This window comes from uncultured Comamonas sp. (genome assembly GCF_964277875.1).
Classification (GTDB): domain Bacteria; phylum Pseudomonadota; class Gammaproteobacteria; order Burkholderiales; family Burkholderiaceae_C; genus Comamonas; species Comamonas sediminis.
Genome location: NZ_CAXYJV010000019.1, coordinates 1 through 81982, shown reverse-complemented (window position 1 = coordinate 81982; position 81982 = coordinate 1). Strand labels below are relative to the sequence as shown.

Here is an 81982-nt window from a genome sequence, read left to right as displayed (position 1 = left end):
CGGGCATCTCGGGCGCCATCCAGCACTTGGCGGGCATGAAGGACTCCAAGGTGATCGTGGCGATCAACAAGGACGAAGAAGCGCCGATCTTCAGCGTGGCGGACTACGGCCTGGTGGCTGACCTGTTCGACGCCGTGCCCGAGATGGCCAGCAAGCTGTAAATAACGTGCCTGCCACCACACCACACTGCAACAGCATCCTGCTGAGCTTGGATGTGGTGGGCAGCGTGGTGGCAGACAGCAGCATCTGAAGAAGGCATCCCCTGGCGGGATGCCTTTTTTGTCTGCGCAGCGCACCCCCCAACCACAAGCAACGATAAGACGAGGAGACAACGATGAGCTACAAGGCACCAGTCAAGGACATGCTGTTTGCAATGGAGCACCTGGCCCGTATCGACCAGGTGGCACAGATTCCCGGTTTTGAAGAAGCGGGGCTGGAGACGGCACAGGCCGTGCTGGAGGAATGTGCACGCTTCAACGAAGAGGTGGTGGCGCCGCTGAACGTGGTGGGCGACCTGCAGCCCTCGACCTGGAAGGACGGCCAGGTCAGCACCACGGCGGGATTCAAGGAGGCCTTTGCGCAGTATGTGCAAGGCGGCTGGCAGGGCCTGCAACACCCGGTCGATGCCGGCGGCCAGGGCTTGCCCAAGACGATTGGCGCGGCCTGTGTGGAGATGCTCAACAGCGCCAACATGAGCTTTGCGCTCTGCCCCTTGCTGACCGATGGCGCCATCGAGGCCTTGCTGACGGCTGGCAGCGATGCGCTGAAAACGACCTACCTGGACAAGCTGGTCTCCGGCCAGTGGACCGGCACGATGAACCTGACCGAGCCCCAGGCCGGCTCGGACCTGGCGCTGGTGCGCACGCGCGCGGACCGGCAGGGCGATGGCAGCTACAAGGTCTTTGGCACCAAGATCTTCATCACTTACGGTGAGCACGACATGGCCGAGAACATCGTGCACCTGGTGCTGGCACGGGTGGCTGGTGCGCCCGATGGCGTCAAGGGCATCAGCCTGTTCGTGGTGCCCAAGTTCCTCGTCAATGCCGATGGCACATTGGGTGCGCGCAATGATGTGCACTGCGTCAGCATCGAGCACAAGCTGGGCATCAAGGCATCGCCCACCTGTGTGCTGCAGTATGGCGACCACGGGGGGGCCACCGGCTTTTTGGTGGGCGAGGAAAACCGGGGCCTGGAGTACATGTTCATCATGATGAACGCGGCCCGCTATGCGGTCGGCCTGCAGGGCGTGGCCATTGCCGAGCGGGCCTACCAGCAGGCCGCCGCCTTTGCCAAGGAGCGTGTGCAAAGCCGCCCGGTCGATGGCAGCGTGGCCGGCAGCGCCACCATCATCCACCATCCGGATGTGCGCCGCATGCTGATGACAATGCGCGCCTATACCGAAGGCTGCCGCGCGATGGCGTTGACGGCCGCTGCGGCCTTTGATGCCGCCCATGCCCATCCCGATGCGCAGGTGCGCCAGGACAACCAGGCCTTCTATGAGTTCATGGTGCCGCTGATCAAGGGCTACAGCACCGAGATGAGCCAGGAGGTCACCAGCCTGGGCGTGCAGGTGCACGGCGGCATGGGTTTTATCGAGGAGACGGGTGCGGCCCAGCACTACCGCGACGCCAAGATTTTGACCATCTATGAAGGCACTACGGCCATCCAGGCCAATGACCTGGTGGGCCGCAAAACGGCCCGCGATGGCGGTCAGGCCGCGCGGGGCATCGCCAGCCAGATCGAGCAGACCGAGCAGGCGCTGAAGGCCGGCAGCTCGGCCGCAGCCCAGGCCTTTGCACGTGCGCTGGCGCAGGCGCGGCAGGACTTTTTGGCAGTCGTCGATTACGTGGTCGCCGGCAGCAAGACTGCGCCCAACGATGTGTTTGCGGCCAGCGTGCCGTACCTGATGCTGGCGGGCAATCTGGTGGCCGGCTGGCAAATGGGCCGGGCCTTGCTGGCGGCCGAGCAGCAGCTCAGCCAGGGCGCGGGCGACCAGGCTTTCCTCGAAGCCAAGGTGACAACCGCGCATTTCTATGCCACGCATATTTTGGTAAAAACCTCGGCATTGCGCGAAGAAGTGCTGCACGGTGCGGCCCCGGTGATGGCGCTGCCGCAGGACAGTTTCTGAGCGCCATGCCCCCCATCTGAAGTGCCCCGGCGCCTTGGCCAAGGCGCCGGGGGTCTGCGCCGCCCTGACCGCGCAGAAGGCTTTAGCCATTTGAAGGAGACCTTGTATGTCCAAGCTTCCCGGCGCGTTGCAGAACGTGCCTTTTCCGGTCATCGGCTCGCCGCTGTTCATCGTCAGCAACCCGCAGTTGCTGATCGCCCAGTGCAAGGCCGGTATTGTCGGCTCCATGCCCGCGCTCAATGCCCGCCCGGCCGAGCAGCTCGATGACTGGCTGGCCGAAATCACCGAAACCCTGGCTGCTCACAACCGCGCCCACCCTGACCAGCCCGCCGCACCGTTTGCGATCAACCAGATCGTGCACCGGACCAATGAGCGCCTGGAGCATGACATGGCGCTGTGCGAAAAGTACAAGGTGCCCATTTTGATCACCTCGCTGGGCGCGCGCGAGGACGTGTTCCAGGCGGCCCATTCCTGGGGCGGCGTGGTGATGCACGACATCATCAACAACAGCTTTGCACACAAGGCCATCGACAAGGGCGCCGATGGCCTGATCGCCGTGGCCGCTGGTGCCGGTGGCCATGCGGGCATCAAGAGCCCGTTTGCGCTGGTGCAGGAAATCCGTGAATGGTTTGACGGCCCGCTGGCGCTGTCGGGCAGCATTGCGCATGGGCGCGCCGTGCTGGCTGCCCAGGCCATGGGCGCCGACTTTGCCTACATCGGCTCGGCCTTCATAGCCACTGACGAGGCGCGCGCGGTGGAAGAGTACAAGCAGATGATCGTCAGCTCCAACTCGGACGACATCGTCTACAGCAACCTTTTTACCGGCGTGCATGGCAACTACCTGAGCCCGTCGATCCGTGCGGCCGGCATGGACCCGGACAACCTGCCGGTCTCCGACCCCAGCTCGATGAGCTTTGGCAAGGACCGCAAGGCCTGGAAAGACATCTGGGGCAGTGGCCAGGGCATTGGCGCTGTCAAGCAGGTGGTGCCCGCCGCCGAGCTGGTGGCCCGGCTCAAGCGCGAATACTTCGAAGCCCGCGATGCGCTGCTGGCTGGCGGCCCAAGCCGCCTACCTGCCGCTGCGCAAGCGGCGTAACGCGCAGATACCAACACCGGCCGCCGGGGCTGAACTTTGGCCCTGCGGCGCTGTCGAACCGCGTTTGACAGCTACGGTGTGATGCGATGGTGAATCTGTTTTTTGCCCCAGGGCCTGCCCCGCTGCTGCCGCGCCGCCATTGCCTGGCATGGGCTGCAGCGGCCATGTTCGTAGGGACCGGCCTTGCGGCCAGCGTGGCGCAGGCGGCCGATGCCCCACTGCCCGCCGGTGCGCGCAGCATTCGCATCAGCCAGGCGCAGCTGCAGCAGGCGGTCGCGGCCAAGTTTCCGCTGGCCCGCTCCTGGCAGGGCATGGTCGTCATCCAGCTGCAAAAGCCCAAGGTGGAGCTGCTGGCGCAGAGCAACAGCCTGCGTGCCGCCTTCGATATCTGGGTGACCGAAAAACTGATGGGCAATGAATACCCCGGCCAGATGACCCTGGACTTTGGCCTGGCCTTCCACGATGCCGATGCCAGCATCCGTCTGCACAATGTGCGCGTGCAGCAGTTGCAGATGCAGGGCGTGCCTGCCGCCTACCAGGGCATGTTCCAGACCTATGCCCCCCGCCTGGCCGAGCAGGTGCTGCAAGGCCTGCTGGTCTATGAGCTCCCGGCCAGCCAGCGCATGCTGCTGCAAGGCCTGGGCTACACGGTCGAGCGCATGCAGGTGCAGGAGCAAGGCCTGCGCATTGTGCTGGCGCCCAAGACGGCTACGGCGGCGCCTACGCGTTAAACCAGGGAATAGGGGTAGTGGGCGGATAAGCCCGGCGCCAGTTGCTCCATCAGCGCCAAGGCTTGCGGCGCCAGCGCCAGACCCTGGTCTTGCGCCGCTTCCAGCTGGGCCATCAGATCGGCCAACTGCAGCCATTGCCCGGCATCGATGCCGAGCAGCCGGGGCAGGGCATCAGGCCCGGCATCGTGGTCCAGGAAGGCGACGGTCTGCTGCTGGTCACGGCTCAACAGCCAGGCGTCGCCGGTGCCAGAACAGGCAAACACCCACCAATCCTGGCCCAGGTTCGCCAACGGGGCATCGCGCCCCCAGGTTTCTTCGGCGGCTTCGAGGTGGTCCAGCAGCAAGAAATCACCGGCAATCTCGGTGCGGGGCAGGCCATGGCCGGGCATCAGCGCAGGCCAGCCCGTGCCGGGCCAGAGCCGCTCGGCAATGGCGGCCGGGGTTTGCAGCGCCAGCATCTCAGTCGTTGCCTTCCTTGCGGGCGGGCGACTTGCCGGTCAGGCGGTCCTTGATGGTCAGCACCCGGGTGACAGCGCTGCCCATGCCCATCAGCTGCAAGGCGGTGTCGGGGTTGAGGCGCTGCACATCGTCAAACCAGGTCATCAGCTTGTCGATCAGGTCGTACATCTCCTGCATGCGCTGCTGGGCGTATTGCTCGTCGGCCGAATGGGTTTCCTGCAGCAGCGCGGAGCGCAGCATCGACTGGGTGGGTTCGATCTCGCGGCGGCGGCGCTCCTCGGCCAGGGTGCGGAAGATTTCCCAGACATCGGCCGGCGCTTCAAAGTACTCGCGCCGGTCACCCGGCTGGTGGCGCATGTGTACCAGGCGCCAGGATTGCAGCTCCTTCAAGCCCATGCTGACATTGGAGCGCGAGAACGACAGGCCCTCGGCAATCTCGTCGGCATTGATGGGCTGGGGCGACAGAAAGATCAGCGCGTAGATCTGTCCTACCGTGCGGTTGATGCCCCAGCGGCTGCCCATTTCGCCAAAATGTGACACGAATTGGCGGGTGAGCTCGGGCAGCGGCGTTGGGGCTTGTTTCATGGCGCTGATTATCGGTTTTTTCTGGAAAAGCTGAAACGCCAGGCCGCCATGGCCCGGCGCTTGCTATAGCCGCTTTGTAAAGACGGCAGTTTTCGGTCTATCAGCGGGGCCGCCCCGTCAACGGCAGCGGATACAACGGCGTTACACATGGAGTGGCACTGCGCGCGCGGTGCCACACCTTTGTCAGAACATTGCCAAACTGCGCCGCGATGGCATGCCCATGGCGGATCAGCTGGCCAGAGACTATCTTGCCTACCACCACAACCCATAACAAACGAAATCTGTGGCTGGACATGACCAAAGGGGCTTGCTGTGCTGCCATCGTCTGGCACCACCTGGCTTTCTATGGCCCGATGTCGGATGTTGCAGCACAAGTCACCCCCGGCATCATCGAGTGGCTGGCGGAATATGCGCGCATCGCCGTGCAGATTTTCCTGGTCATGGGTGGTTTTCTGTCGGCCGCCAGCCTGGCACCCCAAGGCGTGGCCCGCTTTGGCAGCCCGCTGGCCAAGATCGGCCAGCGCGCGCTGCGGCTGCTGGCGCCTTATTCCGTCGCGCTGTTGCTGGCGGTGCTTATCGCAGCGCTGGTGCGGCCCTGGTTTGCCCATGAATCGGTACCCGCCGAGCCGACCTGGCAGCAGTTGATCGCCAATGCGCTGATGCTGCAGGACATCAGCGGTGAAGATGCGCTGTCGGCAGGCGTCTGGTATGTTGCCATCGACTTCCAGCTGTTTGCGGCGGTGACGCTGCTGTTCGCATTCAGCCGCCGCTGGCCGCGCCAGTGGCTGGGCCTGCAACTGGGCCAGTGGGTGGTTCTGGCGATGACGGCGCTGTCGCTGCTGGTGCTCAACCGCCACAGTGAGCTGGACATGTGGTTTGTCTACTTTATCGGCGCCTATGGCATGGGCATGCTGGCCTTCTGGGGCAGCCAAAGTGCCAAGCCCTGGTCCTGGACGGCCGCATTGCTGGCACTGGGCCTGCTGTCATTGGAGGTGGATTTCCGCCTGCGCATCGCGGTGGCCCTGTGTGGCGCGGTGGCACTGCTGTGGTTGATGCGTGTGCCTTCGGACAGCCGCCTGGTCGATTGGCTGGGCCGCCAGGCGCCGGTGCGCTGGCTGCAGTCGCTGGGCCAAATGGGTTACTCGGTGTTTCTGGTGCACTTTTCGATCGTGGTGCTGTGCAACGCGGTGGTCTCGCATGTCTGGCCGAGCCAGCCCTGGCTGAACTGGCTGGGCATGGGCCTGGCCTTTGCGCTGTCGCTGCTGGCCGGGCGCGCGCTTTACCTGGGTGTCGAGGCGCGTACGCCCAGCCTGCGTTCGGTGGCCCGCTGGGAGCTGGGTCTGGTCGGTGCCGGCCTGCTGGTCAGCCTGGTCGGCGCGCGCTTGTCGATGTAGGGATTGCTAGCGGTGCAGATCGCCAGCCCGCTCGGGCTGGTAGCTGATGCCGGTCACGCGCACCGTCATGGTTTTTCCGCCCACCGATGGCCAGGCCAGTTCATTGCCAATCGACAGGCCCAGCAGTGCACTGCCCACCGGTGCAAATACCGAAATCTTGCTGCTGGTGTCGTCCAGGTCCTTGGGGTAGACCAGGGTCAGCTGGAACTGCTTGCCCGATTCGGCAATATCGAAGTTCACCGTGGAGTTCATCGTCACCACATCCGGTGGGATATCGGTCGGCTCCACGATATCGGCACGGGCAATCTCGGCCTCCAGATCCGCCTTGCCAGGGAAGGCACTGGCTGGCATCGCTTCCAGCAATGCTTCCAGGCGGTCCACATCCAGGGATGACAGGATGAGTTGGGGTTTGCGAGACATGAAAACTTCCTCCGGAGTATGTAATCCCCGAATGTAGGCCATGCCCCATTTCGCACCAAAACGGTGCGAATAGCCCTGGTTTTCTCGGCGCTTGCACGGCCCCTCCAGATCGCGCACAATGCATGGAAATACTGTATATAAAAACAGTTACCATGCCTGCCCGCCATCCCTCCACCAATACCTTGAACGCTGCCGCGCGGGAAGACCCGCAGGCGCTGCAGCGCTGCGCGGACGAGCTGGATGGGCCTGTGCCAGTGCGGGTGCCGCTGCCGGTGGCCCGCAAGGGGCGGGGCGCAGTAGGCGCCCCCCGCCACCGCTTTGCCAGCGATGTGCGGGAATGGGCCGACGATGGCTGGACCCCTGCCACCGCTGCGGCGCCTGTTGCAGGCGATGCAGACCAGCATCTGGAAGAAGGCGCCTGGTGGCAGCAGGACGCCGAAAGCCTGCCGACCCAGGTGCATGAGGAGCGGGCCCGCAGCGCGATCCAGAAAAATGACTCACCCGATATCTTCTTTGATCACTCGGTCAACCCCTACCGGGGCTGCGAGCATGGCTGCATCTACTGCTATGCCCGGCCGTACCACAGCTACCTGAATCTCTCGCCCGGGCTGGATTTTGAAACCCAGCTGTTTGCCAAGACCAATATTGCCCAGGTGCTGAAGGCTGAGATCAGCCGCCCGCGCTACCAGCCTGCCTCGCTCAATATCGGCTCCGCCACCGACTGCTACCAGCCGATCGAGCGGGAGCTGGGGCTGACGCGGCAGCTGATCGAGGTGCTCAGCGAGGCCGAGCATCCGTTCTCGCTGATCACCAAGAGCAGCGCCGTGGAGCGTGATATCGACCTGATTGCTGCAGCGGCGCGCAAGAACGCGGCGGCGGTCTACATCACCATCACCAGCCTGGATCCGCAGCTCACCCGCCTGCTCGAGCCACGGGCAGCGGCCCCCCACCGGCGGCTGCGCACGATACGCCGGCTGACCGAGGCAGGCATCCCGGTGGGGGTGAGCGTGGCGCCGCATATTCCGTTTTTGACCGAGGACATGGAAGAGGTGCTGGCTGCCGCGCGCGAGGCCGGTGCCAGCACCGCCTTCTACACCGTGCTGCGCCTACCCTGGGAGCTCAATGGCGTGTTCCAGCAGTGGCTGCAGGCCCATTACCCGCAGCGCGCCGCCCGGGTGATGGAGCGGGTGCGCGACCTGCACCAGATCAGCGAGGCCGACCGGCTGCGCGGCAAGAGCTACGACAGCCAGTCCTTCAGCCGCATGAAGGGCCAGGGCCTCTGGGCCGACCTGGTGCGCCAGCGCTTTGTGCGCGCCTGCGCGCAACTGGGCTATGGGCGCGAGCGGCTGGAGATGGACTGGCGCGGTTTTGAGGCCTGGCGCGCCCGGCAGCTGCTGCTGCCGCGGCAAGTGGGCGCCGCGCAGGCGCCACACCCAGGGCAGGGAAACCTGTTTTAGCCGCGCTTGCGTGCAGCAGTGCCATTGGCTGGCTGCGCGGTTGCAACGCTTGCAGGTGCAGAGGCTGACGCCAGGTGCGCCAAGGTTGCAGGCGGTGCAGAGCGGCCCTTGCAGCTGGCAAAAATATCCAGATCGGCCTGGTGCAGCGCGGTCTGCACATCGGTCAGGCCCAGCATCGAGTGGAACAGGTTGTCGTGGCTGATGCGGGCGGTGGCCACCGCTTGCTGCAGGCAACTGGTGCGCATGCCCATGCGCTGCTGCATCGCGGGCGACAGCCAGGTGATCCAGGGCACACGCTTTTGCACATCGGGCGCGACGGAGTAGGGCAGGCCATGCAGGTAGAGGTTGTTCTCGCCCAGCGATTCGCCATGGTCGGCCACATACATCATCGCGGTGGGCTGGCGCTGGCCCTTGCTGGCGAGCCAGCCGATCAGGCCACCCAGCATGCGGTCGGTGGCGACGACGCTGTTGTCATAGGCGTTGACCAGCGATGCGCGGTCGCAGGACTGCAGATTGACGTTATTGCACTCGGGGCTGAAACGCTTGTCCTCGCCCAGCGAGCGCTTGAAGTAGGCCGGGCCATGGCTGCCCATCTGGTGCAGCACCAGGACGACCCCCTTGGCGCGTTGCTCGGCGGGCAGCGCATTGATGCGCTCGTCCAGTCCTTCGAGCAAGGCCATGTCCACGCACTCGCCGTCCTGGCAGAGCGCCTTGCGGGCGGCGGCGGGCAGGTCGGACTCGGTGTTGGCGTTGTGCACGCGGGTGCAGACGCCCTTGCAGCCCGATTGGTTCTCCACCCACAGCACGGCCAGGCCGGCACGCTGCAAGACATCGAGCAGGTTTTCATAGGACTTGTCGCTGTTCTGGCTGCTGCGCCCCAGGTGCGAGAACATGCAGGGCACCGACACGGCGGTGCTGGTGCCGCAGGACCAGGCATTGGTGGCGACTGCCAGATCGTCGCGCGCAGACAGCAAAGGCGTGGTAGGCCGGTCATAGCCATTGACGGCAAAATTGCCCGCGCGCCCTGTCTCGCCGACCACCAGTGCATAGATCGGAAACGTGGTCTGGCCCGCATAGCTGGCACCGAGCTTGGCGTCTTCGCCAATCGGGTAGAGGGTCGTGTCGCGGTGGTGGATTTGCTGGGCCACCAGGTTGCCTGCGGCATAGACGGTCGACAGCGGGTTCATCATGTAGCGCAGATTGGTGTGGTTGCGCATGGCCGACGAGATGGGTCTGAAGCCTGCCATCACGACGACGACCATCGCCAGCACGGCCAGCAGCACCATGCCCAGCTGCTGGAGTACCGGGCGCCAGCCATGGTGCCGGGGCAGGGTCTGGCGCCAGATCCACCAGGTGGGGGGAATGGCGATGGCGCCGACGGTCACAAACAGGCTCCAGTGCAGCAGGTCCGCCGCTTCCTTGACGTCGGTCTGCAGCACATTGGTGAGCATCGATGCATCAATGGCGATGCCATAGTTCAGCATGAAGCAGGCCGCAAAGGCGGAGATCCAGCACAGCGCGGCCATCACCGGCTTGGCCGCACGGCCCCAGCTGATCAGGGTCAGCAACGCCCAGCAGGCGCATGCAATGGCCAGGCCCAGACTCGCTCCCAATACCCACTGCTGGGCGCTGCTCAGGCCTTCGGCCTGCGATATCGCTTTCCACAAGGCCAGGTTGCCTACGCTGGCCAGCCACAGGCTGACGACCAGGCTCCACAGCCACACGGGCCGCGGCGGCTGGTGGGGGGTGGTGGTGGCCAAGTCAGCGCTGAAGGGCAGGTCGGCCGGATGGGGCGGGAATGCCGCCGTGCCGGCGGCCTTGCCTGTGGAAGTGATAAACCGGGCAAAGAAATTCATCCCGCCATCGTCGGCGCGCCAGCTTAACAAGCGATTAATGCGTCAGCAGGCGTAAAAAAACCCGCCGTAGCGGGTTTCCAAAGGGTTGCGGCGCAGTGCCAGGCGGCGCATGGGCTGCCTGGCTGCGTCCCATCAACGCTGGGCGATAGGCTTGACGTCGCGCACCACCGAGCCGGTGTACAGCTGGCGTGGACGGCCAATCTTGTACTCGGGATCGGCCATCTGCTCGTTGAGCTGGGCGATCCAGCCGACGGTACGGGCCAGTGCGAAGATGCCGGTGAACAGCTTGACGGGGATGCCGATGGCGCGCTGCACGATGCCCGAGTAGAAGTCGACGTTCGGGTACAGCTTGCGCGAGACGAAGTAGTCGTCTTCCAGCGCGATCTTCTCGACCTGCTTGGCCAGTGCGAACAGCGGATCGTTTTCCAGGCCCAGCTCGGCCAGGATCTCGTTGCAGGTTTCCTGCATCAGCTTGGCGCGTGGGTCGTAGTTCTTGTAGACGCGGTGGCCAAAGCCCATCAGCTTGACGCCGCTGGACTTGTCCTTGACCTGCTCCATGAACTCACCGACCTTGGCGATGCCGCCATTGGCCTGGATGCTTTCGAGCATGTTCAGACAGGCTTCGTTGGCACCGCCGTGGGCAGGGCCCCACAGGCAGGCAACACCAGCGGAGATGGCGGCAAACGGGTTGGTGCCCGAGGAGCCGCACAGGCGCACGGTCGAAGTCGACGCGTTCTGCTCGTGGTCTGCGTGCAGGATGAAGATGCGGTCGAGCGCGCGCTCCACCACAGGGTTCACCACATAGTCTTCGCAAGGGTTGCCAAACATCATGCGCATGAAGTTGCCTGCATAGGACAGGTCGTTCTTCGGGTACATGTAAGGCTGGCCCGTGCCGTACTTGTAGGCCATGGCCACCAGCGTAGGCAGCTTGGCGATCAGGCGGATCGCAGCGATGTTGCGGTGCTCAGGGTTGGTGATGTCGGTGCTGTCATGGTAGAAGGCCGACATGCCGCCCACCAGGCCCGTCAAAACGGCCATCGGATGCGCATCGCGGCGGAAACCACGCAGGAAGAACTGCATCTGCTCGTTGACCATGGTGTGCTTGGTCACCGTGTCTTCGAACTCGGCCTTCTGCGTTGCATTGGGCAGCTCGCCGTACAGCAGCAGGTAGCAGGTTTCGAGGTAGTTGCAGTTCTTGGCCAGCTGCTCGATGGGGTAGCCGCGGTACAGCAGCTCGCCCTTGTCACCATCGATATAGGTGATGGCCGACTGGCAGGCAGCCGTCGAGAGGAAACCGGGGTCGTACGTGAACATGCCGGTCTGCGCGTACAGCTTGCGGATGTCGATGACATCCGGGCCGATCGAGCCCTGGTAGACGGGAAGGTCTACGCTTGCTGCGCCGTTGCTAAACGATAGCGTGGCTTTGTTGTCTGCTAGTTTCATAAAACTGGTTCCTTCTCGAGTTAGTCCGCAAGAGATGCGCGTGGTTTTAGGCTGCGCAGCATCTCCAGCACTTCATGAACATCTGGCGTGTCGAGGTCGCCTGTTGGTTCCTTGCGCTTGAGCAGCAAGTCCAGCAGGTCGTTGTCCGACAGGTTCATCAAAGTGGTCAGCCCTTGCGCCTGGCGGACATTCAGGCTTGCTCCGTATGTGCGGAAGAACTGCTCGACGAAGATGTCGTTCTCCACCAGCCCTCGGCGGCTGCGCCAGCGCAGCAGGTCGCGCGCACGTTCATCCAGCAGTTCGTTTTCCATCATTGCTCAATCTGGTTCTTACACCGCACGGCGAACCATCAGTTCCTTGATCTTGCCAATCGCCTTCGTGGGGTTGAGGTGCTTGGGGCACACGTCCACGCAGTTCATGATGGTGTGGCAGCGGAACAGACGGTAGGGGTCTTCCAGGTTGTCTAGGCGCTCACCGGTATGGTCATCGCGGCTGTCGGCGATGAAGCGGTAGGCCTGCAGCAGACCGGCAGGGCCCACGAACTTGTCGGGGTTCCACCAGAACGATGGGCAGCTGGTCGAGCAGCTGGCGCACAGAATGCACTCGTACAGGCCGTTGAGCTCTTCGCGCTCTTCGGGCGACTGCAGGCGCTCCTTCTCGTTGGCGACAAAGCTGTCGGCCATCAGGTAGGGCTTGATCGAGTGGTATTGCTTGAAGAACTGGGTCATGTCCACGATCAGGTCGCGGATGACCGGCAGACCGGGCAGAGGCTTCAAGACGATGTCACCCTTGAGGGTGTTCATGTTCGTCAGGCACGCCAGGCCGTTCTTGCCGTTGATGTTCATCGCGTCCGAACCGCAGACGCCTTCGCGGCAGGAGCGGCGGAAGGAGATCGACGGATCGAGTTCCTTGAGCTTGACCAGTGCGTCCAGCAGCATGCGCTCGTGACCGTCGAGTTCCACCTCCACGGTTTGCATGTACGGCTTGGCATCTTTATCGGGATCGTAGCGATAGATTTTGAAAGTACGCTTCATTTTGGGATGTTCTTTCGTGGGCTGCGTGGATTTAGAAGGTACGAACCTTGGGTGGTACCGACGGCACGGTCAGCGGCTTGAGTTGCACGGGCTTGTACTCGAGGCTGTTGGCAGCGCTGTACCACAGCGTGTGCTTGAGCCAGTCGATGTCATTGCGGCCCAGTGGGTACTTGGGATCATCGGCGGGGTGTTCGTAGTCGTCCACGGTGTGGGCGCCACGGCATTCCTTGCGGGCGGCGGCCGAAACCATCGTCGCTTGTGCCACCTCGATCAGGTTGGCGACTTCCAGTGCTTCCATGCGGGCGGTGTTCCAGACCTTGGACTTGTCCTTCAAGGTTACGCCACCAACGCGGGCGCGGATGTCGGCAATCTTCTTGACCCCTTCGTCCATGCTCTTTTGTGTACGGAACACGCCGGCGTGCAGTTGCATGCAGGCGCGGATGTCATTGGCCACGTCCTGCGCGTATTCACCGCTGCTCGACTCGTCGAGCTTGTTCAGGCGCGACAGCGAGAAGTCCGATGCGTTCTCAGGCATGGGCTTGAATTCGCCATAGCCATTGACGTAGTTGACGATGTGCTTGCCGGCCGACTTGCCAAAGACCAGCAGGTCCAGCAGCGAGTTCGTGCCCAGGCGGTTGGCGCCGTGCACCGACACGCAGGAGCATTCACCCACCGCGTACAGACCGTTGACCACCTTGTTTTCCTGACCGTCCCAGACAACGACCTGGCCGTTGATGTTCGTGGGGATACCACCCATCTGGTAGTGGATCGTAGGCACCACAGGAATCGGCTCCTTGGTGATGTCCACGTTGGCGAAGTTGTGGCCGATTTCTTCCACCGACGGCAGGCGCTTGCGGATGGTTTCTGCACCCAGGTGGGTCATGTCCAGCAGGATGTAGTCCTTGTTCGGACCGCAGCCACGGCCTTCCTTGATCTCCTGGTCCATCGAGCGCGAGACGAAGTCGCGCGGAGCCAGGTCCTTCAAGGTGGGCGCATAGCGCTCCATGAAACGCTCGCCGTCGCTGTTGCGCAAAATGGCGCCTTCACCACGGCAGCCTTCGGTCAGCAGCACGCCCGCGCCGGCCACGCCGGTGGGGTGGAACTGCCAGAACTCCATGTCCTGCAGCGGGATGCCTGCACGTGCCGCCATGCCCAGGCCATCGCCGGTGTTGATGAAAGCGTTGGTCGATGCCTGGAAGATGCGGCCTGCACCGCCGGTGGCCAGCAGCACTGCCTTGGCGTGCAGCTCATACAGATCGCCGGTTTCCAGCTCCAGCGCGGTCACGCCAATGACGTCACCGGATTCATCACGGATCAGGTCCAGTGCCATCCACTCGACGAAGAAGTTGGTCTTGGACTTGACGTTCTGCTGGTACAGCGTGTGCAGCATCGCGTGGCCGGTACGGTCAGCGGCAGCGCAGGCGCGTTGCACCGGCTTTTCGCCGTGGTTGGCGGTGTGGCCGCCAAACGGGCGCTGGTAGATCGTGCCGTCGGGGTTGCGGTCGAAAGGCATGCCGAAATGTTCCAGCTCGTACACCACCTTGGGTGCTTCGCGGCACATGAACTCGATCGCATCCTGGTCACCGAGCCAGTCCGAGCCCTTGATGGTGTCGTAGAAGTGCCATTCCCAGTTGTCGGGCGACATGTTGCCCAGCGAGGCAGACACGCCACCTTGCGCTGCCACGGTGTGCGAGCGGGTGGGGAAAACCTTGGACAAGGCGGCCACGGACAGGCCGGCCTTGGACAGTTCCAGCGCAGCGCGCAGGCCCGATCCGCCAGCGCCGATGATGACGACATCAAACTTGCGCTTGGTGATGTTCTCTTTTGTATAGCTCATTGTTCTCTTTCAATCGCGGGTATCACAGACGCCACAGAACCTGGAGGCCCCAGCCGAGGCAGCCGACCAGCCAGACCAGCACGAAAATCTGCATCACCAGGCGCAGGCCGACGGGTTGGATGTAGTCCATGAAGATTTCACGCATGCCGACCCAGGCGTGGTAGGCCAGCGCGACGAGCGTGCCCACGGTGATGAACTTCATCCACTGGTGGGCGAAGATGCCTGCCCACTGTTCGTAGCCGATGGGGCCTTTGATCATCAGCACCTGCACCAGCAGGGCCACGGTGAACAGGGCCATCAGCAGACCGGTCACGCGCTGGGCCAGCCAGTCGCGCAAACCGTAGTGGGCACCTGTCACGACACGTTTGGAGCCGTAATTGACGGACATGGGGAATCCTTTCTATTTATCAGTGAATGCAGTCGTGGGCGATCAGTACAGGCCAAACAGCTTGGCGCCCAGGATGGCCGTCAGCGCCAGGCTGATGACAAAGCAGGCGAGCGCCGAGTTCTTGCCGAATTCCTTGTTGACCGCCTTGTGCGAGACGTCCATCCAGATGTGGCGCAGGCCGGCGCAGAAGTGGTGCAGGTAGGACCAGATCAGCGCCAGCACGGCCAGCTTGATGAACCAGCCCGGGAAGATGCCAGCGCCGGTGTTGAAGGCGGCGGTGAAGCGGGCGTAGGAGAACTCGGAGGAGATCGAGGTGTCGAGCAGCCAGATCACGAAAGGCAGCAGGAAGAACATGACCAGACCACTGACGCGGTGCAGGATCGACAGCTTGCCGGCCAGCGGCAAGCGGTAGGTGGTGAGGTCCGACAAAGGGTTGATATTGCGAAACTCGGGCCGCTTCTTCGTGGTATCTGTCATGGTGTGAAAACTTTCGTGGATGTAACTGCTATGTAATCGCTAGGCGCAAACCTGCAAAATTTTATTGCAATGCAGCGCGCAGGTCTAAGGGTTTCTCTTTAACCCCGTGGTGACTACTCTGACTTGACCGGTGCATTAGCTCAGGGTATTGCTGTAATGGTGGGTGTCCGTCCGATAAAGACCTCGTCGTAATTCCATGGGAACATCGTTATAGGTGTAAGCAACGCGCTCCACGCTGAGCAATGGGGTGTGCGCGTCGACATTGAGCAGTTGGGCCTGGGCGGCATCGGGCAGCACGGCGCGAAGTTTTTCCTGGGCGCGTACCATGCGCACGCCGTATTCCACCTCGAACATGGCATAGGTGGCGCCGGGGTAGTCGCGCATCTGCTCGGCCGACAGGCCCTTGAAGCTGCTGCTGGGCAGCCAGATGTCTTCGACAATCGTCGGAATGCCTGCGAACACGAGCACGCGCCGCACATGGATCAGCGATTCACCGGTGGGCACCTGCAGCAGCTTGCAGATCTCGCTGGGGCCCTTGATGCTGCGGCAGGAGATGATGTTGCGCTGGGCAGGGCCTTCCTCATTGAGGTCGCCACTGTCGGGCAGGAGCCGCAGGAAACGGTACTGCACATTGCGCTCGGCATGGGTGGCCACAAAGGTGCCCTTGCCCTGGCGGCGCAGCAGCAGGTTCTCGGCGGCCAGCTCGTCGATGGCCTTGCGCACGGTGCCCTGGCTGACGCGGTAGCGCGCTGCCAGCTCCATCTCGCTGGGGATCATCTCGCCGGGTTTCCAGGCGCCAGCCTCCAGGCTTTGCAGGATCAGGCCCTTGATCTGCTGGTAGAGCGGGCTGAAAGCAGGGGTCGCACCACCCACACTGTCGCCAGCGGACGGGATGCCGGTGTCGTTTGCATTGGGGGTGGAAGATGTCATGCGCTTGTCTTGGGAGAGATTCAATCTCTCGGGTGTCACGGTGGATGTGACATCCAACGGTTCAAAATTACAGCGCGCATTGTATAGCGCATCAGAGGCCAATCATATCTTATATAAGACATAAGACAAATTGACTGAGTGATCTGTTCAAGAGTACACTTACGCGCTGTTTACAGACCTGCCATCGGGGCCTCCCGATCGCTGATTCCAGTCGTTTGACACGTTCTCCGATGCTGGCCTGCTTGGACACCTCATTTCTATTTTCTGGAGTTTTCCCATGAGCAAGAAGCCCGTACGTGTCGCCGTTACCGGTGCCGCTGGTCAAATCGGTTATGCCCTGTTGTTCCGCATCGCGTCGGGCGAAATGCTGGGCAAGGACCAGCCTGTCATCCTGCAACTGCTGGAAATTCCTGACGAAAAGGCACAGAACGCGCTCAAGGGCGTGATCATGGAGCTGGAAGACTGCGCTTTCCCTCTGCTGGCCGGTATCGAAGCCCACAGCGACCCGCTGCAGTCATTCAAGGACACCGACTACGCACTGCTCGTGGGCGCCCGTCCTCGCGGCCCAGGCATGGAGCGCGCTGACCTGCTGGCTGCCAATGCCCAGATCTTCACCGCCCAAGGCAAGGCCCTGAACGCTGTCGCTTCGCGCAACGTCAAGGTGCTGGTGGTGGGCAACCCTGCCAACACCAATGCCTACATCGCGATGAAGTCGGCTCCGGACCTGCCCGCGAAGAACTTCACCGCCATGCTGCGCCTGGACCACAACCGCGCTGCTTCCCAGCTGGCTGCCAAGGGCGGCTTCAAGGTGGGCGACATCCGCAAGCTGACCGTCTGGGGCAACCACTCGCCAACGATGTACGCCGACTACCGTTTCGCCACCGTGGACGGCAAGTCGGTCAAGGAAGCGATCAACGACCAGACCTGGAACAAGGACGTGTTCCTGCCCACCGTGGGCAAGCGTGGCGCCGCCATCATTGCCGCTCGTGGCCTGTCGTCGGCAGCATCGGCTGCCAACGCCGCCATCGACCACATGCGTGACTGGGCCCTGGGCTCGGCGGGCGAATGGGTGACCATGGGCGTGCCTTCGAATGGCGAATACGGCATTCCTGCCGGCATCATCTTCGGCTTCCCCGTGACCACCGAAAACGGCGAATACAAGATCGTCGAAGGTCTGGAAATCGACGCATTCTCGCAAGAATGCATCGACAAGACCCTGGCTGAGCTGCAAGGCGAGCAGGACGGCGTCAAGCACCTGCTGTAATCCAAGGCCGACCCGCATGCTTGCATGGAATGCCCAGCTCTACAGCCGGTTCGAGGACGAGCGCACGCGCCCGGCCGCCGAGCTGCTGGCGCGCGTGGCCCTGCCCGACGATGCCGCCTATGTGGTGGATCTGGGCTGCGGGCCGGGCAATTCCACCGAGCTGCTGGCCCAGCGCTTCGTGCATGCACGGGTGCTGGGTGTCGACCAGTCGCAAGACATGCTGGCCGCTGCGCGCCAGCGTCTTGCGCATGTGCATTTTGAGCAGGGTGACATCGCCCATTGGCAGGCTCCACTGCACAACGGGCGTTTGCCCGACCTGATTTTTGCCAATGCGGCCCTGCAATGGGTGCCGGACCACGCGCAGCTGCTGCCCCGCTTGATGGGCATGCTGGCGCCCGGTGGCGTACTGGCCGTGCAGATGCCGGACAACCGCGATGAGCCCACCCACCGTCTGATGCGTGAAGTGGCAGCGCTGCAGCCCTGGGCTGCAGAGATCGGTGATCCGCATGCGTTGCGCACGGATTTGCTGTCTTTGAATGATTACTACGATGTGTTGGCCCGTGGTGCGCAGGTGGATGCCTGGCGTACGGCGTACCAGCACCCAATGGACAGTGCGGAGGCGATTGTCCAATGGGTTCGTGGCACCGGTCTGCGGCCGTTTCTCCAGCCTCTGCGTGCCGAGCTGCAAACCAGCTTTGTGGCCGAATACACCCGCCGCATCGATGCTGCCTACAGCCTGCGCAGCGATGGCCGGCGCCTGCTGGCCTTTCCCCGCTTGTTTTTGGTGGCCCGCCGCCCCATCTGACGATCAGTAGCCATGAGTGTTTCCGCCATCCATCCTGCACAGGTACTGCTCGGCGCCCAGTCCGGGGCCCTGGCATTGCCGGTCTGCGACCACTACAGTGGCGTGGAAGACCGCATGCGCAAGAGCCTGGCCTTCCAGGCGCAGATGATGGAAGAGTTTGGCCGCTGCGTGTTCGATGTGACCCTGGATTGTGAAGACGGCGCGGCCGTCGGCCAGGAAAAGGCCCATGCCCAGCTGGTCGCCTCGCTCGCCAAGAGCGCTGCGCCCGGTGCCCGTGTGGCCGCCCGCGTGCATGCGGCCGACCACGCGGCGCTGGCCGAAGACATCGCCACCATCGCCGGTGAGGCAGGCGAGCAGCTGTGCCACATCATGGTGCCCAAGGTCGAGTCGGCCGATGACATCGACAAGGTCGACCGCTTGCTGCAGGCGGCTACCAGCACCCCGGTGCCGCTGCATGCGCTGATCGAGTCGCCCCAGGCGGTGCACCGCGCGTTCGAGATTGCGGCCCACCCCCGTGTGCAGAGCATCAGCTTTGGCCTGATGGATTTTGTCTCTGCCCATGGCGGCGCCATCCCTTCGAGCGCGATGGGCGTGCAAGGCCAGTTCACGCATCCGCTGGTGCTGCGCGCCAAGCTGGAGATCGCCGCCGCCTGCCACGCCTACGGCAAGGTGCCGTCGCACTGCGTGGTGACCGAGTTCAAGAATCCCGATGCGATGGAGCAGGCAGCCCGCCGCGCCTATGGCGAGCTGGGCTACACCCGCATGTGGAGCATCCACCCCGCGCAGATCCGGCCCATCCTGCAGGCCTTCGCGCCGACGCAGAGCCAGGTCGATGAAGCGGCCCGCATCGTGCGGGCGGCGGCAGACGCGCAATGGGCGCCGATCAGCGTCGATGGGGTCTTGCATGACCGTGCAAGTTATCGTTACTTTTGGCAAATTTTGGAGCGTGCTGCGCAGACGGGTTGTCCGTTGCCGGGTACAGTGCGGGAGTGGCTGTAACCATCCGGGTCCAGCCCTTTTCCTGTTTCTTGCGTTGTATCGCGGGAGTTGTTATGAAAAATCGCGTGATTTCTTTGTTGGTCTTGGTTCCTGCATTGACTCTGGCCATGGGCAGTGTGCAGGCGCAAGAGAAAAAGGCTGCCAAGCCAGCGGCTGCCAAAACCACTGCGGCCAAGAAGGCACCGGCCAAAAAGGCCCCTGCCAAGCGTGCCGCCACTGCCAAAAAGGGTGCTGCGGTCGCCGCGGGCGCCGGCGCCGCCACTGCGGCCGCCGCCATTCCCGCCCAGCAGACGCTGACCCCTGCCGAACTGGCCATCGCCGAGCAGGTCTACCAGGGCCGCATCAACTGCGAGCTGGGCGCCTCGATCAATATCGCCAAGGACTCGGTCAACCCCGGCTACTTCTTCGTTGAAGGCAAGGGCTTCAAGTACCACATGGCACCGGTGTCCACCTCCACCGGCACCATCCGCCTGGAAGACCAGCACGCAGGCGCCATGTGGCTGCAGGTGGCCAACAAGTCCATGCTGATCAACCGCAAGCTCGGTCAGCGTCTGGCCGACGAGTGCATGAGCCCCGAGCAGAACCAGGTTGCCGAAGCCATCAAGAAAAACCCACCTGCCGCACTGTTTGAAGGCAACGGCCGCTGATAAGAACAGCGGCGCGGATGCCCGACGCCTTGCGAGCGCCCCACCATTGAAATAGAGAACCGGAGAACGTATGTTGAAAGCCTACCGCGACCATGTGACTGAGCGTGCCGCTCTGGGCATCCCCCCACTGCCGCTGGATGCCAAGCAGGTCGCTGACTTGATCGAGCTGATCAAGAACCCGCCTGCCGGTGAAGAAGCATTTCTGCTCGATCTGCTGACCCACCGGGTGCCGCCAGGCGTGGACGATGCCGCCAAGGTCAAGGCTTCCTTCCTGGCTGCCGTGGCACACGGCGACCTGAAAGTGGCGCTGATCTCCAAGGCCAAGGCCACCGAGCTGCTGGGCACGATGGTAGGTGGTTACAACGTTCATCCGCTGATCGAGCTGCTCGATGACGCAGACGTGGCAGCCGTGGCTGCCGATGCGCTCAAGAAGACGCTGCTGATGTTCGACTTCTTCAATGACGTCGCCGACAAGGCCAAGGCCGGCAATGCCAAGGCCAAGGAAGTGATGCAAAGCTGGGCCGATGCCGAGTGGTTCACGTCGCGCCCCGAAGTCGAGAAGAAGATCACCGTCACCGTGTTCAAGGTGCCCGGTGAGACCAACACCGACGACCTGTCGCCCGCACCGGATGCCTGGAGCCGTCCCGACATCCCGCTGCACTACCTGGCGATGCTGAAGAACACGCGCCCTGACGCGGCCTTCAAGCCCGAGGAAGATGGCAAGCGCGGCCCGATGCAGTTCATCGAAGAGCTCAAGAAGAAGGGCAACCTGGTTGCCTACGTCGGCGACGTGGTCGGCACCGGTTCTTCGCGCAAGTCTGCTACCAACTCCATCATCTGGGGCACGGGTGTGGACATTCCCTTTGTGCCCAACAAGCGCTTTGGTGGCGTGACCCTGGGTGGCAAGATCGCTCCGATCTTCTTCAACACACAGGAAGACTCCGGCGCGCTGCCGATCGAAGTGGACGTCTCCAAGCTGGAGATGGGCGATGTCATCGATGTGCTGCCCTACGACGGCAAGATCGTCAAGAACGGCGAGACCATCGCCGAGTTCTCGCTCAAGAGCGATGTGCTGCTCGACGAAGTGCGTGCCGGCGGCCGTATCAACCTGATCATCGGCCGCTCGCTGACGGCCAAGGCGCGTGAAGCGCTAGGCCTGCCCGCGTCCACCGTGTTCCGTCTGCCCCAGGCGCCTGCCGAATCCAAGGCCGGCTTCACCCTGGCGCAAAAGATGGTTGGCCGTGCGGTCGGTCTGCCGGAAGGCCAGGGCGTGCGCCCCGGTACCTACTGCGAACCGCGCATGACCACCGTGGGCTCGCAAGACACCACCGGCCCGATGACCCGTGACGAGCTGAAGGACCTGGCCTGCCTGGGCTTCTCCGCCGACATGGTGATGCAGTCCTTCTGCCACACGGCGGCCTACCCCAAGCCGGTGGACGTCAAGACCCACCGCGAACTGCCCAACTTCATCAGCAACCGCGGCGGCGTGGCCCTGCGCCCTGGTGACGGCGTGATCCACAGCTGGCTCAACCGCCTGCTGCTGCCCGACACCGTCGGCACCGGCGGTGACTCGCACACCCGTTTCCCTATCGGTATCTCGTTCCCCGCAGGCTCGGGCCTGGTGGCCTTCGGTGCCGCGACGGGCGTGATGCCGCTGGACATGCCTGAATCGGTGCTGGTGCGCTTCAAGGGTGAAATGCAGCCGGGCGTGACCCTGCGCGATCTGGTGCACGCGATTCCGCTGTACGCGATCAAGGCTGGTCTGCTGACCGTCGCCAAGGCCGGCAAGATCAACGAGTTCTCCGGCCGCATCCTGGAAATCGAAGGCCTGCCCAACCTGAAGGTGGAGCAAGCGTTCGAGCTGTCCGACGCGTCGGCCGAGCGCTCTGCCGCTGGCTGCACGATCAAGCTCAACCCCGAGCCGATCAAGGAATACCTGACCTCGAACATCGTTCTGATGAAGAACATGATCGCCGACGGTTATGACGATGCCAAGACCCTGCAGCGCCGTATCGAGAAAGTGGAAGCCTGGCTGGCCAAGCCCGATCTGCTCGAAGCCGACAAGGACGCCGAGTACGCGCACATCATCGAGATCGATCTGGCCGACATCAAGGAGCCTATCGTCTGCTGCCCCAACGATCCGGACGACGCCAAGTTCCTGTCCGAGGTGGCGGGCACCAAGATCGATGAGGCCTTCATCGGTTCGTGCATGACCAACATCGGCCACTTCCGCGCTGCAGCCAAGCTGCTGGGCGGCCAGCGTGACATCCCTGTCAAGCTGTGGGTGGCACCGCCCACCAAGATGGACCAGAGCGAACTCATCAAGGAAGGCCACTACGCCGCCTTTGGTACCGCGGGTGCCCGTACCGAAATGCCCGGCTGCTCGCTGTGCATGGGCAACCAGGCCCAGGTGCGTGAAGGCGCCACGGTGATCTCGACCTCGACCCGCAACTTCCCCAACCGTCTGGGCAAGAACACCAATGTGTTCCTGGGCTCTGCCGAGCTGGCTGCGATCGCATCGCGCATCGGCAAGCTGCCGACCAAGGAAGAGTACCTGAAGGAAATGGGCGTGATCGATGCCGACAAGGCCTCCGTCTACCGCTACATGAACTTCAACGAAATCTCGGAATACGCCGAGGTGGCCGAGAAGATCTAAGCCTTTTGGCCCAAGTGCAGGGGTTTGCAGCCTCTGCCCTTCCCACCCGCTTCGGCGGGTTTTTTTTATGCCATGTATCTAGGTTTTGCGTGCTGCCCCGTGCAAAAAAAGCGGAGGTATGCACAATGTTCGCTGGCCGCAGGCCGTGCCTGTGCGCCGGAGGGCCTGGCCATGGCCAGGCCTGCTTGTCCCATTTGTAGACATGCCCGACGGGAGAAATGAGTCCGATGAAGATGTGGAAATATGTGGTGGCGCTGCTGGTGCCTGGAGTGATGGCCAGTGCCAGCCTGGCGCAAGTGCAGGGTGGCGCCACGGACAGCGCCGCCTCTGCCGAGGTCACCAGCGCGCAGGCGACGCCCTGTGAAGGCGCCGTGATGTATGCACTGGACAACTGGTACCAGGTGCAGCGCTGCGAAAGCGCAGGCTTTTTGCGGGCCGATGAAACCGCCCAGAGCAGTGCCGATTTTCTGGCCGCGCACCAGGGCATCGAGCAGGATGTGCGCAGCCAAAGCCGGCGTGCGCAACAAGCGCTGGCCTTGGCCGGCACCAGTCCCTGGGACTGGAATGACCCGGGCAACCGCAGTACGCTGGAAAACCTCTGCCGCGACACCTTGCAGTCGCAAAAGCGCATGGTGAGCGAGCCCAGCTGGCGCGAATCGCTCAGCTGCGCGCGCTGACATGGCGCGGCGGGCAGGGCGCATCAGCGCCCAGCCCAGGTGGGGATCCACCCACTGAAGCCTTGCAGGGGGTTCCTAGCCCAGGCGCACGTCGAAGTACGCCTCTTCGACGCCAATCCCCTGAAAGCCTGCCTGCCGTGCCTTGTCGAAGGCCTTGAGCCAAGCGCGTGCCAGCACCTCTTGGCGGGCAGAGATCTCGCCGCCTTCGGCAGCATCGGTGTAGGCACTCAGCGCTTCCAGCATGTCTTGCTCATCGGGGAAAAACTTGCCGATCTCTCTGGCAAAGCGCGCTTCGGCGCGGTGCTTGAGGGCGGGATCAATGCCGTGGCAATCCTGCAGGCTGATGGCGATCGGGGTAGAGACTTCCATAGATTAGATGACTGTTTAAATAAACAGTGCTTAGTATCTCTGTTAACTGTTTATTTGTACAGGTTTTTATCATCGGCCTCTGCATGGGTGTGGCCGGGGACGGACGCGCGCATGCACTCGCGGTCTGGGATTGCACCCTCGCCGAGGCCGGTTTTGCACAGCACGGATACAATACGCCCCCCTGAGTCCAGGAACCTGCGTGGTTCTCGGGCCATTTTTTCGTAGCCATGGGTTCCCTCGCCCCCATTGACCAAAAAGGAATGTCATGAACTCCGCTCATGCCGTGCAGACCCCTGCATCTCGCGTGCCCTTCTATCTGTCCTTGCTGGTGGCCTTCCATATCGCCATCGTCATCGCCAGCAACTACCTGGTGCAGCTGCCCATCTCGCTGTTTGGTTTTCACAGCACCTGGGGGGCCTTCAGCTTTCCCTTCATCTTTCTGGCAACCGATCTGACCGTGCGTCTGATTGGCAAGGCCGAGGCGCGCCGCGTCATCACCCGGGCCATGCTGCCAGCGTTGCTGGTGTCCTATATCGTTGGCGTCATCTTCCATGAAGGGCGCTTCAACGGCTGGGAGGCCCTGCAGACCTTCAACAGCTTTGTGTTCCGCATTGCGCTGGCCAGCTTTGCCGCCTATGTGCTGGGCCAGCTGCTCGACATCCAGGTGTTTGACCGCATCCGCCAAAAGAGCCATGCCTGGTGGATGGCGCCCGCTGCCGCCTCGGTGTTTGGCCAGGCGCTCGATACCGCTGCCTTTTTCTCCATCGCCTTCTGGCGCAGTGCCGATCCCTTCATGGCCGCCAACTGGGTGGAGATCGCGCTGGTGGACTATGTCATCAAGCTGGCCGTGAGCCTGCTGCTGTTTGTGCCCGCCTATGGCGTGGTGCTGGCCGCGCTGGTGCGCTCGATGCGCATGCCGACGGCGCCTGCTGCGGCATCCTGAATGTCTTTGGCAGGTGCTAGCGCCTGAGGGGGCTCTGGGCGATATGCTGCAATGACAAAGGCCGCCAGAATCAAATCTGGCGGCCTTTTTGCATGGGCGCGGCGTAGCTTCAGGTCTGGCTTTGCAGATAGTTGGGCAGGCCCATCATGTTGATCAGGCCGAGCTGCTTTTCCAGCCAGTAGGCATGGTCCTCTTCGGTATCGCGCAGTTGGGCCAGCAGAATGTCGCGGCTCACATAGTCGCTGTGCTTCTCGCACAGTTCCATGCCCTGGCGCAGGCCGGCGCGCACTTCGTATTCGGTGTCCAGGTCCTTTTGCAGCATCTCGGGCACGGTGGCGCCGGGCGTGAACTCCTTGGGGCGCATATCGGGACGGCCACCGAGCATCAGGATGCGGCGCAGCAGCGCATCGGCGTGCTGGGTTTCTTCCTGCATCTCATGGTCCAGGCGGGTGAACAGCTTGCTGAAGCCCTGGTCTTCGTAAATGCGCGAGTGGGCAAAGTACTGGTCGCGTGCGGCCAACTCGCCACGCAGCAGGTCCTTGAGGTAATCGACAACGTCGGGATGGCCTTGCATGTTCTTGTTCTCGGTAAAGTTTGCGAAGCCTGCAGTATCGCGTGTCTGTGTGGCCTTGGTTGCGACAGCAGCCAAATGCCCATGCACCACCGCTCTGGATGCGGGCCGTAAGCAGATGCATTCGCATTGCCTGTGCCGCCTGCGCGGACGATGCCCGGGGCTGGAACGCAACGGTTCTGGCAAGATCAGGGGTTTTGAAGGGAGCGAGCATGAACCCATCCGACGCCTGGCAAGCGCAAGTCCACCCCATCGACCCGGCGGTGCGCGCCGACATCGAGGCCAAACTGGCGCAGATCGAGATCGAGCACCAGGTGCGCATTCTTTTTGCCTGCGAGTCCGGCAGCCGGGGCTGGGGCTTTGCCTCGCCCGACAGTGACTACGATGTGCGCTTCATCTACGCGCCGCGCCTGCCCTGGTACCTGAGCGTCAGCGAGCAGCGCGATGTGATCGAGCTGCCGATCTCCGATGTGTTCGATGTCAACGGCTGGGAGCTGCGCAAGGCGCTGGGCCTGCTCAAAAAGGGCAATGCCACCTTGATCGAATGGTTTGATTCGCCGGTGGTCTACTAGGCCGATCCGCTGTTTGTCGCCGACATGCGTGCCGCCATCGAACGCGTGCACCTGCCCGAGCGCACGCATTACCACTACCTGCACATGGCGCGCAAGAACTACCGCGAGTACCTGCAGGGCGGGACGGTGCGGCTCAAAAAGTACCTGTATGTGCTGCGCCCGCTGCTGGCCTGCCTGTGGGTGTCCGAAGGCCGGGGCGTGGCGCCGATGCGCTTTCAGGATCTGGTCGATGGCACGGTCGCCGATCCGGCGGTGCGCGACGCGATTGCGGCGCTGCTGGTGGTCAAGCGTGCGGCCAAGGAGTCCGAGCATGGCCCCGCAATGCCGGTGCTCAACGCCTTTATCGAGACCACGTTGGCGCAGCTGGAAGCGGCCCCGGCGCCGCAGACGCCGAGCGTGGACTTTGCGCCGCTTGATGACTTGCTGCTGCGCACCGTGCTCAGCGGCCACACGGGCTGATCAGGCGTCTTGCGCCACTGCCTGCACGGCCGATTGCAAGCTGAGCAGCAGCTTGTGCACCAAAGGGTTGTCGGGCTGGCTGCGCCAGACGGCCAGCAGCTCGGATTGCGGCTGCTCGCCCATCAGCGGGATGAACACCACATCGGGCATGCCCACACGCTGCAGCGCGGCCGGCACAATGGCCGAGCCCTGGCCCAGCGACACCAGCGACAGCACCGACAGCCAGTGCCGCACCTCATGCCGCACCTCGGGCGCAAAGCCATGGGCCATGCACATCTGGTAGATGCGCTGGTGGTAGAGCGGAGAGACGGCGCTGGAAAACAGCACCAGGCGCTCATGCCTGAGCTGTGCCAAATCCAGCACCGCATGGCTGGCCAGCGCATGCTGGCGCGGCAGGCAGGCCACAAAGGGCTCTTGCATCAGCAACTGGCTGTGCAGGCCTTCGGGCAGCATCACCGAATGCACCAGGCCCATGTCCAGCTCGGCCTGCTGCAGGCCCAGCAGCTGCTCGGCGCTGTTGAGCTCGCGCATGTCGATGCGCACCTGTGGATGCGCGTTCTGAAAATGGGCCAGCGCCTGGGGCACGCCCCGGTACAGTGCCGAGCCGACAAAGCCCAGGCGCAGATGGCCGCGCACACCCTGGCCCACATCCCGTGTTTCCTGCACGGCCTGGCCGGCCAGCGCAAGCAGCTGGCGTGCGCGTGGCAGCAGGTGGGCGCCGGCAGCGGTCAGGCGCACGCCCTTGCTGCTGCGCTCGAACAGCGCGGCGCCAATTTCTTCCTCCAGCTGGCGGATCGCGACCGACAGCGGCGGCTGCGAGATGGACAGGCGCTGGGCTGCACGGCTGAAGTGCAGCTCTTCGGCCAGGGTTGCGAAGTAGTTCAGCAGCCGCAGCTCCATGGGGTGCTCCTAACTATATTTAATACGTATCGATAAAGATTTTAATAATATTTGACGCGAATAGCAGCGGCTGCTGAAATGGTGCAAAACCCCGCGACTAGAGCGCGAACCCACGCATAAAACACGCGTAACCACGCGGACCGGCAGCGCACTCCGTCGAGCGCAGCGCCGCCAGTCCTGCCATCAGGAGACCTGCATGTCCGCACCGGACCCATCCCAGCGCAGCGCCATCGCGCAGGTGGCACACGCCCATGACCACCCCGTGCCCGATCGCCACGGCAGCAATTTCTACAGCACCGACCCGGCTTTGCAGCAGCTGCTGCAGCTTTACCTGCCCGCCGATCTGCTGGCCCATCTGCAGCCCTATCTGCAGCGCATGGGCGAGCTGGCCGGCGGCCGCATTGATGAGCTGGCCAGCATTGCCGACAAGAACCCGCCCACCCTGGAGCACCGCAGCCGCGCCGGGCAAGACCGCCAGCGCATCATCAAGCACCCGGCCTATGAAGAGCTGGAGCGCATCGCCTATGGCGAATTCGGGCTGCAGGCGATCTCGCACCGCGACGACATGCTGGGCTGGCAGGGCAAGATGCCGCCCATCGTCAAATATGCGCTGACCTACCTGTTCGTGCAGTCCGAGTTTGGCCTGTGCTGCCCCTTGTCGATGACCGACTCGCTGACCCGCACGTTGAAGAAATTCGGTGCGCCGGAGCTGGTCGCCAAGTACCTGCCGCAGCTCCTGTCGCTGGACTGGGACAGCCAGGCCCAGGGCGCCATGTTCATGACCGAGCAGGCCGCTGGCTCCGACATCTCCAACACCCAGACCCTGGCGCAACCGCAGGCCGATGGCAGCTGGCGGGTGACGGGCGACAAGTGGTTCTGCTCCAACCCCGATGCCGAGTTTGCGATGGTGCTGGCCCGTGTCGACGGCGCACCCGCTGGCATGAGGGGCATTTCGCTGTTCCTGCTGCCCCGCCAGCTCGATGACGGCAGCCAGAACCACTACCGCATCATCCGCCTCAAGGACAAGCTGGGCACCAAGTCAATGGCCAGCGGCGAGATCCGCATGGAAGGCGCGATGGCCTACCTGATTGGCGAGCAGGGCCGGGGCTTTGTGCAGATGGCCGACATGGTCAACAACTCGCGCCTGTCCAACGGCGTGCGCTCGGCCGGCATGATGCGCCGCGCTGTCGCCGAGGCCGAGTTTGTGGCCAGCGAGCGCGTGGCCTTTGGCAAGCGCCTGCAGGACATGCCGCTGATGCAGCGCCAACTGGACAAGCTGCGCGTGCCCGCCGAGCAGGCGCGGTCGATGGTGTTCCAGACCGCGCAGACCCTGATGCGCTCGGACGCCGGCGACAAGGAGGCCTATGCGCTGCTGCGCATCCTGACGCCGATGATCAAGTTCCGCGCCTGCCGCGATGCGCGCAAGGTGACCGGTGACGCGATGGAAGTGCGCGGCGGTTGCGGCTACATCGAGGAATGGACGGACCCCCGCCTGGTGCGCGATGCGCACCTGGGCTCCATCTGGGAAGGCACCAGCAATATCGTCGCGCTCGATGTCGTGCGCGCCATCCAGCGTGAAGGCTCGCTGCCGGTGCTGCAGGCCTACCTGCAAGGCCTGCTGGCGGACTGCGGCATCAGTGCCGGCTACCGCCAGGCGCTGGATGCCGCACTGGCCCGCGCCAGTGCGCTGGCCGAGCGTGCCGCGCAAGACGGCGGCGCGGTGCTGGCCCGCCAGGCCGCCACCGGTCTGTACAACTGCACCACCGCCATTGCGATGGCCTGGGAAGCCGGCCAGATCGCATCGGCCGAGCGCCTGCGCCTGTCGCAACTGGTGCTGCTGCACCGGGTGCTGCCGCGCGACCCGCTGGCCAGCGAGTCCATTCCGCACGAGTGGCTGGCCTGATTCGCCTATCCGCAGACCGGCGCAGATGCCGAGATCAACACGCAGGCACCAGACCTGCATTCCTGAATCCATGGAGACAAAATGCAAAAATTTTCGTTGAACGCGGCCGCGCTCGCCCTCGCTTGCCTGGGTGGCCTGGGTATGGCTTCGGCGCAGGCCGCTGACAAGTTTCCCGACCGCCCGATCATGTTCACCGTGCCTTTCCCGCCCGGTGGCCCCACCGATGCGATGGCCCGCATTCTGGCGACGGAGCTGACGCGCGAGCTGGGCCAGAGCGTGGTGGTGGAAAACCGCGCGGGCGCGGGCGGCAATATCGGCGCCGAGTATGTGGCGCGCGCCAAGCCCGATGGCTACACCATCATGTTCGGCACCTCGGGCCCGCTGGCGATCAACAAGAGCCTGTACAAGTCGATCAGCTACGACCCGCGCACCAGCTACGCGCCCATCATCTATGTGGGCTACCTGCCCAATATCCTGGTCGTCAAGGCGAGCCTGCCGGCCGACAACGTGCAGGGCCTGATCGCGCTGGACAAGGCCCATCCCGGCAAGCTCAATTTCGCGTCGTCGGGCAATGGCGCTTCGTCGCACCTGGCCGGGGTCCTGTTCAACAACCTGGCCGGCACCAAGCTGCAGCACATCCCTTACAAGGGCACGGGCCCGGCGCTCAATGATTTGCTGGCGGGACAGGTCGACATGAGCTTTACGGATATCCTCACGGCCATGCCCTATATCAAGGCAGGCAAGGTCAAGCCGCTGGGCGTCGCCACCGCGCGCCGCTCCAGCGCCTTGCCCGACATTCCCACCGTGGCCGAGCAGGGCATGGCCGGGTATGACGTGAGTGTCTTCTTCGGTGTTGTGGCTCCCAAGGGCACGCCGCCCGAGCGTGTGCAGGTGCTCAACCAGGCCTTCTCCAAGGCGCTGGATTCGGACAGTGTGAAAAAGGCCTTTGCCGCGCAGGGCCTGGAGGCTTCACCCGATCGCTCGCCTGCCTACCTGGGGCGCTTCATCGCCACCGAAGTGGACAAGTGGCAGGCAGTGGTTCAGCAGTCGGGTGTGACGCTGGACTGACCCAACGGAAAACGGACATGACAACAACACAGGCGGCCCATGGTGGCGCTTTGCAGGGCATCAAGGTGCTCGATCTCTCGCGTATTCTGGGCGGGCCGCTGTGCGGCCAGATCCTGGGTGACCATGGTGCCGATGTGCTCAAGGTCGAGCCGCCGCAAGGCGACGACACGCGCAGCTGGGGCCCGCCGTTCCGCGACGGCGTGGCCTCGTACTACCTGGGGCTGAACCGCAACAAGCGCGTACAGTTCATGGATCTGGCCAGTGCCGAAGGCCAGGCCCAGGTGCGCGCCCTGATGGCACAGGCCGATGTGGTGGTCGAGAACTTCAAGACCGGCACGATGGAGAAATGGGGCATTGGCTACGAGCAGATGCAGCAGCAGTTTCCGCACCTGGTCTGGTGCCGTGTCACCGGCTTTGGTGCCGATGGCCCGCTGGGCAGCCTGCCCGGTTATGACGCCGCCATCCAGGCCATGGCCGGGCTGATGAGCATCAACGGCGAGGCCAACCGCGATCCGCTGCGCGTGGGCCTGCCGGTGGTCGACATGGTCACCGGCCTCAATGCCGTGATCGGTGTGCTGCTGGCCTTGCATGAGCGCGGCCGCAGCGGCCTGGGCCAATTGGTCGATGCCTCGCTGTACGACGCCGGCATCTCGCTGCTGCACCCGCATGCCGCCAACTGGTTCATGAACGGCAAGATCCCTGGCCGCTCCGGCAATGCCCATCCCAACATCTACCCCTACGATGTTGTGAACACCGGCAAGGCGCCGATTTTTCTGGCCGTGGGCAACGACCGCCAGTTCCGCCTGATGTGCCAGCACCTGGGGCAGGAAGCCCTGGCCGACGACCCGCGCTTTGCCACTGCTGGCCAGCGCTCGGTCCACCGCGATGCGCTCAAGCCGCTGCTGGAACAAGCGTTTGCCGCACATGACGGCGTGCAACTCGCCGAAGACCTGATGGCCATCGGCGTGCCCGCCGCGCCGGTGCTGAATGTGGAGCAGGCCTTGCAAGCCCCGCATACCGCGCACCGCGAGATGGTCGTGAAGATGGGCGACTACACCGGCCTGGGCGCCCCGGTCAAGCTGAGCCGCACGCCAGCGTCCTACCGCTTTGCGCCGCTGACCGAGGGCACGGCGTTCCTGGATGCCGCCAACGACCACTGATCTGCACCGTCAACCCGCAAAAAAGGCCCATGCCTGCGCACTGCAGCATGGGCCCTTTTTTGTGGGCTAGAGGGCGGTGCTCAGTCCAGCAGGCGAATGCCCGTGCGCTGCACAAACTCTTCGTAGCTCAGGGGCTTGCCGGCCTTGGCCGATGGCTGGTTGTCCTGCAGGTGCACCCAGCGCTGGCCGGTGGCCGGGTCATAGACCATCTTGAACACGGCATCGGGCACCCAGACCTGGCCCTCGCCAATGGTGCGCCGCTGCTTGCCAAACACCGGGCCGGTGATGACAAACACATCGCCCTGGGCGCGGCGGATATAGCGGCGCGTATCCTGCTCAATCTGCGACCAGGGCTTGCCGTTCTGGGTCGGGTCCTGCGGCACCATATTGGCCAGCGAATAGCTTTGGGCCTTGCCGTACTTGGTGCTCATGTCACCAGCGGCAGCCATATGGCCACGGCTGAGGCCGGAGCGCCGGTAGTCCGACAGCTGGGCGCGTTCGCGCTCGGGCAGGCGCGCTTCGGGGTAGAACTTGTCGCTGCGCTTCAGGTCCTTGGCCTGCTCCAGCATGCGGGCGTTCAGGCGCTGGGCCACAAAGATGGGTGTCTTGGTCTGGCCCGAGTGCAGCACTGCGAACTCTTCAAAACACAGCGGGCGCAACTGGCCGTAGGCGCTGGTACTGGGCGGCTTGCCCGCAAAGAACTGGGGACAGTCATCAAAGCCTGCAGCCAGGGCAGGGGCGGCGGCGCACAGCAGCATGGGCGCCAGGTAAACAGAGAGGCGAGAAAACATAAGCGCGCAAGTGTTGCACAAGATCGTGGCGCCCGGCGCAAAGGCCGGGCAGGCCGTCGGCTATGCGGGGCTGGGCGGGGGCGCCTGCGGGTACCCGTTGCGGCTGGCTAGTGGGCGGCCTCTTGCAAAAACGTCCACAGCCGCAGCGCCTGGGGCGGCAGCTGAGCCGGATCGCGGCAGGCCAGCACCAGCTGGCGCGCGGCCCAGTCGGCGCTCAGCGGCCGCAGGCGCAGCCGCGCCTGGGGCCAGCGCAGGGTGGCGCATTCTGCAGCGGTGCGCGGCACCAGTGCGGCGCCCAGGCCCATCGCGACCCAGTCGCACAGCGCTTCCAGGTGCGGGGCCAGTGCGCGGTAGCGCAGGGCCACACCCGCCTGCAGCGCCTGCGCGGCCATCAGCTGGTGCAGCGCATGCTGGGGCAGCAGGCCCAGCAGCGCAATGTCCTTGAGGTGGTTCAGCTGCACGTCCTGGGGCAGGGCGCTCAACAGGCGCGTCGTCCCCAGCAGCACCAGTGGGTCATCGCGCCAGACTTGGGTGTGCAGGCTGCCCGCAGGCACGGCGTTGGAGAGCACGCCCATGTCGGCTTCACCGGCCACCAGCGCACGGGCAATGGCATCGCTGGTGCATTCGCGCAGCTCCAGCCGCAGCTGCGGGTTGGCCTGCATGAAGGCGCCCAGCGGCGCAATCAGGTGTTCGCTGATCGCCGAGGTATTGGCCAGCAGCTCAATGCGCGTGCCCAGGCCCTGGCCAAAGGCCTGCATGTCGCCGGCCAGCTGCTCCATCTGCAGCAGCATGCGGCGTGCATGGGGCAGCAGCACGGCCCCCGCTTCGGTGGCTGTTACCCCGCGCTTGCTGCGGTGGAGCAAGGGCGCGCCCAGCACCGTCTCCATGCCCCGGATGCGCTCGCTGGCCGATGCCAACGTGATATGGCAGCGCTCGGCCCCCTGGGTGATGGTGCCGGACTCCAGCGTATGGACAAAAAGGCGCAGGTCTTGCAGGTCAAAGCGCATGGCGGACGAGGGCAGCAGAGCGTGGGGATGCGACATCGTAACGGGCCGCCGGCATCGTGGATACGGATTTTCCGGAGTCACTGTTCGGAATGCATTGCTGCAAAAGGTGCTGCTCCGCATGCCTATGGAAAAAATGAATGCTTCGGCCAGCGCAGGGCTGCGACGGCCGCAGGCATGCCGCCCTGCGCCAACCGTGCATCGCCTGCGGCTGGCGGCCGTGACCTGGCCTGCGCTGGGGTATGCTCTGCGCAGTATGGGATCCAAACATGGCTACTTCGTCTTCTGAAAGCAGTGTTGCCGGCACGGCAGCGTTTTCCAAGTTCATGCGTGTGCTGCAACTGGTGGCCGACAGCAGCGAGCCCCTGGGCATTGCAGAAATAGCCAAGGCGACGGGCTTTCCGCGGCCCACAGTGCACCGCATCGTGGCGGCGCTGCAGGCCGAGCGCATGCTGGTGGAGGCCGGGTCGACGCGCTGTTGGACCCTGGGCCCGCGCCTGGTGCAACTGGCCAGCCGCAGCTGGAGCCGCTCGGGCCTGCGTCTGGCCGCTACACCGGCGCTGCGTGATTTGCGCGATGCGACACAGGAGACCATCCATTTCGCCGTGCCGTCGGGCCACAGCATGGTCTATATCGAAAAGCTCGAAAGCGACAGCGCTGTGCAGATGTCATCGCGCATTGGCACCAGCGTGAACCTGTACTCCACCGCCGTCGGCAAGGCCTATCTGGCCGCATTGCCGCAGCCCGAGGCCAGCGCATTGATGGCAGCGCTGAGCTATGCGCCGCTGACCGCGCAGACTGTGGGCGATGCCAAGGCGCTGCAGCAGCAGGTGGACGAGGTGCGCGAGCGCGGCTGGTCCACCGATGCACAGGAGAATGAGGAGGGCATTTACTGCTTTGGCGCCGCCGTCTTGGGGCCGGACGGCAGCCCCGTGGCCGCCATCAGCGTCAGCACCTTGCTGTTCCGCCAGCGTGAGGATGTGCAGGCTGCCTACATCCAGCCGCTGCTGCGCACCTGCCGCGCGATTGCCCAGCAGCTGGCGCAGAACCCGAACCTGGTGCATGGCTGAGTGCCAGCGCTGGGGCCTCTGGCGAGCCCCGCGCTGCAGCACCCGTTTAAAGCATCACACTTGAATTGGTGATCTTCTTCACCGGCCGTATCGCGCTGCTGTCCGGCTGGATGGATGCTGCATTGTCGCCACTGTCCCAGTGCGGGTCTTCGATGCTGTCAAAGGCCTGGCGCAGCTTGTCGCCCCAGGTGTTACGCACCATGCGGAAGTACTGGTTGAACTCGTCGATGCAGGCGATGTTGTCGCAGGCGAGCGCGTCGGTGTCGTAGACCACCAGGTCCAGCGGCAGGCCCACCGACAGGTTGGATTTGAGCGTGCTGTCCATGGAGACCAGCGCGCATTTGGCCGCTTCGTTGAGCGGCGTCGTCGGCGTCAATACGCGGTCGAGCACCGGCTTGCCGTACTTGGCCTCGCCGATCTGGAAATAGGGCGTCTCGGCCGTGGCCTCGATGAAGTTGCCAGCCGAGTAGACCTGGAACAGGCGCGGGCTCTCGCCGGCGATCTGGCCGCCAAACACGAGGCTGCAGTTGAAGTCCACGCCGGCGCGCTCCAGCGCCTTGCCGTCGCGCTCCTGGATATGGCGCACGGCGGCACCGAGCACGCGGGTGGCGTCGAACATGCTCTTGGCGTTCCAGATGGTGATGGGCGGGCCGCCGTTCTCGTCTTCGAGCTGCTGGGTCTGCAAAATCTCGCGCACCGATTGCGAGATCGACAGATTGCCGGCAGACAGCAGCACCATGAAGCGCTCGCCGCGCTTCTCATACACCATCATCTTGCGGAAGGTGCTGATATGGTCCAGGCCCGCATTGGTACGGGAGTCGGAGAGGAACACCAGGCCGGCGTTCAGCTTGATGGCTACACAATAGGTCATGACTTGTCAGCGAGTCGCTTGAGTGAATACAGTAGATCGAGTGCGTCGCGCGGTGTCAACGTGTCCGGTTGCAGCTCGCGCAGTTGCGCCTCGACGGCGCTGGGGGTCGGGGTCTCGGCCGAAGCCGGTTGGGCAAACAGGTCCACCTGGGAGTCGCCTGCCTGCTGGCGCGATTCGAGCGCGGCCAGCGCATGGCGGGCGTGGCTGAGCACGGGCGCCGGCATGCCGGCGAGCTTGGCCACCTGCACGCCATAGCTGCGGCTGGCCGGGCCCGGTTGCAGCTCGTGCAAAAACACGATGTCGCTGCCCGCCTCGGTCGCGGCCACATGCATGTTGATCGCATGCTTGGCCTTGGCCGGCAGCTCGGTCAGCTCAAAGTAATGGGTGGCGAACAAGGCCAGCGCCTTGGTCTTGTCATGCAGGTGCGTCGCAATGCCGCTGGCCAGCGCCAGCCCGTCAAAGGTGCTGGTGCCCCGGCCAATCTCGTCCATCAGCACCAGGCTGTAGGGCGTGGCGCTGTGCAGAATTTGCGCGGCCTCGGTCATCTCCAGCATGAAGGTGGATTGGGCATTCGCCAGGTCATCGGCCGCGCCGATGCGGGTGTGGATCGCATCGATCGGCCCGAGCAGGCAGCGCGTGGCAGGCACATAGCTGCCCATGCTGGCCAGCAGCGCAATCAGCGCCACCTGGCGCATATAGGTCGATTTACCGCCCATGTTGGGGCCGGTGATGATCTGCAGGCGCTGCAGGCTCGACAGCCGCGTGTTGTTGGCGATGAACGAGGCGTTGGAGGTCTCGGCCAGGCGTGCTTCCACGACAGGGTGGCGGCCCGCATCGATGTCGATGCAGGGCTCGGGCACAAACTGCGGGGCGCACCAGTTCAAGGTCAGCGAGCGCTCGGCGAGTGCGCACAGCGCATCCAGCGATGCAATCGCCTGGCCGACGCGGCACAGCGCCGTCACCTGCGGCTGCAGCTGGTCCAGCACCTGCTCGTACAGCCATTTCTCGCGCTGCAGCGCGCGCTCCTGGGCTGACAGCGCCTTGTCCTCGAAGGTTTTCAGCTCGGGGGTGATGAAACGCTCGGCGTTCTTCAAGGTCTGGCGGCGGCGGTAGTCGTCGGGCACCTTGTCCTTGTGGCTGCTGGTGACTTCGATATAGAAGCCATGCACCTTGTTGAACTGCACGCGCAGGTTGCTGATGCCGGTGCGCGCTTTCTCGCGCGTCTCCAAGTCCAGCAAAAAGGCATCGCAGTTGGTCTGGATCGCGCGCAGCTCGTCCAGCTCGGCATCAAAGCCTTCGGCAATCACGCCGCCATCGCGCACCAGCGCCGCGGGCTCGGGCGCGATCGAGCGGATCAGCAGCTCCATCGCATCCAAAGGCGGCTGCAGCGCCTCAAAAATCTCGCCCAGCAACGGCGCAGGTGCGGCGGCATTGCGCGCCAGCTGCTGCGCCTTTTGCAAGGTCAGGCCCAGCGCCACCAGCTCACGCGGGCGCACCTGGCGCAGCGCGATGCGGGCGGTGATGCGCTCCACATCGGAGACGCCCTTGAGCTCGGTGCGCAGGATCTGCCACGGTGCAGCAGACAGCGTGTCGCTGTCGCCGCGCAGCACGCCGATGGCGCCCAGGCGCGCGCGCGCATCGCTGCGGTCGCGGCTGGGTTCGAGCAACCAGCTCTTGAGCAGGCGGCTGCCCATGCCGGTCTGGCAGGTATCGATCAGCGAGAACAAGGTGGGGCTGTCTTCACCGCGCAAGGTCTTGACCAGTTCCAGGTTGCGGCGCGTGGTCGCCGGCAGGTCGATCAGTGCATCGTCGCGCACGACATGGATGGTCTGCACATGGGGCAGGTTGCGGCCCTGGGTGTGCTCGGCATAGGTGAGCAGCGCGCCAGCGGCCGCATGGGCGGCATACAGTGTCTGCGCATTCCAGGCCTGCAGGCTGGCGGCGCCCAGCTGCTCCAGCAGCTTGCGCTCGCCCAGTTTTTCGTCGAACTGCCAATCGGGGCGCAGCGCCAGCGGGCAGGTCAGCACGCCGCTGCTGCGCAGCTGGTACAGCGATTGTTCAAAGCGCTGCGAGGCGCCGGCGCTGTAGGCCACTTCGCTGGGCGCGATGCGCGCAATCCAGGCGGGCAGCTCTTCATGGGTGCACTCGGCCAGGAAAATCTTGCCCTGGGTCACGCTCAGCCAGGCCAGGCCGCAGCGGGCGCGCTGGGCCTGGTGCACCACCAGCAGCATGGCCTCGGCCTTGTCGCTCATCAGCTCGCTGTCGGTCACCGTGCCCGGCGTGACGACGCGCACCACCTTGCGCTCCACCGGCCCCTTGCTGGCCCCCACTTCGCCCACCTGCTCGCAGATTGCTACCGATTCGCCGAGCTTGAGCAAACGGCCCAGGTAGTTCTCCAGCGCATGGAAGGGCACGCCCGCCATCGGAATCGGCTGGCCGGCCGACTGGCCGCGTTGGGTCAAGGTGATGTTGAGCAGCTGCGCGGCCTTCTCGGCATCGCCATAAAACAACTCGTAAAAGTCCCCCATGCGGTAGAACAGCAGGGTGTTGGGGTGATCCACTTTGGCAGCGTGGTACTGCTGCATCATGGGGGTATGCGATGAAAAATCGGCTTTGGTAAGCGTTGGATTTTCCATTTGGTTTGAACTCATCTATCTGTTTTTATTGGATTAAATCCAAAAAATCTGTCGGGTGTCTAAGGGGTGAAGATCCGGGCGCCTAGAGCGTCCCTCAGCAACGCGGCGTAGGAAATTGGATCCCGGAAATTTTGCTACGCCACGGGCACGCGGTGCTCAAAAATGCTACGCCGGCAAGCAGCCTGGGTCGGCTAAGCTGCGCGAGCCGGGTGAGCATATTACCGTACCTGATGGACGGATCGCTGGGGGGAGGGCGGGTGTCGCCCTTCAATGTCATGGCCAAGACACCGTGAATGTAAGGCGTCTATCAGACGCCCAGCTAGAGCCAAAGCATCGCTAACGCAGGGGGCGTGATAGCTTGCTTAAGTGCGCAACCTAAATGAAAAATAATACTTTTTCATCTGCAAATCTTGCTTTGCTCTACATGATGAGCGAAAAGCCTGTCAAGCTTTGCGGTAGATACGGAAAAAGGCTAGGCCAGCAAAGATGGACAGCAGTACCAGCATGGGAACGCTAAGCGTTGGTACGGGTGATGCGGATGGCAAGATCGGGGGTGTCACTTGGTTGGTGCGCGTAAGAACACCGACGGGGCGTGCGTGGCCGCGGCTTACCAAAACAGTGGTGCAATCGGCGTTCTCGCATATTCCATCTATCAGGCCTGATGCAACGGCTACAGGGCTAGTCGGGTCAGAAGGGTTGATTGATTTGCCGAAACTAAAAACGTAGTTGCCAGTCAAGTCCGGAGTGGCTGGAGATTCAAGCACTGCGTAGAGGGAGTTGCAGCGTCCTTCGCAAGAGAACCTCAAATTTCTTTCTACTGCTCCTGACGCATTAGACATGTCGATGTTGATAGAGGACATGATGTTAGTCGCTGTATCAAACTGAAAAGTACCTGATGCTGTGCCTCCATCCCTGAATGAGACATCGGAAAGCGTCCACTCCTCCAAGGCAGCGTGAGTTGCAGACCCAATCATGAGTCCGATAGAGAGGACTAGGAAATTGAAAAGTTTTTTCATTTTAAAAATATATAAAAACTATCAATTTTGATTTAATAATTCATTTAAAGCAAGACGAAAGTCGGAAGTGTGCTCAAAACACCACTTCCTCACCTATTTTCCAACCGCTTTCCACATCGGATTTTCTTGGTCATGGGCCTGCCTACTTCTGGTCGAACTCAGCTAACACACTATGTTTTGGATGCGTATGTGGTCGATGCTTTAGAAGTTTCGCTTCAGCTAAGTTGCTATGAGCGGTTCCTAGGCTTGCTAGTCTGGCTATGAGGTTGTTACACCCCGATGCGAATGTAAAGCCCATCGCTGCACCTTGAAAATCTCGGTAAAGCTGGCCCATTCCTACCGCTTTGCACTGCAGCTTGGGCCATCATGAACCGCAAGCAAGGCAGTGGTGCCTTGTGGCACTACAAGGATAGGAGGTCCTCAATGACTACATGGACAAATCGGATCGCAGTCGCTGCCTTGGTGGCAACCATGGGTGCTGGTGCAGTGGGCGTGCAAGCCCAGCCGCGCCCTGCGCAGGACTCCCACCGCTACGACGACCGGGGCCATGCGCAGCCCGATCGCCGCCATGATTCGCACCGGCCCGATGTACGCAACCACCGGGGTGCCGGCCCGGACCACCGCTGGGTCAAGGGCTCGCGGGTGCCGCCGCAGTACCGGGCGCACGGCTATGTCGTCAACGACTGGCGTGGCCACCGCTTGAGCGCACCGCCCCGCGGCTACCACTGGATCCAGAATGGCGGTGACTACCTGCTGGTGGCCATTGCCTCCGGCGTGATCGCCCAGATCGTGTTTGGCAACTGACAGCCAGGCCATCTGCTGATCGGCCAAAGACAAAGCCCACAGGCATGGCCTGTGGGCTTTGTTGTGTAAGCGCGCGGAGGTTTACTCAGCTTGCTCAGCGTCTGGCTCGGCCGGGGTGTCTGCAGCGGGCTCGGCGCCGTCGTCGTTCAGCGCCTGGCGCACGCCGGCCTTGTCACCAGCGCTGGCGAACTTGCTGTACTTGGCAAGGATGGGCACCAGCTGGCCGTAGATGCGGGGCGTGCCGGCCAGCACTTCGCGTTGTTCCAGGAAGTCGGCTTCACCAGTGAAGTTGCCGACCAGGCCACCGGCCTCGGTCACCAGCAGCGAGCCGGCTGCGACATCCCAGATGCTCAGGCCCGTTTCAAAGAAACCATCGCTGAAACCAGCGGCCACATAGGCCAGGTCCAGTGCCGCTGCGCCAGGGCGGCGCACGCCGCTGGTGCGCTGCATCACATCGCCCAGCATGGCCATGTACTGCTTGAAGTTGTCGCCCGGACGGAAGGGGAAGCCGGTGGTGATCAGGGTGTCGCGCAGCAGGGTGCGCTTGGACACGCGGATGCGGCGCTCGTTCAGGAACGCACCACGGCCACGGGTGGCGGTGAACAGGTCGTTGCGGGTGGGGTCGTAGACGACGGCTTGCTCGATGCGGCCGTTCACGGCCAGCGCGATGCTGACGCAGTAGACGGGGAAGCCGTGGATGAAGTTGGTGGTGCCGTCCAGCGGATCGATGATCCAGATGTGGTTGGAACGGGGGTTGCCGTATTCGTTGCCCGATTCTTCGGCGAGGATGCCGTGGTCAGGGTAGGCGGTCAGCAGGGTCTCGATGATCGCTTGCTCGGAGGCCTGGTCCACTTCGGTCACAAAGTCGTTCACCTGTTTGGTCGAAACCCGCACCGATTCCACGTCAAGCGCGGCACGGTTGATGATGGCGCCAGCAGCGCGAGCGGCCTTGATGGCCATGTTGAGCATGGGGTGCAGGGAGGAGGACGACATAAATTGTGTGGGCGTAAGTGGGGCAGCAAAAACGCTGCGAAACGCTGGGGCAAGAGCGGCTGGTAGATCGCGGCCGGCGATGCGGCAGCGACAATAGGGGCTAGATTGTACCTGCGCTCGATTTTTTTCGCTGGTACATGCCCCTTTTTGCCCGACCTGTCTATGAAAACCCGTTTTGTTCTGATCGAAACCAGCCATGCCGGCAATGTGGGCGCCGCTGCCCGTGCCATCAAGACCATGGGTTTCGATGACCTGGTGCTGGTGCGCCCACGCTGGAGCAATGTGCTGCGCAAGGAAGAAACCATCCAACGTGCCAGCGGCGCGCTCGATGTGCTGGCCAACTGCCGCATTGTGCAGTCGGTGGACGAGGCCCTGGATGGCATGAGCCACCTGTGCGCCACCGCGATGACCCCGCGTGATTTTGGCCCGCCTGCCCGCACGCCGCGCGAGCACTTTGCGCTGCTGCTGCAGGGCGCGCTGGCGGCACAGCCTGGGCCGGTTCCGCTGAATGAAGACCCCAGCCCTGCAGCCACCCCCGCAGCCAGCGACGCCACAGCCGCCCACCCCAGCGGCGAGACCGGCGTGGCCTTCTTGTTTGGCTGCGAGCGCTATGGCATGGCCAATGAGGATGTGTACCGCTGCCATGTGGCGCTGTCGATTCCGACCAATCCGGATTTTGGCTCGCTGAACCTGGCCTCGGCCGTGCAGGTGGTGGCCTATGACTGGCGCCAGGCGCTGGGCGGTTATGGCGTGAGCGATGCCGCAGCCCGGGGCGAGCGCGCCGATGCGCAGCAGGTGGCAGGCATGCTGGCGCACTGGCAGCAGGCGCTGGCCGAGATCGGCTTTCTGGATCTCGAGGCCCCCAAGAAGCTGATGCCCCGGCTCAACCAGATGTTCAACCGCGCGCAACTGACCCAGGAGGAAATCCACATACTGAGAGGTGTTGCCAAGGCTATGCTGCGCACGGCCGAGGCTGCAAAACGATAGACTGGCGGACCCTCGAATATTTATATAACCATTGTTTCCATGTTTGACCGCCTGCGCTCCGATATTCAGTGCATCCTGGACCGCGACCCCGCTGCCCGCAGCCGTTGGGAGGTAGTCACCTGTTATCCCGGTCTGCATGCGATCTGGATGCAGCGCCCTGCGCACTGGTGCTGGAACCATGGGTTCAAATGGACGGGCCGTTTCATCTCGCACATGGCCCGCTGGCTGACCGGCATCGAGATCCACCCCGGCGCGCAGATTGGCCGCAATGTCTTCATCGACCACGGCATGGGTGTCGTGATCGGTGAGACGGCTGTCGTCGGCGACGGCTGCACCATCTACCACGGCGTCACGCTCGGTGGCACCACGCTCTACAAGGGCGCCAAGCGCCATCCCACCTTGGGCAGGAACGTGGTGGTGGCAGCGGGCGCCAAGGTGCTCGGCGGCTTTGAGGTGGGCGATGGCGCGAAGATCGGCAGCAATGCCGTGGTCATCAAGCCCGTGCCTGCCGGTGCCACGGCCGTGGGCATTCCAGCCCGCATCATTGCCTCGCGCCAGGGTGCCAGTGCCGATGTGACCGAAGCCCCGGCAGAGCAGAAGTTCGCCGCCTATGGTGTGACGCAAGAGGACGACCCGCTGTCCAAGGCCATGCGCGGCATCATCGACAGCGCTGCCGGCCACGAGCAGCAGATCACCATGCTCTGGGCGGCCATCGAGAAGCTGTCGGTGCAGAGCAAGGTGGGCGATTGCGTGCCTTGCGATGCGCAGCGCGAAGCCGAGTTTGAAGCCCAGAAGCTGAGCGACCTGGTCGGCAAGTAAGCCGGGCTCGGTCGCCCGCGGCACCGCGCTGCTGTTTTGCCGGGCGAGCCGCAACTGGATGCGTGGTTACCTGATGGGGCTCAGCGCCGGCCGTGCAGCAAGGTCTGCAGTGCCTGCTGCGTGGCATCGCAGTCGCCAAAATGGGTGCTGACCCATTCGCGGTGGTAGTAAGTGGGCAGGTAGCGCTCGCCAGCGTCGCACAGCAGGCTGAGCAGCGAGCCGGTTTCGCCCCGCTGGCGCATGCCATCGGCCAGGCGCAGCATGGCCACCATGTTGGTGCCGGTGGAAGGCCCCACCTTGCGGCCCAGCACATCGCCCAGCAGCGCCATGGCCGTGACCGATTCGCGGTTGCTGACGACCTCTATATGGTCCACCACGCCCCGGACAAAGCTGGGCTCCACGCGCGGGCGGCCGATACCCTCGATGCGCGAGCCAGGCGCTGTCAGGCTGGCGTCGCCGCTGCGCCAGTAGGCATGGAACACGCTGCCTTCCGGGTCCGCCACACAGACCTGGCTGTTGAAGCGCATGTAGCGCACAAAGCGGCCAATGGTGGCGCTGGTGCCCCCAGTGCCTGCGCCCACCACGATCCAGCGCGGAACGGGGTGGCGCTCCATGCGCATCTGCTGGAACATGCTCTGCGCGATGTTGTTGTTGCCGCGCCAGTCGGTGGCGCGTTCGGCATAGGTGAACTGGTCCATGTAGTGGCCGCCGGTGCGCTGGGCCAGCGCACGGGCGGCATCATAGACTTCGCCGGCATGGCCGACAAAGTGGCAGCGCCCGCCGAGAAATTCAATCTGCGCAACCTTCTCGGGCGAGGTGGACTGCGGCATCACCGCGACAAAGGGCAGGCCCAGCAGGCGCGCAAAATAGGCCTCGCTCACGGCCGTGGAGCCGCTGGAGGCCTCGACAATCGTTGTGCCCTCATGCACCCAGCCATTGCACAGCGCGTAGAGAAACAGCGAACGCGCCAGCCGGTGCTTGAGGCTGCCGGTGGGGTGGGTGGATTCGTCCTTGAGGTAGAGATCAATCCCCGCCTGCGCATAGCAGGGCAGGTTCAGCGGAATCAGGTGGGTGTCGGCACTGCGCTGGTAATCGGCTTCGATCTTCGCAATCGCCTGGTCCCGCCAGCCGGGGTGGCTGGAGGCCGGGGCTGGGCTGGGCAGTGGGGTGTGATGGTGATCCATGGCTATGGATTATGACGCCATGACACGATTTGGCTATCAAGGCTGCGGCTCTTTTGCACTGCCGTGGCCATGGCCGTCTCCAGCCGCTCAGGCAGCTGCTGGCTGCACGCGCCCCAGCGCGGCCAGCACCGCGGGCGCAATGCGCCGGTGCATCGGCGCCACTGGCAGCATGTACAAATGGCCGAGCAGGTTGTGGACATGCACCACCGTCGTGATGGTGATGGCGACCTGGTCCTCGCGGCCGGCCACAGGCGCGCGGTGGACGCTGAGCACCACGTTCAGATGCTTGTCGCTGTCGCCGATCAGCGCTTCATCGGCGCGGTTCTCCAGCACGGTAAATACGCCCACGCGCTCGCCTGGCTGGTAGGCACTGGCGGGGCGCTGCGGGTCGATCTGCGAGAGGGTGCCCAGGTCCTTGAGCCCGACGATGTGACCGACCCGGTTGCGGGCCTGCATGCACCACTCAATCCAGCGCGGCGTGCGCGCGACGGCGGCCAGAAAATAGGCCAGCGCGGGCGCGCCGGTCTGCGCAGTGTGGATGCACCAAGCATCCTGAAAATGCGCGCCGGCCAGGCGTTGGGCGATGCGGCTGCCCGCAGGCGGAGGGGTCTCTTGCGGTTGACTTGGCATGGTGTGAATGAGCGCTAATCAGTGGGCTGCGGCCAGGCGTGCGCTGGCGGCCTGCAGCCATTGGTCCAGCGCATCGGGCGCATCGCAGGCAATGGCCTGGCGGGCAGGCATGCTGCGCAGCCAGGTGATCTGGCGCTTGGCCAGCTGGCGGGTAGCGGCAATGCCTTTGTCGCGCATCTCTGCCCACAACGCGGGCGGTACATCGCTTTCGGTCTGCACGGAAATGCCTTGCTGGGCACAGCTGTCGAGCATCTCCCACATCTGGCGGTAGCCCACGCAGCGCATCGATGGCAGGTTCAGATCCAGATCGCCGCGCGCACGCAGCTGCAGCACCTCGGCCAAAAAGCCCTGGGCCAGCATCTGGTCGTAGCGCAGCGCAATGCGCGCATGCAGCCAGGCACGGTCGCTGGGCTCCAGGCTGAAGAGCTGAAAACCGGGTGCCAGCTGCAGCAATGGCGACGGGCGCTTTGGCTGCGCATGGAAATACGACAGCGGCTGGCCGCTGACCCGCCAGACCTCCAGCGCACGCTGCACCCGCTGGCTGTCGCCGGGCGCCAGGCGCTGCGCAGTGACCGGATCAACCTGCGCCAGCAGCCCATGCATATGCGGCCAGCCATAGACCGCCGCCTCGGCATCGAGCTGGGCGCGCACCGCCGGGTCGGCGGCAGGCATGTCGTCCATGCCATCCATCAGCGCCTTGAAATACAGCATGGTGCCGCCCACCAGCAAGCTGATGCCACCCCGCGCATGGATTTGCGCCACCAGCGCCAGCGCGTCGTGCACAAACTCTGCTGCGCTGTAGGCGTCCAACGGGTCGCGGATATCAAGCAGATGGTGCGCAATGCCGGCCTGCTCCTGCAGGCTGGGCTTGGCCGAACCAATGTCCATGCCCCGGTAGATCAGGGCCGAATCCACGCTGATGATCTCAACCGGCCGCGCCGCGCTCAGTTGCTGCGCCAGCGCAATGGCAGCGCCGGTCTTGCCGGAGGCGGTGGGGCCTGCCAGGCCCAGGCAGAGAGGGGTATCAACAGCGTGCACGTCGGGAAGCTTGTCAGGGCAGCGGCAGCCGGCACCAAACGGCGGCTGCTGCGGCGGAACGGGGGAGAGGCGCGCGCCTGCGGACCCATGAAAAAAGGAGCCTTGCGGCTCCTTGAGGTGGGGCAATCAGGCGCAGGCCGATTACAGCACACCTTGGGCCAGCATGGCATCGGCCACCTTCACAAAGCCGGCGATGTTGGCGCCATCGATGTAGCTCACCGTGCCGTCGTCGCGCTGGCCGTACTTGACGCAGGCCGAGTGGATGCCTTCCATGATCTCGAACAGGCGCTGGTCGACTTCGGCAGCAGGCCAGCTCAGGCGCAGCGCGTTCTGGCTCATCTCCAGGCCCGAGGTAGCGACGCCGCCGGCGTTCGATGCCTTGCCGGGTGCGTAGAGCACACCGGCCTTTTCAAAGGCCTTGGCCGCTTCGATGGTGCAAGGCATGTTGGCGCCTTCGGCCACGCAGAGCACGCCGTTGGCGATCAGGGTCTGGGCGTCGGACAGTTCCAGCTCGTTCTGGGTCGCGCAGGGCAGGGCCACATCGGCCTTGATGAACCACGGGGTCTTGCCTTCGTAGTACTCCACGCCGGGCACTTGCTTGGCGTAGTCGCTGATGCGGCCGTATTGCTTGTTCTTGATGTCCATCAGCTTGACTAGCTTGTCGCCGTCAAAACCGGCAGCGTCGTAGATGGTGCCCGAGGAGTCGGAGGCCGACACCACCTTGGCGCCCAGCGCCATGGCCTTGTCGATGGCGAACTGCGCCACGTTGCCCGAACCCGAGACCGAGACCGTCAGGCCATCGAAGCTCTTGCCACGGGTCTTGAGCATTTCCTGCGCGAAGTAGACGGTGCCAAAGCCGGTGGCTTCGGGGCGGATCAGCGAGCCGCCAAAGGCCAGGCCCTTGCCGGTGAACACGCAATCGGCGCGGTTGGCCAGCTTCTTGTACATGCCGGCCATGAAGGCCACTTCCCGGCCGCCCACGCCGATATCGCCGGCTGGCACGTCGGTGTCCGAGCCCACATGGCGGAACAGTTCGGAGATGAAGGCCTGGCAGAAGCGCATCACTTCTGCATCGCTCTTGCCCTTGGGGTCGAAGTCCGAGCCGCCCTTGCCGCCGCCCATCGGCAACGTGGTCAGCGCGTTCTTGAAGGTCTGCTCAAACGCCAGGAACTTGAGCACCGACAGGTTGACCGACGGGTGGAAGCGCAGACCGCCCTTGTAAGGGCCGATGGCCATGCTGTGCTGGATGCGGTAGCCACGGTTGACCTGGACCACGCCCTTGTCATCCACCCAGCTGACGCGGAAGCTCACCACGCGCTCGGGCTCCACCAGGCGTTCGAGCAGGCTGTGCTGGGCGTAGCGGGGGTTCTTCTCGATGAAGGGCCAGAGGCTTTCCATGACTTCGGTCACGGCCTGCAAGAACTCGGGCTGGCCGGGGTTGCGCTGTTCGACATAAGCGAGAAACTGGGCCAGGGATTGGTGTTGCATGGACAAACTTTCAAGGTCTAGGGCCGGCTTGCACAGAAGTTGTGCGCAGGCTCCGGTGTGCACAGCGATGGTGCGCCATCGCGCCGAAAACCGACATTATGCCGAATCTGCATGCGTTAATGCATAAAACCCACATGGGATGACCCTGATAAGCCAGTCCATTGCACTGCTTTGGTGCTTTTGGAGGCTGCTGGCGGCCCTGCGGAACTGCTGGAATGCCCTGAAATGGGGCTGTGCAGCGGAGCGGGTCTGCTGTCACCCAGAGCACTGCAGTGCAACAAATCTGTGTGCCGGTTGTGGTCTTTGCCTTTTCAACAATTGCCTAGGCAATGAATGATTGGATAATCATTGCCTTGTAAACAATTTCAGAGAGGCCCTGCGGCATGACCGATTCGCACCAGGAAAACACCGCGTCTGCTGGCGAGGACCGAGAAGCGCTGGCAGGCGGATATCCTGAGATTGAAGCCATTCGGCCGGTGGATTTCCCTTGCTGGTTGATGCGCATCATCTCCACCGTGGTCCGTGCCGAGGTGGACCGCCGCATGGAGCCGCTGGGCCTGACGCAGGCGCAGTGGATTCCGGTGTTGCATCTGGCCAGCGGCAAGGCCCATACCTCGGCGGACCTGGCCCGCCGTACCCTGCAGACCCCGGGCGCAATGACGCGCCTGGTCGACCGCCTGGTCGACAAGGGCATCATCGAGCGCGAGCGCTCCACCGACGACCGCCGCGTGGTCAGCCTGCGCCTGACCGATGAGGGCCTGGCCGCAGCGAGGCAGGTGCCCGACATCGTCAAGGGCGTCAACAGCGCCGCGCTCAGCCCCTTGTCGCCCGATGAATTGACCCAGTTCCACGGTTACCTGCGCCGCATCTACGAGGCCATGCCCAACACCTTGTCGGTGGACATGTGCCTGCCCCCGGATGGCTGCGCTGGTGACCCCACAGACAACTCCGACAACTCCGACAACACCGCACTCCAGCCCGGCAAGGAGAGGGCACTATGACCAGCAGTTTTTCATTTGTGGGCGCCGATCGTCGGCTGGCCCTGTCAGCCATTGCGCTGGCTGCCACCACGTTCATCGCCGGATGCGCCGATATGCGCGGCATCGATACCCATGCCCAGCTGCGCTCGCCGCAGTCCGTAGGCCTGCTCACCGAGCCGTCAGCGGCGGACCAGGCCGCGGCCGTGGCCCCGGTCGATGCGCAGTGGTGGAAGGGCCTGGGTGATGCCCAACTCAACGCGCTGATCGACACCGCGCTGGCGGACAGCCCCAACCTGCAATCAGCGCAGGCGCGCATCCGCAAGGCCTGGTCGCTGGCGCAGGTCAGTGAATCGGCCCTGGGCCCGCAGCTCAACGGCCAGGCCAGTGCCACGCGCAACCATGCGCCGGCCAACGGCTTGGTTCCGCCGCCGCTGGCGGGCAACAACTACAGCACGGCCGAGGCGCGCATCAACGGCAACTGGTCGCTGGACCTGTTTGGCAAGCACCGCGCAGCGCTGGATGCTGCCGTGGGCTCGGCCCGTGCCGCCCAGGCCGACATGGACGCCGCCCGCGTGCTGCTGACCAGCAACATGGTGCTGGCCTATGTGCAGCTGTCCCGCCTGCAGGCGCAGGAAGAGGTGGCCGTGCGCGCCATCGACCAGCGCGCCCACACCTTGCAACTGGTGCGTGACCGCTATGACGCGGGCCTGGACACCACGTTGGAGGTGCGCCAAAGCGAGAGCGGTGTGCCCCAGGCCAAGGTGCAGCTGCTGCAAGTGCGTGAGCAAAAGCAGCTGGCGCAGAACGCGCTGGCTGCGCTGATGGGCCAGCCGGCACGGGCCCAGGAACTGGTGGCGTCGCCCATCGCCCAGCTGAGCCTGCCGCGCTTTCCGGTGCAGCTGTCGTCCAACCTGCTGGGGCGCCGGGCCGATATTGTGGCCGCGCGCTGGCGCGTCGAAGCGGCCGAGCAAGGCATTCGCCAGGCCAAGGCCGAGTTCTATCCCGATATCGACCTGACCGCCTTCCTGGGTCTGTCGAGCATCGGCTTCAACAACTTTGCCAAGGGCAGTGCGCGCGAATGGGGCGTGGGCCCGGCGCTGAGCCTGCCGATCTTTGATTCGGGCCGTCTGCGTGCCAACCTGAGCGGCAAATCGGCCGACTATGAGCTGGCCGTGCAGGCCTACAACCAGGCCGTGATCACGGCGGTGCATGACGTGGCCGACCAGGTCGCCAGTGCCCGCTCCGCCCATGCACAGCTGCCCGAGCAGCGCCGCGCCGCCGATGCCGCACAAAGCGCGCTCGATATTGCGAACCAGCGCTATGCCGCAGGCCTGGGCACGTACTTGAATGTGCTGTCGGCGGAGACCAATGTGCTGGCCCAGCGCCAGCAGATGGTGGATGTCGAGGCCCGCATTCTGTCGAGCAATGCCGCCCTGGCCCAGGCTTTGGGTGGCGGCTACCAGGAGCAGACCCACAGCAGTGACAGCAGCGACAGCCTCGCCAACCCGGACAGCAACGCCTCCACCCAGACCAACACCCCGATGGACAGCGCCAAGAGCTGACCTGCCCACCTCGCGTGCAACACACATAAGCAAGACCTTGAAGGCCAGGCCTCTCGTCATATAACTCGCTACGCAACACCATGTCGAACAACAACACTTCCGTTTCTCCCTCCGCTGCGCCTGCTGCCCCTGAGGCGCCCGCTGCCCAGCCCCGCAAAAAATGGCTGCTGCGCCTGACCGGCCTCGTCGTCGTGCTGGGCGCCGCCTACGGCATCTACGACTGGATGGTCAACAGCCACTTCGAAGAAACCGACAACGCCTATGTGCAGGGCAATCTGGTGCAGATCGCGCCGCAGACCGCCGGCACCGTGCAGTCCATCCTGGCCGATGACACCGACTATGTGAAGGAAGGCCAGGCGCTGGTGCGCCTCGATCCCGCCGATGCCAAGGTAGCTTTCGAACAGGCCAAGGCCAACCTGGCCCAGGCCGTGCGCCAGGTGCGCACCTTGTATGTGAACAATGGCTCCTACACCGCACAGATCGCGCAGCGCCAGGCCGAAGTGGCCAAGGCCAAGAATGACCTGGTCCGTGCGCAGAGCGACCTCAAGCGCCGCCAGGCACTGACCGGCAATGGCGCGGTGTCGAAGGAAGAGCTGAGCCATGCGCAAAGCCAGGTGGATGCCGCGCAGGCGGCCGTCAACGCTGCGCAGGCCGCCGTCAACACGGCCCGCGAGCAGCTGGCCAGCAACCAGTCGCTGACCGAAGGCATCAGCGTGAACGACCACCCCAATGTGCAGGCTGCTGCGGCCAAGGTGCGCGAGGCCTACCTGGCCATGCAGCGCAATGAGCTGGTCTCGCCCGTCTCGGGCGTGGTGGGCAAGCGCTCGGTGCAGGTCGGCCAGCGCGTGGCCCCCGGCACGCCGCTGATGACGGTGGTGCCGATGAACCAGCTCTGGGTCGAGGCCAACTTCAAGGAAAACCAGCTGCGCAACCTGCGCCTGGGCCAGCCCGTCAAGATGACGGCCGACCTCTACGGCAAGAAGATCGAGTACAGCGGCACCGTCGAAGGGCTGGGTGTGGGTACGGGCTCGGCTTTCTCGCTGCTGCCCGCGCAAAACGCCACCGGCAACTGGATCAAGGTGGTGCAGCGCGTGCCGGTGCGCATAGCGCTCGATCCCCAGCAGGTGCAAGCGCATCCGCTGCGCGTAGGCCTGTCGATGCTGGTGGATGTGGACATCCAGAACCAGGACGGCAAGCTGCTGGCCGATGTGCCGCGCAAGGAGCCGCTGGTGCAGACCAATGTGTATGACGTGCAGGACGAAGGCGCCGATGCAGTGATTGCACAAGTGATCGCCAGCAATGCCGGCAAGAAGCTGTAAGCGTCCCTTGTTTTGACCCGGGCCTGCCCACCGGGCGGCCCAAGGATGCGTTATGGCAACTTCCAATCCTCCGTTACCCCACCCGCCGCTCGAGGGATCGGCGCGCCTCATCGGCACCTTGGCGCTCTCGGCTGCGGTGTTCATGAATGTGCTGGACACGTCGATCGCGAACGTGTCGCTGCCGGCCATTGCCGGTGACCTGGGCGTCAGTGCCAACCAGGGCACCTGGGTGATCACCAGCTTTGCGGTGGCCAATGCCATCTCGGTGCCGCTGACCGGCTGGCTGTCGATGCGCTTTGGCCAGGTGCGGCTGTTCATGCTCAGTGTGACCTTGTTCGTGATCTCGTCGTGGCTTTGCGGCCTGGCGCCGAACATGACAACCTTGATCGCCTTCCGCATCCTGCAGGGCTTTGTCGCCGGGCCGATGATTCCGCTGTCGCAGTCGCTGCTGCTGGCCAGTTACCCGCGCGCGATGGCGGGCACGGCGATGGCCTTCTGGTCGATGACGACCTTGATCGCGCCGGTGATGGGCCCGTTGCTCGGCGGCTGGATCACCGACAACATGTCCTGGCCGTGGATCTTCTACATCAATGTGCCCGTCGGCATGCTGTCCGTGGGCGCCACCTGGGCGATCTTCCGCAACCGGGATTCGGCCCGCAAGGCCTTGCCGATCGATGCGATTGGGCTGGGGCTGCTGGTGGTCTGGGTCTCGGCGATGCAGATCATGCTGGACATCGGCAAGGAGCATGACTGGTTCCAGTCGCCGATGGTGGTCGCCTGTGCGGTGATTGCGGTCGTCGGCCTGTTGTACTTCCTGATCTGGGAGCTGGGCGACAAGCACCCGGTGGTGGACCTGCGCCTGTTCAAGAACCGCAATTTCTGGGCCGGCACCCTGGCCATCTCGGTAGGCTATGGCCTGTTCTTTGGCAATGTGGTGCTGCTGCCGTTGTGGCTGCAGCAGTTCATGGGCTATACCGCCACCGATGCCGGTCTGGTGCTGGCGCCGGTGGGTTTGCTGGCGCTGGTGCTCTCGCCGGTGGTGGGCAAGACCATCCACAAGGTCGATCCCCGGCGCTATGCGACGGCCTCGTTCATCGTGTTCGGTCTGGTGATGTGGATGCGCTCGCGCTTCAACACCCAGGTGGACCTGACGACGATCATGATCCCGACCATCGTGCAGGGCGCGGCCATGGCTGGCTTTTTCATCCCGCTGATGACCATCACCTTGAGCGACATCCCGCCCGAGAAAATGCCCAGCGCGTCGGGCCTGTCCAACTTTGTGCGGATCACCGCCGGTGCTGTGGGTACCTCGGTCGCCACCACCTTGTGGGAGCGCCGCGCGACCTTGCACCATGCGCAACTGGTCGAGCACATCAGCCTGGGCGATGGCCCCACCGCGCAGGTGGTGCAAGGCCTGCAGGCCTCGGGGCTGACCTTGCAGCAGGCGTTGGCCCGGGTCGACCAGCTAGTCAACCAGCAGGCCTTCATGCTGGCGGCCAATGATATTTTCTGGGCCTCGTCGATGCTGTTCCTGCTGCTGATCCCGCTGGTCTGGCTGGCCAAGGGCCCCAAGAAGGGCCAGGGCGGTGGCGGATCGGAGGCGGCATCGGCGGCGCACTGACGCACCGGGGGGGGTGCTGACTGCATCCACGCCGACTCTGCACAAACCAAAAAAAGAAGAGCGCCATTGAAACTGGCGCTCTTCTTTTTTGTACCAGGCGGGCGTGCCCGCTTAGCAGGGGAGGGCTTAGCCTTGCCGTTGGGCGGCTTGCTTGCGGCGAGCCGCGGCAAGCAGCAGCAATCCCAGCGCTACCAATGCCAGCGTGTGCAGACCTGGAACCGGGGTGGGACTGATCGCACCGATGGCGGATAACGTCAAAGTAACGACGAACACAGAGTCCTGCTGGCTGATGGCAGGTGCTGCCCATTGGTAGCCTGCCGGGGCCGCAGGCAAGGCGGCAGGATCGACAGTCACGTTGCAATTGTTGCCACCAGCCACGATGTGCGACTGCGGCGTGGCAGACAAAGCGCCATTGGCCTGAACTGCCAGCGTACCGGTGGGCACCGCAGCGGCAGGTGTACAGGTCAGTGCATACGGGATGTTGGCGCCGGCCATGCTCTGCAGCTGTTGGGCAGATGCACCAACCACAGAGCCGGTGACGGAGACTGTAGTCTGGACGGCCGCCGCCACCTGCGCCTTGTTGTTGCTCAGGGTCACTTCTGCGCCGGAGGTAGACACCGCAGGCTCAGCTGTCAGGGTCGCCTGGCTGGCAGACGCCGTGAAAGTGACGGTATAGGTGGCCGAGGCCAGCGCTGCCAAGCTGCCCAGATTGCAATTGCCTGGCGTGCAAACCACTGCAGAGCCCCCTTGACTTACCTGATCCAGGCTGGAGCCTGCTGGCAAGAAATCAAGCAAGCTCACATCCGAGGCAGCAGCCGTCTCGCTCAGGTTGGTGATCGTGATGTCGTAGCTGACGGTGTCGCCGGCATTCACCGTTGTTGGCAAAGCGGTGGCGCTGAGCGCCAGCTCGGGGGCACTGCACACAATTGTGGCGGCTGCGACGTCATTGGTCTGGCCCTGGTTGGTGCTGAACTCCTTGCTGGTGCCTGGCTCGATGCGCAAACTGGTGCTTTGGCTTGCCGTCTTGATGCAGGCATTGCTGGCGACGTCGCCGGTGTCCGTCCAGGTGACTGGCAGCTCAATGGTGCAGCTCTGACCGAAGCTGAGCGTCATTCCGGTGATGCCGAATGCACCGCTTGCGTTGTCTTGGGTAGCCGCGCCGCCAAAGGGTGCAGCGACGCAGGTGCCGCCCACGCTGCCGGCAAAAGCCAGATGGTTGGGCAATGCAGCCTCGACACGGCCTCCGGTGACGGGCGGTAGCGAAGCCAGCAATTGTTCGTTTTGGACAGTGAGCGTGATGGTGGCCGTAGGTGCGCCCAGAGTGACGTTTTGCGATGCCGGGCTGGCACTGATGGACGCATTGCCGCCGCAAGAGCCGCCAGCCAGGGCTGCATTGACAAATGCCTGCCCGACGTTATGTCCGTTGCCCGCAAAAGGGGCCTGGCCCGTGTTGTACTGCATGGCGAAATTGGTTCCACTTGAATCCTCGAAGGGCGAGATATCCACCACACCGAACAAGCATGTGCCATTGCCGTCGTAAACCTGGGAACCTGGGAAGAAGGTGCCGTAAGCGCTGGCGGAGTTGTTCTGAACCGTGAACAGCCGGTTTTCAAGAGGGACGTTATCGATACCCAGGAACGCACCTCCCCGGAAGTCAGGCAGAAGTGCGCTGAAGGACGCGTTGTATGGAGAAGCTGGATTGAGCGGGTTGGTCTGTACGCCATAGAGTCCCGTCAAGGTCAGACCCGGTGCAACGCTGGCCACGGCGGGCTGCAGTACCGTGTCTTTGAAACGGTTCATATTCTGGTGAGCAGGCGATGCAGGAGCGGTGCCTTGGCCGTTGTCACAGCACGAGTCGACAAAGAACAGCATGGCATTGGGTTTGAGCTCGGCGTCCTGCATGATGCTGGTCAGCAAAGCGTAGTTGGCCTGCAGCGCGGTGTAGTAAGTGGTGCCGATGACAACCAGATCGTAGCGGCCTCCATCGGCAGCGCGGAAGCTCTCCCGCTGCAAGAGCCGGGCAGGGTCTCCTGCAGCACCTGCGACCGGGAAAGTAACCTGCGGGCTCAGGTTTTGATTGACCACCCGCACCAGCGCGCCAGGCGTGTCGCTGCTCTCACGCACAGACAGAATCCCATAACGAAAATCCACTTGCGGCGCGGGCGAAATCAGCGAAGCAGGGGCTGGCGAGATGGCAGGGTTCACCCAGCCAAAAGCGGTGGCAAGGTTATTGCTGGCCTGTTGGCCATCGGCTTTGACGGGGCCTTGCGATGGATCGCTAGCGACGCCTTCGTGCGTGGTGAGCACCAGGATCTTGGATGCTGCGGCATGAGCCTGTGCGACGGCAGTCCACAAAAATATGGCTGCAAGCAGATGCAGCCAAAACCAGTTTCTAAAAAAAGAATTTGATCTGGGGGATGCGATATCTCCGCACTGGAACACACCAACGGAATGCTTCATTTTCTGCCCATATTACAAATACAGATATTTGTAATATAGCAGTTACATTAACTCCAAAGCAATTAATAATTCATCAAGTCAATAACAAACATCAGCGTCCCCGTAGAAACAACGCGTCCAGCTCCTTCATGCTGAGCTGACGCCACGTGGGGCGGCCATGGTTGCACTGGTCGGAGCGTTCGGTGTGTTCCATATCGCGCAGCAATGCGTTCATCTCGTCGATGGTCAGTTGCCGGTTGGCGCGCACGGCGCCGTGGCAGGCCATGGTGCCCAGGATCTCGTTGCGGGCGCGCTGCACCACGGTGCTGGCATCGTGCTGCGCGAGCTCGGCCAGCACGCTGCGCGCCAGCTCCACCGGGTTGCCCTGGGCCAACGTGGTGGGCGTGGCGCGCACGGCCAGGGTCTTGGGCGAGAACGGCACCACCTCCAGGCCCAACTGGGCCAGCGTTTCGCTGTGGTCTTCGGCCGTGGCGACCTCTTCCGGCGTGGCCGAGAAGGTCGCGGGAATCAGCAGCGGCTGGCTGGCAATGGCGCTGTTGGCATCGCCATCATCGAGCTGGCTTTTGAGGCGTTCATAGACGATGCGCTCGTGCGCTGCATGCATGTCGACAATGACCATGCCCTGGGCGTTTTCCGCCAGGATGTAGACGCCATGGATCTGCGCCACGGCGCGGCCCAGCGGCCAAGGGTTGTCGGCAGACTCCGGAGGCAGGGTGGGCACCAGCGGGGCGCCGGCGGCGATCGCGCCAGCGGCCGGTTGCGGGCTCCAGCGTGGGCTGGCTTCCTGCACCTGCCAGGGCGTGGCATCGATGCTGGTGGGCGTGCTGGTCGCTGTGCTGCCGGCCAATGCATTATCCGCTGCTGCCGTGCCGCCAGCCTGGCCCCAGAGTGCAGCCGTTTGCTGCAACGCCTGCAGGCCGTTGACACGGGGTGGGGCCTCAAAGCGCATGGCAGTCTGCGCCTGGGGTGCGGGCGCATAGGCCTGGCCGGGCAACGCGGTCGGCTGGCCTGCAGCAGCGGCTGTGGGTGTGGGTGTGGGTGTGGCGGCTGCAGCATCCAGCAGCTGCTGCGCGCGTGGGGCGGCGAGCGCGTTCTCCACGCCATGCAGCACCGCCTGGTGCACTTCGCGGCTATCGCGAAAGCGCACCTCGATCTTGGTCGGGTGCACGTTCACATCGACCCGCATCGGATCGAGGCTGATGTAGAGCGCATAGACGGGCTGGCGGTGGCCGTGCAGCACGTCTTCATAGGCGGCGCGCGCCGCGTGGGTGAGCACCTTGTCGCGCACAAAGCGGCCGTTGACGTAGCAGAACTGCTGGTCGGCACGCGAGCGCGCCGCATCGGGCAGGCCGGCGCGGCCGCGCACCTGCACATGGCCGGCCTGGTAGTTCACGACAATCGACTGTTCGAGAAAATCGGGGCCCAGCACATCGGCCAGGCGCTTGTCCATCGCCCGCTGCTCCAACTGCTGCCAGGCGGCTTCGTCGTGCTGGTCTTCATCGCTGCGGGGCGGCAGGGTGGCGCGCCACTGCTCCACCAGCTTGCCCTCATGCCATATCGCAAAGCCCACCGCCGGGCGGGTGAGCGCATGGCGGCGCACGGCTTCCACACAATGGGCCAGCTCGGTGGCATCGGTCTTCAGGAACTTGCGCCGCGCAGGCGTGCTGAAGAACAGTTCCTTGACCTCCATCGTGGTGCCGGGGTTGCGGGCGGCGGGGCGCAGCTCGCCACTGCGGGCATCGAGCAGGTAGGCGCTCTCCTGCTGGGCGGGGCGCGAGAGCACGCTCATCTCCGACACCGACGCGATGGCCGCCAGCGCCTCGCCCCGGAATCCCATCGTTGCCACCGATTCCAGGTCATGCAGGTTGCGGATCTTGCTGGTGGCATGGCGGCGCAGTGCAATGGGCAGCTCCTCGCGTGGAATGCCGCAGCCATCGTCTTCGACGGTAATCAGCCGCACGCCACCGGCGAGCAGGCGCACCGTGATGCTGGTCGCCCCGGCATCGAGCGCGTTGTCAACCAGCTCACGCACCACGGAGGCGGGCCGTTCCACCACCTCGCCGGCCGCAATCTGGCTGACGAGCTCATCGGGCAGATCCTGGATGGGACGCCGCGCAGGCGCGGCCCGGTCTGCACTGTGGGCTGCAGGCGTCAAAGCGTCGTCGGTGGCGTCTGCCGGGTCAAGGGTGGCGGGTGCGGTATCTGCGGTCATGCAGGGATTTTAGGCAAAGCCGCCTGGCATTCGGGGTAAAGTGTTCAATGGCCACTTTGGGACTGCAGTGCCCAGCACAGCGCAGGTGGCATCAACATGGTTTGCCGCAGGGTCTCCAGGCCGCTGCGGTTTTTCTGTAGAGAGGTTGTGTTTTGGAATTTTTCAGCTGGTTCATCGATGCAGGCATGCATCTGATCGACTTCATCCTGCATGTCGACAAGTACCTGGAAGCCTTTGTGACGACCTATGGCATGTGGGTCTATGCGCTGCTGTTTCTGATCGTCTTTGTCGAGACGGGTGTCGTGGTGATGCCCTTTCTGCCTGGCGATTCGCTGCTGTTCATCGTCGGCGCGATGTGCGGTGCTGGCTTGATGAGCTTTCCGCTGGCGACTGCGCTGCTGTTTGCGGCGGCCTTCCTCGGGGACCAGTGCAATTACCAGATCGGCCACCATTTAGGGCCCAAGGTCTTCAAGTGGGAGAACTCGCGCTGGTTCAACCGCAAGGCCTTTGACAAGGCCCATGCGTTTTACGAGCGTTACGGCGGCATCACCATCATCCTGGCGCGCTTCATGCCTTTCATCCGCACCTTTGCGCCGTTTGTGGCCGGGGTCGCGAACATGAACCGCACCAAGTTCGTCATCTACAACCTGGTGGGCGCGGCGATCTGGGTGTTTGGCATTTGTGCGGCAGGCTATTTCTTTGGCAACCTGCCCTGGGTCAAGGCCAACCTGGAAAAAATCATCTGGGGCCTGATCCTCGTGCCCGGCCTGCTGGCCATCTTTGGCGCCTGGCGCGCCGGCAAGAACGAGAAGGCTGCCGGCCCCGTTTGATCCGCGATCGCACAATGACGAAGGGACCGCCGAGGCGGTCCCTTTTTTGTGCCGGAAAAGCGGGAGCGAAGGTCAGACCGTGCGGTTGCGCGCCAGCGGCGGGTTCTTCGCGAAGTATGCCTGGATGCCGCGCATGATGGCATCGGCCAGCTGGTTTTGGTAGGCGGTGCTGCGCAGCTTGGCTTCTTCCTCGGGGTTGCTGATGAAGGCGGTCTCGACCAGCACGCTGGGGATGTCGGGCGCCTTCAATACCGCAAAACCGGCTTGCTCCACACGGGGCTTGTGCAGGCGCGCGAACTGGCCCAGCTGGCCCAGCACATGGGTGCCGAGCTTGAGGCTGTCGTTGATCTGGGCGGTGGTGCTCATGTCCAGCAGCGCGCGCTGCACATGGGCATCGCTGCTGCCCACACCGGCCACGTTCAGGCCACCGACCATGTCGGCCTGGTTTTCCTTGTTGGCCAGCCAGCGCGCGGCCGAGCTGGTGGCGCCGCGCTCGCTCAGTGCAAACACGCTCGCGCCATTGGCCGACGGCTTGGTAAACGCATCGGCATGGATGCTGATGAACAGATCGGCTTGCACGCGGCGGGCCTTTTCGACCCGGGTGTTGAGGGGCACAAAGAAGTCGGCGTCGCGCGTCATGAACGCACGCATCGGGTTGCCTCCGACGCTGCTGTTGTTGATGCGCTCGCGCAGCATGTGCCCGATTTTGAGCACGATGTCTTTCTCGCGGGTGCCGTTGGGGCCGGTAGCGCCGGGGTCTTCACCGCCATGGCCGGGATCGAGCGCCACGATGATCAGGCGGTCGGTTCGCGAGGCGGGCCGGCCGCGTGCCGGCGGTGGACTGGGTGGCGGCGGTGCAGGGGGCGGTGGAGGCGGAGCGGCAGCCACGACCGTGGGGGGCGGCGCGGCCGGGGCGGGTGGGGCGACGGGGCGGTTGCCGCTCTTGGCAATCAGCTCGGCCAGCGGGTCGGCGGTCTGGGCCGTGGCGGCTACCGATGGGGCGGCCGCCACCACGGTGCCCAGCGCGGCGGGTGCCGGCGGGTCGCCGGCAATCGCAGCGGCCACCGAGGGCGGCAGGCTGCTGCCGGCAGCCGGTGGGGGCACCGGTGCCGGTGCGGCGGCCACGGCGCTGTGGCTGTTCTCCATCATGCGCTCGGTGATCAGGCTCTCGAGCGGATCGGTGGGCCGGGCGGGGTAGAGGTCAAGCACCAGGCGGTGCTGGTAGGGGGCGACCGGCTTCAATGTAAAGACCTGGGGCTTGGCTTCCTGCTTGAGGTCGATCACCAGCCGCACGACATTGGGCGAGTTCTGGCCGACGCGGATGCCGGCGATATTGGGGTCGTCCGAGCGGACCTTGGCCACCAGCTCGCGCAGGGCCGGGTTGAGGTCGATGCCCTCGATATCGACGGCCAGGCGCGGCGGCTCGGGCACAAAGCGCTGCTCGGTCTTGAGCGGCGTGTCCGACTCGATCGTGACGCGGGTGTAGTCCTTCGAGGGCCAGAGGCGAACCGCGACGATGCTGGCACCAAAGGCCAGATGGCTGCTGCCGAGCAGCAGCACCAGACTGCCACCGCGCAGCACATCGCGGCGCGACAGACCGGGGTGGCTGGCGGACGCGCCGTCAGCAGGGGTGAAAGGGGCAGAGGCGGGGAGATATTTCGGGGTGTCGCTCACGCTGAAAACCCTTGGACGATGGAGGCACCTGCCGGGGTGAAGGCCTGCAGATGCACCTGGCGTTCTGATTCGTTGATTGCTTCAATACTGATAGCTACATCGGCAATAGGTGTTACCGCTGCAGCCTTCTGCGGCCATTCTGCCACTTTCAGGCCGGGGCTGGCAAAAATATCCCGGAAGCCGGCGTCTTCCCACTCGCGCGGATCATCGAAACGGTAGAAGTCAAAGTGCCAGATGGGGAAATCGCGTCCCTCATGCGGTTCGACCACTGCGTAGGTGGGGCTCTTGATGCGGCCCTGCACGCCCAGGGCGCGCAGCAGGTAACGAACCAGGGTGGTTTTTCCCGCGCCCAGATCGCCATGCAAAGTTAGGTAAACATTGGACAGTGCTGGCTGCGCAGCCAGGCGAGCGGCAAAGGCTTCCGTATCGCGCTCGTCTTTCCACACACCTTGGAGCGAAGGATAGGAGGGGCTGGCAGTAGCGTTCAAAATGTCGTTCCCGGGCCGCGCGGGCCCTCAGGTTTTTTACAATGGCAGCACATGGACGCCGCTGATCCCACCTTTATCCAACAGATCAACGACTGGGCGCTGGAGCTGGGATTTTCCCAGATCGGCGTGGCAGGCGTGGATCTGTCGACGGCGGAAACTGGATTGATGCAGTGGCTGGAAAAAGGTTTCCATGGCGAGATGCATTACATGCAGGCCCATGGCCTCAAGCGTGCCCGGCCGGCGGAGCTGGTGCCTGGCACGCTCAGCGTGATTACAGCACGCATGGATTATCTGCCGCAAAACACCCCTGCCGACTGGCAGCGGCTGGAGTGGGAGCGCCATGCCAGGCCTGGCGAGGGCCTGGTCAGCATCTATGCCCGGGGGCGCGATTACCACAAGGTGCTGCGCAACCGGCTGCAAAAGCTGGCCGAGCGTATTGATGCGGCGCTGGGCGGGCACCAGCTGGCGCACCGCGCGTTCACCGATTCAGCCCCCGTGCTGGAGGCCGAGCTTGCCAGCCGCAGCGGCCAGGGCTGGCGCGGCAAGCACACGCTGGTGCTGAGCCGCGATGCCGGCTCGATGTTTTTTCTCGGCGAGATCTTTGTCAACATCGCCTTGCCCGCCACCGCACCGGTGACGGCGCACTGCGGCCAGTGCACCGCCTGCATCGATGCCTGCCCGACGGCGGCCATCATTGCCCCGCACTCCATCGACGCGCGGCGCTGTATCTCTTACCTGACGATCGAGCTCGATGGCGCCATTCCCGAGGCGTTCCGCGCGCCCATGGGCAACCGCATCTATGGCTGCGACGACTGCCAGCTGGCCTGCCCCTGGAACAAGTTTGCCCAGCGCGCGGTGCTGCCCGATTTTGATGCGCGCGGCGCGCTGATGGACCAGCAGCTGCCCCATCTGTTTGCGTGGGACGAGGCCACGTTTCTGCGCATCACCGAAGGCAGCCCCATACGCCGTATCGGCCATGAGCGCTGGCTGCGCAATATCGCCGTGGCCCTGGGCAATGCCTGGCGCGAGACCGGCGATGCGCGCTACGCCCAGGCGCTGCACAGCCGTGCGGACCACGACAGCGCCGTGGTGCGCGAGCATGTTGCCTGGGGGCTGGGCCAGCGTAACGCCTGAGGGCTGGCGGGCTCCATGATCAGCCGTTGAAAAAGCCCGAGGCCTTGAGCTGCGCCACCAGCAATTCGGTAAAGCGCGCATAGCCTGCGGCATTGGCATGCACCTGGTCGGCGCGCATGGCGTCATTGGCCAGCACCTCGCTCCAGGCCTTGGCGAGCAGCGGCACCTGCTCCTCCTTGGCCAACGCTTCATAAATGGGGTGGTCCTGCACGCGGCCCGTCAATGCTGCGGCCATGTTGAACTCGGGCACGGCGACCAGCAGCACCGGAATGTTCTGCGCCTTGCACTGCTGCAGCATGCTGGCGATCTGTGCCTGGGCCGCCTGCGCGCTTTGCCGGCGCAGCCAGTCGTTGCCGCCGGCGCAAACAATCACCAGCGCCGGTTGGTGGGCCTGCAGCAACTGCGGCAGGCGCTGCGCAATCTGGCTGCTGGTCTCGCCGGAGATGCCGGCATTGATGACATTCCAGCCGGTACGCTCGGCCAGCAATTGCGGATAGGACTGGGCGGCGCTGGCGCCCACGCCCTGGGTCAGCGAGTCGCCCAGCGCCAGCACGGTGGCTCCGGCGGGCAGCGCGGTAGCGAGCGGGGCTTTCTTGCTGCAGGCGGCCAGCCCGGCAGTGGTCAGGCCCCAAAGGGGGAGGAGGGCCAGGCGCCGGAGGCTATGGCGGCGGGCGGTGTCACAGGTTTTCTGCATAGCCGCCGAGCTTAACCGATGGCCCTCGCTGAACGCGTTGTTAAACCGGCCAGGCATCCAGCAGGCTGAGCGCAAACGGCAGACTGGCCACGCCGCAGAGGGTCGACAGAGTCACGAGTCCGGCCACATAGGCGCCGTTGTAGCCCATGCGGGCGGCCAGCACATAGCAGGTGGATGCGGTGGGCAGCGCCGAGAAGACCAGCAAGATGGCGGCCTGCTGGGCCGACAGCGCCAGCCAGTGCGCCATGCACAGCGCCATCAGCGGCGTGACAAAGTGGCGGATGGCCAGCACCGAGGCGCTGAGCAGCTTGCCGCGCGCCAGCAGCCCCAGCTGCATGCCGGCGCCTGCCGACATCAGGCCCAGCACGATCGAGGCCTGGCCGATGCGGGCCACCGTGGGCTCGACGATGGCGGGCAGGCGCAGACCCAGCAGATTGCAGACCAGTGCGGTGAGCGTGGCAACGATCAGCGGGTTGCGCAGCAGCTCGCGCATGAAGCCATGCTGCGAGCCCCGGGCCATCGGGTAGACGGCGGCAATATTGAACATGGGCACACAGACGCCGATCAGCACCGAGATCAGCTGCAGACCTGGGGGGCCGGCCAGCCGGTCGGCCAGCGCCAGGCCGATGAAGGAGTTGAAGCGAAAGGCGATCTGCGCGCTGGCGGCGGCATCGCGGTGGTCCACCCGCTTGCCCAGCCAGGGCCAGTGCGGCAGGGTGTAGGTCATCGCGATGGCAACCAGGCCGGTGGCCACGCCGGCCAGCATCAGGCTGGAGGTGCCTTGCCAGTCGATCGGGCTGCGGATGATCGAATAGAACAGCAAGGTGGGGAAGAGGAAGTAGTACACCAGGCTTTCCACCGGCTGCCAGATGGCCCGGTTCAGTGCCGTGTAGCGGCAGACCAGGTAGCCAATCAGGATCAGCGAGAAATCGGGGAAAAGCAGTTGAGCGTAGTTCACCGGCGCAAGCATAGCGGAAGGGCGAGCGCGGCGGCGCTGTGGCTGTCGCCACCGTGAGAAGGTCCTGCGCATGCCGGGGTGCAAGCCCTGCCAAAGCAGTTGCCGATTGCGCTATCTGCGGCCTCGATGCGGGAAAACACGGGCCATCGGCCGCGCGCTTTGGGGCAGAACAGCCGGCCAACACCGCTAGCATGGAGGCTACATACATGCCGTCGCTGTGGGCGTTCCTGGCCTGCACACACACATTAGATCCGAGGAGAGCTCCACGATGATGAACCGCCGACTGTGCCTGGCCCTGGCACTGGCACTGGGCAGCAGCGCTGCCCTGGCCGCTGACCCCTATCCGAACAAGCCCATCCGCCTGATCGTGCCCTTTGCTGCAGGTGGCACCACCGATATCGTGGCGCGGGTCATCTCCGAGCCGCTGTCCAAGGCGCTGGGCCAGCCGGTGGTGGTGGACAACAAGAGCGGTGGCGGTGGCACCGTGGGCGCAGCCGAAGCCGCACGTGCCCAGCCCGACGGTTACACCCTGAGCATTGCGACGGTATCGACGACAGCCACCAACCCGGCCGTCAACCCCAAGATGCCCTACAACGTGCAGCGCGATTTCACGCCCATCATCAATGTGGCGGCCACGCCCAATGTGATTGCCGTGCACCCCAGCTTTCCGGCCACCAACTACCAGGAGTTCATTGCCGAGCTCAAGAAGAACCCTGGCAAGTACTCGTATGCCACCCCCGGCACGGGCAGCATTGCCCATTTGCTGATGGAAATGCTCAAGTCCGAAACCGGTGTGAACGTGGTCCACATTCCCTACCGGGGCGGCGGCCCGGCCTTGAACGACACGGTCGCCGGCCAGGTCAACATGATTTTTGACAACCTGCCCTCGGCCTACCCCTTTATCCGCGACAAGCGTCTGCGCGCCATCGTCGTGGCGGCGCCCAAACGCGTAGCGGGCCTGGAATCCATCCCCACGTTTACCGAAGTGGGCGCGCCTGTCGTCAACCGCAGTGCCTATTACGGCATCGTCGGCCCCAAGAACCTGCCCAAGGAGATTGTGGACAAGGTCAACGCGGCCACCAAAAAGGCGCTGGAAGACCCGAACGTGCAAAAGCGCATCGCAGAGACTGGCTCGGACATCCTGGGCACCACGCCCGAAGTGTTTGCCCAGCAGATGAAAGACGAATATGCCGCCTACAAGGCGGTGGTGGACAAGCAGGGCATCCAGCTGGATTGATCCGCCATTCCTGGTCTGTTCTGCCTCAAGGCGCGTGTTCTCCCCTCGGGACCCTCTGCAAAACTCCCTGCCGTGGTCTGAACGCGGGCTCGGGCGATCCGCTGCGTTGTCTTCCTTGTCAATAGCTCGCTATTGACTGCGAAAGACGCCTTGCGGCTCATCCCGATCCGCGCCCATCCCATTGGGCGAGGGTTCTGCAGAGGATCCCTAGGGAAATCACGCGCCTTTTGTGCGGTTGCAGCACGGTGGCGGCCGTATTAATCCGGTATAAACGCGCTGTGCTGAAAAAGCATTCAGTGGCCGTGCGCCATGCGGGTGACCCCGGCAGGCGAACCACGGCCACACCATTTCTAATGAGGAGATTCATCATGCAACGTCGCTCTCTCGTGGGCCTGACCTTGATCGCTGCTGCCGCAGCCACCTTGAGCACTGGCGCTCTGGCCGATACAAAATACCCTAACAAGCCCATTCGCCTGATCGTTCCTTTTGCAGCTGGCGGCACCACCGATATCATTGCGCGCGTGATCGCCGACCCCCTGGGCAAGGAGCTGGGCCAGCCCGTGGTGGTGGACAACAAGGGTGGTGCTGGCGGCACCATCGGCGCGGTGGAAACGGTGCGCGCTGCGGCCGATGGTTACACCTTGGGCATTGCCACCGTCTCGACGGTGGCAACCAACCCCGCGATCAACCCCAAGATCTCCTACGACCCGATCAAGGACTTCACGCCCATCATCAATGTGGCGGCCACGCCCAACATCATTGCGGTGAACCCGAAGTTCCCTGCCAAGGACTACAAGGAGTTCGAGGCCGAGCTCAAGAAGAACCCCAACAAGTACGCCTACTCGTCCTCGGGCACCGGCGGCATCCAGCACATGCTGATGGAGCTGTACAAGAGCCTGACCGGCATCCAGATGACCCACATCGCCTACCGCGGTGCGGGCCCGGCGCTGAACGACACGGTGGCCGGCCAGGTCAACATGATCCTGGACAACCTGCCTTCGACCCTGCCTTTTGTGAAGGACAACCGCCTGGTGCCTATCGTTGTGGCGGCGCCTGAGCGCCTGGCCGTGCTGCCCAATGTGCCTACCTTCAAGGAAGTGGGCCTGGAGCCCGTGAACCGCATGGCTTTCTACGGCATCCTCGCGCCCAAGGGCGTCTCCAAGGATGTGGTGGACCGCATCAACGCCGCCACCAAGAAGGTGCTGGCTGACCCTGCGGTGAAAAAGCGCATCGAGGACACCGGCTCGCTGGTCGTGGGCAACACGCCCGAGCAGTTCGCCGAGCAGATCAAGGCCGAGTTCGACGTCTACAAGGACGTCGTGAAGAAGCAGGACCTGAAGCTGGACTGACCGCCGCTTCCCAAGTCCCCAGCCGCCCGCGCAAGCCGGCGGCTTTTTTCATGCCATGATGCCGGGCATGGTTCGCTCTCCCCGCTCTGCATCCACCCCCTCTGCCACGCCCGGCGGCGCCGCTGCGGCGCACCCGGTGATCGACCGCTTCATCGATGCGGTTTGGTTGGAAGACGGCCTGGCGCGCAACACCTTGGCGGCCTACCGGCGCGACCTGGTGCTGTACGGCCAGTGGCTCGCCCAGGAGCACCCGGGCCAGGCGCTGGAGCGCAGCGATGAGGCCCAGCTGCAGGCCTTTTTTGCCACCCGCATGGGTGACAAGTCCAGCACGGCCAACCGGCGCCTGACGGTGCTGCGGCGCTTCTTCCACTGGGCGCTGCGCGAGTCGCTGATCAGCGCCGATCCCACCCTGCGCATGCTGGCAGCACGCCAGCCGCTGCGGGTGCCCAAGACGATGACCTCGGCCATGGTCGATGCCCTGCTGGAAGCACCCGACGCCGGCAACCCGCTGGGCCTGCGCGACCGCGCGATGCTGGAGCTGATGTATGCCAGCGGCCTGCGCGTGTCCGAATTGGTCGAACTGCAAAGCGTGCAGCTGAGCCTGGCCGATGGCATCGTGCGCGTGGTGGGCAAGGGCAGCAGGGAGCGGCTGGTGCCCTTTGGCCAGGTGGCCCAGCAGTGGCTGGAGCAGTACCTGGCCGAGAGCCGGCCTGCCATTCTGGCCGGGCGGCAAAGCGCGGACCTGTTTGTCACCCAGCGCGGCAGCGGCATGACGCGGGTCGCCTTCTGGATGATCGTGAAGAAATATGCGCAGCGCGCCGGCATCACCGCGCCGCTGTCACCCCACACCTTGCGCCACGCCTTTGCCACGCATTTGCTCAACCATGGCGCCGATTTGCGCGTGGTGCAGCTGCTGCTGGGCCATGCCGATATCTCCACCACCACCATCTACACCCATGTGGCGCGCGAGCGCCTCAAGGTGCTGCACAGCCAGCACCATCCGCGTGGCTAGCGCGGCGGGCAGCGGCAATCAGATGCCCAGCGGGTTCTTGCGGCCCCTTTCGACCGGGTTGGCCAGCAGCTTTTGCGCGGGGTAGGCGCGCAGAAATTCCTTGGCCTTGTAGGCCGATGAACGCAGCCAGGCGTCATAGGCGCCTTCGTTCAGGATGGCGGGCATGGTCTTGTCGTTGCCGGGCTGCTGGTAGCGGTTCATCAGCGCATGGGCATTGGCGTTGACGGTGATGATCGCATAGCTCAGCAGCTCGGTGCCGTCGTCATCGGTCCAGCGGGACCAGATGCCGGCGACGCCCATCGGCAGGCCATCGACGCGGGCGATGCGCGTGGGCTTGGCCTTGCCGGTGCGGTAGTCGTCGGAGACAAAGGCCATCATCGGCACGATGCAGCGCTGGTTGTTCAGCCAGGCATCGCGAAAGGCGGTGCTGGTCGATGCATTGTCGGATTTCACGTTCACCAGTTTGGTGGCACGCAACTGACCATCGGAGGCGGACTTGACCCAGTGCGGCACCAGGCCCCATTGCGCGGGCACCAGCAGGCGGGCTGTGGCCGCCGGCGCAGCGGCGGGTGCGCGCTCGGTAGCAGCGAGGGCGCCGCCCGCTGCTGCCTCTGCAGCGGCCTGCTCGGCCAGTGCCGCCTTGCGCGCCGCGTTCTCGGCATCGGTGGCGCCCGTCAGGCTGTTGGTGATGAAGAAGCCGGGCCGGCGCGGCGTCATCTTGCGCTCGCCCATCTCTGCAGGCGGCTCCACCTGGAAGGCGCTGAGGTACAGCTCGGGGGCTTTGAGGGCTTCGTATTGGGTGCTCATGGGCGCAATGGTACGTGAAGGCTGCAGCGGTGCCCGCTGGCGCCGGTTTCTGGCAGAAGATAAAAAGCCCACCCTGGGGCAGGGTGGGCTCGGTGGCAGGCCTTGCGGCCGCAGTGGGTATTTTAGATCAGAGCGACTGGCCCAGCTTGCGCAGAAAGCGCTCGCAGGCCTCGAGCTGGCTGATCTCGACAAACTCATTGGGCTTGTGGGCCTGCTCGATATTGCCCGGGCCGCAGACCACGGTGGGGATGCCCAGGTTCTGGAACAGGCCGGCTTCGGTGCCATAGGCCACCTTGCGCGTGGCCTGGTCGGCAGTCAGCGCACGCACCAGCGCGGTGATGGCAGCTTGCTCGCTGGCTTCCAGCGCCGGGGCGGCAGGGCCGGTTTCGATGTCGATGCGGGCATCGGCAAACTCGCGGCGCATGCGTGGCAGCAGCTCGCCGGTGACATAGCTTTGCACCTTGGCCTGGATGCTCTCGGCCGTCATGCCGGGCAGGTTGCGGAACTCGTAGTTGAACTCGCACAGCTCGGGGATGGTGTTGACCGCGATACCGCCCGAGATCTGGTTGGTCGTCATGGTCGTGAACGGCACATCGTAGAACTCGTCGTAGGGGCCATTGGCCTTGAACTGGTCGGCCACATCGCGGATGTGGCAGATCAGGCGCGCGGCGTATTCAATGGCATTGCAGCCCTTGGGGGTCAGCGACGAATGCGCTGCCTTGCCGTGCACCTTGCAGCGGTACAGGTTGATGCCCTTGTGCGCGACCACCACCTGCATGCTGGTGGGCTCGCCCACCACGCAGCCATCGGCCTGCTGGCCGCGTGCCTTCAAGGCGCGCAGCATCACCGGGGCGCCGGCGCAGCCCACTTCCTCGTCATAGGACAAGGCCAGGTGGATCGGCTTCTTGCGCGGCATCGCGATGAACTCGGGCACCAGCGCGATGGATGCGGCGATATAGCCCTTCATGTCGGCACTGCCACGGCCGTACAGACGGCCTTCTTTTTCAGTCAGTGTGAACGGATCGCTGTCCCAGTTCTGGCCGTCAACCGGCACCACATCGGTGTGGCCCGACAGCACGATGCCCCCCTGGGTGCTGCCGTCATCGGCCGGCAGGGTGGCGAACAGGTTGGCCTTGTCGCCCTCGGGGGAGTGGATCAGCTCGACCTTCAGACCCTGGTGGGCCAGTGCATCACGCACGGTTTCGATAAGGGCGAGGTTGGAGTTGCGGCTGGTGGTGTCGAATGCGACCAGCTTTTCCAGCCAGGAGCGGGTGTTCATAGCGCTTCACTTGGTGTTACATGCAAGGGACCGAGTGTAGGGCGCTTGCGCCTTCGCGGCAGCGCGCGCTGCCTAAGCTGGGGTTGGGTGTTGGGGTTTTAGGTGGGTTGGCCCAGTGGCTGGGACGGAAATAAAAACGGGAGCATCTGGCTCCCGTTGTGATCCCGGTGGCTCGGAAGGCCATCAGCCCAGCACTTCGAGCAGACGGTCCAGCCCGCCGGTGTTGATCGCCACCTTGGCCTCGGCGCGCACGCGCGGCTTGGCGTGGAACGCGACCGACAGGCCTACTGCACGCATCATCGGCAGGTCATTGCTGCCATCGCCCACGGCAATCACCTGCTCGGGCTCGATGCCCATCAGCGACGCCAGGCCCAGCACGGTGTTGCGCTTTTCCTCGCCGTCGCAGATATCGCCCCAGCTCTGGTCGATGAGGCCGCCGGTCAGCTGGCCGTCCTTGACCTCGAAGCGGTTGGCACGCACAAAGTCGATGCCCAGCAGGCTTTTGACATGGTCGGCAAAGAAGGTGAAGCCGCCCGAGACCAGCAGCACCTTGAGGCCGGCAGCATGCGCCGCATCGACCAGCGTCTTGGCGCCGGGGGTCAGGGTCAGGCGCTCTTGCAGCACCCGCTCGATCGAGGCCATGGGCACGCCCTGCAGCAAGGCCATGCGCTGGCGCAGGCTGTCCTTGTAGTCGGTGATCTCGCCGCGCATGGCCGCTTCGGTGATCGCCGCGACCTCGGCCTTCTTGCCGGTGATGTCGGCGATCTCGTCAATGCACTCGATGGTGATCAGGGTCGAGTCCATGTCGAACGCGATCAGCTTGTAGTCGGACAGCTTTTGCGGCGTGGCCAGGTTCTGGAGGGTCAGGCCGGGGGCGAATTCGGTGGAGGCACTCATGGGAGCTTTACAGGGGTGAGGGTAGGGGGAATGATAAACGGGCGGGTTCAGACAGGCCGCTCAGGCCGTAGCCGCAGCGGCTGCCGCCACCGGCTTGCCCAGGCTGCGCACCACATCGCGCACCATCTGCACGCGGTCCTTGACCTCGGGCAGGGCGCGCTCGATGCGCAGCTTGTCGTTGCCGGCCAGCTTGATGGCCTTGTTCTTCTGGATCAGGCTGATGATGGTCATCGGCTCGATCGGCGGATTGGGGTAGAAGGTGATATTGATCACGCCGGGCGCGGCATCGACCTTCTGCACACCAAAGGGCTCGCACAGCACGCGCAGGCGGTGCACATCGACCAAGGTCTGGGCCTGCGGCGGCAGCTTGCCGAAGCGGTCCACGATCTCTTCGAGCAGGTTGTCGATCTGGTCGCTGGTCTTGGCGGTCGCCAGCTTTTTGTAGAACGACAGGCGCAGGTGCACATCGCCGCAGTAGTCATTGGGCAGCAGCGCGGGGGCATGCAGGTTGATGTCGGTGGCGGCAGACAGGGGGCTGAGCAGGTCGGGCTCCTTGCCTTCCTTCAGGCTGCGCACGGCCTCGGACAGCATCTCGTTGTAGAGCTGGTAGCCGATCTCCATCATGTTGCCGCTCTGGTTGTCGCCCAGCACTTCGCCGGCGCCCCGGATTTCCAGGTCATGCATGGCCAGGTAAAAGCCGCTGCCCAGCTCCTCCATCTGCTGGATGGCTTCGAGGCGTTGCGCGGCCTGCTTGGTCAGGCCGTCCAGGTCGGGCACCATCAGATAGGCATAGGCCTGGTGGTAGCTGCGGCCCACGCGGCCGCGCAGCTGGTGCAACTGCGCCAGACCAAACTTGTCGGCGCGGCTGATGATGATGGTGTTGGCGCTGGGCACGTCGATGCCGGTCTCGATGATGGTCGAGCACAGCAGGATGTTGTAGCGCTGGGCCACAAAGTCGCGCATCACGCGTTCGAGCTCACGCTCGGGCATCTGGCCGTGGGCGACGGCAATGCGGGCCTCGGGCAGGATCTCTTCGAGCTTCTGGCGGCGGTTCTCGATGGTCTCGACTTCGTTGTGCAGAAAGTAGCACTGGCCGCCTCGCTTGAGCTCGCGCAGCACCGCTTCGCGGATCACGCCGGTGCCTTCGCTGCGCACAAAGGTCTTGATCGCCAGGCGGCGCTGCGGCGCGGTGGCGATCACCGACAGATCGCGCAGGCCATCGAGCGCCATGCCCATGGTGCGCGGGATCGGGGTGGCCGTCAAGGTCAGCACATCGACCTCGGCACGCATGGCCTTCATCGCCTCTTTGTGGCGCACGCCAAAGCGGTGTTCTTCATCGATGATCAGCAGGCCCAGGTTCTTGAACTGGGTTTTTTCAGACAGCAGCTTGTGGGTGCCGACGACGATGTCGACGGTGCCGTCGTCCAGGCCCTTGATGGTCGTGCTGACCTCTTTGCCCGAGCGAAAGCGCGACACCAGCGCCACCTTGATCGGCCACTTGGAGAAGCGGTCGGCCAGGGTCTGGTAGTGCTGCTCGGCCAGCAAGGTGGTGGGGGCGAGCAGGGCCACCTGCTTGCCGCCGGTAACGGCCACAAAGGCGGCCCGCAAGGCGACTTCGGTCTTGCCAAAGCCGACATCGCCGCAGACCAGGCGGTCCATCGGCTGGGGCGAGATCATGTCCTGGATCACCGCATGGATGGCGGCGCGCTGGTCCGCGGTTTCCTCAAAGCCGAAGTCATTGGCGAACTGTTCATAGTCCTGCGGGCTGTAGCGGAAGGCATGGCCTTCGCGGGCCGCGCGGCGCGCGTAGATGTTGAGCAGCTCGGCAGCGGTGTCGCGTACCTGCTCGGCGGCCTTGCGGCGCGCTTTTTCCCACTGGCCGCTGCCCAGCTTGTGCAGCGGGGCCTCTTCGGCCGATACGCCGGTGTAGCGGCTGATCTGTGCGAGCTGGCTGACTGGCACATAAAGCACGGCCTTGTCGGCATATTCCAGGTGCAGGAACTCCTGCAGCGCCGGTGTGCCATCGGGGTTCTTCTGGCCCACATCCATGTTGATCAGGCCATGGTAGCGGCCGATGCCGTGCTGGGCATGGACGACCGGGTCGCCCACCTTCAGCTCGGACAGGTCCTTGATCAGCGCCTCGACATCGCTGGCCTGCTCTTGGCGGCGCTTGCGGCGCGCACCGCCGGTGGCGGCGAACAGCTCGGTCTCGGTGACAAAGTCAATGCCTTGCTCGGCCCAGCGAAAGCCCTTGGCCAGCGCCGCAGTGGCGATGCCGACGGGCTCGTCGGTGGTCTGCTGGAACTCGGCCAGCGAGTCAAAGGCCGGCGGGTTGAGGCCGCTGGCACGGAAGAAGTCGAGCAGGCTCTCGCGCCGGCCATCGCTTTCGGCCAGCAGCAAGGTACGGGCCTGGCGCTGGGCAATGTGCTGCTGCAGCTTGGCCAGCGGGTCTTCGGCGCCGCGGACCACGGCCAGATCGCCCAGCTTCTGGAAGATGGCGCTGTGCTCCACATCTTCCAATTGCGGCCGCAGCGACAGCTGGGCCATCTGCTTGGCGGTGGCGTAGAACTGGTCGGGGCTCAGGAACAGGCTGTCGGGCGGCAGCACCGGGCGTTCCGGGTCGCCCTGCACCAGCCGGTAGCGGTCGCGCGTGTCTTGCCAAAAGCGCTGGAAGGCCGGCTCGATATCGCCATGCAGCACCACCGTGGCCTGGCTGCCCAGGTAGTCGAACACGGTCGCGGTCTCGTCAAAGAACAGCGGCAGGTAGTACTCGATGCCGGCGGTGGCCACGCCGTTGCCCATGTCTTTGTAGATGCGGCTCTTCGTGGGGTCGCCTTCGAGCATCTCGCGCCACTTGTTGCGAAATCGCGCGCGGGCCTCGTCGTCCATCGGGAACTCACGCCCGGGCAGCAGGCGCACATCCTTGACCGGGTAGAGGCTGCGCTGGGTGTCGGGGTCAAAGGTGCGGATCGAGTCGATCTCGTCATCGAACAGATCAACCCGGTAGGGCACGAGCGAGCCCATCGGGTAGAGATCGATCAGGCCGCCGCGCACCGAGTATTCGCCATGGCTCACCACCTGGGAGACATGGTTGTAGCCCGCCAGCGTGAGTTGGGCCTTGAGGCGTGCCTCGTCCAACTTTTGCCCGGCCTTGAACGCAAAGGTGTAGCCCGCCAGGAAGGACGGGGGCGCGAGGCGGTACAGCGCCGTGGTGGCGGGGATCAGCACCACATCGGCCTCGCCCTGGCTGATGCGCCACAGCGCCGCCAGCCGCTCGCTGATCAGGTCCTGGTGCGGCGAGAAGGTGTCATAGGGCAGGGTTTCCCAGTCGGGAAAGAGTGCGACGCGCAGCTCTGGCGCGAAAAAAGCCAGCTCATCCCGCAGACGGTGGGCGTCGCCCGCATCGGCGGTGATGATCGCGGTGACGCGCTGGCCGGCCGCCTCCCGCGTGGCCAAGGTGGCGAGCAGCAAGGCATCGGCGCTGCCGGGGGGCATGGGCAGCTGAAAACGTTTTCCGGCGGTGAGTTTGGGGAGTTCCATAGGGGGTCTACAACCAGTCCATAGACGGACTACAGCCCGGGGCGGCATGCCGCGCCTGGGCCTATCAAAGCCAAGCGCGCCCAACGGGCGCACCTGACCACACCAAGTTCTAAAAATTTCCAGGGTTCTGCTGCTGAATCCACGCCCCAAGCCAGGGGTGCGGACCGGGTGGAGGCGCAAGGCCTCTTTTGCAGCGGAACCCTCCATCACGGGTCTGGCTGACAGCCCCATGCGACCTCTGCATTCTAAAATACCCCCATGAACCAGACCGTCCGCAACGAATTGATCCCTGCTGTACCCAGGGCCGCACCCGACGTGGCTGCGCCGCTGACGGTGCCCGCAACGGTGCCGCCCGCAGACCCGGGCGCCCAGACCCAGGCGCTGGGCCAGATGCGGCAGGAGGTGGTGGCCAGGTTCTGGGCCTTTTTGCCCTGTGCCGGCGTGGGTGCCCGGGCGGTGGATGCCAACCGACCAGCCCATGTGCCTAAGCAATACCAGGAGGTGGCAGGTTGGCCGCTGGTGTTGCACACCCTGGCCGCCTTCATCGCGGCCAAGCCGCTGTCGGGCGTGCTGGTGGGTGTCAGCCCCGGCGATGACTTTTTGCAGCGTTACCAGCGGCCAGGCTTTGCGATCAGCCCCTGCGGTGGCCCCAGCCGGGCCGATACGGTGGCCGGCGGCCTGCGCAGCTTGCTGGGTGACTCGGGCCTGGGTGCCCAGCCCCATGACTGGGTGCTGGTGCATGATGCGGCGCGCTGCCTGATCAAGCCCGGCCAGATCGAACAGCTGATGCAGGAATGTGCGGCCGATGAGGTGGGTGGCCTGCTGGCACTGCCATTGCCCGATACACTCAAGGCCGCTGCCACCGATGTCCATGGCCAAAGCCGGGTCAGCAGCACCTTGCCACGGGTGGACAAATGGCTGGCGCAGACGCCGCAGATGTTCCGCATCGGTACGCTGCTTGAAGCGCTCGAGCGTTGCAACGATGTGACCGATGAGGCCAGCGCCATCGAGGCGCTGGGCTTGCAGCCCCGCCTGGTGCCGGGCAGCAGTTTCAACTTCAAGGTCACCTTTCCCGATGACTTTGCGCTGGCCGAAGCCTTGCTGCTGCAGCGCATGGCCAGCGGGGACAGCCAGGTGGCCGCACTGTTTGAGTGATTCCCCTGTGATGCGTTGCCAGACCCTCGCGTGAGGGTTTGGCGGTGGCTTGCACTGCGGGGTGATGTAGATGGACGAGATAAGGGATGCAAATGCTGCAAATGCGCATTGGTGAGGGTTGGGATATTCATGCGCTGGTGCCCGGGCGCGACTTGGTTTTGGGTGGCATCAAGGTGCCGCACACCACGGGCCTGCTGGGCCACTCGGATGCCGATGTGCTGCTGCATGCGATCACCGATGCCTTGGTGGGAGCCGCTGGCATGGGCGATATCGGATCGCATTTTCCCGATACCGATGCCGCTTTCCGGGGTGCCGATTCGGCCGTGCTGCTGGCCGAGGCCATGCGCCGCGTGGCCGCCAAGGGCTGGCAGGTCAACAATGTCGACAGCACCGTGATCGCCCAGGCGCCCAAGCTGGCGCCGCACATACCGGCGATGCGCGCCAATATTGCGAAGACCTTGGGTATTGATGAGTCCCAGGTCAATGTGAAAGCCAAGACGGCCGAAAAGATGGGCCCGGTGGGCCAGGGCGCGGCCATGGAGGCGCGTGCGGTGGTGCTGCTGGTGCGGGCGGCTGGCGAGCAGGGCTGAGCAAACGGCTGCCTTGAAAGGATGACGCCCTGCCAAAGGCGGTCATCGTGGCCGCTGTGAAGGCGCCTTCTCAGCTCTCTTCGTACTGCGCCAGGACTTGCGCCCCGGTGAGCTTGGGCGTGTCGTTGGCCAGGTCGTAATAGGCCGGTTTTTCGTCGATGAAAATCTGCGCCGACAGCTGCAGGCCATCCTCATCCTGGAACAGGCCGGCCGACAGAAAATGTTCGTTGGTGGCCAGCAGGCGGTAGAACAGGTGCGTGCCGCAATGGCTGCAAAAGGCGCGCTCGGCCCAGGGAGACGAGGCATAGCGGGCAACGGGACCGGTCAGCTCCACCTCGGTGCCGCCATGCAGCGTAAAGGCGGGGCCCTCACCCCAGCGTCTGCACATGCTGCAATGGCATACATGGACATCTTGTACGGTCGGTGCGGTCACATGGACTGCACCGCAAAGGCACTGGGCTTGCATGTCAACTCCTTGGGCAGGCATTGAGGTGCCAGCATTCTATGCACAGACATCGCTTTGTGCCAGCGCTGCGTGCCCGCCGGCATGGGGAGCCATGCCGGCGGGCGCTTCTTACTGCAGATCTGCCAGATTGGTCGGCGCGCCTGGCAGATGCCGCTTGATCTGCGGGCGTAGCAGGCGGCGCTTGGGCTCCTTGCCGATCGCCTGGTCGGGCGCGCGCCGCAGGTAGATGCTGGTGACCAGGCCCGTGCTGCCGTCCGAGGCATTGACCATGCTCAAGCGTCCGCCCATGCGTTGCACGGTTTTCTCGACGATCGACAGGCCCAGGCCTGCGCCTGCCGCCGCGGTGCGCGCGGTGTCGCCGCGGTAAAACGGCTTGGTCAGGCTGCTCAACTGGTCCTTGGAGACGCCCGGGCCATGGTCGCGCATGCGGATGGTGACCGTGCTTTCGCTGAACTTGACGGTGATGTCCACCCGGGTGTGCGAGGCACCCGGTGTCTTGCCATAGCGGCGTGCGTTTTCCAGGACGTTGGAGAGCACACGCGAGAGCTCGATCTCATCGGCGTTGACCATCAGCTCTTCGGGCACCTTCATGTGCACCTGCAGCTCCTGGTGGTCCTGCACCGCGTAGACGCAAGAGGACACGACGCCATAGACATTGACGGGGGCGAGCTTGGCGGCGTGGTCGGGGCGGGCGTAGTCGAGGAACTTGTCGATGGTGGCATCGAGCTGCACGATGTCGGCCACCATGTGCTCGCGCGCGACCTGGTCGAACACGCTCATCTCGGTCTCCAGCCGCAGCCGGGCCAGCGGGGTGCGCAGGTCGTGCGAGATGCCGGCGAGCATCACCGCGCGGTCTTGTTCCAGCTTGGACAGGCGCTCGCTCATGCGGTTGAAGCCGATGTTCACCTCGCGGATTTCGCTGGTGACCGCGTCTTCATCGAGCTGCGCTGCAAAATCGCCTTCGCGCAGCCGGTTGGTCGCGCTGGAGAGCTGCTTGAGCGGCCGGTTGATGAGGCCGGCAATCACTGCCGCACCGGCGAGCGACAGCGCCGCAGCGGTCAGCACCCACACCAGCCAGGTTTTGCCGCCGGCCGGGTTGAAGCGCGAAGGCTCGATCAGAAACCAGTTTTGGTCGCCATCGATGGTGAAGCCCACCCACAGGCCTTCTTCGCCGTTGACGCTGCTGGCCACGATGGTGCTGGGGCCCAGGCGCTTGGTGACTTCCTGCGTCAGGCGCGCGCCCAGCGGGGTGGAGTTGTCGATGGATTCATACACGTCCTTGGGCTCACGCGGGACAATGCGCACCCCTTCCTGGTCCGCCATGGTCTTGACCAGGGAGACGCGGGCGATGGCATCGGAGTGCATCAGCGCGGCGCGGCTGAGGTTGACCAGCGAGGCGATCTGCTGGGCTGTCTGGATGGCGCGGGGTTCCGTCTCCAGCGAGCGCAGGGTCTGCACCCAGGCCAGGATGCTGCCCGTCAGCAGGATGGCGAGCAGAAAGAAGGTGCGCCAGAAGAGATTGAGGCCGACGCGGGTGCGCTTGTTGCTGTGCGCGGCCGCTGTGGTGCTGCCTTCCAGCGGGGCCAGGCCGGATTGGTCGGGATCGTTGACGGGGGTAGGAGCCATGGGCCGTGTGCGTGTAGAAGAGTCGGATCAATAAAGACCGGGATTGCCTGGTATTTTCGCTGTAAAGCGGGTGGGGCACCATGCCGTGCCCCAGCGTGGGGGTATCTCCCAAAAAAAACCGCCTCTCAGCCAGGCTGGGGCGGTTTTTGGGGGAGTGACGGTCAGGAATCAGTTGGCGCCATCGGGTACGAAGACATAGCCAACGCCCCAAACGGTCTGGATATAGCGCGGTGCGGCAGGGTCGACCTCGACCAGCTTGCGCAGACGCGATACCTGTACGTCCAGGCTGCGGTCAAAGGGCTCGAACTCACGGCCACGCGCCAGCAACGCGAGCTTTTCACGCGACAGCGGCTGGCGCGGGTGGCGCACCAGCGTCTTGAGCATCGCGAACTCGCCGGTGGTCAGCGGCAGCTCTTCGCCGTCCTTGGTCAGCACGCGGGTGCTCATGTCGAACGTGAAGGGGCCAAAGTTCACCACTTCGTTTTCGCCCGAGGGGGCGCCAGGCGCTTCCTGCGGTGGGCGGCGGCGCAGCACCGCATGGATACGGGCCAGCAATTCACGCGGGTTGAAGGGCTTGCCGATGTAGTCATCGGCGCCGACTTCCAGACCCACGATGCGGTCGACATCCTCACCCTTGGCGGTCAGCATGATGATCGGGGTGCGGTCATTGCTGGCGCGCAGGCGGCGGCAGATGGACAGGCCGTCTTCTCCAGGCATCATCAAATCGAGCACGATCAGATCCACCGTCTCGCGCAGCAAGATGCGTTGCAGGCCTTTGCCATCCTCGGCAATCATGACTTCAAAGCCTTCGTGCGACAGGTAGCGGCGCAGCAGATCGCGGATACGTGCGTCGTCATCAACGACCAAGATTTTGTCGACGCGATTGGTGGCAGTAACCATGGGCGGAGTCCTCCGGTTGATATGTAATATTTACATTTTGACCGGTTTTTGTGAAAAGTGCGCAATCCAGCACGTTTTTTTGACCCAAAGTTACAAAGTTTGCGTTACATATGCAGTCTGGGAGATGCATTCTTACGTAAAAAATCGACTTTTTCCTGCATTTTTTAAGGAATTTGCTGATTTTAAAGAACCGGGTGCGACAGATTTCAAAAATGTTTCATAACTATGCGTTTGGTGCATGGATGGCGCTAGACCAGAAAAAAGGCGCCTTCGCGCCTGGGTGAGGGGGCTCGCGCCCCGACCGGATCCTGCTTTATTGCGCGACCCAGCCTCCATCCATGTTCCAGGCCACGCCGCGTACATTGTTGGCAGCGGGCGAGCAGAAGAACACAGCCAGCTCCCCGAGTTCTTCAGGTGTGGTGAACTGCATCGACGGTTCTTTTTCTCCGAGCAGCAGCTTTTTGGCCTCTTCGTTGCTGACACCCATCTGGGCAGCCTTGGCATCGACCTGCTTTTGCACCAGCGGCGTGAGTACCCAGCCCGGGCAGATGGCGTTGCAGGTGATGCCGCTGGCGGCATTCTCCAAAGCGGTGACCTTGGTGAGCCCGACAATGCCATGCTTGGCGGCCACATAGGCCGATTTGCCGGCCGAGCCCACGAGGCCATGGACCGAGGCGATATTGATGATGCGGCCCCAGCCCGACTTCTGCATCGTGGGCAGTGCCAACCGGCTCGTGTGGAAGGCGCTGGTGAGGTTGATGGCGATGATGGCATCCCAGCGCTCGACAGGGAAATCCTGCACATTCGCCACATGCTGGATGCCGGCGTTGTTGACAAGGATATCCACCTGGCCGAAAGTCTCGGTGGCATAGGCGAACATGGCCTCGATGTCGGCGGCCTTGCTCATGTCAGCGCCGTGGTAGCCGACCCGCGCGCCCGAGCCGCTGCTGGCGATGACGTCTTGTAGTTCCTGGATCGGGCCTTCTGAATCCCCAAAGCCATTCAAGATGATGTTGGCACCCTGGCGCGCCAACGCCTTGGCAATCCCCAGTCCGATACCGCTCGTCGATCCGGTGACGAGCGCTGTTTTTGCTTTCAACATCCAATATCTCCAGTTACTCGGTTAGTATTCATGCAAACGCTTGCATCCATCCTAAGGCAAACCCCAGCCACGGTTTGCCTGGTAGCGCTGCGTTCATCCATACAAGAGGGACCATGTACCAAGATCCACGCTTGCAGTATGTCACCTGTGCGGTGGCGGGGAATACGGACACGGGTCGCCAGAGTGCCACGCACCGCATGGCCTATTGGGAGTGGAACGACACCGGGGATCTGAACCACCCGCATGTGATCATCTGCGCCCATGGCCTGACCCGGCAAGGGCGTGATTTTGATGTGCTGGCGCGGCAGCTGGCGCTGCAGGCGCGGGTGATCTGCCCCGACGTGGTAGGCCGCGGCTACAGCGATTGGCTGGAGGACCCCGCCGGCTACCAGGTGCCCTTGTATGTGGCCGACATGCTGGCGATGCTGCAGCAGGTACACTGCGCGGCACCCATTGGCAAGCTCGATTGGGTGGGTACCAGCATGGGCGGTCTTATCGGCATAGGCCTGGCGGGCGAGCCGAGCATCCGGCCGCTGATGCCTGCACCCATCCGCCGCTTGGTACTGAATGATGTCGGGCCGACCATCGAGCCCTCGGCACTGGCGCGCATTGGCAGCTATGTGGGCCAGCACATGCTGTATGCCTCCGAGCAGGAAGCGGTGGCGGCCATGGGCCAGCTGTCCAAAGGTTTTGGCCCGCACAGCGATGAGGAATGGCTGGCGCTGTCGCGCCCGATGCTGCGGCCCGAAGCGGGGGGCAGTGTGCGCTTGCACTATGACCCGGCCATTGCGCAGCCCATGCAGGCGATGACGCCGGAAATGGCTGCCGCCGGCGAGCAGCTGCTGTGGCGTTTGTACGAGCAGATCGATGCCGTCACCCTGGTGCTGCGTGGCGCAGATTCCGACTTGCTTTCTGCCCAAACGGCCCAATCTATGGCGCAACGTGGCCCCCGGGCACGGGTGGTGGAGTTTGCCGGTGTCGGCCATGCTCCCACCTTGGTATCTTTTGATCAAACGGCTGCAGTGCTGGCTTTTTTATGCGGTGCGTAGCGCACGTCCCTGACAGGGCGTGATGGTGGTGACAACATGAAAAGTCTTACAGCAGTCGCTCAGCCCGCGCCCGGCGCGGAACATCTCCCCCCAGAACCCGTCTCGCCATTGGTGGCGGCCACTGCCAACGCCCTGCCGATGCAAGACAACGTTCTGGCGCGGGCCCGCGCTTTTTCCGTACCGCTGATCGCCGAAGAGACGCTGGACACTGGTGAGAACGCACTGCAGCACGCCGATGCCGTGGCTGCCATCCTCAAACATATTGGCGGCTCCGAAGCCATGCAGGCCGCTGCCTACCTGGTGCACACCAGCGAGCAGCTCAACAAGCCGCGCGAAGTCATCGGCAAGGCTTTTGGTGAAAGCTATGCGGTGCTGGCCGTAGAAACCGTGGCGCTGATGAAGGTGCAGGCCCAGGCGCGCCAGGCCGATGCCGGCCATCTGGTCGATGACCCGGCCACGCAGACCGAGAACATCCGCAAGATGCTGCTGGCATTCTCGCGCGACTTGCGTGTGGTGATGCTGCGCCTGACATCCCGCCTGCAGACCTTGCGCTGGTATGCGGCCACCAAGGGGCCTGTGTCGCCTGCGGTGGCGCGCGAAAGCCTGCAGGTATTTGCGCCGCTGGCCAACCGCCTGGGTATCTGGCAGATCAAGTGGGAGCTGGAGGACCTGGCTTTCCGCTTTCTGGAGCCTGACACCTACAAGAAGATCGCCAAGCTGCTGGACGAGACGCGGGTGGAGCGTGAGCTCTATATGGTGGGGCTGCGCGAGCGGCTCGAATCCGACCTGCGCGCGCACAGCATCAGCGCTACCGTGGCCGGCCGCCCCAAGCATATCTACAGCATCATCAAGAAGATGCGCGGCAAGTCGCTGGGCTTTGACCAGCTTTTCGATATCCGCGCGCTGCGCGTCGTCGTGCCCACGGTCAAGGACTGCTATGCGGCGCTGTCCTTTGTGCACGAGGCCTTCAGCCCGGTGGAGTCGGAGTTTGACGACTACATTGCCAAGCCCAAACCCAATGGCTACCAATCGCTGCACACGGTGGTGCGGGACGAGCATGGCAAGGCCATCGAGATTCAGATCCGCACCCAGGCCATGCATGACCATGCGGAAAACGGTGTGGCCGCCCATTGGGCCTATAAAGAGGCGGGCACCAAGGGCTATGCCGGTGTATCGGCCACCAGCGACTATGACGCCAAGATTGCGGTGCTGCGCCAGCTGCTGGCCTGGCGCAAGGACATGGTCGGGCAGACCCAGGACAGTGGCCTGTTTGACGACCATATCTATGTGCTGACGCCCAACGCTGCAGTGATCGAGCTGCCCCAGGGCGCCACCCCGGTGGACTTCGCCTATTCGGTCCACACCGATCTGGGCCACCGCTGCCGGGGTGCCAAGGTCGATGGCCAGATGGTGCCGCTCAACACGCCACTGCAAAACGGGCAGACGGTGGAGATCGTTTCCGTCAAGGAAGGGCGGCCATCGCGCGACTGGCTCAATGCCGAGCTGGGCTACCTGGTCAGCTCCCGCGCCAAGGCCAAGGTGCGTGCCTGGTTCAATGCCCAGGTGATGCACGAGACAGTGAGCCGTGGCCGTGAGCTGGTCGAGAAGCTGCTGCAGCGCGAAGGCAAGACGGCCCTCAAGCACGACGACCTGGCAGACCAGCTGGGCTTCAAGACGGCAGAGGCGCTGTTCGAGGTGGTGGGCAAGGATGAGCTGTCGCTGCGCACTATTGAGAACATTCTGCGTCCCCCCGAGCCGGTGCAGGCCGATGATGACCTGGTGCTGAGCCGCCCGCGCAAGGCGACGGAAGGCTCGGGCAAGGGTGGGGTGCTGGTCGTGGGCGTCGATTCGCTGATGACCCAGCTGGCCAAGTGCTGCAAGCCTGCGCCGCCCGATCGCATCGGCGGCTTCGTCACGCGCGGCAAAGGGGTCAGCGTGCACCGCCACGATTGCAGCAACTTCCGCGAGATGTGCGCGCGCAACCCCGAGCGCAGTATCGATGTGGAATGGGGACAGCCCACCAGCGGCCAACGCTCGGCCGAAGCGGTCTACCCGGTGGATGTGGCCGTGGAGGCCCACGACCGCCAGGGCCTGCTGCGTGATATCTCCGAGTTGTTCGCGCGGGACAAGACCAATGTGATCGGTGTGCAGACCCAGTCCGTCAAGGGCACGGCCTGGATGACGTTCACCGTGGAGGTCTCGGATTCGGGCAAGCTGGCCAAGGTGCTGGCCTCTGTGGCGACGGTATCGGGCGTCCGTTCGGTGCGCCGGAAATAGGGCCGAAAAGCACTATTTTCAAAAAAAGCCGCAACTTTCCATTTGGGCCGTTTTTTCTGGCTATAATTTGAGTCTTCAACGACAGGCGCGTAGCTCAGCTGGTTAGAGCACCACCTTGACATGGTGGGGGTCGTTGGTTCGAGTCCAATTGTGCCTACCAAACAAAGTCCCGCTTCGGGGCATCAAGAAGGGCGATCCGCAAGGG

General features: G+C 64.0%; 69 protein-coding genes, 1 tRNA gene and 2 pseudogenes. 35 read left to right on the top strand and 37 right to left on the bottom strand.

Annotated elements, in window-relative coordinates; genetic code table 11:
- The 4 genes and pseudogenes from ACHWUQ_RS07500 to ACHWUQ_RS07485 form a co-directional block, all read left to right on the top strand.
- A pseudogene (locus ACHWUQ_RS07500) lies at nt 1-161 on the top strand (electron transfer flavoprotein subunit alpha/FixB family protein); the annotation flags it as partial.
- 173 nt (nt 162-334) lie between these two features.
- A complete protein-coding gene (locus tag ACHWUQ_RS07495) occupies nt 335-2128 on the top strand; it encodes an acyl-CoA dehydrogenase (RefSeq protein ID WP_394680760.1) in 1794 nt (597 codons plus the stop codon).
- 106 nt (nt 2129-2234) lie between these two features.
- On the top strand, nt 2235-3224 hold the full coding sequence (locus ACHWUQ_RS07490) for an NAD(P)H-dependent flavin oxidoreductase (RefSeq protein ID WP_394680759.1): 990 nt from the start codon (nt 2235-2237) through the stop codon (nt 3222-3224).
- A gap of 164 nt (nt 3225-3388) precedes the next feature.
- Nucleotides 3389-3955, top strand: a complete 567-nt coding sequence (locus ACHWUQ_RS07485; RefSeq protein WP_394680758.1) for a hypothetical protein — start codon at nt 3389-3391, stop codon at nt 3953-3955.
- Here the strand turns inward: ACHWUQ_RS07485 and ACHWUQ_RS07480 are convergent.
- Together ACHWUQ_RS07480 and ACHWUQ_RS07475 are read right to left on the bottom strand one after the other, a co-directional pair.
- Nucleotides 3952-4413 carry a hypothetical protein gene (locus ACHWUQ_RS07480; protein WP_394680757.1) on the bottom strand — a complete coding sequence of 154 codons (462 nt, stop codon included), beginning with the start codon at nt 4411-4413 and terminating at the stop codon, nt 3952-3954. The two genes, ACHWUQ_RS07485 and ACHWUQ_RS07480, sit on opposite strands and share 4 nt — an antisense overlap.
- A 1-nt stretch (nt 4414) precedes the next feature.
- Complete coding sequence (locus ACHWUQ_RS07475; protein ID WP_239808945.1) at nt 4415-4999, bottom strand: GbsR/MarR family transcriptional regulator; 585 nt, start codon at nt 4997-4999, stop codon at nt 4415-4417.
- A gap of 209 nt (nt 5000-5208) precedes the next feature.
- On the opposite strand from ACHWUQ_RS07475, the gene ACHWUQ_RS07470 reads away from it, so the two are divergent.
- Complete coding sequence (locus tag ACHWUQ_RS07470) at nt 5209-6393, top strand: acyltransferase (RefSeq protein WP_312807647.1); 1185 nt, start codon at nt 5209-5211, stop codon at nt 6391-6393.
- Nucleotides 6394-6399: 6 nt separating this feature from the next.
- Here the strand turns inward: ACHWUQ_RS07470 and rnk are convergent, their stop codons facing one another.
- Nucleotides 6400-6813 carry a nucleoside diphosphate kinase regulator gene (gene rnk / locus ACHWUQ_RS07465; RefSeq protein ID WP_133858575.1) on the bottom strand — a complete coding sequence of 138 codons (414 nt, stop codon included), beginning with the start codon at nt 6811-6813 and terminating at the stop codon, nt 6400-6402.
- A gap of 266 nt (nt 6814-7079) precedes the next feature.
- Between rnk and ACHWUQ_RS07460 the strand changes: the two genes are divergently transcribed.
- Nucleotides 7080-8270, top strand: a complete 1191-nt coding sequence (locus tag ACHWUQ_RS07460) for a PA0069 family radical SAM protein (protein WP_394680762.1) — start codon at nt 7080-7082, stop codon at nt 8268-8270.
- Here the strand turns inward: ACHWUQ_RS07460 and ACHWUQ_RS07455 are convergent.
- The 8 genes from ACHWUQ_RS07455 to ACHWUQ_RS07420 form a co-directional block, all read right to left on the bottom strand.
- Nucleotides 8267-10126 carry a phosphoethanolamine transferase gene (locus ACHWUQ_RS07455; RefSeq protein ID WP_394680756.1) on the bottom strand — a complete coding sequence of 620 codons (1860 nt, stop codon included), beginning with the start codon at nt 10124-10126 and terminating at the stop codon, nt 8267-8269. The two genes, ACHWUQ_RS07460 and ACHWUQ_RS07455, sit on opposite strands and share 4 nt — an antisense overlap.
- A 132-nt stretch (nt 10127-10258) precedes the next feature.
- Entirely contained in the window at nt 10259-11569 is a 1311-nt protein-coding gene (locus tag ACHWUQ_RS07450; RefSeq protein WP_239808941.1) for a citrate synthase, read from the bottom strand.
- Nucleotides 11570-11589: 20 nt separating this feature from the next.
- Nucleotides 11590-11883: a succinate dehydrogenase assembly factor 2 gene (locus ACHWUQ_RS07445; protein ID WP_394680755.1), complete on the bottom strand. Its 294-nt coding sequence runs from the start codon at nt 11881-11883 to the stop codon at nt 11590-11592.
- 15 nt (nt 11884-11898) lie between these two features.
- Nucleotides 11899-12603, bottom strand: a complete 705-nt coding sequence (locus ACHWUQ_RS07440; protein WP_021026927.1) for a succinate dehydrogenase iron-sulfur subunit — start codon at nt 12601-12603, stop codon at nt 11899-11901.
- 31 nt (nt 12604-12634) lie between these two features.
- Nucleotides 12635-14440 (bottom strand): succinate dehydrogenase flavoprotein subunit, encoded by a 1806-nt coding sequence (sdhA, locus tag ACHWUQ_RS07435; protein ID WP_239808938.1) that lies wholly within the window; start codon nt 14438-14440, stop codon nt 12635-12637.
- A 22-nt stretch (nt 14441-14462) separates the two neighbouring features.
- Entirely contained in the window at nt 14463-14828 is a 366-nt protein-coding gene (gene sdhD, locus ACHWUQ_RS07430) for a succinate dehydrogenase, hydrophobic membrane anchor protein (RefSeq protein ID WP_239808937.1), read from the bottom strand.
- 42 nt (nt 14829-14870) lie between these two features.
- The gene (gene sdhC, locus ACHWUQ_RS07425; protein ID WP_312415071.1) at nt 14871-15305 is read right to left on the bottom strand and encodes a succinate dehydrogenase, cytochrome b556 subunit; all 435 of its coding nucleotides are present in this window, start codon (nt 15303-15305) and stop codon (nt 14871-14873) included.
- Between the two features lie 135 nt (nt 15306-15440).
- Nucleotides 15441-16235, bottom strand: a complete 795-nt coding sequence (locus ACHWUQ_RS07420; protein ID WP_394680754.1) for a GntR family transcriptional regulator — start codon at nt 16233-16235, stop codon at nt 15441-15443.
- Between the two features lie 277 nt (nt 16236-16512).
- Between ACHWUQ_RS07420 and ACHWUQ_RS07415 the strand changes: the two genes are divergently transcribed.
- The 6 genes from ACHWUQ_RS07415 (at nt 16513) to ACHWUQ_RS07390 (ending at nt 23283) form a co-directional block, all read left to right on the top strand.
- The gene (locus ACHWUQ_RS07415; RefSeq protein WP_394680753.1) at nt 16513-17499 is read left to right on the top strand and encodes a malate dehydrogenase; all 987 of its coding nucleotides are present in this window, start codon (nt 16513-16515) and stop codon (nt 17497-17499) included.
- A gap of 16 nt (nt 17500-17515) precedes the next feature.
- Nucleotides 17516-18304 carry a trans-aconitate 2-methyltransferase gene (gene tam, locus ACHWUQ_RS07410; protein ID WP_373450664.1) on the top strand — a complete coding sequence of 263 codons (789 nt, stop codon included), beginning with the start codon at nt 17516-17518 and terminating at the stop codon, nt 18302-18304.
- 12 nt (nt 18305-18316) lie between these two features.
- Nucleotides 18317-19303, top strand: a complete 987-nt coding sequence (locus tag ACHWUQ_RS07405) for an HpcH/HpaI aldolase/citrate lyase family protein (protein ID WP_394680752.1) — start codon at nt 18317-18319, stop codon at nt 19301-19303.
- 53 nt (nt 19304-19356) lie between these two features.
- Nucleotides 19357-19950 (top strand): hypothetical protein, encoded by a 594-nt coding sequence (locus ACHWUQ_RS07400; RefSeq protein WP_239808932.1) that lies wholly within the window; start codon nt 19357-19359, stop codon nt 19948-19950.
- Nucleotides 19951-20020: 70 nt separating this feature from the next.
- A complete protein-coding gene (gene acnB / locus ACHWUQ_RS07395; protein WP_394680751.1) occupies nt 20021-22606 on the top strand; it encodes a bifunctional aconitate hydratase 2/2-methylisocitrate dehydratase in 2586 nt (861 codons plus the stop codon).
- Between the two features lie 227 nt (nt 22607-22833).
- Nucleotides 22834-23283 carry a hypothetical protein gene (locus tag ACHWUQ_RS07390; RefSeq protein ID WP_312415087.1) on the top strand — a complete coding sequence of 150 codons (450 nt, stop codon included), beginning with the start codon at nt 22834-22836 and terminating at the stop codon, nt 23281-23283.
- Nucleotides 23284-23358: 75 nt separating this feature from the next.
- On the opposite strand, the gene ACHWUQ_RS07385 is transcribed toward ACHWUQ_RS07390, so the two are convergent.
- Complete coding sequence (locus ACHWUQ_RS07385) at nt 23359-23652, bottom strand: hypothetical protein (protein WP_239808929.1); 294 nt, start codon at nt 23650-23652, stop codon at nt 23359-23361.
- Nucleotides 23653-23917: 265 nt separating this feature from the next.
- Here ACHWUQ_RS07385 and ACHWUQ_RS07380 point away from each other — a divergent pair, with 265 nt between their 5' ends.
- Nucleotides 23918-24595: a 7-cyano-7-deazaguanine/7-aminomethyl-7-deazaguanine transporter gene (locus tag ACHWUQ_RS07380; protein WP_239808928.1), complete on the top strand. Its 678-nt coding sequence runs from the start codon at nt 23918-23920 to the stop codon at nt 24593-24595.
- Nucleotides 24596-24704: 109 nt separating this feature from the next.
- Here the strand turns inward: ACHWUQ_RS07380 and bfr are convergent, their stop codons facing one another.
- Nucleotides 24705-25169 carry a bacterioferritin gene (gene bfr / locus ACHWUQ_RS07375; protein ID WP_312415092.1) on the bottom strand — a complete coding sequence of 155 codons (465 nt, stop codon included), beginning with the start codon at nt 25167-25169 and terminating at the stop codon, nt 24705-24707.
- Nucleotides 25170-25378: 209 nt separating this feature from the next.
- Between bfr and ACHWUQ_RS07370 the strand changes: the two are divergent.
- Nucleotides 25379-26197 (top strand): annotated as a pseudogene (locus ACHWUQ_RS07370) (nucleotidyltransferase domain-containing protein).
- Here ACHWUQ_RS07370 and ACHWUQ_RS07365 read toward each other — a convergent pair.
- Nucleotides 26198-27097: a LysR family transcriptional regulator gene (locus tag ACHWUQ_RS07365; RefSeq protein WP_394680750.1), complete on the bottom strand. Its 900-nt coding sequence runs from the start codon at nt 27095-27097 to the stop codon at nt 26198-26200.
- A 196-nt stretch (nt 27098-27293) separates the two neighbouring features.
- Here ACHWUQ_RS07365 and ACHWUQ_RS07360 point away from each other — a divergent pair, with 196 nt between their 5' ends.
- From ACHWUQ_RS07360 to ACHWUQ_RS07350, 3 genes are all read left to right on the top strand, one after another.
- Nucleotides 27294-29000, top strand: a complete 1707-nt coding sequence (locus ACHWUQ_RS07360; protein ID WP_394680749.1) for an acyl-CoA dehydrogenase family protein — start codon at nt 27294-27296, stop codon at nt 28998-29000.
- 141 nt (nt 29001-29141) lie between these two features.
- Nucleotides 29142-30068, top strand: a complete 927-nt coding sequence (locus ACHWUQ_RS07355) for a tripartite tricarboxylate transporter substrate binding protein (protein WP_312463500.1) — start codon at nt 29142-29144, stop codon at nt 30066-30068.
- A 17-nt stretch (nt 30069-30085) separates the two neighbouring features.
- Entirely contained in the window at nt 30086-31228 is a 1143-nt protein-coding gene (locus tag ACHWUQ_RS07350) for a CaiB/BaiF CoA transferase family protein (RefSeq protein WP_394680748.1), read from the top strand.
- 80 nt (nt 31229-31308) lie between these two features.
- Here ACHWUQ_RS07350 and ACHWUQ_RS07345 read toward each other — a convergent pair whose 3' ends face one another.
- Together ACHWUQ_RS07345 and ACHWUQ_RS07340 are read right to left on the bottom strand one after the other, a co-directional pair.
- Nucleotides 31309-32019, bottom strand: a complete 711-nt coding sequence (locus ACHWUQ_RS07345; protein ID WP_312415103.1) for a DNA/RNA non-specific endonuclease — start codon at nt 32017-32019, stop codon at nt 31309-31311.
- Nucleotides 32020-32126: 107 nt separating this feature from the next.
- On the bottom strand, nt 32127-33062 hold the full coding sequence (locus ACHWUQ_RS07340) for a LysR family transcriptional regulator (RefSeq protein WP_394680747.1): 936 nt from the start codon (nt 33060-33062) through the stop codon (nt 32127-32129).
- Nucleotides 33063-33292: 230 nt separating this feature from the next.
- On the opposite strand from ACHWUQ_RS07340, the gene ACHWUQ_RS07335 reads away from it, so the two are divergent.
- A complete protein-coding gene (locus ACHWUQ_RS07335; protein WP_312463181.1) occupies nt 33293-34093 on the top strand; it encodes an IclR family transcriptional regulator in 801 nt (266 codons plus the stop codon).
- Nucleotides 34094-34139: 46 nt separating this feature from the next.
- Here the strand turns inward: ACHWUQ_RS07335 and ACHWUQ_RS07330 are convergent, their stop codons facing one another.
- Together ACHWUQ_RS07330 and mutS are read right to left on the bottom strand one after the other, a co-directional pair.
- On the bottom strand, nt 34140-34964 hold the full coding sequence (locus tag ACHWUQ_RS07330) for a peptidase (RefSeq protein WP_394680746.1): 825 nt from the start codon (nt 34962-34964) through the stop codon (nt 34140-34142).
- Complete coding sequence (gene mutS / locus ACHWUQ_RS07325) at nt 34961-37552, bottom strand: DNA mismatch repair protein MutS (RefSeq protein WP_312531642.1); 2592 nt, start codon at nt 37550-37552, stop codon at nt 34961-34963. The genes ACHWUQ_RS07330 and mutS overlap by 4 nt, the downstream gene beginning before the upstream one ends.
- A 1487-nt stretch (nt 37553-39039) precedes the next feature.
- Between mutS and ACHWUQ_RS07320 the strand changes: the two genes are divergently transcribed.
- The gene (locus tag ACHWUQ_RS07320) at nt 39040-39420 is read left to right on the top strand and encodes an RcnB family protein (RefSeq protein WP_394680745.1); all 381 of its coding nucleotides are present in this window, start codon (nt 39040-39042) and stop codon (nt 39418-39420) included.
- Between the two features lie 81 nt (nt 39421-39501).
- Here the strand turns inward: ACHWUQ_RS07320 and ACHWUQ_RS07315 are convergent, their stop codons facing one another.
- Nucleotides 39502-40413 (bottom strand): inositol monophosphatase family protein, encoded by a 912-nt coding sequence (locus ACHWUQ_RS07315; RefSeq protein WP_133858599.1) that lies wholly within the window; start codon nt 40411-40413, stop codon nt 39502-39504.
- A gap of 162 nt (nt 40414-40575) precedes the next feature.
- On the opposite strand from ACHWUQ_RS07315, the gene ACHWUQ_RS07310 reads away from it, so the two are divergent.
- On the top strand, nt 40576-41400 hold the full coding sequence (locus ACHWUQ_RS07310; RefSeq protein WP_394680744.1) for an RNA methyltransferase: 825 nt from the start codon (nt 40576-40578) through the stop codon (nt 41398-41400).
- A gap of 39 nt (nt 41401-41439) precedes the next feature.
- On the top strand, nt 41440-42219 hold the full coding sequence (gene cysE, locus ACHWUQ_RS07305) for a serine O-acetyltransferase (protein ID WP_239808831.1): 780 nt from the start codon (nt 41440-41442) through the stop codon (nt 42217-42219).
- 80 nt (nt 42220-42299) lie between these two features.
- Here cysE and ACHWUQ_RS07300 read toward each other — a convergent pair whose 3' ends face one another.
- The 4 genes from ACHWUQ_RS07300 to gdhA form a co-directional block, all read right to left on the bottom strand.
- Nucleotides 42300-43403 (bottom strand): PLP-dependent cysteine synthase family protein, encoded by a 1104-nt coding sequence (locus tag ACHWUQ_RS07300; RefSeq protein WP_394680743.1) that lies wholly within the window; start codon nt 43401-43403, stop codon nt 42300-42302.
- Nucleotides 43404-43490: 87 nt separating this feature from the next.
- Nucleotides 43491-44033, bottom strand: a complete 543-nt coding sequence (locus tag ACHWUQ_RS07295) for a DUF2867 domain-containing protein (protein ID WP_394680742.1) — start codon at nt 44031-44033, stop codon at nt 43491-43493.
- An 18-nt stretch (nt 44034-44051) separates the two neighbouring features.
- Complete coding sequence (gene miaA / locus ACHWUQ_RS07290; RefSeq protein ID WP_394680741.1) at nt 44052-45071, bottom strand: tRNA (adenosine(37)-N6)-dimethylallyltransferase MiaA; 1020 nt, start codon at nt 45069-45071, stop codon at nt 44052-44054.
- A gap of 141 nt (nt 45072-45212) precedes the next feature.
- The gene (gene gdhA / locus ACHWUQ_RS07285; protein ID WP_394680740.1) at nt 45213-46559 is read right to left on the bottom strand and encodes an NADP-specific glutamate dehydrogenase; all 1347 of its coding nucleotides are present in this window, start codon (nt 46557-46559) and stop codon (nt 45213-45215) included.
- A 383-nt stretch (nt 46560-46942) separates the two neighbouring features.
- Between gdhA and ACHWUQ_RS07280 the strand changes: the two genes are divergently transcribed.
- From ACHWUQ_RS07280 to ACHWUQ_RS07265, 4 genes are all read left to right on the top strand, one after another.
- Entirely contained in the window at nt 46943-47560 is a 618-nt protein-coding gene (locus ACHWUQ_RS07280; protein WP_394680739.1) for a MarR family winged helix-turn-helix transcriptional regulator, read from the top strand.
- Nucleotides 47557-49101, top strand: a complete 1545-nt coding sequence (locus ACHWUQ_RS07275) for an efflux transporter outer membrane subunit (protein WP_394680738.1) — start codon at nt 47557-47559, stop codon at nt 49099-49101. The genes ACHWUQ_RS07280 and ACHWUQ_RS07275 overlap by 4 nt, the downstream gene beginning before the upstream one ends.
- An 80-nt stretch (nt 49102-49181) precedes the next feature.
- Nucleotides 49182-50420, top strand: a complete 1239-nt coding sequence (locus ACHWUQ_RS07270) for an HlyD family efflux transporter periplasmic adaptor subunit (protein WP_394680737.1) — start codon at nt 49182-49184, stop codon at nt 50418-50420.
- A gap of 52 nt (nt 50421-50472) precedes the next feature.
- Nucleotides 50473-52041, top strand: a complete 1569-nt coding sequence (locus ACHWUQ_RS07265) for a DHA2 family efflux MFS transporter permease subunit (RefSeq protein WP_239808823.1) — start codon at nt 50473-50475, stop codon at nt 52039-52041.
- Between the two features lie 126 nt (nt 52042-52167).
- Here ACHWUQ_RS07265 and ACHWUQ_RS07260 read toward each other — a convergent pair whose 3' ends face one another.
- Together ACHWUQ_RS07260 and mutL are read right to left on the bottom strand one after the other, a co-directional pair.
- Nucleotides 52168-54348, bottom strand: a complete 2181-nt coding sequence (locus tag ACHWUQ_RS07260) for a DUF11 domain-containing protein (protein ID WP_394680736.1) — start codon at nt 54346-54348, stop codon at nt 52168-52170.
- A gap of 244 nt (nt 54349-54592) precedes the next feature.
- Nucleotides 54593-56713, bottom strand: a complete 2121-nt coding sequence (mutL, locus tag ACHWUQ_RS07255) for a DNA mismatch repair endonuclease MutL (RefSeq protein ID WP_394680735.1) — start codon at nt 56711-56713, stop codon at nt 54593-54595.
- A gap of 185 nt (nt 56714-56898) precedes the next feature.
- On the opposite strand from mutL, the gene ACHWUQ_RS07250 reads away from it, so the two are divergent.
- Nucleotides 56899-57543 carry a VTT domain-containing protein gene (locus ACHWUQ_RS07250; RefSeq protein WP_239812743.1) on the top strand — a complete coding sequence of 215 codons (645 nt, stop codon included), beginning with the start codon at nt 56899-56901 and terminating at the stop codon, nt 57541-57543.
- A gap of 72 nt (nt 57544-57615) precedes the next feature.
- On the opposite strand, the gene ACHWUQ_RS07245 is transcribed toward ACHWUQ_RS07250, so the two are convergent.
- Nucleotides 57616-59217 (bottom strand): N-acetylmuramoyl-L-alanine amidase, encoded by a 1602-nt coding sequence (locus ACHWUQ_RS07245; RefSeq protein WP_394680734.1) that lies wholly within the window; start codon nt 59215-59217, stop codon nt 57616-57618.
- Nucleotides 59214-59663 (bottom strand): tRNA (adenosine(37)-N6)-threonylcarbamoyltransferase complex ATPase subunit type 1 TsaE, encoded by a 450-nt coding sequence (tsaE, locus tag ACHWUQ_RS07240; protein ID WP_394680733.1) that lies wholly within the window; start codon nt 59661-59663, stop codon nt 59214-59216. The genes ACHWUQ_RS07245 and tsaE overlap by 4 nt, the downstream gene beginning before the upstream one ends.
- A 126-nt stretch (nt 59664-59789) precedes the next feature.
- Here tsaE and queG point away from each other — a divergent pair, with 126 nt between their 5' ends.
- Nucleotides 59790-60839: a tRNA epoxyqueuosine(34) reductase QueG gene (gene queG, locus ACHWUQ_RS07235; RefSeq protein ID WP_394680761.1), complete on the top strand. Its 1050-nt coding sequence runs from the start codon at nt 59790-59792 to the stop codon at nt 60837-60839.
- Nucleotides 60840-60858: 19 nt separating this feature from the next.
- Here the strand turns inward: queG and ACHWUQ_RS07230 are convergent, their stop codons facing one another.
- Both ACHWUQ_RS07230 and ACHWUQ_RS07225 read right to left on the bottom strand, forming a co-directional pair.
- Nucleotides 60859-61533: a GDSL-type esterase/lipase family protein gene (locus ACHWUQ_RS07230; protein ID WP_312527230.1), complete on the bottom strand. Its 675-nt coding sequence runs from the start codon at nt 61531-61533 to the stop codon at nt 60859-60861.
- 40 nt (nt 61534-61573) lie between these two features.
- Nucleotides 61574-62503, bottom strand: a complete 930-nt coding sequence (locus ACHWUQ_RS07225; protein WP_239808819.1) for an AEC family transporter — start codon at nt 62501-62503, stop codon at nt 61574-61576.
- A 259-nt stretch (nt 62504-62762) separates the two neighbouring features.
- Here ACHWUQ_RS07225 and ACHWUQ_RS07220 point away from each other — a divergent pair, with 259 nt between their 5' ends.
- The 3 genes from ACHWUQ_RS07220 (at nt 62763) to xerD (ending at nt 66089) form a co-directional block, all read left to right on the top strand.
- Nucleotides 62763-63728: a tripartite tricarboxylate transporter substrate binding protein BugE gene (locus ACHWUQ_RS07220; RefSeq protein WP_239812740.1), complete on the top strand. Its 966-nt coding sequence runs from the start codon at nt 62763-62765 to the stop codon at nt 63726-63728.
- Nucleotides 63729-64096: 368 nt separating this feature from the next.
- A complete protein-coding gene (locus tag ACHWUQ_RS07215; protein ID WP_027011016.1) occupies nt 64097-65077 on the top strand; it encodes a tripartite tricarboxylate transporter substrate binding protein BugE in 981 nt (326 codons plus the stop codon).
- 58 nt (nt 65078-65135) lie between these two features.
- Nucleotides 65136-66089 (top strand): site-specific tyrosine recombinase XerD, encoded by a 954-nt coding sequence (gene xerD, locus ACHWUQ_RS07210; RefSeq protein WP_394680732.1) that lies wholly within the window; start codon nt 65136-65138, stop codon nt 66087-66089.
- Between the two features lie 18 nt (nt 66090-66107).
- On the opposite strand, the gene ACHWUQ_RS07205 is transcribed toward xerD, so the two are convergent.
- From ACHWUQ_RS07205 to mfd, 4 genes are all read right to left on the bottom strand, one after another.
- Nucleotides 66108-66896: an SOS response-associated peptidase gene (locus ACHWUQ_RS07205; RefSeq protein WP_394680731.1), complete on the bottom strand. Its 789-nt coding sequence runs from the start codon at nt 66894-66896 to the stop codon at nt 66108-66110.
- A 127-nt stretch (nt 66897-67023) separates the two neighbouring features.
- Nucleotides 67024-68175, bottom strand: coding sequence for an acetylornithine deacetylase (argE, locus tag ACHWUQ_RS07200; protein WP_239808816.1), 1152 nt, complete (start codon nt 68173-68175; stop codon nt 67024-67026).
- A gap of 183 nt (nt 68176-68358) precedes the next feature.
- Nucleotides 68359-69072, bottom strand: a complete 714-nt coding sequence (gene serB / locus ACHWUQ_RS07195) for a phosphoserine phosphatase SerB (RefSeq protein WP_312415179.1) — start codon at nt 69070-69072, stop codon at nt 68359-68361.
- Between the two features lie 60 nt (nt 69073-69132).
- Nucleotides 69133-72612 (bottom strand): transcription-repair coupling factor, encoded by a 3480-nt coding sequence (gene mfd / locus ACHWUQ_RS07190; protein ID WP_394680730.1) that lies wholly within the window; start codon nt 72610-72612, stop codon nt 69133-69135.
- Nucleotides 72613-72870: 258 nt separating this feature from the next.
- Here mfd and ACHWUQ_RS07185 point away from each other — a divergent pair, with 258 nt between their 5' ends.
- Complete coding sequence (locus ACHWUQ_RS07185; protein ID WP_373450682.1) at nt 72871-73767, top strand: 2-C-methyl-D-erythritol 4-phosphate cytidylyltransferase; 897 nt, start codon at nt 72871-72873, stop codon at nt 73765-73767.
- A gap of 86 nt (nt 73768-73853) precedes the next feature.
- Complete coding sequence (gene ispF, locus ACHWUQ_RS07180) at nt 73854-74357, top strand: 2-C-methyl-D-erythritol 2,4-cyclodiphosphate synthase (RefSeq protein ID WP_239808813.1); 504 nt, start codon at nt 73854-73856, stop codon at nt 74355-74357.
- A 70-nt stretch (nt 74358-74427) separates the two neighbouring features.
- Here ispF and ACHWUQ_RS07175 read toward each other — a convergent pair whose 3' ends face one another.
- The 4 genes from ACHWUQ_RS07175 to ACHWUQ_RS07160 all read right to left on the bottom strand — a co-directional run bounded on the left by ACHWUQ_RS07175 (nt 74428) and on the right by ACHWUQ_RS07160 (nt 78451).
- Entirely contained in the window at nt 74428-74823 is a 396-nt protein-coding gene (locus tag ACHWUQ_RS07175; RefSeq protein ID WP_312415186.1) for a GFA family protein, read from the bottom strand.
- Between the two features lie 108 nt (nt 74824-74931).
- Complete coding sequence (locus ACHWUQ_RS07170; RefSeq protein ID WP_239808811.1) at nt 74932-76449, bottom strand: sensor histidine kinase; 1518 nt, start codon at nt 76447-76449, stop codon at nt 74932-74934.
- 168 nt (nt 76450-76617) lie between these two features.
- Complete coding sequence (ompR, locus tag ACHWUQ_RS07165) at nt 76618-77349, bottom strand: two-component system response regulator OmpR (protein ID WP_021027409.1); 732 nt, start codon at nt 77347-77349, stop codon at nt 76618-76620.
- Nucleotides 77350-77662: 313 nt separating this feature from the next.
- Nucleotides 77663-78451, bottom strand: a complete 789-nt coding sequence (locus ACHWUQ_RS07160; RefSeq protein ID WP_394680729.1) for a 3-hydroxybutyrate dehydrogenase — start codon at nt 78449-78451, stop codon at nt 77663-77665.
- Between the two features lie 113 nt (nt 78452-78564).
- Between ACHWUQ_RS07160 and ACHWUQ_RS07155 the strand changes: the two genes are divergently transcribed.
- From ACHWUQ_RS07155 to ACHWUQ_RS07145, 3 genes are all read left to right on the top strand, one after another.
- Nucleotides 78565-79500, top strand: coding sequence for an alpha/beta fold hydrolase (locus tag ACHWUQ_RS07155; protein ID WP_394680728.1), 936 nt, complete (start codon nt 78565-78567; stop codon nt 79498-79500).
- A gap of 36 nt (nt 79501-79536) precedes the next feature.
- Nucleotides 79537-81777, top strand: a complete 2241-nt coding sequence (locus ACHWUQ_RS07150) for a RelA/SpoT family protein (RefSeq protein ID WP_394680727.1) — start codon at nt 79537-79539, stop codon at nt 81775-81777.
- A gap of 83 nt (nt 81778-81860) precedes the next feature.
- Nucleotides 81861-81937: transfer RNA gene (locus ACHWUQ_RS07145), tRNA-Val, on the top strand.
- Nucleotides 81938-81982: the final 45 nt, after the last annotated feature.

What these genes read in the sequence shown, in the direction of transcription:
- ACHWUQ_RS07495 (WP_394680760.1), top strand. Translation starts at nt 335, where the DNA reads ATGAGCTACAAGGCACCAGTCAAGGACATGCTGTTTGCAATGGAGCAC.
- ACHWUQ_RS07490 (WP_394680759.1), top strand. Translation starts at nt 2,235, where the DNA reads ATGTCCAAGCTTCCCGGCGCGTTGCAGAACGTGCCTTTTCCGGTCATC.
- ACHWUQ_RS07485 (WP_394680758.1), top strand. Translation starts at nt 3,389, where the DNA reads ATGTTCGTAGGGACCGGCCTTGCGGCCAGCGTGGCGCAGGCGGCCGAT.
- ACHWUQ_RS07480 (WP_394680757.1), bottom strand. Translation starts at nt 4,413, where the DNA reads ATGCTGGCGCTGCAAACCCCGGCCGCCATTGCCGAGCGGCTCTGGCCC.
- ACHWUQ_RS07475 (WP_239808945.1), bottom strand. Translation starts at nt 4,999, where the DNA reads ATGAAACAAGCCCCAACGCCGCTGCCCGAGCTCACCCGCCAATTCGTG.
- ACHWUQ_RS07470 (WP_312807647.1), top strand. Translation starts at nt 5,209, where the DNA reads ATGGCATGCCCATGGCGGATCAGCTGGCCAGAGACTATCTTGCCTACC.
- rnk (WP_133858575.1), bottom strand. Translation starts at nt 6,813, where the DNA reads ATGTCTCGCAAACCCCAACTCATCCTGTCATCCCTGGATGTGGACCGC.
- ACHWUQ_RS07455 (WP_394680756.1), bottom strand. Translation starts at nt 10,126, where the DNA reads ATGAATTTCTTTGCCCGGTTTATCACTTCCACAGGCAAGGCCGCCGGC.
- ACHWUQ_RS07450 (WP_239808941.1), bottom strand. Translation starts at nt 11,569, where the DNA reads ATGAAACTAGCAGACAACAAAGCCACGCTATCGTTTAGCAACGGCGCA.
- ACHWUQ_RS07445 (WP_394680755.1), bottom strand. Translation starts at nt 11,883, where the DNA reads ATGATGGAAAACGAACTGCTGGATGAACGTGCGCGCGACCTGCTGCGC.
- ACHWUQ_RS07440 (WP_021026927.1), bottom strand. Translation starts at nt 12,603, where the DNA reads ATGAAGCGTACTTTCAAAATCTATCGCTACGATCCCGATAAAGATGCC.
- sdhA (WP_239808938.1), bottom strand. Translation starts at nt 14,440, where the DNA reads ATGAGCTATACAAAAGAGAACATCACCAAGCGCAAGTTTGATGTCGTC.
- sdhD (WP_239808937.1), bottom strand. Translation starts at nt 14,828, where the DNA reads ATGTCCGTCAATTACGGCTCCAAACGTGTCGTGACAGGTGCCCACTAC.
- sdhC (WP_312415071.1), bottom strand. Translation starts at nt 15,305, where the DNA reads ATGACAGATACCACGAAGAAGCGGCCCGAGTTTCGCAATATCAACCCT.
- ACHWUQ_RS07420 (WP_394680754.1), bottom strand. Translation starts at nt 16,235, where the DNA reads ATGACATCTTCCACCCCCAATGCAAACGACACCGGCATCCCGTCCGCT.
- ACHWUQ_RS07415 (WP_394680753.1), top strand. Translation starts at nt 16,513, where the DNA reads ATGAGCAAGAAGCCCGTACGTGTCGCCGTTACCGGTGCCGCTGGTCAA.
- tam (WP_373450664.1), top strand. Translation starts at nt 17,516, where the DNA reads ATGCTTGCATGGAATGCCCAGCTCTACAGCCGGTTCGAGGACGAGCGC.
- ACHWUQ_RS07405 (WP_394680752.1), top strand. Translation starts at nt 18,317, where the DNA reads ATGAGTGTTTCCGCCATCCATCCTGCACAGGTACTGCTCGGCGCCCAG.
- ACHWUQ_RS07400 (WP_239808932.1), top strand. Translation starts at nt 19,357, where the DNA reads ATGAAAAATCGCGTGATTTCTTTGTTGGTCTTGGTTCCTGCATTGACT.
- acnB (WP_394680751.1), top strand. Translation starts at nt 20,021, where the DNA reads ATGTTGAAAGCCTACCGCGACCATGTGACTGAGCGTGCCGCTCTGGGC.
- ACHWUQ_RS07390 (WP_312415087.1), top strand. Translation starts at nt 22,834, where the DNA reads ATGAAGATGTGGAAATATGTGGTGGCGCTGCTGGTGCCTGGAGTGATG.
- ACHWUQ_RS07385 (WP_239808929.1), bottom strand. Translation starts at nt 23,652, where the DNA reads ATGGAAGTCTCTACCCCGATCGCCATCAGCCTGCAGGATTGCCACGGC.
- ACHWUQ_RS07380 (WP_239808928.1), top strand. Translation starts at nt 23,918, where the DNA reads ATGAACTCCGCTCATGCCGTGCAGACCCCTGCATCTCGCGTGCCCTTC.
- bfr (WP_312415092.1), bottom strand. Translation starts at nt 25,169, where the DNA reads ATGCAAGGCCATCCCGACGTTGTCGATTACCTCAAGGACCTGCTGCGT.
- ACHWUQ_RS07365 (WP_394680750.1), bottom strand. Translation starts at nt 27,097, where the DNA reads ATGGAGCTGCGGCTGCTGAACTACTTCGCAACCCTGGCCGAAGAGCTG.
- ACHWUQ_RS07360 (WP_394680749.1), top strand. Translation starts at nt 27,294, where the DNA reads ATGTCCGCACCGGACCCATCCCAGCGCAGCGCCATCGCGCAGGTGGCA.
- ACHWUQ_RS07355 (WP_312463500.1), top strand. Translation starts at nt 29,142, where the DNA reads ATGGCTTCGGCGCAGGCCGCTGACAAGTTTCCCGACCGCCCGATCATG.
- ACHWUQ_RS07350 (WP_394680748.1), top strand. Translation starts at nt 30,086, where the DNA reads ATGACAACAACACAGGCGGCCCATGGTGGCGCTTTGCAGGGCATCAAG.
- ACHWUQ_RS07345 (WP_312415103.1), bottom strand. Translation starts at nt 32,019, where the DNA reads ATGTTTTCTCGCCTCTCTGTTTACCTGGCGCCCATGCTGCTGTGCGCC.
- ACHWUQ_RS07340 (WP_394680747.1), bottom strand. Translation starts at nt 33,062, where the DNA reads ATGTCGCATCCCCACGCTCTGCTGCCCTCGTCCGCCATGCGCTTTGAC.
- ACHWUQ_RS07335 (WP_312463181.1), top strand. Translation starts at nt 33,293, where the DNA reads ATGGCTACTTCGTCTTCTGAAAGCAGTGTTGCCGGCACGGCAGCGTTT.
- ACHWUQ_RS07330 (WP_394680746.1), bottom strand. Translation starts at nt 34,964, where the DNA reads ATGACCTATTGTGTAGCCATCAAGCTGAACGCCGGCCTGGTGTTCCTC.
- mutS (WP_312531642.1), bottom strand. Translation starts at nt 37,552, where the DNA reads ATGATGCAGCAGTACCACGCTGCCAAAGTGGATCACCCCAACACCCTG.
- ACHWUQ_RS07320 (WP_394680745.1), top strand. Translation starts at nt 39,040, where the DNA reads ATGACTACATGGACAAATCGGATCGCAGTCGCTGCCTTGGTGGCAACC.
- ACHWUQ_RS07315 (WP_133858599.1), bottom strand. Translation starts at nt 40,413, where the DNA reads ATGTCGTCCTCCTCCCTGCACCCCATGCTCAACATGGCCATCAAGGCC.
- ACHWUQ_RS07310 (WP_394680744.1), top strand. Translation starts at nt 40,576, where the DNA reads ATGAAAACCCGTTTTGTTCTGATCGAAACCAGCCATGCCGGCAATGTG.
- cysE (WP_239808831.1), top strand. Translation starts at nt 41,440, where the DNA reads ATGTTTGACCGCCTGCGCTCCGATATTCAGTGCATCCTGGACCGCGAC.
- ACHWUQ_RS07300 (WP_394680743.1), bottom strand. Translation starts at nt 43,403, where the DNA reads ATGGATCACCATCACACCCCACTGCCCAGCCCAGCCCCGGCCTCCAGC.
- ACHWUQ_RS07295 (WP_394680742.1), bottom strand. Translation starts at nt 44,033, where the DNA reads ATGCCAAGTCAACCGCAAGAGACCCCTCCGCCTGCGGGCAGCCGCATC.
- gdhA (WP_394680740.1), bottom strand. Translation starts at nt 46,559, where the DNA reads ATGCAACACCAATCCCTGGCCCAGTTTCTCGCTTATGTCGAACAGCGC.
- ACHWUQ_RS07280 (WP_394680739.1), top strand. Translation starts at nt 46,943, where the DNA reads ATGACCGATTCGCACCAGGAAAACACCGCGTCTGCTGGCGAGGACCGA.
- ACHWUQ_RS07275 (WP_394680738.1), top strand. Translation starts at nt 47,557, where the DNA reads ATGACCAGCAGTTTTTCATTTGTGGGCGCCGATCGTCGGCTGGCCCTG.
- ACHWUQ_RS07270 (WP_394680737.1), top strand. Translation starts at nt 49,182, where the DNA reads ATGTCGAACAACAACACTTCCGTTTCTCCCTCCGCTGCGCCTGCTGCC.
- ACHWUQ_RS07265 (WP_239808823.1), top strand. Translation starts at nt 50,473, where the DNA reads ATGGCAACTTCCAATCCTCCGTTACCCCACCCGCCGCTCGAGGGATCG.
- mutL (WP_394680735.1), bottom strand. Translation starts at nt 56,713, where the DNA reads ATGACCGCAGATACCGCACCCGCCACCCTTGACCCGGCAGACGCCACC.
- ACHWUQ_RS07250 (WP_239812743.1), top strand. Translation starts at nt 56,899, where the DNA reads ATGCATCTGATCGACTTCATCCTGCATGTCGACAAGTACCTGGAAGCC.
- ACHWUQ_RS07230 (WP_312527230.1), bottom strand. Translation starts at nt 61,533, where the DNA reads ATGCAGAAAACCTGTGACACCGCCCGCCGCCATAGCCTCCGGCGCCTG.
- ACHWUQ_RS07225 (WP_239808819.1), bottom strand. Translation starts at nt 62,503, where the DNA reads ATGCTTGCGCCGGTGAACTACGCTCAACTGCTTTTCCCCGATTTCTCG.
- ACHWUQ_RS07220 (WP_239812740.1), top strand. Translation starts at nt 62,763, where the DNA reads ATGAACCGCCGACTGTGCCTGGCCCTGGCACTGGCACTGGGCAGCAGC.
- ACHWUQ_RS07215 (WP_027011016.1), top strand. Translation starts at nt 64,097, where the DNA reads ATGCAACGTCGCTCTCTCGTGGGCCTGACCTTGATCGCTGCTGCCGCA.
- xerD (WP_394680732.1), top strand. Translation starts at nt 65,136, where the DNA reads ATGCCGGGCATGGTTCGCTCTCCCCGCTCTGCATCCACCCCCTCTGCC.
- ACHWUQ_RS07205 (WP_394680731.1), bottom strand. Translation starts at nt 66,896, where the DNA reads ATGAGCACCCAATACGAAGCCCTCAAAGCCCCCGAGCTGTACCTCAGC.
- argE (WP_239808816.1), bottom strand. Translation starts at nt 68,175, where the DNA reads ATGAACACCCGCTCCTGGCTGGAAAAGCTGGTCGCATTCGACACCACC.
- serB (WP_312415179.1), bottom strand. Translation starts at nt 69,072, where the DNA reads ATGAGTGCCTCCACCGAATTCGCCCCCGGCCTGACCCTCCAGAACCTG.
- mfd (WP_394680730.1), bottom strand. Translation starts at nt 72,612, where the DNA reads ATGGAACTCCCCAAACTCACCGCCGGAAAACGTTTTCAGCTGCCCATG.
- ACHWUQ_RS07185 (WP_373450682.1), top strand. Translation starts at nt 72,871, where the DNA reads ATGAACCAGACCGTCCGCAACGAATTGATCCCTGCTGTACCCAGGGCC.
- ispF (WP_239808813.1), top strand. Translation starts at nt 73,854, where the DNA reads ATGCAAATGCTGCAAATGCGCATTGGTGAGGGTTGGGATATTCATGCG.
- ACHWUQ_RS07175 (WP_312415186.1), bottom strand. Translation starts at nt 74,823, where the DNA reads ATGCAAGCCCAGTGCCTTTGCGGTGCAGTCCATGTGACCGCACCGACC.
- ACHWUQ_RS07170 (WP_239808811.1), bottom strand. Translation starts at nt 76,449, where the DNA reads ATGGCTCCTACCCCCGTCAACGATCCCGACCAATCCGGCCTGGCCCCG.
- ompR (WP_021027409.1), bottom strand. Translation starts at nt 77,349, where the DNA reads ATGGTTACTGCCACCAATCGCGTCGACAAAATCTTGGTCGTTGATGAC.
- ACHWUQ_RS07160 (WP_394680729.1), bottom strand. Translation starts at nt 78,451, where the DNA reads ATGTTGAAAGCAAAAACAGCGCTCGTCACCGGATCGACGAGCGGTATC.
- ACHWUQ_RS07155 (WP_394680728.1), top strand. Translation starts at nt 78,565, where the DNA reads ATGTACCAAGATCCACGCTTGCAGTATGTCACCTGTGCGGTGGCGGGG.
- ACHWUQ_RS07150 (WP_394680727.1), top strand. Translation starts at nt 79,537, where the DNA reads ATGAAAAGTCTTACAGCAGTCGCTCAGCCCGCGCCCGGCGCGGAACAT.